This window comes from Spirillospora sp. NPDC047279 (genome assembly GCF_040643285.1).
Classification (GTDB): Bacteria; Actinomycetota; Actinomycetes; order Streptosporangiales; family Streptosporangiaceae; genus Spirillospora.
This window is the reverse complement of record NZ_JBEYUA010000006.1, coordinates 215,517-330,859: the sequence shown is the minus strand read 5'-3', so window position 1 is coordinate 330,859 and position 115,343 is coordinate 215,517. Positions and strand designations below refer to the sequence as shown.

96 protein-coding genes and 2 pseudogenes (1 of these 98 only partly in view) are annotated in these 115,343 nt (G+C 72.9%); 53 read left to right on the top strand and 45 right to left on the bottom strand.

The window, feature by feature from the left end; all coding sequences use genetic code 11:
- The 4 genes from ABZ810_RS17760 to ABZ810_RS17745 all read left to right on the top strand — a co-directional run.
- Positions 1-680: the 3' portion of an MFS transporter gene (locus tag ABZ810_RS17760; protein ID WP_358404074.1), read on the top strand. Its footprint begins 508 nt before the window's first position; the window shows 680 of its 1,188 coding nt (coding positions 509-1,188); its start codon lies off the left edge, out of view; it ends in the stop codon at positions 678-680.
- Between the two features lie 83 nt (positions 681-763).
- A complete protein-coding gene (locus ABZ810_RS17755; RefSeq protein ID WP_358404073.1) occupies positions 764-2,308 on the top strand; it encodes an MFS transporter in 1,545 nt (514 codons plus the stop codon).
- Entirely contained in the window at positions 2,305-3,132 is an 828-nt protein-coding gene (locus ABZ810_RS17750; protein WP_358404072.1) for a DUF899 family protein, read from the top strand. The genes ABZ810_RS17755 and ABZ810_RS17750 overlap by 4 nt, the downstream gene beginning before the upstream one ends.
- On the top strand, positions 3,075-3,797 hold the full coding sequence (locus tag ABZ810_RS17745; RefSeq protein WP_358404070.1) for a dihydrofolate reductase family protein: 723 nt from the start codon (positions 3,075-3,077) through the stop codon (positions 3,795-3,797). Before ABZ810_RS17750 ends, ABZ810_RS17745 begins: the two co-directional genes overlap by 58 nt.
- A gap of 236 nt (positions 3,798-4,033) precedes the next feature.
- On the opposite strand, the gene ABZ810_RS17740 is transcribed toward ABZ810_RS17745, so the two are convergent.
- The 3 genes and pseudogenes from ABZ810_RS17740 to ABZ810_RS17730 all read right to left on the bottom strand — a co-directional run bounded on the left by ABZ810_RS17740 (position 4,034) and on the right by ABZ810_RS17730 (position 7,108).
- Complete coding sequence (locus ABZ810_RS17740) at positions 4,034-4,489, bottom strand: hypothetical protein (protein WP_358404068.1); 456 nt, start codon at positions 4,487-4,489, stop codon at positions 4,034-4,036.
- Positions 4,490-4,928: 439 nt separating this feature from the next.
- Positions 4,929-5,172: pseudogene (locus ABZ810_RS17735) on the bottom strand (leucine zipper domain-containing protein); the annotation flags it as partial.
- Positions 5,173-5,482: 310 nt separating this feature from the next.
- Positions 5,483-7,108 carry an acyl-CoA dehydrogenase family protein gene (locus tag ABZ810_RS17730; RefSeq protein WP_358404067.1) on the bottom strand — a complete coding sequence of 542 codons (1,626 nt, stop codon included), beginning with the start codon at positions 7,106-7,108 and terminating at the stop codon, positions 5,483-5,485.
- A gap of 136 nt (positions 7,109-7,244) precedes the next feature.
- Here ABZ810_RS17730 and ABZ810_RS17725 point away from each other — a divergent pair, with 136 nt between their 5' ends.
- Positions 7,245-7,919, top strand: coding sequence for a DUF1707 domain-containing protein (locus ABZ810_RS17725; protein WP_358404065.1), 675 nt, complete (start codon positions 7,245-7,247; stop codon positions 7,917-7,919).
- Positions 7,920-7,962: 43 nt separating this feature from the next.
- Here the strand turns inward: ABZ810_RS17725 and ABZ810_RS17720 are convergent, their stop codons facing one another.
- Positions 7,963-8,223: a hypothetical protein gene (locus tag ABZ810_RS17720; protein WP_358404064.1), complete on the bottom strand. Its 261-nt coding sequence runs from the start codon at positions 8,221-8,223 to the stop codon at positions 7,963-7,965.
- 14 nt (positions 8,224-8,237) lie between these two features.
- Positions 8,238-9,758, bottom strand: a complete 1,521-nt coding sequence (locus ABZ810_RS17715) for an NAD(P)/FAD-dependent oxidoreductase (protein ID WP_358404063.1) — start codon at positions 9,756-9,758, stop codon at positions 8,238-8,240.
- A 133-nt stretch (positions 9,759-9,891) separates the two neighbouring features.
- Here ABZ810_RS17715 and ABZ810_RS17710 point away from each other — a divergent pair, with 133 nt between their 5' ends.
- The 3 genes from ABZ810_RS17710 (at position 9,892) to ABZ810_RS17700 (ending at position 11,942) form a co-directional block, all read left to right on the top strand.
- Positions 9,892-10,503 carry a helix-turn-helix domain-containing protein gene (locus ABZ810_RS17710; RefSeq protein WP_358404061.1) on the top strand — a complete coding sequence of 204 codons (612 nt, stop codon included), beginning with the start codon at positions 9,892-9,894 and terminating at the stop codon, positions 10,501-10,503.
- A 228-nt stretch (positions 10,504-10,731) separates the two neighbouring features.
- On the top strand, positions 10,732-11,238 hold the full coding sequence (locus tag ABZ810_RS17705; RefSeq protein ID WP_358404059.1) for a SigE family RNA polymerase sigma factor: 507 nt from the start codon (positions 10,732-10,734) through the stop codon (positions 11,236-11,238).
- On the top strand, positions 11,235-11,942 hold the full coding sequence (locus ABZ810_RS17700; RefSeq protein ID WP_358404057.1) for a hypothetical protein: 708 nt from the start codon (positions 11,235-11,237) through the stop codon (positions 11,940-11,942). Before ABZ810_RS17705 ends, ABZ810_RS17700 begins: the two co-directional genes overlap by 4 nt.
- A 4-nt stretch (positions 11,943-11,946) precedes the next feature.
- Here the strand turns inward: ABZ810_RS17700 and ABZ810_RS17695 are convergent, their stop codons facing one another.
- The 4 genes from ABZ810_RS17695 to ABZ810_RS17680 all read right to left on the bottom strand — a co-directional run bounded on the left by ABZ810_RS17695 (position 11,947) and on the right by ABZ810_RS17680 (position 15,771).
- Complete coding sequence (locus ABZ810_RS17695; protein ID WP_358404056.1) at positions 11,947-12,777, bottom strand: sirohydrochlorin chelatase; 831 nt, start codon at positions 12,775-12,777, stop codon at positions 11,947-11,949.
- Positions 12,759-13,469: a phosphoadenylyl-sulfate reductase gene (locus ABZ810_RS17690; RefSeq protein ID WP_358404055.1), complete on the bottom strand. Its 711-nt coding sequence runs from the start codon at positions 13,467-13,469 to the stop codon at positions 12,759-12,761. The genes ABZ810_RS17695 and ABZ810_RS17690 overlap by 19 nt, the downstream gene beginning before the upstream one ends.
- A gap of 174 nt (positions 13,470-13,643) precedes the next feature.
- Complete coding sequence (locus ABZ810_RS17685; RefSeq protein ID WP_358404404.1) at positions 13,644-15,314, bottom strand: nitrite/sulfite reductase; 1,671 nt, start codon at positions 15,312-15,314, stop codon at positions 13,644-13,646.
- Between the two features lie 277 nt (positions 15,315-15,591).
- Complete coding sequence (locus ABZ810_RS17680) at positions 15,592-15,771, bottom strand: hypothetical protein (protein ID WP_358404053.1); 180 nt, start codon at positions 15,769-15,771, stop codon at positions 15,592-15,594.
- Between the two features lie 223 nt (positions 15,772-15,994).
- On the opposite strand from ABZ810_RS17680, the gene ABZ810_RS17675 reads away from it, so the two are divergent.
- The 4 genes from ABZ810_RS17675 to ABZ810_RS17660 all read left to right on the top strand — a co-directional run bounded on the left by ABZ810_RS17675 (position 15,995) and on the right by ABZ810_RS17660 (position 19,677).
- Complete coding sequence (locus tag ABZ810_RS17675) at positions 15,995-17,041, top strand: YihY/virulence factor BrkB family protein (RefSeq protein WP_358404051.1); 1,047 nt, start codon at positions 15,995-15,997, stop codon at positions 17,039-17,041.
- A gap of 84 nt (positions 17,042-17,125) precedes the next feature.
- Positions 17,126-18,088 (top strand): aryldialkylphosphatase, encoded by a 963-nt coding sequence (locus ABZ810_RS17670; protein WP_358404050.1) that lies wholly within the window; start codon positions 17,126-17,128, stop codon positions 18,086-18,088.
- Positions 18,089-18,265: 177 nt separating this feature from the next.
- Positions 18,266-18,985, top strand: coding sequence for a phosphoribosyltransferase family protein (locus tag ABZ810_RS17665; RefSeq protein ID WP_358404048.1), 720 nt, complete (start codon positions 18,266-18,268; stop codon positions 18,983-18,985).
- Positions 18,982-19,677 (top strand): alpha/beta family hydrolase, encoded by a 696-nt coding sequence (locus ABZ810_RS17660; RefSeq protein ID WP_358404046.1) that lies wholly within the window; start codon positions 18,982-18,984, stop codon positions 19,675-19,677. The genes ABZ810_RS17665 and ABZ810_RS17660 overlap by 4 nt, the downstream gene beginning before the upstream one ends.
- Positions 19,678-19,906: 229 nt before the next feature.
- Here ABZ810_RS17660 and ABZ810_RS17655 read toward each other — a convergent pair whose 3' ends face one another.
- From ABZ810_RS17655 to ABZ810_RS17640, 4 genes are all read right to left on the bottom strand, one after another.
- Positions 19,907-20,203: a WhiB family transcriptional regulator gene (locus ABZ810_RS17655; RefSeq protein WP_358404045.1), complete on the bottom strand. Its 297-nt coding sequence runs from the start codon at positions 20,201-20,203 to the stop codon at positions 19,907-19,909.
- Positions 20,204-20,371: 168 nt separating this feature from the next.
- Entirely contained in the window at positions 20,372-21,271 is a 900-nt protein-coding gene (locus ABZ810_RS17650) for a sucrase ferredoxin (RefSeq protein ID WP_358404043.1), read from the bottom strand.
- Between the two features lie 97 nt (positions 21,272-21,368).
- Positions 21,369-22,937 (bottom strand): glycerol-3-phosphate dehydrogenase/oxidase, encoded by a 1,569-nt coding sequence (locus ABZ810_RS17645; RefSeq protein WP_358404042.1) that lies wholly within the window; start codon positions 22,935-22,937, stop codon positions 21,369-21,371.
- Positions 22,934-23,539: a TetR/AcrR family transcriptional regulator gene (locus ABZ810_RS17640; RefSeq protein WP_358404040.1), complete on the bottom strand. Its 606-nt coding sequence runs from the start codon at positions 23,537-23,539 to the stop codon at positions 22,934-22,936. Before ABZ810_RS17640 ends, ABZ810_RS17645 begins: the two co-directional genes overlap by 4 nt.
- A 62-nt stretch (positions 23,540-23,601) precedes the next feature.
- On the opposite strand from ABZ810_RS17640, the gene ABZ810_RS17635 reads away from it, so the two are divergent.
- The 9 genes from ABZ810_RS17635 (at position 23,602) to ABZ810_RS17595 (ending at position 33,840) form a co-directional block, all read left to right on the top strand.
- A complete protein-coding gene (locus ABZ810_RS17635; protein WP_358404402.1) occupies positions 23,602-25,233 on the top strand; it encodes an FAD-binding oxidoreductase in 1,632 nt (543 codons plus the stop codon).
- Positions 25,234-25,240: 7 nt separating this feature from the next.
- Positions 25,241-26,125, top strand: coding sequence for a YegS/Rv2252/BmrU family lipid kinase (locus ABZ810_RS17630; protein WP_358404038.1), 885 nt, complete (start codon positions 25,241-25,243; stop codon positions 26,123-26,125).
- Positions 26,126-26,389: 264 nt separating this feature from the next.
- Positions 26,390-26,788, top strand: a complete 399-nt coding sequence (locus ABZ810_RS17625) for a YccF domain-containing protein (protein ID WP_358404036.1) — start codon at positions 26,390-26,392, stop codon at positions 26,786-26,788.
- Positions 26,789-26,955: 167 nt separating this feature from the next.
- The gene (locus ABZ810_RS17620; protein ID WP_358404035.1) at positions 26,956-27,672 is read left to right on the top strand and encodes a DUF485 domain-containing protein; all 717 of its coding nucleotides are present in this window, start codon (positions 26,956-26,958) and stop codon (positions 27,670-27,672) included.
- Positions 27,669-29,390 carry a cation acetate symporter gene (locus ABZ810_RS17615; RefSeq protein WP_358404033.1) on the top strand — a complete coding sequence of 574 codons (1,722 nt, stop codon included), beginning with the start codon at positions 27,669-27,671 and terminating at the stop codon, positions 29,388-29,390. The genes ABZ810_RS17620 and ABZ810_RS17615 overlap by 4 nt, the downstream gene beginning before the upstream one ends.
- 84 nt (positions 29,391-29,474) lie before the next feature.
- Positions 29,475-31,019 (top strand): metallophosphoesterase, encoded by a 1,545-nt coding sequence (locus ABZ810_RS17610; RefSeq protein WP_358404032.1) that lies wholly within the window; start codon positions 29,475-29,477, stop codon positions 31,017-31,019.
- Between the two features lie 202 nt (positions 31,020-31,221).
- Positions 31,222-31,719: a DUF4234 domain-containing protein gene (locus tag ABZ810_RS17605; protein WP_358404031.1), complete on the top strand. Its 498-nt coding sequence runs from the start codon at positions 31,222-31,224 to the stop codon at positions 31,717-31,719.
- 156 nt (positions 31,720-31,875) lie between these two features.
- Entirely contained in the window at positions 31,876-33,588 is a 1,713-nt protein-coding gene (locus ABZ810_RS17600; protein ID WP_358404030.1) for a bifunctional 3'-5' exonuclease/DNA polymerase, read from the top strand.
- Between the two features lie 12 nt (positions 33,589-33,600).
- Entirely contained in the window at positions 33,601-33,840 is a 240-nt protein-coding gene (locus ABZ810_RS17595) for a hypothetical protein (RefSeq protein WP_358404028.1), read from the top strand.
- Between the two features lie 23 nt (positions 33,841-33,863).
- On the opposite strand, the gene ABZ810_RS17590 is transcribed toward ABZ810_RS17595, so the two are convergent.
- The 6 genes from ABZ810_RS17590 to ABZ810_RS17565 all read right to left on the bottom strand — a co-directional run bounded on the left by ABZ810_RS17590 (position 33,864) and on the right by ABZ810_RS17565 (position 39,863).
- Positions 33,864-35,120 carry a flavin-dependent oxidoreductase gene (locus ABZ810_RS17590; RefSeq protein ID WP_358404026.1) on the bottom strand — a complete coding sequence of 419 codons (1,257 nt, stop codon included), beginning with the start codon at positions 35,118-35,120 and terminating at the stop codon, positions 33,864-33,866.
- Between the two features lie 70 nt (positions 35,121-35,190).
- On the bottom strand, positions 35,191-35,994 hold the full coding sequence (locus ABZ810_RS17585; protein WP_358404025.1) for an ABC transporter ATP-binding protein: 804 nt from the start codon (positions 35,992-35,994) through the stop codon (positions 35,191-35,193).
- Between the two features lie 6 nt (positions 35,995-36,000).
- Entirely contained in the window at positions 36,001-37,317 is a 1,317-nt protein-coding gene (locus ABZ810_RS17580) for a flavin-dependent oxidoreductase (RefSeq protein ID WP_358404023.1), read from the bottom strand.
- Positions 37,307-38,110: an ABC transporter permease gene (locus ABZ810_RS17575; protein ID WP_358404021.1), complete on the bottom strand. Its 804-nt coding sequence runs from the start codon at positions 38,108-38,110 to the stop codon at positions 37,307-37,309. The genes ABZ810_RS17580 and ABZ810_RS17575 overlap by 11 nt, the downstream gene beginning before the upstream one ends.
- Positions 38,107-38,889, bottom strand: a complete 783-nt coding sequence (locus ABZ810_RS17570; protein ID WP_358404019.1) for an ABC transporter permease subunit — start codon at positions 38,887-38,889, stop codon at positions 38,107-38,109. The genes ABZ810_RS17575 and ABZ810_RS17570 overlap by 4 nt, the downstream gene beginning before the upstream one ends.
- Complete coding sequence (locus tag ABZ810_RS17565) at positions 38,886-39,863, bottom strand: ABC transporter substrate-binding protein (RefSeq protein WP_358404018.1); 978 nt, start codon at positions 39,861-39,863, stop codon at positions 38,886-38,888. The genes ABZ810_RS17570 and ABZ810_RS17565 overlap by 4 nt, the downstream gene beginning before the upstream one ends.
- Positions 39,864-40,324: 461 nt before the next feature.
- Between ABZ810_RS17565 and ABZ810_RS17560 the strand changes: the two genes are divergently transcribed.
- The 4 genes from ABZ810_RS17560 to ABZ810_RS17545 all read left to right on the top strand — a co-directional run bounded on the left by ABZ810_RS17560 (position 40,325) and on the right by ABZ810_RS17545 (position 45,186).
- Complete coding sequence (locus ABZ810_RS17560) at positions 40,325-43,627, top strand: nitrate- and nitrite sensing domain-containing protein (RefSeq protein WP_358404017.1); 3,303 nt, start codon at positions 40,325-40,327, stop codon at positions 43,625-43,627.
- The gene (locus tag ABZ810_RS17555; protein WP_358404015.1) at positions 43,624-44,070 is read left to right on the top strand and encodes a roadblock/LC7 domain-containing protein; all 447 of its coding nucleotides are present in this window, start codon (positions 43,624-43,626) and stop codon (positions 44,068-44,070) included. Before ABZ810_RS17560 ends, ABZ810_RS17555 begins: the two co-directional genes overlap by 4 nt.
- Before the next feature lie 29 nt (positions 44,071-44,099).
- A complete protein-coding gene (locus tag ABZ810_RS17550) occupies positions 44,100-44,525 on the top strand; it encodes a DUF742 domain-containing protein (protein WP_358404014.1) in 426 nt (141 codons plus the stop codon).
- Between the two features lie 88 nt (positions 44,526-44,613).
- Entirely contained in the window at positions 44,614-45,186 is a 573-nt protein-coding gene (locus tag ABZ810_RS17545; RefSeq protein WP_358404399.1) for an ATP/GTP-binding protein, read from the top strand.
- 154 nt (positions 45,187-45,340) lie between these two features.
- Here ABZ810_RS17545 and ABZ810_RS17540 read toward each other — a convergent pair whose 3' ends face one another.
- Positions 45,341-45,973 (bottom strand): DJ-1/PfpI family protein, encoded by a 633-nt coding sequence (locus ABZ810_RS17540; RefSeq protein ID WP_358404012.1) that lies wholly within the window; start codon positions 45,971-45,973, stop codon positions 45,341-45,343.
- Positions 45,974-45,976: 3 nt separating this feature from the next.
- Positions 45,977-46,150, bottom strand: coding sequence for a hypothetical protein (locus ABZ810_RS17535; protein ID WP_358404010.1), 174 nt, complete (start codon positions 46,148-46,150; stop codon positions 45,977-45,979).
- A gap of 84 nt (positions 46,151-46,234) precedes the next feature.
- Between ABZ810_RS17535 and ABZ810_RS17530 the strand changes: the two genes are divergently transcribed.
- On the top strand, positions 46,235-46,876 hold the full coding sequence (locus ABZ810_RS17530; protein WP_358404009.1) for a TetR/AcrR family transcriptional regulator: 642 nt from the start codon (positions 46,235-46,237) through the stop codon (positions 46,874-46,876).
- Positions 46,877-47,178: 302 nt separating this feature from the next.
- Here the strand turns inward: ABZ810_RS17530 and ABZ810_RS17525 are convergent, their stop codons facing one another.
- Positions 47,179-47,784, bottom strand: coding sequence for a DJ-1/PfpI family protein (locus ABZ810_RS17525; protein WP_358404008.1), 606 nt, complete (start codon positions 47,782-47,784; stop codon positions 47,179-47,181).
- Positions 47,785-48,353: 569 nt separating this feature from the next.
- Between ABZ810_RS17525 and ABZ810_RS17520 the strand changes: the two genes are divergently transcribed.
- Positions 48,354-49,133 carry an SGNH/GDSL hydrolase family protein gene (locus tag ABZ810_RS17520; RefSeq protein ID WP_358404007.1) on the top strand — a complete coding sequence of 260 codons (780 nt, stop codon included), beginning with the start codon at positions 48,354-48,356 and terminating at the stop codon, positions 49,131-49,133.
- Between the two features lie 149 nt (positions 49,134-49,282).
- Here ABZ810_RS17520 and ABZ810_RS17515 read toward each other — a convergent pair whose 3' ends face one another.
- Positions 49,283-49,678 carry an STAS domain-containing protein gene (locus ABZ810_RS17515; protein ID WP_358404006.1) on the bottom strand — a complete coding sequence of 132 codons (396 nt, stop codon included), beginning with the start codon at positions 49,676-49,678 and terminating at the stop codon, positions 49,283-49,285.
- Positions 49,679-49,862: 184 nt separating this feature from the next.
- On the opposite strand from ABZ810_RS17515, the gene ABZ810_RS17510 reads away from it, so the two are divergent.
- On the top strand, positions 49,863-53,654 hold the full coding sequence (locus ABZ810_RS17510; RefSeq protein ID WP_358404005.1) for an AAA family ATPase: 3,792 nt from the start codon (positions 49,863-49,865) through the stop codon (positions 53,652-53,654).
- Here the strand turns inward: ABZ810_RS17510 and ABZ810_RS17505 are convergent, their stop codons facing one another.
- Positions 53,655-55,664, bottom strand: coding sequence for an ABC transporter ATP-binding protein (locus tag ABZ810_RS17505; RefSeq protein ID WP_358404004.1), 2,010 nt, complete (start codon positions 55,662-55,664; stop codon positions 53,655-53,657).
- A 211-nt stretch (positions 55,665-55,875) separates the two neighbouring features.
- On the opposite strand from ABZ810_RS17505, the gene ABZ810_RS17500 reads away from it, so the two are divergent.
- The 6 genes from ABZ810_RS17500 (at position 55,876) to ABZ810_RS17475 (ending at position 59,714) form a co-directional block, all read left to right on the top strand.
- Positions 55,876-56,970, top strand: a complete 1,095-nt coding sequence (locus ABZ810_RS17500) for an LCP family protein (protein ID WP_358404003.1) — start codon at positions 55,876-55,878, stop codon at positions 56,968-56,970.
- Between the two features lie 51 nt (positions 56,971-57,021).
- Positions 57,022-57,351 carry a hypothetical protein gene (locus ABZ810_RS17495; RefSeq protein ID WP_358404001.1) on the top strand — a complete coding sequence of 110 codons (330 nt, stop codon included), beginning with the start codon at positions 57,022-57,024 and terminating at the stop codon, positions 57,349-57,351.
- Positions 57,352-57,507: 156 nt separating this feature from the next.
- Positions 57,508-57,663, top strand: a complete 156-nt coding sequence (locus ABZ810_RS17490) for a hypothetical protein (protein ID WP_358404000.1) — start codon at positions 57,508-57,510, stop codon at positions 57,661-57,663.
- Positions 57,664-57,914: 251 nt separating this feature from the next.
- Positions 57,915-58,070: a hypothetical protein gene (locus tag ABZ810_RS17485; RefSeq protein WP_358403999.1), complete on the top strand. Its 156-nt coding sequence runs from the start codon at positions 57,915-57,917 to the stop codon at positions 58,068-58,070.
- A gap of 34 nt (positions 58,071-58,104) precedes the next feature.
- On the top strand, positions 58,105-58,593 hold the full coding sequence (locus ABZ810_RS17480) for a glutathione peroxidase (RefSeq protein WP_358403997.1): 489 nt from the start codon (positions 58,105-58,107) through the stop codon (positions 58,591-58,593).
- A gap of 203 nt (positions 58,594-58,796) precedes the next feature.
- The gene (locus ABZ810_RS17475) at positions 58,797-59,714 is read left to right on the top strand and encodes an oxidoreductase (RefSeq protein ID WP_358403996.1); all 918 of its coding nucleotides are present in this window, start codon (positions 58,797-58,799) and stop codon (positions 59,712-59,714) included.
- A gap of 57 nt (positions 59,715-59,771) precedes the next feature.
- Here the strand turns inward: ABZ810_RS17475 and ABZ810_RS17470 are convergent, their stop codons facing one another.
- The 7 genes from ABZ810_RS17470 to ABZ810_RS17440 form a co-directional block, all read right to left on the bottom strand.
- Positions 59,772-60,368, bottom strand: a complete 597-nt coding sequence (locus ABZ810_RS17470; protein ID WP_358403995.1) for a helix-turn-helix domain-containing protein — start codon at positions 60,366-60,368, stop codon at positions 59,772-59,774.
- A 118-nt stretch (positions 60,369-60,486) separates the two neighbouring features.
- Positions 60,487-61,032, bottom strand: coding sequence for a methylated-DNA--[protein]-cysteine S-methyltransferase (locus ABZ810_RS17465; protein ID WP_358403993.1), 546 nt, complete (start codon positions 61,030-61,032; stop codon positions 60,487-60,489).
- A 71-nt stretch (positions 61,033-61,103) separates the two neighbouring features.
- Positions 61,104-62,372, bottom strand: a complete 1,269-nt coding sequence (locus ABZ810_RS17460) for an MFS transporter (RefSeq protein ID WP_358403992.1) — start codon at positions 62,370-62,372, stop codon at positions 61,104-61,106.
- A gap of 62 nt (positions 62,373-62,434) precedes the next feature.
- Positions 62,435-65,050, bottom strand: a complete 2,616-nt coding sequence (locus tag ABZ810_RS17455; RefSeq protein WP_358403991.1) for a DUF6493 family protein — start codon at positions 65,048-65,050, stop codon at positions 62,435-62,437.
- Positions 65,051-65,061: 11 nt separating this feature from the next.
- Complete coding sequence (locus ABZ810_RS17450; protein WP_358403990.1) at positions 65,062-67,611, bottom strand: DUF6493 family protein; 2,550 nt, start codon at positions 67,609-67,611, stop codon at positions 65,062-65,064.
- The gene (locus tag ABZ810_RS17445; RefSeq protein ID WP_358403989.1) at positions 67,608-68,960 is read right to left on the bottom strand and encodes an SWIM zinc finger family protein; all 1,353 of its coding nucleotides are present in this window, start codon (positions 68,958-68,960) and stop codon (positions 67,608-67,610) included. Before ABZ810_RS17445 ends, ABZ810_RS17450 begins: the two co-directional genes overlap by 4 nt.
- A gap of 92 nt (positions 68,961-69,052) precedes the next feature.
- Complete coding sequence (locus tag ABZ810_RS17440) at positions 69,053-70,279, bottom strand: hypothetical protein (RefSeq protein WP_358403988.1); 1,227 nt, start codon at positions 70,277-70,279, stop codon at positions 69,053-69,055.
- Positions 70,280-70,363: 84 nt separating this feature from the next.
- Here ABZ810_RS17440 and ABZ810_RS17435 point away from each other — a divergent pair, with 84 nt between their 5' ends.
- The 4 genes from ABZ810_RS17435 (at position 70,364) to ABZ810_RS17420 (ending at position 73,505) form a co-directional block, all read left to right on the top strand.
- Positions 70,364-71,698 (top strand): citrate/2-methylcitrate synthase, encoded by a 1,335-nt coding sequence (locus tag ABZ810_RS17435; RefSeq protein ID WP_358403987.1) that lies wholly within the window; start codon positions 70,364-70,366, stop codon positions 71,696-71,698.
- 48 nt (positions 71,699-71,746) lie between these two features.
- A complete protein-coding gene (locus ABZ810_RS17430) occupies positions 71,747-72,109 on the top strand; it encodes a hypothetical protein (RefSeq protein WP_358403985.1) in 363 nt (120 codons plus the stop codon).
- A 64-nt stretch (positions 72,110-72,173) separates the two neighbouring features.
- Positions 72,174-72,515, top strand: coding sequence for a DUF3817 domain-containing protein (locus ABZ810_RS17425; RefSeq protein WP_358403984.1), 342 nt, complete (start codon positions 72,174-72,176; stop codon positions 72,513-72,515).
- Between the two features lie 63 nt (positions 72,516-72,578).
- Positions 72,579-73,505: a helix-turn-helix domain-containing GNAT family N-acetyltransferase gene (locus tag ABZ810_RS17420; RefSeq protein ID WP_358403982.1), complete on the top strand. Its 927-nt coding sequence runs from the start codon at positions 72,579-72,581 to the stop codon at positions 73,503-73,505.
- A 126-nt stretch (positions 73,506-73,631) separates the two neighbouring features.
- On the opposite strand, the gene ABZ810_RS17415 is transcribed toward ABZ810_RS17420, so the two are convergent.
- The 3 genes from ABZ810_RS17415 to ABZ810_RS17405 all read right to left on the bottom strand — a co-directional run bounded on the left by ABZ810_RS17415 (position 73,632) and on the right by ABZ810_RS17405 (position 76,226).
- Positions 73,632-74,141, bottom strand: a complete 510-nt coding sequence (locus ABZ810_RS17415; protein ID WP_358403981.1) for a hypothetical protein — start codon at positions 74,139-74,141, stop codon at positions 73,632-73,634.
- A 660-nt stretch (positions 74,142-74,801) separates the two neighbouring features.
- Positions 74,802-75,530: a hypothetical protein gene (locus ABZ810_RS17410; RefSeq protein ID WP_358403980.1), complete on the bottom strand. Its 729-nt coding sequence runs from the start codon at positions 75,528-75,530 to the stop codon at positions 74,802-74,804.
- A gap of 201 nt (positions 75,531-75,731) precedes the next feature.
- A complete protein-coding gene (locus ABZ810_RS17405) occupies positions 75,732-76,226 on the bottom strand; it encodes a hemerythrin domain-containing protein (RefSeq protein ID WP_358403978.1) in 495 nt (164 codons plus the stop codon).
- Positions 76,227-76,424: 198 nt separating this feature from the next.
- Between ABZ810_RS17405 and lon the strand changes: the two genes are divergently transcribed.
- Positions 76,425-78,830, top strand: coding sequence for an endopeptidase La (gene lon / locus ABZ810_RS17400; protein WP_358403977.1), 2,406 nt, complete (start codon positions 76,425-76,427; stop codon positions 78,828-78,830).
- A gap of 461 nt (positions 78,831-79,291) precedes the next feature.
- Positions 79,292-82,213, top strand: coding sequence for a BTAD domain-containing putative transcriptional regulator (locus ABZ810_RS17395; RefSeq protein WP_358403976.1), 2,922 nt, complete (start codon positions 79,292-79,294; stop codon positions 82,211-82,213).
- 57 nt (positions 82,214-82,270) lie between these two features.
- Here the strand turns inward: ABZ810_RS17395 and ABZ810_RS17390 are convergent, their stop codons facing one another.
- Both ABZ810_RS17390 and ABZ810_RS17385 read right to left on the bottom strand, forming a co-directional pair.
- Positions 82,271-82,759: a nitroreductase family deazaflavin-dependent oxidoreductase gene (locus ABZ810_RS17390; RefSeq protein ID WP_358403974.1), complete on the bottom strand. Its 489-nt coding sequence runs from the start codon at positions 82,757-82,759 to the stop codon at positions 82,271-82,273.
- Complete coding sequence (locus ABZ810_RS17385) at positions 82,760-83,788, bottom strand: NAD-dependent epimerase/dehydratase family protein (RefSeq protein ID WP_358403973.1); 1,029 nt, start codon at positions 83,786-83,788, stop codon at positions 82,760-82,762.
- A 169-nt stretch (positions 83,789-83,957) separates the two neighbouring features.
- On the opposite strand from ABZ810_RS17385, the gene ABZ810_RS17380 reads away from it, so the two are divergent.
- The 9 genes from ABZ810_RS17380 (at position 83,958) to ABZ810_RS17340 (ending at position 93,646) form a co-directional block, all read left to right on the top strand.
- Positions 83,958-84,965, top strand: coding sequence for a Gfo/Idh/MocA family oxidoreductase (locus tag ABZ810_RS17380; RefSeq protein WP_358403971.1), 1,008 nt, complete (start codon positions 83,958-83,960; stop codon positions 84,963-84,965).
- A complete protein-coding gene (locus ABZ810_RS17375; protein WP_358403969.1) occupies positions 84,962-85,819 on the top strand; it encodes a TIM barrel protein in 858 nt (285 codons plus the stop codon). Before ABZ810_RS17380 ends, ABZ810_RS17375 begins: the two co-directional genes overlap by 4 nt.
- Positions 85,819-86,760 (top strand): 5-dehydro-2-deoxygluconokinase, encoded by a 942-nt coding sequence (gene iolC, locus ABZ810_RS17370; RefSeq protein ID WP_358403968.1) that lies wholly within the window; start codon positions 85,819-85,821, stop codon positions 86,758-86,760. The genes ABZ810_RS17375 and iolC overlap by 1 nt, the downstream gene beginning before the upstream one ends.
- Positions 86,757-87,602: a 5-deoxy-glucuronate isomerase gene (gene iolB, locus ABZ810_RS17365; protein ID WP_358403967.1), complete on the top strand. Its 846-nt coding sequence runs from the start codon at positions 86,757-86,759 to the stop codon at positions 87,600-87,602. Before iolC ends, iolB begins: the two co-directional genes overlap by 4 nt.
- Positions 87,599-89,488, top strand: a complete 1,890-nt coding sequence (gene iolD, locus ABZ810_RS17360; RefSeq protein ID WP_358403966.1) for a 3D-(3,5/4)-trihydroxycyclohexane-1,2-dione acylhydrolase (decyclizing) — start codon at positions 87,599-87,601, stop codon at positions 89,486-89,488. The genes iolB and iolD overlap by 4 nt, the downstream gene beginning before the upstream one ends.
- A gap of 55 nt (positions 89,489-89,543) precedes the next feature.
- Positions 89,544-90,545, top strand: coding sequence for a sugar ABC transporter substrate-binding protein (locus ABZ810_RS17355; RefSeq protein WP_358403965.1), 1,002 nt, complete (start codon positions 89,544-89,546; stop codon positions 90,543-90,545).
- Positions 90,545-91,594 carry an ABC transporter permease gene (locus tag ABZ810_RS17350; RefSeq protein WP_358403963.1) on the top strand — a complete coding sequence of 350 codons (1,050 nt, stop codon included), beginning with the start codon at positions 90,545-90,547 and terminating at the stop codon, positions 91,592-91,594. Before ABZ810_RS17355 ends, ABZ810_RS17350 begins: the two co-directional genes overlap by 1 nt.
- On the top strand, positions 91,591-92,436 hold the full coding sequence (locus ABZ810_RS17345) for an ATP-binding cassette domain-containing protein (protein ID WP_358403961.1): 846 nt from the start codon (positions 91,591-91,593) through the stop codon (positions 92,434-92,436). The genes ABZ810_RS17350 and ABZ810_RS17345 overlap by 4 nt, the downstream gene beginning before the upstream one ends.
- A 79-nt stretch (positions 92,437-92,515) precedes the next feature.
- A complete protein-coding gene (locus ABZ810_RS17340; protein ID WP_358403960.1) occupies positions 92,516-93,646 on the top strand; it encodes an NAD(P)/FAD-dependent oxidoreductase in 1,131 nt (376 codons plus the stop codon).
- Between the two features lie 76 nt (positions 93,647-93,722).
- Here ABZ810_RS17340 and ABZ810_RS17335 read toward each other — a convergent pair whose 3' ends face one another.
- From ABZ810_RS17335 to ABZ810_RS17305, 7 genes are all read right to left on the bottom strand, one after another.
- A complete protein-coding gene (locus ABZ810_RS17335; protein ID WP_358403959.1) occupies positions 93,723-95,354 on the bottom strand; it encodes a serine/threonine-protein kinase in 1,632 nt (543 codons plus the stop codon).
- 67 nt (positions 95,355-95,421) lie between these two features.
- Positions 95,422-98,757, bottom strand: coding sequence for a hypothetical protein (locus tag ABZ810_RS17330; RefSeq protein WP_358403958.1), 3,336 nt, complete (start codon positions 98,755-98,757; stop codon positions 95,422-95,424).
- A gap of 24 nt (positions 98,758-98,781) precedes the next feature.
- Positions 98,782-99,558 carry a hypothetical protein gene (locus ABZ810_RS17325; protein ID WP_358403957.1) on the bottom strand — a complete coding sequence of 259 codons (777 nt, stop codon included), beginning with the start codon at positions 99,556-99,558 and terminating at the stop codon, positions 98,782-98,784.
- 31 nt (positions 99,559-99,589) lie between these two features.
- Complete coding sequence (locus tag ABZ810_RS17320; protein ID WP_358403956.1) at positions 99,590-102,802, bottom strand: chromosome partitioning protein ParA; 3,213 nt, start codon at positions 102,800-102,802, stop codon at positions 99,590-99,592.
- Positions 102,799-103,458, bottom strand: coding sequence for a hypothetical protein (locus tag ABZ810_RS17315; protein WP_358403955.1), 660 nt, complete (start codon positions 103,456-103,458; stop codon positions 102,799-102,801). The genes ABZ810_RS17320 and ABZ810_RS17315 overlap by 4 nt, the downstream gene beginning before the upstream one ends.
- Positions 103,451-103,984, bottom strand: coding sequence for a hypothetical protein (locus ABZ810_RS17310; protein ID WP_358403954.1), 534 nt, complete (start codon positions 103,982-103,984; stop codon positions 103,451-103,453). Before ABZ810_RS17310 ends, ABZ810_RS17315 begins: the two co-directional genes overlap by 8 nt.
- A complete protein-coding gene (locus ABZ810_RS17305; RefSeq protein WP_358403952.1) occupies positions 103,981-105,207 on the bottom strand; it encodes a hypothetical protein in 1,227 nt (408 codons plus the stop codon). Before ABZ810_RS17305 ends, ABZ810_RS17310 begins: the two co-directional genes overlap by 4 nt.
- A gap of 207 nt (positions 105,208-105,414) precedes the next feature.
- Here ABZ810_RS17305 and ABZ810_RS17300 point away from each other — a divergent pair, with 207 nt between their 5' ends.
- The 3 genes from ABZ810_RS17300 (at position 105,415) to ABZ810_RS17290 (ending at position 110,912) form a co-directional block, all read left to right on the top strand.
- Positions 105,415-107,934: a LuxR C-terminal-related transcriptional regulator gene (locus ABZ810_RS17300; RefSeq protein ID WP_358403951.1), complete on the top strand. Its 2,520-nt coding sequence runs from the start codon at positions 105,415-105,417 to the stop codon at positions 107,932-107,934.
- 423 nt (positions 107,935-108,357) lie between these two features.
- Positions 108,358-109,869 (top strand): AMP-binding protein, encoded by a 1,512-nt coding sequence (locus ABZ810_RS17295; protein WP_358403949.1) that lies wholly within the window; start codon positions 108,358-108,360, stop codon positions 109,867-109,869.
- Positions 109,870-109,946: 77 nt separating this feature from the next.
- Complete coding sequence (locus tag ABZ810_RS17290; RefSeq protein WP_358403948.1) at positions 109,947-110,912, top strand: AMP-binding protein; 966 nt, start codon at positions 109,947-109,949, stop codon at positions 110,910-110,912.
- Here ABZ810_RS17290 and ABZ810_RS17285 read toward each other — a convergent pair.
- Together ABZ810_RS17285 and ABZ810_RS17280 are read right to left on the bottom strand one after the other, a co-directional pair.
- Positions 110,905-112,590, bottom strand: a complete 1,686-nt coding sequence (locus ABZ810_RS17285) for a GAF domain-containing SpoIIE family protein phosphatase (RefSeq protein WP_358404397.1) — start codon at positions 112,588-112,590, stop codon at positions 110,905-110,907. The genes ABZ810_RS17290 and ABZ810_RS17285 overlap by 8 nt on opposite strands.
- 522 nt (positions 112,591-113,112) lie before the next feature.
- Positions 113,113-113,475 (bottom strand): annotated as a pseudogene (locus tag ABZ810_RS17280) (ATP-binding protein); the annotation flags it as partial.
- Positions 113,476-113,577: 102 nt separating this feature from the next.
- On the opposite strand from ABZ810_RS17280, the gene ABZ810_RS17275 reads away from it, so the two are divergent.
- The coding region (locus tag ABZ810_RS17275) for a HAMP domain-containing protein (RefSeq protein WP_358403947.1) at positions 113,578-115,343 on the top strand (1,766 nt) is incomplete at its 3' end.

The window sequence follows — 115,343 nt, the reverse complement described above, 5'->3', positions numbered from 1 at the left end:
TGGCCGTCGTGGCGTTTCCTGTCGCTGGAGCGATACTGGCGCTGTTCGGCCGCCGGGCGCGTGAACCAGTCAATGGCGGCTTGCGTGCCGGGACAGGGCAGCCGCCGCGGTCCCGTCCCGGCGTCGGCACCGCCGTGTTCGTGCTCGCCGTGACCAACCTGGTGATGGTGGCGGTCATGGCGATCGTGCCCCTGCACTTGGTGGCGCACGGGCACCATCTCGACGTCGTCGGCGTCGTGGTAAGCGTCCATGTTCTCTGCATGCTCGCGCCGGCACCGCTGGTGGGCTGGCTCGCCGACTGCGCGGGCGCCCCTCTGGTGGCCGGAACCGGCGCCGCCCTGATCGTGATCGCCGGTGTCGCCGGGGCTTTGGCGGACCCGACCAGTGCGCTGTCCCTCACCGTCGTGCTGGCCGTCCTCGGCCTGGGTTGGTGCGCCGGCGTCGTTGCCGGCAGCGTGATGGTCACTGACTCGCTGCCAGGTGCGCAACAGTGGCGCGCTGAGGGCATCGGTGAAATGGCCATGGGCGTGGCGGCGGGGTTCGGTGCGCCGCTAGCGGGACTGGTCGTCGCGTTCGGTGGATTTCCGGCGCTCGTCGTCACCACATCCGTTGTGAGCCTGGTGCTGCTGTACCGCTGTCTGCGGTCGATGCGGCCCGTCGATGAAAGGACCATCTCGTGACTACCGCAACTACGAGGTCCAGAGCTGGGCGGCGGGAATGGGCCGGACTGGTCCTGCTCTGCCTGCCCGTGTTTCTCGTCTCGATGGACTTCTCCGTGCTGTACCTGGGTGTTCCGCACCTGACCGCCGACCTCGCTCCGGACGCCATCCAGCAACTGTGGATTGTGGACATCTACGGATTCCTGATCGCCGGCTTCCTGGTCACGATGGGTACCATCGGTGACCGGATCGGCCGGAAGAAGCTGTTGCTCATCGGCGCCGCCGTGTTTGGCGTCGCCTCGATTTCGGCAGCGTTCTCCCGTAGCCCGCAGATGCTCATCGCCAGCCGTGCGCTCCTGGGCGTCGGGGGTGCCGCGGTGATGCCATCGGTGCTGGCCCTTGTCACCGGCATGTTCACCGACTCCAGGCAACGCAGCCGCGCCCTCGCGATCTACCTGACCTGCTTCATGGGAGGGGCGACGCTCGGCCCGCTCGTCGGCGGCCTCCTACTGGAGTACTTCTGGTGGGGTTCGGTGTTCCTGGTGTCCGTACCGGGGATCGTGCTGCTGCTAGCGTTCGGCCCCTTCCTTCTCCCCGACCAGAAGGCATCGCGGGCGGGCAGGCTCGACCCGGTCAGCGTCGCGCTGTCCCTCACCGCGATCCTGCCGTTCATCTACGGGCTCAAAGAGCTGGCTCGCCACGGCTGGCAGTGGCTCCCCGCCCTGGCTCTGATGTTCGGCGTCATGGCGGGACTGGTGTTCGTCCGACGGCAGCGGCGCCTGGAGCATCCGCTGCTCGACCTGCGCATGTTCGGTAACCGCACATTCAGCTCCGCGCTGACCCTGATGTTCGTGACCAGCGTGGTGGGAACCGGCACCCTTCTCCTCGTCACGCTCTACCTGCAGAACGTCACCGGCCTCACGCCACTGACGGCCGGCCTGCTCCTGCTGGCACCCAACGTACTGATGATCATCGGCCTCGTGGGCAGCCCTTCGCTGGCGAGCCACATCCGTCCGGCGTACCTGATCGCGGGCGGGCTGTCCGTCGCCGGCGCCGGCTACGCGCTCTTCACGCTGGCCGACTCGACGTCCGGCCCCGCGATGATCGTCATCGCGATGTGCGTCGTCATGTTCGGCACCGGGCCGCTGGCCGCGTTCTGCAACCATCTCGCCATGGGGGCCGTACCGCCCGACAAGGCCGGCTCCGGGGCGTCGATCGTGCAGACGACCAACGAGTTCGGGCTCGGACTCGGCATCGCCACGCTCGCCACACTCGGCACCGCCGTCTACCGGAGCACCGTCGAGAGCGCCCTCGGCAACCTGCCATCCAACGCCGCCGGCGCCGCCCGGGAAAACATCGACCGCGCGGTCGCCGTCGCCGGTCAGTTGCCCGCCCAGCAGAGCGTCGACCTGCTGGCCGCGGCCCGCGACGCGTTCACCTCAGGCCTCCACCTCGTCGCCATCGTCAGCGCCATCTTCTACGTCGGCATGGCCGGACTGGCCCTACGGGCTTTCAAGCACGTGCCGAGCTCACCCGGCGGCGACCACGCCACCACGACGACGGACCAGGAGGCCGAGCCGGCACCCGGCGACCGGGCGGCCACTCAGCACCACGTTCCGAACCGCGTAGGAGAACGGATTTCGTCATGACCAGCCAGCCCGCCGAACCCAACGTTTCAACGACCCGCGACGCGGCCCGCCCCCCGGTCGCCGACCGGGCCACGTTCCAGACCGAACTGGACCGGCTCCGCGTCCGGGAGAAGGCCCACACCCGTGAGGGCGACGCGGTCGCCGCCGCCCGGCGCCGCCTGCCGATGGTCGAAGTCGATCCGCGGACTCCGCTGACCGGAGCAGACGGTCCCGTGCCGCTGATCGACATCTTCGACGGCCGGTCCCAATTGGTCGCCTACTTCCACATGTGGCACATCGGCAGACCCAGCGCGGAGCAGTGCGAGGGCTGCACCTTCAGCACGTCCCACGTCACCGAGCTGACCTACCTGCACTCACGTGACATCAGCTACGCGGTCTTCTGTGAAGGGCCGTATGAAGAGGCGTCGCGGTATCGCGACTTCATGGGCTACCCCGTTCCCTGGTACTCAGTGCCTCAGGACTCCGTGGACCAGCTGATCGCAGACCGATACTTCGGCATCCTGGTCTGCTACCTCCGGGACGGTGACCAGGTCTATGAGACCTACTGGACCACCGGCCGAGGCAACGAAGCGATGGCGCCGTCCTACGGACTGATGGATCGGACCGTCTACGGCCGGCAAGAGTTCTGGGAGGAATCGCCAGAGGGCTGGCCGCAGCGTTGGGGTTCCAGAGGAGGCCAGTTTCAGATGGACGACGGCCGTCCGATGGCCCAGTGGTCACGGATCCAGGCCGGCCGCGACGACGACCTTGGCCCCATGCCGGACGGATGGACCGCCTGCTCCTGCCCACTCCACACCGGAGCGTCGGCTGGGGCGACGAGCTGATGTCACCGTCGCCGGTTCTCGCCACACCGATCAACCGTTCACCCGAGGAGCGCATCATGACCGCTACCTACACCTTCGATGTCTTCTCCACTCTCGACGGCTTCGGCGCCCACAACGGCGACTGGGGCGGCTACTGGGGCAAGCAGGGCCCCGAGTTTCTCGACCGTCGCCTCGCCTTGTACAGCAAGGAGCAGCGCATGGTCTTCGGAGCCAACACGTATCGAGCGCACGCGCACATGCTGGCCGCAGGAATCGAGGTGTCCGAGCTGAGTGACCCATGGGTCACCCGGATGAGAGACCTACCGGCGACGGTGGTGTCGAGCACGCTGCAAGAACCCCTCGACTGGCCGGACGCGACCGTGGTGAGCGGCGACGCCGTCGACGTCGTCGCCAAGCTCAAGGCTGAGTCAGACCTACCGCTGCGCTCGCACGGCAGCCTGTCGTTGAACCGGGCACTCATGGCCGCCGGCCTCGTCGACCGCGTCCAGGTGACGCTCTTCCCCGCGATCTGCGGCCAGACCGGCGCGGACCCGACCTTCCAAGGTGCCGCCGACTTCGACCTTCAGCTCATCGAGAGCAGGACACTCGACGGCAACATCCAGGAGTTCATCTATCGGCCCACGCCGCGTATCGGAGCCCGGCCATCTACGAGAGCCATCGCGTAGTCGCGGCCTACGTGAACGTGCAGAAGAACTACTACAACGACGGGGGCTGGTGACGGGCCGGCCCGGAGACGGCCGCGAGGCGATTCCCGCCATGCGCGCGCCTGGGTCTCGGTGAAGCGCCCAGCAAGCCGGGTGGGGAACCCCCGAACGTCGCGACGGCGGCCCGGGGCGCGGTCCGATCATGGCCGCGCCCCGGGCCGCCCGCGCTCATGCGCCGCCCGTGCGCGTCGCGGGGGTTACAGGTCGCCGAGGTGGACCTGGTTGATGGTGGTGGAGTAGGCGGTCAGGCCGCCGGTAGCGCACGCTGCGCCCATTTCAATCAGTGGGGTGGTGGTGCGGCCGTCGGCCCGGACCGTGCCGCCGGTGAACACGCCGCTGGTGACCCGGCCGCCCTCAAGGGCGAAGGACACCGAATCGCCGCGGAAGGTGGATTGGTCGATGCTGGTGGTGGAACCGTCGTTCCAGGCGATGGTCACCTTGGCGTAGCCGGGCCCGAACGGGCCTGGGCACCTGGCCTGCAGCGCGGTCTCCAGAGTGATGGTCCCGCCCGACAGCTTCGGGTGCTGGGCCGAGGAACACGAGTCCAGGTTTCCGCGGCCGGTCAGCTGGACGGTCTTCCGGGGGAAGGCGACGCCCGTGTCGGCCTGGACGTCGAGGGAACCGTCCCGGCATTCGACGGTGCCCGCAGCCACGGCGGTCGGTGCCGCTTGGGCCGGAGCGGCGCCCGCCATTGCGGCGGTGGCGAGCGGTAGGGCGATCAGGGAGAGGGCCGCAGCGCGGCCACGCCTCGCCAGTGTGTAGTTAATCGTGTGCGTAACGTAGCGTGCGCGGGCCGGAGCGGGGTTCCGCGCGGACAGTGCGGGTGTCGGTCTGATCGGCGGGTGATTGTGCTGGTCGGGAGAGCCTGCGGTGGCGGTACGGGGCTAGGTGCACAGCAGGTCTGCTCGCGACGACAGCCTCGATCACGTTGTAGGCGATGGTGGCTGCCACCAGAAGCCACACCCGCCGTGCCTACGTTTCGCGAATAACCAGGTAAGGCGGCTATCCGCTGGATCTTCGGCGATTGCTACCGGACCCCGTCGTCGACGACGACAAGCGCGCCGCGATCCTGGCCCGCCGCGAGCGCGGAGAATCCATCCGCAATGCACACACCCGCTCCCCGACCTTCGCGCTGGTGCGATGCGGGGTGGTGTGCGGGCGGCTGGACCGGTCGACCAGCCCGGCCACGCCCTCGGCACGCCAGCGCGCGAGCCATTTGTAACCGGTGGCGCGGGAGATGCCCATCTCGGCCGCGACATGCGCGACCGGCCGGCCAGCACACGCTGCACCAAAGCTGCCTGCCATGGACGGTCAGCCGGGCGTTACGGTGGGCCATGAAGACCTCCGTGTGCGGCGTGGATTCGACACCTTCACCACACCGGAGGTCTTCGCCGTCCACCAGACACCCTCAGGTGTCAACAACGTCCATGGTCAGTACAGCTAGAGCGGGGCGTCGTCGCTGGGTCGTCCCTGGGTTTGCGACCCTTGCGAGGTTCGTCGTCGCACATGATGGCGGACGTCGCTCCAATAGGCGCCATTGGCCGGACAAGCCGCGTTATTACTAGCCGGTTTGCTAGCCGATGATCTTTGAGGCATCTGGGGGACGAGAGGATGTCTCTATTTTGGGCTTGGGGGCGGTGTTCGGGTCAGGGGATCTTGGGGGTGGCCCGGTCGATGATCGGTGCTAGGTCGACCGAGGATGGGAGGGTGCCGTAGGCATGGCCCCAGTCGCCTCCCAGGCGGGTGGCGACGAAGGCGTCGGAGATGGCGGGGTGGCCATGCCTGACCAGGAGGGATGCCTGGAAGGTGAGGGCCATCCGCTCGACGATGCGGCGGGCTCGGAGCTGGATGGTGTCGAAGTCGGTGAGGGAGTTCTTGAGGTCCTGGACGGCCTGGTCGAAATGAGGGTTGGCGCCGGACGCCTGTTCGATTTCGGTGAAGAAGGCCTCGACCACCTGCGGTTCTTTTGCCATGGCTCGTAGGACATCTAGCGCGGCGACGTTGCCCGAGCCTTCCCAGATGCCGTTGAGGGGGGACTCGCGGAAGAGGCGGGGCATGCCGGACTCCTCGACGTAGCCGTTGCCGCCCAGGCATTCGAGGGCCTCGGCGGCGTGGGCGGGCCAGCGCTTGCAGACCCAGTACTTGGTGACGGCCAGGGCGAGGCGCTTGAAGGCGGTCTCGCCGGCGTCGCCGCGGACGGAACGGTCGGTGGCGCCGGCGAGGCGCATCATGACGGTGGTGGCGGCCTCGGACTCGATCGCCAGGTCGGCCAGGACGTTGCGCATGAGCGGCTGGTCGATGAGGTACGCGCCGAACGCCTTGCGGTGGGCGGCGTGGTGGGCGGCCATGATGAGGCCCTGGCGCATGCCGGCGGCGGCGCCGATGACGCAGTCGAGACGGGTCATGTTGACCATCTCGATGATGGTGCGGACGCCGCGGCCCTCCTCGCCGACGCGGTAGGCGACGGCGTTCTCGTACTCGATCTCGGACGAGGCGTTGGAGTGGTTGCCGAGCTTGTCCTTCAGGCGCATCAGGCGGAGCGGGTTGAGGGTGCCGTCGGGCAGGACGCGCGGGACCAGGAAGCAGGTCAGGCCGTTGGCGGTCTGCGCGAGGGTCAGGAAGAGGTCGCACATCGGGGCGCTGGTGAACCACTTGTGGCCGACGAGGGTGTAGGTGCCGTCGGCGCTCGGGGTGGCCCGCGTGGTGTTGGCGCGGACGTCGCTGCCGCCCTGCTTCTCGGTCATCGACATCCCGGCGAGGAGCCCGGACTTGGTGAGCGGCGCGCGGAGGCCGAAGTCGTAGGAGGGGGCCGTGAGCAGGGGCTCGTACCGGGCCGCGAGGTCGGGGGAGGTGCGCAGCGCGGGGACGGCGGCGTACGTCATCGAGATGGGGCAGCCGTGGCCGGCGTCCACCCGCCAGGTGTAGAACTTGGCGGCGCGGGCGACGTGGGCGCCGGGCCGGGACGAGGCCCAGGGGCCGCCGTGCAGGCCGTTGGTGACGGCGACGGTCATCAGCTCGTGCCAGGCCGGATGGAACTCGACCTCGTCGACGCGGTGGCCGTAACGGTCGTGGGTGTGCAGGACGGGCGGGTGCTCGTTGGCGAGGCGGCCCCACTCCTGCGCCTGGTGGGTGCCGGCGAGGCGGCCGAGCTCGTGGACCTCGGGGGCGGCCCAGCCGGCACCCTCCCGGTCGAGGGCGGCGAGGAGCGCGGGATCGTCCGCCGCGTCGTGGTCGACGAGCGGGGGGACCTGGTTGAACACCTCGTGCGTCACGCGCTGCTCCCGGTGATGATGTTACGGATTATCTTCAACTGAGTAGAAAGTGTAGTACCCATCCTCCTGAAGACCGGGGGTGATCTCGTTCGCGGGTCGGATTGCCCGGGCTAAGCGGGGGCATACCTTCGAAGTCATGAGTCAGCCCATTCCCCAGCCGGAGGAGCGGCCCTCCCGGTTCACCGGCAAGGCATCGCCGGCGCCCGAGTCGGTGCGCGCCTCCGATGCCGAGCGTGAGGCCGTGGTGGAGCGGCTGCGGGTGGCCTCCGTCGAGGGGCGGCTGACGTTCGAGGAGCTGACCACGCGCACCGAGGCGGCCTACTCGGCCGTCACCCGGGGCGAGCTGGAGACGATCACCGCGGACCTGCCCGGCATGGGCGCTCCGGGGGCCGTTCCGGCGCCGGTGCAGGTGCAGCGCAGGTTCAGCGCGATCATGAGCGACTGCAAGGAGAGCATCTCCGGCCGCATCGACGCCGAGCTCACCGTGCTCGCGGTGATGGGCGACGTGATGCTCGACCTGCGCGGCGCGCAGGTGCCGACCGGCGAGGTCAGCCTGATGGCCACCGCCGTCATGGGCGACGTCAAGATCATCGTGCCGGACGGGGTGGCGATCGACCTCAGTGGCTACGCGGTGATGGGCGACCGCAAGGTGCGGGTGCGCGAGGCCGCGCCCGGGCCGCGCGTTCCGGTCGTGCGCATCAAGGCGCAGGCGATCATGGGCGATGTGACGATCGTGGACGACGCGCACCACGCACAGGTGCGCAAGGCGATCGCGTCGTGGTGGCACGGCCGCAAGGGCCGGCAGGACTGACGCGGACCCCCGGGGCGGAGGCCCGCGCCGGCCCCTCTTCAGATCAGGACGAGCGGCGGTTGGAGGCCGTGCGGGCGCCGAGCCACGCGGTGTAGACGGCGGTGCCGACCAGTCCGGCCTTGCGGGTCCTGTCGATGGCCAGGGCCACGCCCAGGGCCAGCTCGGTGGCGCCGTTCCGCTTGATCCACGTCTGCGTGTCCTGCGGGAACGCCAGCTTGGAGATGGGCTCGAACGCCTTCGGGGCGGCGAAGTGGGCGGCGCCGGTGGCGGCGAGCACGATGCCGGCGGTGCGCAGAAGGGCCATGAGGGGATTTCCTTTCAGCGGATGTACTCGTAGTCGTCGAGATCGAAGGTCCGGCTCCGGCGCCAAACGTACAACCCGGACTGCGGGCGGACGTAGGGGGAGTCCCCGTGCCGGTCGAAGTAGTACGAGTTGGACCGGGCGCAGCTCGGCTGGGCCAGGATGGTGCCCTTCATGCGGCGCCGCATGTCGGTGGTGAAGTCGTCGTGCGGGCGGCGCCGCACCACCATCCGCGCCGCGCGGCGCCGGCGCGCCTCGGCGACGCAGCGCACGATGTGCGTGGCGCCCGCCTCGATGATCGAGAACCACGACGCGCCGGTGACGGTGTACGGGCCGTTCATCAACCAGAAGTTGGGCGCGAGCGGCGAGGCGACACCCTCGTAGGTCTGGTAGCGGTGCTCGTCCCAGTGGGCGCCCAGCTCGACGCCGCCGAGGCCGACGACCGGGAACGCGGGCATCGCGCCCAGCTCCAGGATCCTGAAGCCGGTGGCCAGGACGAGCGTGTCGACCGGGCGTTCGCGGCCGTCCCGCGTCACGATCCCGGTGGCGGTGACGCGCTCGATCGGGTCGGTGACGAGGTCGACGTCCTCGCGCAGGAACGTGGGGAAGTAGCGGTTGGAGAACGACGGCCGCTTGCAGCCGAAGCCGTAGCGCGGCGTCAGCGCGCGCCGGAGCCGGCGGTCGGGCACCTGGCGGCGCAGGTGGGCGCGGCAGACCGCCTCGGTCGCGCGCACCAGGAACGGCGCCTTGCTGTAGTGCACGATGCCCAGCACCATGACCACCTCGGACACGATCGTGGTGATCAGCCGGACCAGCCGCTGCACCGGCGGCACGGCGCGGAAGAGCGCGCGCACGGCGGCCGGGACGGCGACGTCGACCTTGGGGAACACCCAGATCGGCGTGCGCTGGTAGACGTCGAGGTGGGCGGCGACGCCGGCGATCTCGGGGATGACCTGGAGCCCGGACGCGCCGGTGCCGATCACCGCGACCCGTTCGCCGCCCAGGTCGTGGTCGTGGTCCCAGCGTGCGGTGTGCACGATCTTCCCGGCGAACGTGCCGATGCCGGGGATGTCGGGGTTCCTGGGCTGGTCGAGCGGCCCCACCGCGGCCACCAGGAACCGGGCGGTGAGCACGCCCCGGCCGGTGTGGACGCGCCACAGGTCGGCGTCCTCGTCGAAGACGGCCCGCTCCACCTTGGTGCCGAGCCGCAGGTGCGGCCGCAGCCGGTACTTGTCGGCGCAGTGCTCGGCGTACGCGCGCACCTCCGCGCCGGGAGCGAACGAGCGCGTCCAGGAGGGGTTCGGCTCGAACGAGTAGCAGTAGGTGGCGGACGGGATGTCGACGGCCACGCCGGGATAGGTGTTGTGCCGCCACACCCCGCCCACGCTCGGCGCCGCGTCCACGATCACGAAGTCGCGCACGCCCTTCCTCCGCAGCTGGATGCCGACGCACAACCCGGAGAACCCGGCACCGACGACCACCACCTCATGCTCCGGCTTCATGCCGGGCCCTTCCGCCGCCTCGGCGGGATGTCTCATGAGCCACTCCTCCGGCATTCGGGATACCGAAGGTATTTGGGAGCTGGACGGAGTGTCAATACGAGCGAACTCTCCTGATCGGATGGGTAGATACCGTTGGTATCTGGATACCGAGGTCCCTTAAGGTGGACGGATGGGACGACTGACCAGGGTGGAGAGTCAGGCGCGGACGCGGGAGCTGCTGCTCGCGACGGCCCGGCGGCTGTTCCTGCGTGACGGGTATCACGCCACCTCGCTGGAGAAGGTCGCCGAGGCGGCCGGCTTCTCCAAGGGGGCCGTCTACTCCAACTTCGGCACCAAGGACGAGCTCTGCCGGACGGTCATCGAGGCCGTCCGCGCCGAACAGGTGCAGGCCATCATGGACGCCTTCCTCGGCGAGGGCTCCGGCGAGGAACGGCTCGCGGTCTTCGAGTCCTGGGCCGAGCGCACGATCGGCGACCCCGGCTGGACGCTCCTGGAGGCCGAGTTCGCCATCCACGCCACCCGCCGCGACCAGGGGCTGCGTGCTGAGGTCGCCTCGGGCGGCCGGAGCTGGGCGGGGGCCCTCCGCCTGCTGCTGGAGGAGGAGGCCCGCCGCCGCGATCTCGTGCTGCCGCTGCCCGCCGCCGAGCTCGCCGACGCGCTGCTCAGCCTCGGCATCGGGCTGGGCCTCCGCCGCGCCGTCGACCCCGCGCTCTCGCCGCACGCGCTGACCGGCATGATCCGCCTGCTCCTGGAGGCCTCGCCCCGCTCCGCTACGTCCTGACCCGCTCGGCTTCGTCCCGACCTCGCCGCCGCCCGATCGTCACGACCCGCCTTTGCCTCCGTCCCGCGGGCGAAGTGTGGTTGGTATGCGGCATTTGTTCGGTTCCACACGGGATCGTGGCGATGCGGATAAGGTTCGGTGCTCGAATCGGCCGGGGTCCGGGGGCAACCTTCACGGATCTTCAACCGGTCGTAGGGGCATGGGCGGAGTCAGGGAAGGCGGGGGCCGATGCGGGATCGGGACGACTTCACCGCGTACGTCGCGGAGCGGTCGCCGCGGTTGTTGCGGACCGCCTACCTGCTCTGCCGTGACTGGGCGCTCGCCGAGGACCTGCTGCAGACGTCGCTGGCCAAGGTGTGGGGAGCCTGGGGGCGGATCGGGGGCGATCCCGATCCGTACGTCTACCGGGTGCTGGTCAACACGCACGCGTCCTGGTGGAAACGCCGGTGGCGGGGTGAGATCCCGTCCGCCGAACCACCGGACACCGCCGACCCGGAGGACCCGATGCGGGCGGCCGACGAGCGGGCCGCCATCTGGGCGGCGCTGGGGCGGCTGCCGCCGCGGCAGCGCGCGGTGGTGGTCCTGCGGTTCTTCGAGGACCTCTCCGAGGCGGCGGTCGCCGAGATCCTCAACTGTTCGGTGGGCACGGTGAAGAGCCAGACGAGCAAGGCCCTCGCCAAGCTGCGCGTCGATCCTGAGATCATCGCTCCGGTTCCCGTGGAAGGGCTGTCATGAGGCGTACCGTCGGCGACCTGCGCGCCATGCTCGACCAGGAGAGCCGGGACGCGCCGCCCGAGACGGGCCGGATGGCCGCGGTCGAGGGGAAGATCCGTACGCGCCGGCGGCGCCGCACGGCCACGACGGCCGTGACCGCCGTGGCCGCCGTGGTGCTCGTGGCGGCCGGTGCCGTGGCCGGGCCGTTCGGCCGGGAGGATCCGCGGCCCGGGCACGGTCCCGCGGCCGGTCCCACGGCGGAGGCTCCCGAGGGCCCGCCGCCGGCCGTCTTCCAGGGCATGCGGCGCATCGTGTCCCAGCAGTTCACCGTGACCGGCGAGATGATGTCCCTGCGCTTCACGCCGACCGGCCGCGACACCGCGTACATCATCCAGTGCCGTCCCGGCTTCGAGGTGGTGCAGCAGGTCGACGGCGACGGCGGCTACGGCGCGTTCGGCGAGTGCGCGGCCGGCGCGGCGCCGTCCCGCGCGATCATGTCCGGGCTGGGCGGCCGCAGGCTCCAGCCGGGGGTGCCGCACCTGCTCGAGGTGGTCGTCCTGCCCGAGGGCACGGTCAAGCGGAACGCGATCGAGTACATGCGCGGCGTCGCGGTCGGCCGCGGCACGCCGACGGTGACCCTGGAGGAGTACCTCGCCACCCACGAGCCGGGCATGAGCCCCTGGACCGTCGCCGTCTACAGCGGCATGTGCTCGGGAGACTGCTGACGCGTCAGACCGCGGCGGCGGCGCGCACCTCCGTGCGGGCCTCGTCGTAGCGGCGCAGGACGAGGTCGGCGATCTCGGGGGCGGCGCCGAGCACGGGCGACACCACCTCGGCCCCGGCGGCGAGCGCCTCGCGCCGTACCTTGTCGGCGAAGTAGCCCGGCGCGAGGAAGTAGGACGCCACCACGACCCGGGGCGCGCCCGCGTCGAGCAGCGCCGACACCGCCTCGCCCGGGGTGGGCCGCGCGGCGGAGGCGAAGGCGGGCACGACTCCGCGCCAGCCCAGACCGCGGCGAAGCCGCTCCGGAGGGTGCGGGGGGCCGTCCCCCCTCGGGCCGGCGCCGCCGCGCCACTCCCGGGCCATGCCCCAGATGGTCGCGTTGGCGGACGGGTCGCTCGACCCCGCCGACACCAGCACCACGGCGGTGTCGGGGTCGCCGATCTCCACGCCCGCCTCGGTGAGGCGCCGCTCCAGCGCCGCCATCAGCAGCGGGTGCGGGCCGAGCGTGGCCGCGGTGCGCAGGGACAGCCGCGGGTGCAGCGTCCGCACGTCGTTGAGCACGCCCGGGACGTCGGTCTTGCTGTGGTACGCGGCGGTCAGCAGCAGCGGCAGCACCACCGCCTCGTCCACGCCGTCCTGGGCGAGCCCGTCCAGGACCCGCACCGGGTTGGGCGGCGCGTGGTCCAGGAAGGACGTCAGCACCGGCACGTCCGGGCGGCGTGCCCGGACGGCCGTGAGCAGCTCCGCCACGGTCGCGGCGGCGCGCGGGTCCTTGCTCCCGTGCGCGACCGCGACCATCGGCGGAGGGGAGACGGAGGTCACAGGTGGATCCCGCATTCGGTCTTGCCCATGCCGGCCCAGCGGCCGCTGCGCGGGTCCTCCCCAGGTGCCACCGGACGCGTGCACGGCCGGCAGCCGATGGACGGGTAGCCGTCATAGTGCAGCGGGTTGACCAGCACCCCGTTGTCCTCGATGTAGTCGTCCATCTGCTGCTGGGTCCAGTCGAGGATCGGGTTGACCTTGACCATGCCGCGCTTGCGGTCCCACTCGACCACGCGGCGGTCGCGGCGGCTCGACGTCTCCTCGCGGCGGATGCCGCTGAACCAGGCCATGTAGCCCTCGAGCGCCTTGCCCAGCGGCTCCACCTTGCGCAGGTGGCAGCACAGGTCGGGGTTGCGGCCGAAGAGGCGGGGGCCGAGCGCGGCCTCCTGCTCCTCCACCGTGCGGGACGGCGTCACGTTGATGACGTTGACGGGGTACACGGCCTCCACGGCGTCCCGGGTGCCGACGGTCTCGGCGAAGTGGTAGCCGGTGTCGACGAACAGCACGTCGATCCCGGGCTTCACCTTCGACACCAGGTGGATGAGGGCGGCGTCGGACATGGAGGAGGTGAGACAGATCCGGTCTCCGAACGTCGCCGAGGCCCACCGGATGACCTCCAGGGTGGAGGCGCCCTCCAGCGCGGTCGCGGCGGATTCGACGATGTCTTCGAGGTCGAGTGTCGGTCTGTCGGTCTCCAGCAGAGTCACTGGGAGGTCTCCTTGCGTGTGTGGGGGGCTCCAACACCGAGGAACTTCAGCGTGAAAGATCGGACACAGTCGTGGCAGAACCACGCCCCGGCCTCTTCGAGAGGCTCGAGGTGCTCGTCTCCGCAGTACGGGCAGTAGAACGGCGCGGCACGTTCGCTCATTTCTACGGCCCGGCTACTTGAGGTCGGCGTCGTCGGCGCGCTGGACCCAGGCGGCGAAGGTCTCGCCGTCGGTGCGCTGCGCGTCGAAGTTGCGGACGACCCGCTCGACGTAGTCGGTCAGCCCGGCCGAGGTGGTCTTCAGCCCGCGGACCTTCTTGCCGAACGAGGCGCCGACCTGGCCGCCCAGGTGGATCTGGAAGCCCTCCACCTGGTCGCCGTTCTCGTCCACGACCAGCTGGCCCTTGAGCCCGATGTCGGCGACCTGGATGCGGGCGCAGGCGTTCGGGCAGCCGTTGACGTTGATGGTCAGCGGCTGGTCGAAGTCCGGCAGGCGCTTCTCCAGCTCGTCCATCAGGTCCATCGCGCGCTGCTTGGTCTCGACGATCGCGAGCTTGCAGTACTCGATGCCGGTGCAGGCCATGGTCTGGCGCCGGAACGTGGACGGGTTGACCTGGAGGTCGTGCTCGGCGAGCGCGGCGGCGAGCGGCTCGGTGTTCTCCTCGGGCACGTCGAGGATCACCATCTTCTGCTCGGCCGTCGTGCGCACCCGGCCCGAGCCGTAGCGCTCGGCGAGGTCGGCGATGACGCCGAGGATCTCGCCGTTGACCCGGCCCACGCGCGGCGCGAAGCCCACGTAGAAGTCGCCGTCCTTCTGCGGGTGGACGCCCACGTGGTCGCGGCGGGGGAGCGGGGCGGCGGGCTCGGGGCCGTCCGGCAGCGCGTACCCGAGGTACTCCTTCTCCAGCACCTCGCGGAACTTCTCCGGGCCCCAGTCGTTCATCAGGAACTTGATCCGGGCACGGTGGCGCAGCCGCCGGTAGCCGTAGTCCCGGAAGATCGCGATGATGCCCTTCCAGACCTCGTGCGCCTGCTCCGGCTTGACGAAGACGCCGAGGCTCTTGGCGAACATCGGGTTGGTCGACAGGCCGCCGCCGACGAACGCCTGGTAGCCGACCTCGCCCTCGTCGTTCACCACGCCGACGAACGCCACGTCGTTGATCTCGTGGACCGTGCAGTGCGCGGTGCAGCCCGAGAACGCCGACTTGAACTTGCGCGGCAGGTTGGAGAACTCCTGCGACCCGATGTAGCGGTCGTGGACCTCCGTGATCTGCGGCGTCGCGTCGATGACCTCGTCCGCCGCGATCCCGGCCAGCGGACAGCCGATGATCACTCGCGGGGTGTCACCGCAGGCCTCCATGGTCGACAGCCCGACCGACTCGAGGGTCTCCCAGATCGCCGGCACGTCCTCGATCGCGATCCAGTGGTACTGCACGTTCTGCCGGTCGGTGATGTCGGCGGTCCCGCGCGCGTACTTGGTGGAGATGTCGGCGACCGCGCGCAGCTGGTCGCCGCTCAGCTGGCCGCCGTCGATGCGGACGCGCAGCATGAAGTAGCGGTCGTCGAGCTCCTCGTCCTCCAGGATCGCGGTCTTGCCGCCGTCGATCCCGGGCTTGCGCTGGGTGTAGAGCCCGAACCAGCGGAAGCGGCCCCGCAGGTCGGCCGGGTCGATCGAGTCGAAGCCGGCCTTGGAGTAGACGTCGAGGATCCGGCGGCGGACGTTGAGCCCGTCGTCGTTCTTCTTGTTCTCCTCGTTCTTGTTGAGGGGTTCTCGGTAACCGAGGGCCCACTGGCCCTCGCCTCGCTTGCGCTTGGTCGCTGGTGGCACGGCGAGCGTCCAATCCATCTCGTGCTGGGAGGACGCGCAGCGCACCGGGGACAGCCTGACGGCCGGCTCGACGGTGAGCGGGAACGGTCAAAGGTGACGCCGATGCGCCACGCTTCCGTAATGATCAACGGGGCGTGGTCGGGGCGTCACCGACAGATCGCGCTGCGGACGCGCAGAAAGTCCACGTGCCGGCGCATTACCAGCAGGGGGTCCGCAGCAGTCATGTGAACATGATGACCCGAGGTCTCGCGGGCTGTCCAGTTGCGTCCGGCATACGGACGCGTGAGATCCGTCATCATCCCTGCCTCTTCCAGTTGACCTTCGGCTCCGCGGGCCGCCCCTCGGCCGTCTTCTCCGCGTCCTTCTCCGCGTCGCGCTGCTCCGGCGTCGCCGGACCGGAAAGATGCTGGCAGTCGCACCACGACCCGCCACGACAGTCGTCGTGGTGGCGGTCGCGGCACGCTCGGCAGATCATCTCTCCATTGTCGCCGATCGAGGCAAATCGGCGACGGGCGCGTCCCCCCGAGGTGCGACCTGGGTGCCCTGACGGTGTCGATCGTGGTCCGGAAGCGGCCTCGGCGCGTCAGAGTGGGTATGAGCGGGAGAATTACGGCGGCGCTTCGCGACGCGCCGGGGCGGACCACTGAAATGGGCGATCAGGCATGTTCCGGGCGGGCAACGCTTTACGGTGGGGCAGTGTGACCACTGTTTCGGACGCCGCTGGCCCGGCGGGGGCTTCGACGGACGATTCCGAGGCGGATGAACCGCCCGGCGTGCGGCGCCGCCCGGGCGCGATCGCCTGGGGCCTGATCCGCAGCACGGCCGTGGCGGCCTTCCGTTACCGCGTCACCGGGCTCGCCGCCGAGGCGGCCTTCTTCGCGCTGCTGTCGCTGCCGCCGCTGGTCATCGGGCTCATCGGCACGATGGGGCATTTCCGGTCGGTGCTGGGCAACGAGACGGTCGCCGAGATCCGCGCCTGGCTGATCACGCAGTCGCAGACCGTGCTGACCGGCCCGGCCGTCGACTCGGTGGTGGTGCCGCTGATCGACGACGTGATCCGGGGCGGCAGCCCCGACATCGTCTCGCTGAGCTTCCTGATCTCGTTGTGGGCCGGGTCGCGGGCCACCAACGTCTACGTCGACACGATCACCATCGCCTACGGGCTGTCCGGCGTGCGCGGAGTGATCAGGACCCGGCTGCGCGCGTTCGCGCTCTACCTGATCGGCCTGCTCGTCATGCTGATCCTGATCCCGCTGCTGGTGGCCGGCCCGGCGCTGGTGCGCGAGGCGCTGCCGGAGAGCGCGGCGTTCGTCCAGCTGTTCTACTGGCCGGTCGTGGTGACGTTGTCGATCCTGTTCCTGGCGATGCTCTACCACATGAGCGTGCCGGTGCGGACGTCCTGGTGGCGCGAGGTGCCGGGCGCGGTGATCGCGCTGATCATCTGGATCGTGGGCAGCGTCACGCTCCGGCTCTGGCTGGCCGGCTCGCTGGCCGGGGTGTCGGTGTACGGCTCGCTGGCGGCCTCGATCGCGATCCTGGCCTGGTTGTACGTGGCGGCGCTCGCGGTGCTCATCGGCGCCGCGCTCAACGCCGAGATCGACCGGCTGTGGCCGAGCGTGGGCACCGCCCGCGCCCGCGCGGTGCGCGCGCAGGCCGCCCAGGCGGCGGCCGAGGCGGCGGAGAAGGCCGCGGCGGCCGACGAGGCGCACGCCAAGGCGGTCGAGCAGCGCGGCGGCGGCGACTGACCTCCCGCCGGCGGGCGGGGCAAGGGTAAAAACTATGCCCCAACAGGACCGGAATAGGGCAAACATGTCGTAGCCTCGCCTGACATGACCCCCCCTGAGGAGACCGGGCGGCTGCGTACCGTGACCGGCACGATTCCCGCGTCCGTGATCACCGGTGCCGTGCTCTCGCACGAGCACCTGCAGCTGGACCTGCGCTGGTCGACCAGGCCGTCCCGGGTGGAGTCGGACCCGCGCCGCTGGCTGGACGAGGAGAAGGGCGTCACCGGCGAGCTGGCCGCCCTGCGCACCGACCACGACCTGGGCCTGGTCATCGACCTGACCTGCGCCGGGATGGGTCGCAACGCGGCCGCGCTGTCCCGGATCAGCGCCGGTTCCCGGGTGGCCGTGGTGGCGGGCACCGGCTACTTCACCGAGCCGTTCCACCCGGCGTTCGTGGCCGAGGCCGACGTGGAGAAGCTCGCCGAGCGCATCCTGGCCGAGGTCGGCTTCGGCATGGACGGCACCAACTCGCTGCCCGGCGTGATCGGGGAGATCGGCACCTGGGGCGAGGCGCCCACCGCCGCCGAGGAGCGCTGCCTGCGGGCCGCCGCCCGCGCCGGGCGTTACTCCGGGCTCCCGGTGGCGACGTACGGCCGGTCCGGCGTCGCCCAGCTGGAGATCCTCACCTCCGACGGGCTGGCGCCCGAGCGGGTCGCGGTGGGCCAGCAGGACCTCGGTGACGACCCGGCCGCGCACCGCAAGATCGCCGAGCTCGGCGCGTACGTCTCGTTCGGCGCCCTCGGGCTGGCCGGCGACGACGCGGCGCTGCTGGGCGCGCGCGTCCGCGCCGTCCTGGAGCTCCTGGAGGCCGGGCACGCCGAGCGGGTCCTGCTGAGCACCGGCGTCGCGCGCATGACCCAGATCACGCGGTACGGCGGTGCCGGTTACGGCCATCTCTTCGAGACGTTCCTGCCGGCGCTGCGCGCGGCCGGCGCCGACGACGCCACGCTGCGCACGATCACGCACGACAACCCGCTGCGCTGGCTCACCAGCGGTTCCGCCGCCTGATCGGCCCGCGCCCGCCTGTCCGCCGTCCGGCCGCCGCCTGACCGCCGTCCGGTCGGCCGCCGCCAGGCGGGACGGCCGCGGCGCCCAGACGGACCCGCTCCGGGGGAGGTCGTCGGGCGCCGCTTTGGGTAGGTCTGGGTCAGGCGCTCATTCGCGACCCCGGAGGGGGTGGCGCCGATGCCCTGGAACAGGCCTGCCCGCGATCGTGCCGGTACGGCACCCGAAGGCGAGACCGTACGGCTGCCGTTCGCCGACCGTGCCGAGGCGGGGCGGGTGCTCGCGGCCCGGCTCGTCCCGCTCGGCCTGAACGGCGCGGTGGTGCTGGCCCTGCCCCGCGGCGGCGTGCCGGTGGCCTACGAGGTGTCCCGGCGGCTGTCCCTGCCCGACCGGCCCGCACCGCTGGACGTCCTGGTCACCCGCAAGATCGGCTATCCGCGCCAGCCCGAGCTGGGCGTGGGCGCCATCGCCGAGGGCGGTGCGCCCGTCTTCGACCACGGCCTGCTGGAGCGGCTGGGGCTCCTGGAGAAGGACCTGGCGGCCACCGTGACGGCCGAGCGCGCCGAGCTGGCCCGCCGGGTCGCCGCCTACCGCGGCGGCCGCCCGCTGCCTTCGCTGAGCGGCCGCCCGGTCGTCGTCGTCGACGACGGGCTGGCCACCGGCGGCACCGCCCGCGCCGCGCTGCGCGCCGTCCGCGCCGCGGATCCCACCCGGGTGGTCCTGGCGGTGCCCGTGGGCGCCGCGGAGACCGTCCGGGCACTGGCGGCCGAGGCGGACGACGTGGTGGTCCTGGCGGCGCCCTGGGCGTTCCGCGCGGTGGGGCAGTGGTACCGCCGCTTCGACCAGCTCACCGACGCCGACGTGCTCTTCTGGCTCGACCGGGCGGCGGCGGGCCGATGACCACGCTGCGGGTCTCGGCCGGCGACGTCCGGCTGGAGGCCGATCTCTCCGAGCCCGTGCCGCGCGGCGCCGGGGCCGGGGACGGGCCGGGAGGCGCGTCAGGCGTCCGCGGTGTGATCGTCTTCGCGCACGGCAGCGGCAGCGGGCGCCGCAGCCCGCGCAACCGCGCGGTGGCCGCGGTGCTCACCCGGCACGGATTCGCCACGCTGCTGTTCGACCTCCTCACGCCCGCGGAGGAGATCGAGGACCTGCGCACCGCGCACCTGCGGTTCAACGTGCCGCTGCTGGCCGGACGGCTCAGCCGGGTGGTGGCGTGGGCGCGCTCGGCGGAGGCGAGCGGGCTCGCGGACCGCCCGGTCGGCCTGTTCGGCGCCAGCACGGGCGCGGCGGCGGCGCTGGTGGCCGCGGCGCAGGCGCCCGGCGAGGTCGGTGCCGTGGTGTCCCGCGGCGGCCGTCCCGATCTCGCGGCGCACGCGCTGGGCACGGTCCGCGCCCCCACCCTGCTGATCGTCGGGGGTCGCGATCCGGAGGTCCTGGCGCTCAACGAGCAGTCGATGGAACGTATGGATCCGGCGGCAGGGCACCGGCTGGCGGTGGTGCCCGGGGCGGGGCACCTGTTCGAGGAGCCGGGGGCGCTCGGCGAGGTCGCCCGGCTGAGCGCGGAATGGTTCCGCTCGAATTTGCCGGAATAGCCCGCGGGACTTCTCGAGATCAGGTAGTGGGGAAACTGTTGCGCCTGGATTTGTCTCGGTGATCTTGTGACAGAGCTGTGACGCACATGTGACCGGCTGGTTCGTAGGGCGAACAAGCGTTCAATCGATCGCGGACACGCAAACGGCCCCGCTAAGCGGGGCCGTGACGTTTTCCGGTGGCGTGCCGGGGTGCGCGATGGGAACCGCGAGCGTGACCTTGCGGCGTGCCTTAGGCGGCGTTCGCGCGGCGCATGCGGCGACGGCGCTCAGACGCGCGCTCGTCCTCGTTGAGACCGCCCCACGTGCCGTACTTCTCGGGCCTGGAAACCGCGTAGTCCAGGCACTCGGCGCGCATGGGGCAGCCCATACAGATCTGCTTGGCCTTGCGCTCGCGAATCTCGCGCTCGGGCTGACGCTCGCCGTCGGGACCGAAGAAGAGCACAAGGTCTTCCCCCCGGCACGCCGCGGCGTCCTGCCAGCCCCAGCTGGGACGAGGGAGGTTTGCCTGCCGACGTACCTGAGCCATGGAACACCCACCTTGGTTGGTTTACGAGCAATTTCGGACATGGACGCCCGACGTGACACAGAAGCGCCGAGAGGTCCAACGTCTGGAGTTGCCGCTCTGTTCCCCGCCCGGTTCTCCGGGATCTGGGGTCGTGCGGCAGTGAGACCCTCGAATGGGGCCTCAAGGAGATTACACGAGGGCTGCCTCGTTGAGAAGGGTGAGGTCCCTAACAATGTAGGTCTCGAGGTTCTCTTGACAGTCGGGGCCACAGGGGTCGGCCGCCGTCGTGCTCTCCACGATCACCCGGTAACGCGTGTCGTGTACTTGAACAACCGCTTCGTAGGGATCTGTTCCCGTGAGGGAGGTGACGCTGATCGCGGCGACCGCCAGCGATCCCGTCTGGACGCGGACGAAGTGCTCCGCCGCCTGGGCGGGCTCGGGCATCCCGGCCCGTCCGCGCAGCCGGTCGAGCACGACCTCGCCCTTCAGGTACGCGTCCACGGCGCGTACGGCCTCGGTGGTCCCGAGGTCGCCGTAGTAGATCCCATGTGGAAGGCATACGAGGTTCGCCGCGTAGCGGTCACCGCCGACATGGGTGGTTTCCCAGACGAGGGGCCCGAAACGTGCCGTCAGGTCACGTGCCAGTGGCGCGCCCGTCCGCGCGCAGCAGGCGTTGCGCCGCCCGTGCGTGCAGACCAGCAGGACCGGCGCGGTGACCGGCTCGCCGAAGCCCGGCCGCCGCCCCTCGGCGACGGCCGCGAGGTCGAGGCCGTCGAACCCGGACGGGTCGGCGAGCTCCCGGCCCTCGAGCCAGACGTCGTCGCCGGCCGAGTGGCCCACGTACACCTGGAACGGGGGAGTGGCGCGGCGGCGCCCGGTCCGGCGGATGAGCTGGGGCCGCACGCCCGCCGCCTGGGCGGCGCGCACGACGTCGCCCAGCGGGCCGGTGAGCTGCTCGATGCGTTCGGGCCACGGGCCGGGGTGCTCGATGAGCAGCCAGCTCCGCGCCTTGGTGGTGGCGCTGCCCAGGCACGGCCGTTCCCCGGAGTGACTCCCCGGGCAATGGTCACAGCCGTTCTGGCGTAGCAAGAGGTCCCCCGTCGCAACGAATTAGGCCAGGCTAACCTAATCTCATGTTCCCCGCCCAGGGCAAGTGACACTCCTCATACCCACGAAAGATCGTTGATCACATGGCCCCGGCCGGTGCCGCGGGCGTTCCCGGCAGGTCGAGGACCGTTTCGGCGGCGGGCAGCGCCGCCGCGCGATCGGCGGGGACGAGCCCGATCCGGGTGCGGCGGTCGAGCAGGTCGGAGACGTCCAGCGCGCCCTCGTGCCGTACCGCCCAGGCGAGCTCGGCGGTGAGGACGGGAGACCCGGGGGAGACCGGCTCCAGCATGGCCGCGTCGTCGCGGGCGAGCGCCGCCAGCAGCGGGGCCTCGGTGCCGTACCGCTGGACGAGCCGGCGCGGGGCGTCCAGCGCCGCGAGCGCCTGCTGGGAGGCCGCGCCCACCAGCGGCAGGCGCGCCGTGCGGCAGGGCCCGGCCGTCAGGCCCGCCCGCCCGGCCAGGACGGCGTCCACCGCGTCCTGGGCCATCCGGCGGTAGGTGGTGAGCTTGCCGCCGACGATCGTGACGACCCCGCCGCGCGAGGTCAGCACGGCGTGCCGGCGGGAGATGTCGGCGGTGGCGCCGTGGTCGTCGTCCAGCAGCGGGCGCAGCCCGGCGAACGAGCCGATCACCTCGTCGCGGCGGACGGGCACGTCGAGCGCCGAGCCGAGGATGTCCAGCAGGAAGCCGATCTCGGCCTCGGCCGGCACCGGGACGTCGGGGACCGGGCCCTCCGCGGGCTCGTCGGTGAGGCCGATGTAGACCCGGCCGTCACCCTGCGGGATCACCAGGATGAAGCGGTTGCCGGCGCCGGGGATGGGGATGTGCATCCCCGCGGTGAGGCCGCGCAGGCTCTCGGCGCGCACCACCAGGTGGGTGCCGCGCGAGGGGCGCAGGCGCACGCCGTCCACCAGCCCGCCCGCCCAGACCCCGGTCGCGTTGACGACGCCGCGGGCGCGGATCGTGTGCTCGGTGCCGGTCAGCTCGTCGCGGATCCGGGCGCCGTCGCCGCTGAGGTCGAGCGCCCGGCAGCGGGTGAGGATCCGGGCGCCGTGCGCCGCTGCGGTACGGGCGAGCGCGGTGACCAGGCGCACGTCGTCGGCCAGCTGGCCGTCCCAGGACAGGAGGCCGCCGCGCAGCCCGTACGGGCGCAGCGCGGGCGCCAGCCGCAGCGTCTCGATCGTGGAGAGGCGGCGCGGCCCGGGCAGCAGGGCACGCGGGGTGCGCGCGGCGGCGCGCAGCGCGTCGCCGGCCGCCAGCCCGGCGCGGGCGAGGGCGGCGTCGGCGCGCGAGACCAGCGGGGTCAGCGGCAGCACGAACGGCAGCGCGCGGACCAGGTGCGGCGCCGTGCGGGCCATCAGCACGCCGCGCTCGACGGCGCTCTCGTGCGCGACGTCCAGCTGGCCGGACGCCAGGTAGCGCAGGCCGCCGTGGATGAGCTTCGAGCTCCACCGGGACGTGCCGAACGCCAGGTCGTGCGCGTCGATCGCGGCGACCGACAGGCCCCGGGACGCGGCGTCGAGCGCGACGCCGGCGCCGGTGGCGCCCAGGCCGACCACCAGCACGTCGACCACCTGGCCCGGCAGGGCGGCGAGCTCGCGTTCGCGGCGCGCCGCGTTGAGGGAGGACCTGAGGGGAGTGGTGGTCATGGCGCGAGCGTCCTCTCCAGGATGTGGCGCAGTTCGGCGTCGAACGCCTCGGCGCCGAGCTCGGGGTCGCCGGGAAGGCCGGGGTCGAACATCGTCCGCCCCGAGAGCGCGAACGACTGGACGACGAGCAGCAGCGCGCGGGCCTGCCGGGCCGGGTGGCCGGGCCGGATCGTGCCGTCGGCGTGGCCGGCCTCGATCGCGGTCTCGAACAGCTCGAGGAAGGCCTCCTGGCTCGCCCCGCGCCGATCCAGCACGTACGGCAGCAGCAGCTCCGGATCGACCTCTACGATCTTGCGCAGCAGCGGGTGCGCGCGGAAGGTGCGCACCCCCTCGACCAGGCTGGTGACCAGGCGCTCGCGCACGCCGCCGCCGTCGGACGGCGGCCGGACGGCGGCGGCGATCTCGACCCATTCGCGGGTCATGAGGTCGGCGACGATCGTGCGCACGTCCGGCCAGCGCCGGTAGAGGGTCATCCGGGAGACCCCGGCGCGCCGCGCGATGTCGGTCAGCGTGGTCCGGCGCACCCCGACGGCCAGCACGCAGTCGCGTGCGGCGTCCAGCACCGTGTCGTCCGCCGTTTTGTTGTGACGATTCGACGTCATGTGTCACAGTGTAAGCCACCGACACGACGACGGACGACACATACAGGGGAGGCGCGGTGGACATGTTGTGGAGCGGCTGGGGCGACCCGGCCAAGGCCACGCCACTGCCGGAGCCGGTGGCCGGGCTGTTGCGCGACCTGCTCGGAGTCAGGCCCGCCGACGGCGCCCCCGTCGCCCTCGAAGACGTCCGGCCCTGTAGTTCACGGCTGGACGAGGCCGCGCTGGCCGCGCTGGGCGAGGCCGTCGGCGCCGCGCACGTGCGGACCGACGACGAGGCGCGCGTCCGGCACACGCGCGGCAAGTCCACCCCCGACCTGCTGCGGATCCGCGCGGGCGAGACCTCGGACGCGCCCGACGCCGTCGTGCTGCCCGGCACCCATGACGAGGTGCTGGAGGTGCTGCGGATCTGCACCGGGCGCCGCATCGCGGTCGTCCCGTTCGGCGGCGGCACGTCGGTGGTGGGCGGGCTCGCCCCGCAGGGCATCTCCGCGTTCGTCGCGCTCGACCTGCGCCGGCTGGACGCGCTGGTGTCGGTCGACGAGGTGTCGCGCACGGCGGTCCTCCAGCCGGGCCTGCGCGCCCCCGAGGCCGAGGCGCTGCTCCGCGAGCGCGGCTACACGCTCGGGCACTTCCCGCAGTCGTTCGAGTGGGCCACGATCGGCGGGTTCGCCGCGGCCCGGTCCAGCGGCCAGGCGTCGGCGGGCTACGGGCGCTTCGACGAGATGGTCGTCGGGCTGACCGTCGCCACCCCCGAGGGCACGCTGGACCTGGGCCGGGCACCGAGGTCGGCCGCCGGGCCCGACCTGCGCCAGCTCGTGCTCGGCTCCGAGGGCGCCTTCGGCGTGATCACCTCGGTCACCGTGAAGATCCACCCGGTGCCCGCGTCGGCCGCGTACGAGGGCTGGCGGTTCGCCTCCTTCGACCGCGGCGCCGCGGCGCTGCGGCGGCTCGCCCAGGACGGGCCGAGGCCGGTCGTCCTGCGGCTCTCCGACGAGGCCGAGACGATGATCGGGCTCGCCGACCCCGGCGCGATCGGCGGCGGCCTGCCCGACGCGGCCGGATGCCTGGCCGTCGTCGGCTACGAGGGCACGCCGGACGAGATCGCCGCACGCCGCGCGGCGACCCGGGCCGTGCTCTCCGAGGCGGGCGGCGAGCCGCTGGGCGACGGGCCGGGGGAGAAGTGGGAGCACGGCCGCTTCAACGCCCCGTACCTGCGCGACTCGCTCCTGGACGTCGGCGCGTTCGTCGAGACGCTGGAGACCGCCACGTTCTGGTCCGGCGTCCCGGCCCTGTACGAGGCGGTCAAGGCCGCGCTCACCACCACGTTGGCGGACGCCGGCACGCCGCCGCTGGTCATGTGCCACATCTCGCACGTCTACCCGACCGGCGCGTCCCTCTACTTCACCGTCGTGTCGGCCTCGGGGGTGGCGGGGCCCGGCCAAGGGGGCGAAACACAGGGGGAGGGGGACGCCCTGGCGCACTGGGAGAAGGCCAAGCACGCCGCCAACGACGCGATCATCGCCGCCGGCGGTACGATCAGCCACCACCACGGCGTCGGCACCGACCACCGCGACTGGTACGCCCGGGAGATCGGGCCGCTCGCCATGGACGTGCTGCGCACGGTCAAGCACCGGCTCGACCCGGCCGGGATCCTCAACCCGGGCATCCTCGTCCCCCCGGCCGGTCAGGAGTGAGCCCCTCATGAAGACCCGCACCTTCACCGCCGTGGTCAACCCGACGGCGGGCGGGTCCGCCTCGGCGGCCACGCTGATCCCCCTCGCCAAGCTGCTGCGCGAGGCGGGGGCCGAGGTCGCGGTGGAATACAGCCGCGGCCTCGAGCACGCCACCGCGCTGGCCCGCGGCGCCGCGGCCGCCGGGCACGTCGTGCTGGGCGTGGGCGGTGACGGGATGGTCGGCTGCGTGGGAGGCGCGCTGGCCGGCACGGACGCGGTGTTCGGCATCGTCCCCGCCGGGCGCGGCAACGACTTCGCCCGCCAGCTGGGCGTCCCCGGCGACCCGGCGGCGCTCGCCCCGCTGCTCCTCACGGGCGAGCCGCGGCCGGTCGACACCATCGAGGCCAACGGCACGCCGGTGCTGGGCAGCGTGTACGCGGGCGTCGACGCCGTCGCCAACGACAACGCCAACCGGACCCGGCTGCTGCGCGGGTCGGCGGCCTACTACGTCGGCGCGCTGCGGGCGATCGCGACCTGGCGCCCGGCCGACTACCGCATCACCGTGGACGGCGAGGTGCACGAGCGGCGCGGCTACACCGTCGTCGCCGCCAACTCCGGCTACTACGGCTTCGGCAAGCACATCGCGCCGGACGCCGAGGTCGACGACGGGCTGCTGGACGTCGTCCTCATCAAGCACGCGCCCCGGACGATGTTCTTCGCGGTGATGCGCGAACTGGAGAAGGGCACCCACGTACGCCGGCCCCAGGTCGAGGTGCTGCGCGGCCGCGAGGTCCGGATCGAGCTCACCACCCCGGGCCGCGTCCTGCCGTACGGGGCGGACGGCGAACTCCCCGGTGAGCTCCCCGTCACCGCTCGGATCATGCCCGGTGCCCTGCGGATACTGGCGCCCTGACAGATTTTGGCCTCGCCTTCTGATCGGTTTACGAAGCCATTACGGATCACTGGATAGCGTTCCCCTACGTCCCGTTTTCGGGACCTTCGGACGTCTGCGGAGGCATCATGGGAGGCGCGAGTCGCCGTTCTGGGGGGACCCATGATGCCCGCAGACGCCCCGTACGTGGTGGGGCGCCGGCGCTCACGGGGGTGGCCCCGGCGCCCGCCACGATCTTCGGCGCGGTACGCGACGGATCATCGGCGAAGGCCTAGAGTTACTGCCGTGCGCACCCTGCTGAACATCATCTGGCTTGTCCTGTCGGGGTTCTGGCTGGCCGTCGGCTACGCGTTCGCCGGCATCATCTGCTTCATCCTCATCATCACGATCCCGTTCGGCATCGCCTCGTTCCGGATCGCGCTGTTCGCGCTGTGGCCGTTCGGCAACACCGTCGTCAAACGCTCCGGTGCCGGGGCCGGATCGTGCGTGGGCAACGTGATCTGGCTGGTCGTGGCGGGCTGGTGGCTGGCGCTCGGCCATGTGGTCACCGGCGTGGTGTTGTGCCTGACGATCATCGGGATCCCGTTCGGCATCGCCAACTTCAAGCTCATCCCCGTCTCGCTGTTGCCGCTCGGCCGGGAGATCGTCTCGACCGGCGACACGCGGACCTTCGCGGTGGAATGACCCTGGATCGGCCCGCGTTTCGGCGCCGCCGAGGGGTGTGACGCCTGCGAATTGTGTGACGCAGATCTCAGAGTGGCATCGAGCAGGCATCGACCAGGTCTCCGACCTTCTGGCGCCAACCAAGTTCTTGGTCAAATGGCCTGCACTGGCCACGCCGGGGTCGCGTCATGATCATGCTCCCCGGTGAGATTGGCGAGGAGATCTTTCCTCCGGAGGTGTGCGTGACAGCGGATACGTCAGGCCCAGGGCCGACGGGCGCCGGCAACGGCCCGATCGACAACGGGGTCTATCTTCAGCTGAGTGAGAGCCCGGAGTTCAAGCGGCTCCGGCATGCCTTCCGTCGCTTCGTCTTCCCGATGACCGCGGCGTTCCTGACCTGGTACCTGCTCTACGTCGTGTTGTCGGCCTACGCGCGCGACTTCATGAGCACCAAGGTGATCGGTGAGATCAACGTCGCGTTGATCTTCGGTCTGCTCCAGTTCGTCTCCACCTTCCTCATCGCCTGGGCATACGAGCGGTACTCCAGCCGCACGCTGGAGCCGATGGCCGACGCGGTCCGGGCGATCACCCCCGCCAGCGTGCTGCCTGCCGCCGGCGCCACGGCGGAGGCTCCGGCCGAGGAGACCCCCGCCGCGGAGGCCCCCGCTGAGGAGCCGCCCGCCGGGGAGCCGGAGGCTGAGGAGCCTGCCGCCGAGGAGGCGCCGGCCGAAGAGTCTCCCGCCAAGGAGACACCGGCAGAGGAGACACCGGCTGAGGAGCCGGCCGGCGAGACCGCGGCCGAGGAGGGCGCGGCCCCGGCGAAGCCCGGTGAGACCGAGCCGGAGGCGACCGGGAAGCCGGACGCCACCAAGAAGCCGGACGCCGGCGAGGAGGAGGGCAAGTGAACCAGCTCCTGGCCGCGCCGGTGCTGGCGCAGACCGACAACGAGCACCGCACCTTCTCCCTGATCCTGTTCGCCGTCTTCGTGGCGATCACCCTCTGGATCACGGTCTGGGCGAGCAGGCAGAACAAGACCGCCGCGGACTACTACGCCGGCGGCCGTTCCTTCTCCGCGTTCCAGAACGGCCTGGCGATCGGCGGCGACTACATGTCGGCCGCCTCCTTCCTGGGCATCGCGGGACTCTTCGCCCTGTCCGGGTACGACGGGTTCCTCTATTCGATCGGCTTCCTCGTCGCCTGGCTGGTGGCGCTGCTCCTGGTCGCCGAGATGTTGCGCAACTCCGGCCGGTTCACCATGGCCGACGTGCTCGCGTTCCGGATGAGGCAGCGGCCGGTACGCGCCGCGGCCGGCATCTCCACCATCGTGGTGAGCATCTTCTACCTGCTCGCGCAGATGGTCGGCGCGGGCGCGCTGGTGTCGCTGCTCCTGGGCACCGAGGGCGAGGCCGCCAAGGTCTGGACGATCGTGGTCGTCGGCGCGCTGATGATCTTCTATGTGACGGTCGGCGGCATGAAGGGCACCACCTGGGTGCAGATCGTCAAGGCCGTCATGCTGATGACCGGTGCGCTGATCATGACGGTCTGGGTGCTGTCCAAGTACAGCTTCAACCTGTCGACGCTGCTCGACGCCGCCGCCGCCAAGAGCGGCAAGGGCGAGGCGTTCCTCCAGCCCGGCCTGAAGTACGGCGCCACCGACATGTGGTCCAAGCTCGACCTGCTGTCGCTGGGGCTCGCCCTGGTGCTGGGCACCGCGGGCCTGCCGCACATCCTCATCCGCTTCTACACGGTGCCGACCGCCAAGGCCGCCCGCAAGTCGGTCAACTGGGCCATCGGCATCATCGGCGCCTTCTACCTGATGACGCTGGTCATCGGCTTCGGCGCCGCCGCGCTCGTCGGCAGCGACGCCATCAAGAAGGCCAATCCGGGCGGCAACACCGCGGCACCACAGCTGGCGGAGGAGCTCGGCGGTGGTGCGGGATCGACGGGAGGCGCCGTCTTCCTGGCCATCATCGCGGCGGTGGCGTTCGCGACGATCCTCGCCGTGGTCGCCGGGCTGACGCTGGCGTCGTCGTCCTCGTTCGCGCACGACCTGTTCGCCAACGTGTTCAAGCGCGGCAAGGTCACGGAGAAGGACGAGGTGCGGGTCGCGCGGATCGCCGCGCTGGTCATCGGCGCGATCGCGATCATCCTGTCCATCTTCGCCCGAGGGTTGAACGTGGCGTTCCTGGTGGCGCTGGCGTTCGCGGTCGCGGCGTCGGCCAACCTGCCCACGTTGCTCTTCTCGCTGTTCTGGAAGAGGTTCAACACGCGCGGCGCGGTCTGGGGCATCTACGGCGGCCTGATCTCGGCCGTCGTCCTGGTGCTGCTGTCGCCCGTCGCGTGGGGCGGTGCCTCGGAGACCAAGCCGGCCGTCAAGCTGAACGCCACGCAGGCGGAGAAGTGCGGCGTCCCGGTCGCCTCCAAGGAGGTCGGCAACGCCGACGCGCTGTTCTCCTGCACGACCAAGGCGCCGTTCCCGCTCGAGAACCCGGGGCTGATCTCGATCCCGATCGGGTTCCTCGCGGCGGCGATCGGCACCGTCACGGCGCGGCGCCGTCCCGAGGACGACGGGCTCTACGCCGAGCTCGAAGTCCGCGCGCTCACCGGGACCGGCGCCCACTAGGGGCGTCCGGCGCCGGCGGCGCTTGACGTACAGATCACCTCCGGGACAGGGTGTGCATAATCCCTCACCCCCCGGAGGTTTTCTGTGCATGCCGAGGACTCGGTGGCGCCCGGGCGGCACACGCCCGACAACTCCCGCGTCTCGGAGGCGGGAGCGGGCTGGGTCTGCGGTACGCCGGGCACCTTCACCAAGCTGATGCCCGACGACCGGGCGCCGGGGTTCTCGTGGCGGCGTCCGACGGTGTTGTGGCGGTCGCGCAACGACGTGATCGCGCGGCTGTTCGGCGACCCGTCCGACGGCATCCGCCGCCGGTGCGTCGCGGCGCTGACCGAGCGTGGCACGCCGGCCGCGTTCACCATGCACCGTTCGACGCCGGAGTTCTCGTTCCTGCTGCTCGGCGACACCGGGGAGGGCGACCGCTCGCAGTACGCGGTGGTGCCGCCCGCGCTCGCGGCCGGCGGCGACGCCGACTTCATGGTCATCGCGAGCGACGTCATCTACCCGACCGGCGAGATGGCCGACTACGAGAGCAAGTTCTTCCGCCCGTACAAGGACTTCGCCGGGCCGATCTACGCGATCCCCGGCAACCACGACTGGTACGACGGGCTGCGGGGTTTCCTGCGGGTGTTCTGCAACCTGGACGTGGGGTGCGAGCCGGAGCCGTGGGCGGGCACGCTGCGGTTCCTGCCGCGGTTGTTGTGGCGCAGGTCGGGCCCGGTCGACGAGGAGGCGCTGGCGAGGGCGCGGGCCGAATACCGCGCCCGGCCCGAGCAGCGGGCCGCCCAGCCGGGACCGTACTGGGCGATCGACACGCCCTCGCTGCGCATCGTGGGCATCGACACCGGGATCACCGGCGGCATCGACCGCGACCAGGGCGCCTGGCTGCGGGAGATGTCCGCCGGGCCCAAGCCCAAGCTGCTCATCACCGGCAAGCCGCTGCTCGTCGACGACGGCGCCAAGCCCGGACCCATCGAGGACGGCGGCACCGTCGACGAGATCGTGCGGGACCCGGCGCACAACTACGTCGCCGCCATCGGCGGGGACACGCACAACTACCAGCGTTACCCGGTGCGCACCGACGACGGCCGCACGATCGAGTACGTGGTCTCGGGCGGCGGCGGCGCGTTCATGCACGCCACGCACATCATCCCCAAGACCAGGCTGGTCGAGGAGGACCGGTTCCGCTGCTACCCGCTGCGCGGCGACTCGTTGTCGCGCTACAGCCAGATGTACGGCAGGTGGCTGCGCATGCCGCGGTTCTTCGCGCTCACCCCGGCCGAGGCGACGGAGGCGGTCAGGCACCGGCTCGGCATCCGTCCCGCGCGCGGGTACGAGGACCAGGCGCCGCCCTCGTTCCGCGCCCGTGTCGTCGCCGCGCTGCTGGGCGTCCCCGACTCCCGCGTGCGCCGCACGAGGTGGCTCCGCCTGCCGGTGCGCAAGCTGCCGCAGAAGTTCCGGTCCGAGCTCGCCGACTGGGACAGGCCGCCGTTCTTCAAGAGCTTCCTGCGGATCGACGTCACCGCCGAGTCGGTGCGCATCCGCTGCTTCGCGGCGAGCGGCTGCGGCGACCACGAGGCCGACCCGCCCTGCGAGGACGAGGTGCACATCCGGCTGGAGCATCGGCATTAGGGCGGACCAGGTGCACTAGCTGCACTAAAGGACCGCTCAGCTGGAAATACGAAAATCTCGCACTAAAGCACGACAATCTTGCTGATGTAGCGCCCTTGATCGTCGGGCTGTCGTACAGTCTGATCTCACCCCCGCATGACCGCATGACCGAATTCGTCGGGACTGCGTCCGGAACTCGGCCGCAGCCACAGGAGTGCAGAGCATGAGCTACCCGCAGCAGGGTCAGCAGTCTTTCCCGCAGTCGCAGCAGGGCGGGCACGCCCCGGCCCCGGTGAACAAGCAGGGTCCGGTCGCCCAGGCCGCCGGGCTCAACATGAAGCGCCGCAACCCGGTCGGCGCCTGGCTCGGGCTGCCGATCATCACTTTCGGCATCTACGGCCTGGTGTGGTTCTTCAAGGTCCACAAGGAGCTCTACGAGTACGACCGCCGTGTCGGCGACTCCTCCGTCAACGCGATCCTCTCGCTGCTCTTCGGCGCCATCACGCTCTACATCTGGCCCCTGGTGGTCTACTGCAAGCTGGGCGGCCGCATCGCGCAGGCGCAGCGTGCCGCGGGCCTGCCCGCGACCTGCAGCGGCGGCGTCGGGTTCCTCCTCGGGATCTTCGGCTTCGGCGTGCTGTACTACCAGATCCAGCTCAACAAGGTCGTCGACCGGTACGGCGACACGCCGCCGGGGCAGCAGGTCTCCCTGGTCGCCTGAGGCCGCGCCGGCTGAGGCCGCGTCGCCCGCGAGCACCGAGAGCCGCACCCCTGACGGCTTTCCTGGAACCGCGCCGGAACCCCTCCGTGCCCCTCACGGGCACGGAGGGGTTTTGCGTTCGCGCGTTCTGTCGGTGCGCGGCGGCAGAATGGGCAGGTGAGGATCGCGGTCGCCGCCGGCGCGGACGGCGGGGGAGAGCTGCGGCCCCTCGCCGAGGACGGCACGCCCGCCGGCCCCGCCGAGACGGTCGCCGACCTGGTCACGGCCATCGCCGACCGGGAGCGGAGCGGGGCCCCGCGCTGGGTGTGGCCCGCCACCGCGCGGCTCTACCCCCGGCTGGTGCGGGCCGGGGTGCGCGTCGCCCGCTGCCACGACCTCGAGCTGGTCGAGAGCCTGCTGCTCGGCCACGCGGGCCACTACGGCGAGCCGCGTTCCGTCCGGGCCGCGTGGGCGCGGCTGCGCGGCGAGCCCGTCCCGGCCGACCCGCTGCCGGCCGGGGAGCTGCCGCCGCAGGCCTCGCTCTTCGACGACGCCGTTCCGGCCGATCACGACGAGCTGGAGCAGGTCGTCGCGGTGCACGCCGAGCAGCAACGCCGCATCGCCGCGCTCGACGGCTTCGCCCTGCTCGCCGCGGCCGAGTCGGCCGGCTCGCTGGTCGCGGCCGAGATGAGCCACGACGGGCTGCCCTGGTCGGAGACCGAGCACGACGCGCTCCTCACCGAGCTGCTCGGCCCGCGCCCGTCCGGCGGCCTGCGCCCGCGCAGGCTGCAGGTCCTCGCCGACCGCGTCAGCGCCGCGTTCGGCGGCCGCGCGCACGTCAACCCCGACTCGCCCGGCCAGATCGTCAAGGCGTTCGCGTCGGCCGGCGTCACCATCACCTCCACCCGCGCCCACGTGCTCAAGGGGCTCGACCATCCGGCGGTCCCCGACCTGCTCGAATACAAGGAGCTGTCCCGGCTGCACACCGCGCACGGCTGGACGTGGCTCGACACGTGGGTGGCGGGCGGCCGGTTCCGTCCCGAGTACGTCGTCGGCGGCGTGGTGTCGGGCCGCTGGGCCACCAACGGCGGCGGCGCCCTGCAGATCCCGCGCGTGCTGCGCAGGGCCGTCGTCGCCGATCCCGGCTGGTCGCTGGTGGTCGCCGACGCCGCGCAACTGGAGCCGCGCGTGCTCGCCGTCCTCGCCGGTGACCGCGCCTTCGCCAAGGCCGCGGCCGAGGGCGACCTCTACGCCGCCCTGGCCCCGGCCTTCGGCGGCGCCCGCACCCCCGCCGCGCAGCCTCCCGCCGGCGATCCCGCCGTCGCGGAACGTCCTGCCAAGGAGATGACCGCCCGCGACAAGGCCAAGATCGCGTTGTTGTCGGCGATGTACGGCGGCGGCACCGGCGAGGCCGTGCAACTGCTGGGCATCCTCAAAAACCGGTTCCCCGACGCGTTCGCCTACGTCGAGGCGGCGGCCCGCGCGGGCGAGCAGGGCCGCCTGGTGCGCTCCAGGCTCGGACGCACCTGCCCGCCGCCGTCCGCGGGGTGGCGCGAGCTGACCTCCACCGGCGACGACACCAGCGCGGGGCAGGCGCTGCGCAGCCGCGGACGCTTCACCCGCAACTTCGTCGTCCAGGCGACCGCCGCCGACTGGGCGCTGGCCCTGCTCGGCTCGCTGCGCCGCCGCCTCACCGCGCTCGGGCCCCCGCGCCTGGTGTTCTTCCAGCACGACGAGGTCATCGTGCACACCCCCGCCGACCTGGCCGGCGAGGTCGCCGCCGCCGTCCGCGAGGCCGGTGAGGAGGCCCGCCGGCTGCTCTTCGGCGACACCCCGGTCGTGTTCCCCATGGAGATCGCCATCGTCGACCGCTACGCCGACGCCAAATGACTTCTGGGCGTCGTGGATCTCGTCGATCTCCTCGTCGGTCAGGGCCGGCATCTCGAGCCCCTGCCGCGTCAGCAACGCTCCCAGCGCCCCGATGGTGAGCGCCTGCCCCTCCTGGAGGGCCACCACCCTGCGGGTGAGGGCGTCGACCTGCGTCTCAGCGTCGTCCAGGCGAGCGGCCCGGCCTTTGACGATCATCGTCGGCTTGGAGCGGAGGGAGTTGCCACGCGCATGACCTTGTCCAAAGGCTCCTGAGCGTTGTCCTTGGTTGTGGGATCTCAGCGGGGAGCGGTCCAGGAGGGGCGGGTGTTGAGGGCCTCGACGTCGGCGAACGAGGTCCGGCGGTAGGCACCGGTGATCTCGGTGAGCTCGGCGGGGGTGAGCACGTCCTCGATGCGGGCGAAGCCGCCGGGCGCGCGTTCGGCCACCGTGTGCAGCACCCTGTCGGCGGGCATCGCGCGGTTGGCGAGCACGATCCGGTTGACCGGCTCGCGGCGGGCGCGGTCGTAGGCGGCCAGCCCCCCGGCGGGCGAGGCGGCGCGGGCCAGCTCGTACGCCAGGACGCGCGCGTCGAGGATCGCCTGGGAGCCGCCGTTCGAGCCGATCGGGTACATCGGGTGGGCGGCGTCGCCGAGCAGCGTCACCCGGCCGCGGCTCCAGAACGGCAGCGGGTCGCGGTCGACCATCGGGTACTGCAGGATCGTGGCGGTGGCCTTCAGCAGCGCGGGCACGTCAAGCCAGTCGAAGCGCCAGCCGTCGAAGTGGGGGAGCACCTCGTCGAGGTCGCCGGCGCGGTCCCAGGCGGCGGGGCCCGGCGACCCCTCGGGCAGCCGCACCTCGGCGACCCAGTTGACCGTCGCGCGGCCGCGCTCGACCTCGCTGCGCAGCGAGATCGGGTAGGCGACGAACTTGGCGCGGGTGTTGCTGCCCGCCACGGCCAGGGTCCGGCCGGTGAGGAACGGCTCGGCCTCGGTCACCCCGCGCCACATCCGGATGCCGTTCCACAGCGGCGGCGGTTCGCCCGGATGCAGGTGGGCCCGCACGCGCGAGTGCAGGCCGTCGGCGCCGACGAGCACGTCGGCGGTGACCGCGGCGACGTCGCCCCGGTCGAGCAGCCGGGCGCGAATCTCGCCGCCGGCCTCCTCGAACGCCTCGAGTGTGATGGCCTCCCGCACGGCGGCGCCGCCGAGCCGCTCGCGGGCGGCGGTCAGCAGGAGCATCTGCAGGTCGCCGCGGTGCACCGAGTACTGCGGCCAGTGGTAGCCGAGCGCCCGGCCGCGCGGCTCGCCCCAGATCCGGCCGCCGTGCCGGTCGAAGTGCACCATCTCGCCGGTCGGGATCGCGGTCGCGGCCAGCGCGTCGCCGAGACCCAGCTCGGTCAGCTCCCGCACGGCGTGCGGCAGCAGGTTGATGCCGACGCCGGACGGGCCGAGCCGCGCGGCCGAGTCGACGACCAGCGCGTCGATCCCGGCCGCGTGCAGGCTCAGCGCGGCGGTCAGCCCGCCGATCCCCGCACCGGCGATGAGCACCCGCATTGGTCACGCCCCCGTTCCCCGTCCGGGCTTGTGCGTCCTGCTCGCCGTCCGTCCTAGTGCGGGCGGCGCGTCACTTGGACTCGACGTCGACCCTGGGCTCGTGCGGCAGGGCGTCGCCCGCGTTCTTCAGCCCGCCGCGCACCAGCTTGCCGACCTCGGCGCGGAGCCGGACGAACTCCGGCTCGGCCCGGGTGGTGATCTGGTCGCGCGGGGTGGCCAGCGAGACCGCCAGCTCGGAGCGGATGCGCCCCGGGTTGCGGCCGAGCACCACGACCCGGTCGCCCACGTACACGCTCTCGTCGATGTCGTGGGTGACCAGGAGGATCGTCATGCCGTCGGTGCCGCGCACGTTCAGCACCAGGTCCTCGAGGTCCTCGCGGGTCTGGGCGTCGACCGAGCCGAACGGCTCGTCCATCAGCAGCAGCGCGGGCCGGTAGGCCAGCGCCCGCGCGATCGAGACGCGCTGCTGCATGCCGCCGGACAGCTGCCAGGGGTACTTGGACCCGGCGTCGGCGAGGTCGACCGACTTCAGCGCCTCGGCGGCGGCCGCGTGCCGTTCCTTGCGCGCCATGCCCCGGCGGCGCAGCGGCAGCGCGACGTTGTCGCGGACGGTCAGCCAGGGCAGCAGCGAACGGCTGTACTCCTGGAACACCACCGCGAGGTTGTCGGGCACGCCCTCGATCGGGGTGCCGTTGAGCACCACGCTGCCGGAGGTCGGCCGGATCAGCCCGGCGATGCAGCGCAGCAACGTGGACTTGCCGCAGCCGGACGGTCCGACGATGCTGACCAGTTCGCCCTCACCCACCTTCAGGTTGAGGTCGGACAGGACGACGTGGTCGCCGTAGCTATGGGTCAGTTCGCTGATTTCGAGCATTGTCCTTCACCTGGCTCGGCGTTGATCGGGGGTGACGGCCCAGGGCGACGTGCGGTCGAGGTCGTCGGTGTGGGTGATGTGCTGGTAGCCGTTCGCGAGCGGCGCGAGCTCCTCGGGGGTGAGGACGTCGCCGACGCGGTCGAAACCGTCCGGCGCGCGTTCGGCCACCGTGTTGAGGATAGTGTCGCCGGGATTGTTGCGGTTTGCGAGGACGATCGCGTTCACCGCGTCCCGCCGGGCGGCGTCGTACGCGGCGAGACCCGCCGCGGCCGAGTCCGCGCGCGCCAGCTCGAACGCCAGCGCCCGCGCGTCCAGGATCGCCTGCGAACCGCCGTTGGAGCCGAGCGGGTACATCGGGTGCGCGGCGTCGCCCAGCAGCGTCACCCGGCCCCGGCTCCAGAACGGCAGCGGATCGCGGTCCACCATCGGATATTCGAGGATCTCCGCGGCGCCGCCGATGAGGCCGGGCACGTCCAGCCACGGCACGGTCCAGTCCGCGAAATGGGGGAGCACGTCCTCCAGCCGGCCGGGACGGTTCCAGTCGGCGGTCTCGGTGAGCTCGTCCCGGGGGATCGTGATCTCGCCCAGCCAGTTGAGGAGCGCGCGGCCCCGGTCGGCGGCCTCGCGCGAGATCGGGTAGCAGACGAACTTGGTCCGGAGGTTGGTGCCGAGGACGGCCATCGTGCGGCCGTCCAGGAACGGGTCGCCCTCGGTGACCCCGCGCCACAACCGCACCCCGTTCCAGCGCGGGGCGCCCTCGTCGGGGAAGAATCCCCTCCTGATCGTGGAGTGCAGCCCGTCGGCGCCCACCAGGACGTCCGCGCTCTCCTCGGACTCGGCCCCGCTGTGCTGGTCGCGGAGCCGCACGGTCACGCCGCCGGGGGACTCCTCATATCCCAGCACCGCGGTACCGGTGCGCACCGCGTCCTTGCCCAGCCGCTCGCGCACCGCGGCGAGCAGGATCATCTGCAGCTCGCCGCGGTGCACCATGTACTGCGGCCAGGCGTAGCCGAGCCGGATGCCGCGCCCCTCGCCCCAGACACGGTTGCCGTGCCGGTCGAAGTGCACGAGCTGCTCGGCGGACAGGCCGGTGGCGTCCAGCGCCTCGCGCAGCCCGAGGTCGGTGAGTTCCCGCACGGCGTGCGGGAGCAGGTTGATGCCGACGCCGAGCGGGCGCAGCACCCGCGCGGAGTCGACCACCTCGGCCTCGATGCCGGCGGCGTCCAGGGCGAGCGCGGCGGTGAGCCCGCCGATGCCCGCCCCGGCGATCAGGACGCGCGTCCCATGCGTCCCCTGCCGCGTCCGGCGCCGGTCAGGCGTCATTGCGGCGGACACCGGAGTGCCACGCCAGGACGCGGCGCTCGACGAGCATGAAGATCAGGTTGAACATGCAGCCGAGGATGCCGAGCAGCACGATGCCGGCCCACATGTCCGCCATCTGGAACGTCTGCTGCGCGGTGGTCAGGTGCTTGCCGATCCCGCCCACGGCGCCGATCAGCTCGGAGATGACCATCAGGATGAGCGCGAAGCCCAGGCTGACCCGCAACCCGGCGAAGATCTTCGGGGACGCGGAGGGCAGGATCACCCGGCGCAGCCGCAACCAGCCCGACACCCCGAACACCCGGGCCGTCTCCAGCTGGAGCCGGTCCACCGAACGGACGCCGTCGGCGGTGTTGAGCAGCACCGGCCAGATCACGCCGAACGCGATCGTGGTGATCGACAGCGGCGAGCCCAGGTCGAGCAGCGCCAGCAGGAACGGAATGATCGTGGGCGGTGGGACCGACCGGCCGAACTGCAGGACCGGGTCCAGCACGTCGCCCAGCAGCTGCGACCGGCCGATCAGCACGCCGAGCACCACGCCGAGGACGGCGGCGATCGCCCACCCGCTGAACAGGTTGGTGAAGCTCGGCTTGAAGTCCTCGATGGCCTTGTCGGTCAGGAAGAACTGACCGGCGGGGCCGGAGAACCACATGGTGTGCAGCGCCTTGACGATCTTCGACGGCGGCGGGAAGAAGTCGTCCTTCCACGCGCGGGTCGCGATTTCCCAGGCGGCGATGACGAGGACGAGCAGCCACAGCCGGCTGACGACGCGCAGTCCGCGCAGCACCGAGCTCATGCCGCCTCCAGCGTCTGCGCCGTGTGCCAGCGGAACGTCCGGCGCTCCAGTGCCACCAGCAGCGCGTTGGCGATGACGCCGAGGACTCCCGCCCACACGGCGCCGGCCAGCATCAGGTCCGGCCGTCCGCCGCCCGACTGGCTCTCCATCAGGAATCCTCCGACGCCCTCGCCCGCTCCGGCGAACAGTTCGGTGCTGACCACGACGACCAGGCCGACCGACGCCGCGATGCGCACGCCGGTGGCGGCGAACGGCGCCGCGCTCGGCAGGCTGACCCTGAGCAGGACCGCCGCCTTGCCGAAGCCGAAGCTGCGCAGCGTCTCCTTCGCCACCGGGTCCACGTCGCGCAGCGCGTAGAGGGTGTTGATGAGGATCGGCCAGCTGGCCGCCCAGAACACCAGCGACATCTTCGACTGGGTGACCGAGCTGAAGCTGACGATGGCCAGCGGGATGAGGGCCAGCGCCGGGATCGGCCGCAGGAACTCCACGACCACGCGGGCCGCGTTGTTGAGCCAGGGCGTGAGGCTCAGGACCAGCCCCAGGGTGACCGATGCCAGCGTGGCCAGCAACAGGCCGCCGAGCCAGGCGCGAATCGTGCCGGCGACTTCCGGAAGGAACTCGCCGTCACCGGCCAGCTCGACGGCCCGCAGGAGCACCGTGCTCGCGGGCGGCACGTCGTCAGGGTCGAACGGGCCGAAACGAGTGGCCAGTTCGGCGATGACGACGGCGCCCGCGATCCCGGCGGCCCCGCGTACGAATCGGGTGCCGCGTCGTGTCATCCGGTCTGCAACACGATGGTCTTGGCGTCGAACGGCTCCTGGAGGTAGCCGAACTGCTTCATGACGTCGGCCACGCGCTGGATGCGGGTGGCGCTGGTGGAGGTCGGGTAACCGTTCAGGGTCACCACGCTCACCAGCTGCGGCGGCATCTTGGTGAACTTCGACATGGCCTCCTGGAGCACCGCGCGGTCGGACGCGACGGCCTGGGCCTTGGCGAAGGCGCGCTGGAACGCGGCCACCGTCTTGGGGTTCTCCGCGGCGAACTCCTCGGTCGCGGCGAAGCCGGTGATCGGGAAGTCCTTGGTCGGACCGCTGGAGAAGTCGGTCAGGATGCGCGCGCCGATGGACTGCTGCATCTGGGTGACGAACGGCTCCGGCACGACGACCGCGTCGACCTTCTTCTGCTTCAGCAGCTGTTCCTGGTTGGGGAACGGGGCGACGACGACGTCCTTCTTCTCGTCCACCTTGACGCCGAAGGGCTCCAGGGTGGCCCGCAGCAGCAGGCTGTTCTGGTTACCGATCGCGTTGGTGCCGACCTTCTTGCCCGCCAGGTCCTTGGGGGACTTGATGGGGGAGTCCTTGGGGACCAGGACACCGTTGAGGTTCTTGGTCATCGAGGACGCCTCGGAGACGATCTTCAGCTTGTAGGTCTTGCTGGCGTGCGCCTGGATGATGCCGACGTGGCCACCGTGCGCGAGCTGGATCTGCCCGCTCTTCAGAAGCGGCAGGGCCTCGGCGGCACCGGTGACGGTACGCAGCTTCACGTCCAGGCCCTCGGCCTTGAAGAAGCCCTTGTTGATGGCGATCTGAACCGCGGCGCCCTCAGTGATCGGCATGACGCCGACGGTGATGGAGGACTTCTCGAGGCCGTTCGCGGACTTCTCGCCGTCCCCGCCGCACGCGACGAGGGACAGGGCGAGGCCGGCGGCGAGGGCGATTCCGAGCGAGGTACGACGGGGTCGAGCGAACCTCATGAACGCTCCTTCTACATGACGAATGGGGAAGTCAGCCGGACGGAGCGGGGGGTAAGGACCGTCGCGACATGATCGTCCGGGACTGTAGCGCAGTGGTCTGGACCGCCGTGGTCAAAGCCGGGATGTTTACGCAATGGAGACACGAGACGGGCATTTGCCCCAAAACGGGACAAAGGTGATGAAGTCTGAAATGAGAATCTTCGGGTTGGTTGTTGGGATTACTCTGTGCTCCAATGGCCCACGCCCCAACAGGTGTCAGTGGTCACGGGCGCCCCTGCCGGACCGGACCGGCATCTCCGGGTCGAAGCCCCAAAAGCCGTGAGAGGTGATGGAGGGAAGTGCGACCGGCAACCGAAGTGGACCGCCCAGCGGTCCCTGGAGCTGAGTCCCTCCGGAACAGCGCCGCCGAACAGGCAGAACGCCGCTCCGGCTCAGGGCGGTTCCGCCTTGCGAACTGGCGCGTGGCGACCCGCCTCGTCGTGCTGATCCTGATTCCCGCCATGGTGGCCGGCGTTCTCGCCGGGCTGCGCATGCGGGACGCGATGGGCGAAGCCGACGTGTACACGCGGATCGAGCGCTTGGCCACGCTGGGTGACCGCGTGGCCGGGTTGGTCCACGAGCTCGAGGACGAACGCGACCTCACCGTGAGCCGCCTGACCCTGGCGCAGGCCGTCAAGGAAGAGGACCTCGCCGCCCAGCGGGCCGCCACCGACCAGGCCGCCCAGCGGGTGCGCGGGGTCGTCGGCGGGATCGACGGCGCGTACTCCGAGGCGGTCCTGTCCCGGGTCAGCGACATCCGCTACCGGCTCAACACGCTGCCCGACCTGCGCAAGATGGCGAGCCAGCCGACCGCGTCGGCGTTCTCCACGCTCGAGATCTACGGGCAGGTCATCTCCTCGCTCCTGGCGTTCGACGACCTCATCGCGGAAGGCAGCCCGAACTCGCGGCTCGCCGAGAGCTCGCGCGCCTTCGCCGCGATCGCCCGCGCGAAGGAGGGCGTCTCCCAGGAACGCGCACGCGTCAGCGTCGCGCTGCTGTCGGGCGGTTTCGTCAACGACACCGACCGCGAGCGCGTGCAGGCCAACCGTGCGCAGCAGGACACTCAGGTCGGCCTGTTCCGCGGCACAGCCAACACCGGCCAGAGACAGCGGTACGAGGACACGGTCACCGGCCCGGAGACGGGCGAGGTCGAGTCCATCTTCCAGCAGGTGATCGTCGGCTCCGGTGACTCGGCCAGCCTCTCGGTGCGCCCGCTGCGCGCGCGTGACCAGGCGCGGTGGAACGAGTCCATCTCGACGCGCATCGAGCAGATGCGCCAGGTCGAGCAGGGCGTCGCCAAGGACCTGGTCGACACCAGCGGGTCCCTCAAGGACGACGCCTGGCGGGCCGGGATCATCGACGGCATCGTGCTGCTGCTCGGGTTGCTGCTGGCCGGCGCGGCCACCGTCATCATCGCCCGGTCGCTGGTCCGGCCGCTGCGCCGCCTGCGCGACGGAGCGCTCGAGGTCGCCGGCAGCCGGCTGCCCGGCCTGGTCGACCGGCTCCGCGACCCCGAGGCCGCCGCGGGCGGCATCGAGGTCGACCCCATCGACATCGACTCCACGGACGAGATCGGCCAGGTGGCGCGAGCGTTCGACGAGGTCCACCGCGAGGCGGTCCGGCTGGCGGCCGACGAGGCCGTCCTGCGAGGCAACATCAACGCGATGTTCGTCAACCTGTCGCGGCGCAGCCAGTCCCTCATCGAACGCCAGCTGCGGCTCATCGAGGAGCTGGAGCAGAGCGAACGCGACGAGGAGCAGCTCGCCAACCTGTTCCGGCTGGACCACCTCGCCACCCGCATGCGCCGCAACTGCGAGAACCTCCTCGTTCTCGGCGGCCAGGAGCAGGTGCGCCGGTGGAACCGCCCCGTCCCGCTCATCGACGTCGTGCGCGCCTCGCTCTCGGAGGTCGAGCAGTACGAGCGCGTCGCGCTGCGCGTCCAGGGCGAGATGACGGTCGGCGGCCCGGTGGTCAACGACCTCGTGCACCTCCTCGCCGAGCTGGTGGAGAACGCCACGGTGTTCTCGGCCGAGAGCACCAAGGTCACCGTGTCCGGCCAGCTGCTCAGCGGCGGCGGCGCGATGTTGCAGATCACCGACAACGGTGTGGGCATGTCGGTGGAGGAGCTCGAGCAGGCCAACTGGCGGCTCGCGAACCCGCCGGTCATCGACTTCTCCGCGGCCCGCCGCATGGGCCTGTTCGTGGTCGGCCGCCTGGCCGTCCGGCACGGCATCCGGGTCGAGCTGCGCGCCGCCCAGGGCGGCGGGCTCACCGCGTTCGTCATGCTGCCGGACCAGGTGGTCAGCTCCGGCGCGTCCGGTGGCGTGGGATCGCGCAACTTCGGCGCCGGCGGCCGCGAGATGGACAGCCAGCCGCCGACGTTGTCGCCCGGCGCGGGCAGCCCGCTGGCGCTCTCCGCTCCGGCGGTCGGTTCCGCCGGCGCGTTCCGGCAGTCGGGCAACGACGACCGGTCGCCCAACGGCCCGGTGCCGAGGCCGCGCGAGACCGGGCCGCAGCCGTCTCTGCAGGACCTGGGTTCGCGCGGGTCGTACCAGGAGCCCTACGACTCGCGCCCGTCCTACCAGGACGCGCCGCTGACCTCGTACCAGGACGACCCGCGCCCGTCCTATCAGGACGACCCGCGCCAGTCGTACCAGGACCCGCCCCGTTCGTACCAGGACGACCCGCGCTCCCTGTTCCAGGACCAGCGGCCGCCGTACCAGGAACCGCCGCGTCCCCCGTACCAGAACACCGGGCCACTCCCGGTCGTCTCCAACAACACCGGCCCGTTGCCGCGCATCCAGGGCACCGGACCGCAGCAGATCGTGTCGCCGCTGGAGTCGGCCGAGGGCCGTACCGGAGGGTTGCCCATCCGCGAGCCCGGTGCGCAGCACCCGTCCCGCGTCGAGCCGCCGAGCCAGACGGGCCCGTTGCCCGCCGTGCCCGACCCCCGGCACACCGGCCCGCTGCCGGCCGTGCCCGAGGCACAGCCGCGCATGCCGGAGCGGCAGGCGCAGGAGCCCAACCGGCGTCAGGTGTCGTGGGAGACCGGGCCCCAGCCCGCACTGCCCGCGGCGCAGGGGTGGAACGAACCCCCGCAGCAGCCCGGCGGCCTCGGCCAGGGACTCGGCCAGGGTGGTCCCGGCCAGGGACTCGGCCACGGCGGCCCCGGTCAGGGCGGCCACGGCGGTGGGCCCCGGCAGCCCGCGCCGTTCACACTCGAAGAACCCGTCCACGAGGCGCCCGCTCCCGAGCCCGTCGTGCGGTCCGAACCCCCGCGGCGTGTACCTGAGCGGTCACCTATCTTCGACGCGATGCAGTCGGAGTGGTTCCAGCGCAGGTCCGACGTTGGGGGAGGCATGGATCCGGTCAAGGGTTGGGAGTCACCCGCGGACGCGGGGTTCCAGGCCGCCGAGGCGGTGCGGGAGCCCGTCGCGAGCAAGAAGACCTCCGTCGGGTTGCCCAAGCGGGTGCCCGGCAAGAACCGGGTCCCCGGCGCGGTGACGGCGCCGGCGACCCAGCCCGGCGGCCAGGCCGGGGCCCCGGCGGCGCAACCCCCCGCGCCGCGCCAGGGCCAGTCGGCCGACGTCGTCCGGAACCGTTTCGCCAGCCTGCAGCGGGGCGTCCACCGAGGACGCTCCGGGCAGGGGTACGGCGGAACGGGCGAGAGCACAGGTGAGGGTCCGTCGCCGCAGGGCGGCGGAGAGACAGGAGGCGACCTGTGAGCGGGCAGGATCTCAACTGGCTGGTGACGAACTTCGCGGACCGGGTCCCCAAGGTCGCGCACGCCGTCGTGGTCTCCTCGGACGGTCTGCCCATGGCCTACTCGGCCGGGTTCCCGCCCGAGCGTGCCGACCAGCTTTCGGCGATCGCGTCGGGGCTGATGAGCCTCACGCAGGGCGCGGCGAAGATCTTCGACGCGGGCGGCGTGAGCCAGACCGTGGTCGAGATGGACCGCGGGCTGCTGTTCGTCATGTCCATCACCAACGGTTCGGTGTTCGCGGTGCTGGCGGCTCCGGACTGTGACCTCGGGCTCGTCGCGTACGAGATGACGCTGCTCGTGGATCGGGTGGGGCGGGCGTTGTCCCCGGCGCTGCGCACCGGGGGAGAGCCGCCGCACTCGGCACCCCCGGTGCCCGAGATGGGCGCCGGCCCGGCCCGGTACTGACCTGATTGACCTGGCGGAGGGTCGGCGTTATGGATGGCAGATATTACGGTGCCGGTCCCGGCGGCACCCCGGGGTGGGATGGTCCGCCGCAGGGCAGACCGGCTCAGGACGAGCCCGACTCCAGCTCGCTGGTGCGCCCGTACGCGGTCACCGGAGGCCGGGTCAAGCCCCGGTACGACCTGGCCATCGAGGCCCTGGTCACCGCGGCGCCCTACCCGCCGCGCGACGTCTCCATGCTGACGCCCGAATATCGGGCGATCATGGATCTGTGCCGGTCGGCGAGGTCGGTGGCCGAGGTCTCGGCCCTGCTGCGGCTGCCCCTCGGGGTGGCCCGCGTCCTCGTCGCCGACATGGCCCTCGAGGGACTGCTGCGGCTGCACCAGTCGCGCCCCGCCGGCACCCAGCCCGACCTCCGCTTGCTTGAAAGGGTTCTCAGTGGTCTTCGGAAGCTCTGATCATGGACCGGCCGGGGGGCCGCCGGGTGGTGTGCCGGGTCCGGGGGGCCCTGGAGGACCGGGTGGACCGGTCGGGCCGGACCCCGACCTGGTCTCGGTCAAGATCGTCGTAGGTGGCGGCTTCGGCGTCGGCAAGACGACGTTCGTCGGCTCGGTCTCGGAGATCATGCCGCTGACCACCGAGGCCGTGATGACCGCGGCCAGCGCGGACGTGGACGACCTGTCGGCGGTGCCCGACAAGACCACGACCACGGTCGCGATGGACTTCGGCCGCGTGTCGCTGGACAGCGAGCTGATCCTCTACCTGTTCGGCACGCCGGGCCAGCACCGGTTCTGGTTCATGTGGGACGACCTGGTCAAGGGCGCCATCGGCGCCGTGGTCCTGGTCGACACGCGGCGGCTGGCCGACTGCTTCGCCGCGGTGGACTACTTCGAGGAGCTCGGGCTGCCGTTCGTCGTCGGCGTCAACGGCTTCCACGGCGAGTTCCAGTACGCGGTGGACGACATCCGCGAGGCGCTCTCGATCAGCCCGCACGTGCCCATCGTCCAGTGCGACGCGCGCAGCCGCGAGTCCACCAAGCGGGTGCTCATCACGCTGGTGCAGCACGCCATGTCGATCCACGCGGGCGCGGGCGCGCCCGCCGCCGGCTACCCGTCCTGACGACGCCAAGCGCGCGGCGCCTCCGGCGCCGCGCGCTCTCCCTGGCCCGTCCCTGAGCAGTCCCAGGGGATGCCCAGGAGGAACTACTCGGACGGATTTCATCCTGTCACTCTCCCTCGCCCTGCGCGGACCTGCCGGGGCGCCTCTCCAGGCATCACCGCCACAAGTCGACGAGGCCGGAGAGGCGGTCCTTGACGTTCTGTGGGGCCTTGGAAAGGGAACCGGTGCCGAACGGCGGCTCTGGGTCGTACTCGATGAGGAGTTCGATGGCTTGTGCGGCCTCGGATCCGCTCAGTTTGGCGACGGCCTGCAGGGCCATGTCGATTCCGGCCGAGACCCCGGCTGCGGTGACGATCTTGTCTTGGAACACCACGCGTTGTTCGGTGGGCTCGGCGCCGTACCTGCGTAGTTCGTCGTAGGCCACCCAGTGTGTGGTCGCCTTCAGTCCCTGCAGCAGGCCGGCCGCCCCGAGGAGCATGGCACCTGTGCACACGGACGTGGTGTAGGTGGTGTGCTCATGGACTGAACGGATCCATTCGACGATGGGGTCGTTCTCGCGGGCCATCTGCCGGGTGATGTTGCCGCCGGGCACGACCAGGATGTCGGGGTTGGGAACGTCAGCGAAGGTGTGGTCGATGTCGAGGTGCAGGGTTCCGCCGTCGGCGAGCCGGCCCCTGCGTGCGGCGCACAGGACGACCTCGGCGTCGGGCATGTTGGCGAAGACCTGGTAGGGACCGATGGCGTCGAGAATGGTCAGTTTGGGGAACATGGCGATGGCGACCTGCATGGTTCATCCTCCTTCGGCAGAGATTTCTGTTGATGTTCGTGGGCAGTGGGCGGCGGCCAGGGCCTTGGTCACTTCGTGGTGCATCATCGCGAGCTCCCAGTTCTGGTTGGCCGGTCGGGCTGCGGCCTTGTTCTCGGTGTTGGCGATGGCCGCACGGCTGGCTGGTCGCTCGGACATGCGCCGATGGAGGCATGTTCCTGGACTTTGCCCTATACTTAGACGGTAGCTAATTTTTAGACTCTAGTCTAGGAGTTTGTCGAAGTGGCTCCGTCCGATCCCCTGGCCGACACCCCGGCTCCGGCTCCACTGGGCCGCCGTGAACGCAAGAAACTCCAGACCAAAGAGCGCATCGTCGATTGCGCCGTAGCCCTGTTCGCCTCGCGCGGCTACGACTTGACGACGATGGAGGACATCGGGGAGGGCGCGGACGTCTCCCGAGCCACGGTCTTCAACTACTTCGCCCGCAAGGAGGACATCGTCATCGAGGTGTTCGGCCGACGTCGCGCCAGGCTCGCCGAACTCGTCGCAGAGGCAATGGAACGAACAGGCGACACGCCCGGCAGGCTCCACCATGTCTTGACCGGCCTGGTCGGGCTCTACCAGGACGAGCCCGCCGCCGGACGGGCCATCTTGCGCGCCTGGCTGCGCGCCGGCGGTCCTCTGATGCCCAACGCCGCTGACAGCGCGGCACTGTTCACCGAGATCGTCCGTGCGGGTCAGGTGCAGGGCGACGTCCCGCCTGATCTCGATGTCACCCTGGCCGGTCTGGTCATCCTCGATGCCTATATAGGGGCGCTCTTCCGCTGGGTCGACGATGAGGACGGCCGGTACGACCTCGAAGAGAACCTGATGGCCACGCTCGACCTGCTACTCGCCGGTATCACCCGCGATTCGCCGACCTAGCCCGGTCGCCATGGCCTGCATGGCGCGCTGCCGTGCCTCTGACCTCAACGTGGCCCACTGGACGGAGTCACGCGGGCGAGACGGTCCTTGATGTTCTGTGGGGGCCTTGGAGAGGGAACCGGTGCCGAACGGCGGCTGTGGGTCGTACTCGATGAGGAGTTCGATGGCTTGTGCGGCCTCGGATCCGCTCAGCTTGACCACGACCTCCGCGCGCTGGTGGCTCCTCTCCGCTGAAGACGGGCGCTGGCCATGCATGCCTCCGCCGCCCTGGGATGCCGGGCGGCGGAGTCGGTAAACCTTGATCAGAGGGGTTCGTCGGCCTGATAAGGCGGAGCCGGGTCGTATTGCAGGTGGTACATGACCCTGCGAGCGTGGTCACGGCCGCGCAGGTGGCCGACGAGCCACACCGCCATGTCGATCCCGGCGGAAACGCCTTGGCTGGTCACCAGGTTGCCGTCGACGACGTAGCGGGCGTCCCGAACGATCGTGACCCCGCCGCGGGCCTCAAGCTCGTCCTGGTGCTCTTGGTCCGTTGCCACCCGGCGGCCGCGCGCGGGCCCAGCCTCATGCAGCAGGAATGCGCCGGTGCACACGCTGGTCACCCAGTTGACCTCGGCGGCCGTCCTCTTGATCCAGTCGATGACGACGGGGTTGGCCATCTGGGCCTCAACCCTCCCGCCGGGGACGAGGAGGACGTCCAGCGGGGGATGGTCGTCCAGGGTGTGGTCGGGCAGTACCCGCATGCCCTTGCTGCAGCGCACGGGGTCGGGCCGCTCGGCGATGAGAACGACGGTGTCGGCGTCGTCCCTTGCCCGTGAAGACGTGGTGAACACCTCCCAGGGGCCGACGAAGTCCAGCTCGTCGGCTCCCTCGAAGATCAAGAGCCCGTAGGTGGTCGTGTGCGTCATGTGCGTACTCCTTTTCTTGTCGAGGTTCTCGAGGGCTCCGAGGATGGTCAGTTCGGGGCGACCTGCATGGCACTTCCTCCCGACTGGTTGGCCGGTCGGGCTGCGGCCTTGTTCTCGGTGTTGGCGATGGCCGCACGGCTGGCTGGTCGCTCGGACATGCGCCGATGGAGGCATGTTCCTGGACTTTGCCCTATACTTAGACTGTAGCTAATTTTTAGACTCTAGTCTAGGAGTTTGTCGAAGTGGCTCCGTCCGATCCCCTGGCCGACACCCCGGCTCCGGCTCCACTGGGCCGCCGTGAACGCAAGAAACTCCAGACCAAAGAGCGCATCGTCGATAGCCCTGTTCGCCTCGCGCGGCGGTGTGCGACGACTTGGTGATGACGATTGTTGGCGTCCTGGGGGTTGGCCACCGTGATGTGACGATGCGGAATCAATCGGTTCATTTGCGTTGATTGGTGTTGGTGGCGGCGTCGTTGGTTGGCACAGGTCCTTACGGTCGCGTAGGGATCTATGCAGAATGCATGATTAATCCACGTGAGCGAACATGAATCCGTTCTTGGGGTTGCGATGGGAGAACAGCATCAGATCGGGACCTTCGTCGCGATGGGTGACAGCTTCACCGAGGGGCTGAACGATCCGGATCCGGCCGCCGGGCCCGACCGGTACCGGGGCTGGGCCGACCGGCTCGCCGAGCACCTGGCCGTGGACAACCCCGGGTTGCGCTACGCCAACCTGGCGATCCGCGGCAAGCTGCTGCACCAGATCGTCGAGGACCAGGTGCCGACGGCCGTCGAACTGGATCCCGACCTGGTCACCTTGTGCGCGGGCGGCAACGACATGATCAGGCCCGGTGCCGATCCGGACGCGCTCGCGGTGGAGTTCGACGCCGCGGTCCGCCGGCTCCGCGCCACCGGGGCGCGCGTGCTGGTCTTCACCGGCTTCGACCCGCGCGGGCTGCGGTCGGGGTCCCGCATCCGGGGCAAGGCCGCCATCTACAACATGCACCTGCGCGCGATCGCCGACCGGCGCGGCTGCGCGGTGGTCGACCTGTGGCCGATGATGGGCGTCTTCAACGACCCGCGCGCCTGGTACGAGGACCGGCTGCACCTGTCGCCCGAGGGCCATCGGCGGATGGCGCTGCGCGCGGCGGAGGCGCTGGACCTGCCGGTGCCGGGCGACTGGCGCGAGCCGTGGCCGGTGGCCGACCCGGCCGCCTGGCTGGCGATGCGCCGCGAGGACATCTACTGGGCCCGGACGTACCTGCTGCCCTGGATCGGGCGGCGTGCCACCGGCCGGTCGTCGGGTGACGGGCGCGGTCCCAAGCGTCCCACCCCGGCGCCGATGTAGCACCGCTGAGATCTAGCACCGCTGAGATCCAGCACGTCGGAACGGCGGCACCCCCGGGCCCTGGAGGGCTCCGGGGGTGCCGTTCGTCGTGGTCCGGCCTGCGGACCCGGCGCAGTGCCGGACGGCCGGGGTGTCGGGCCGGCCTCGTGTCAGGCGGGCTCGGCGGTGGGCTCCGCCGCCCCCGCGGCGGCGGCGCGCTCGGCGAGGCGGGTGGCGATGGCCCCCTCGACCGTGTCGGTGATGGTCACCCGGCCGCCGATGCCGGTGATGTCGAGGGTGCGGCGCACGATCGGCCGCGGCGCGGCGATGACCAGCCCGCCCCCGGCCGCGGACGCGGCCTTGAACCCGGCGATGATCACTGAGAGACCGTGCGAGTCCATGAACTCCAGGTCCGCGAGGTCGAGGACGACGTCGTCGCCGTGTTCGCGGCGGGCGGACTGGAGCTCCTGGCGCAGGTCGTCGGCGTTGGCGATGTCGAGCTCGCCTCGCAGGCTGACGACGGTGAGTCCGTCGTGCGCCCGCGCGGTCACTCGGAGTGGCTGCACGGTGGGTTCCTCCTCCCCGGTCGGATGGCCCTCGCCGGGATCCCGGCAAAAGCTCTTCATCGGTCAACTATCGCGGACGATCGCGGAAGTGCCAACCTGATCGCGTCCGGCTCGTCCCGGGATGCGAACACCGAGCGTACGCGAGGGGATGTGTGTGATCGCGCCAGCGCCGTAGGGTGCTCGTGTGAACGTCCCCCGGTTGCCGGAACACCTCGAGCTGCTGCTGACCGACGAGCCCGTCCTGGACGTGTACGCCTTCGGCCCGTGGCGGGTGCCGGACGGCCTTTACCAGGAGCTGCGCGGGCGCGCGGTGGACTACAACCGCGACCCCCGCACGGTGGTGCTGGCGCGGCAGCTCAGCGACTTCTACGGCTCGGGCACCTCGGCGGCCGGCGCCGAGCAGTGGTCGCTGCTCACGTTCCTGCTGGGCGCCGCCGCGGTCCGCGGCGGGTCGCGCGGCGACGTCGACTACGAGCTGCTGTCGGGGTTCCTGGCCACGCCCGAGCCTCCGGTGCGCGACCCGCTGGCCTGGTTCTCCCAGGGCGGCCGGTGGCGCCCGCCGGGCCTGTGGCTGCCCGAGCCCGCCGGAGACGACCGCGACCGCCGCACGGTGATGTTCGAGCTCGCCCGGGGGGGCCTGGACGTCTTCGAGGGCCTGGAGCCGGTCGACGAACGGCGGCGCGCGCTCATCGGGCTCTACGACCGCAGGGCCACCGATCCCGCGCTGCGCGAGCAGGACCTCACCGCGCCGCTCGACCGTCTCGAGGAGGCGTGGACGTCGAGCCTGTCCGACGAGGAGCTGACGGTGCTCCCCGAGTGCGCGGGCCCCGTCGGCTATCTCGCGTGGGCGGCCACGGGCCTCCTCGCGGCGCACGAGCGGCTGCGGGGCACCCTCGACGAGGGCGACTCGTTCACCACCGCCCTGGCCCGGCTGCTCCTGGCCGCCGACGTCCCCGCCGCACCGGCCGAGCTGGCGCCCGCGATCGGCACCCCGCGCTACGCGACCGTGGCCGAACGGCTGCGGGCGCTCCGTTCCGGCTTCACCGTCGAGGCCTGGCAGCTCGACCTGCGCTCCTGGCTCGCGCGCGGCCTGGTCGCCGGCGAGGCGGACGCCTGCCGCGCCTGGCTCGACATGGCGATGCGCGTGACGGGCGCGGTGCAGGGACTGCCCGAGGCCGCCACCACGCCGCGCGGCCGCCTCCCGTTCCGCGCGTTCAACCTCGACCTGCGGCGGCTCTTCAGCCTCCGCCGCGTCGCCAACCCGCTCGGCCGCAGGCTGGCCGCCGCGGCCGCCGGCGCCGCGGCCACGACGGCCGACCAGAGCCCACCGGCCGGCGACGGCGCCGAGCCCGCCGACGCCACCCGGGACGCGGCACCGGACGAGGCGGCACCGGACGAGGCGGCCGGCGCGGTGGCCGGCGCGGTGGCCGCCGAGCAGAGCCCGGCGGGACGGGCGGCCGGCGCGATCGTCGGGCAGCCCGAGCTCGTCGGCGTCCTGCACGAGGCGATCGCGGCGCGGCTGGCGGGCGAGCGCCCGGTGCGGCTGCTCGTCAGCGGGCCCGAGGGCACCGGCAAGGGCACCGCCGCCGAGGTGACCGAACGGGTGCTGGCCGAGCGCGGCACCATCCGCGAGGCGTTGTGGATCTCCGACCAGGTGTTCTCCGCGCTGAGCGTGAGCGATGCCGTGCTCTGGCTCCAGGCGCGCGTCCGCGACTGCCTGGAGGGCCGGCTGCTGCTGGTCGTCGACGACCTGGACAGGCTGGCCGGCTACGACCGCTGCGGCGCGGCGGCGGTCGAGGAGCTGCGCCGGCTGATGGCCCGGTCGCCGGGGCTGGACGTCATCGCGCTGTGCCGGCCGGGCGGCGACCGGCGGCTCTTCGACGCCAACCCGGCGCTGGTCGGCTCGTTCGAGGTCGCCCGCACCCGCGAGTTCGGCGCGGACGACTTCACCGAGCTCTTCCGCCGCGCGGTCGAACGCCGTGGCGGCGTCGTCGTGGGCACCGCCGGCGCCGCGGCGGGAGCGCTGCTGGCCCGTACCGCGCCGCTGCTCAACCTGCGCGGCGCGCGGCTGGTCGAGCACCTCGCCGACCAGGCCACCACGGCCGCGCTCGCCCGGTCCGACGCCGAGTTCGAAAGGGCCGAGGACGGTCCCGAGACGGCCGCCACGGTCGCGGCGGGCACGGCGGGGGCCGCGGCGACGGCCGCGACGGCCGCCGAGGTGCTCGACGGCGGCCCCGTCCTGGAGATCACCGAGGCCGATCTGCCGCAGCGGCTCATCACCGGCGGCGCCGCCGCGGTGGGCGACCCGTTCGCCGACCTCGCCGCCTGCGCGGGCATCGAGCCGGTCAAGACCGAGGTCGGCGCGCTGGTCGCCGAGGCCAAGGCGGCCCACCTGCGCCGCGAGGCGGGCATGACGACCGCGGCGCGGCCCCGCCACCTGGTGTTCATGGGCAACCCCGGCATCGGCAAGGCGACGGTCGCGCGGTCGCTCGGCCGCATCTACGCCGACCTCGGCGTGTTGTCGTCCGGCCAGATGATCGAGGTCGACCGGGCCGACCTGCTCGGCGAATACCCGGGGGAGAGCACGCTCAAAGTACGGCGCGCGGTCGAACGCGCCCTGGGCGGCGTGTTGTACGTCCGCGACGCGCACACGTTCAACCCGGTCGACTCCACCCGCGGCAGGGAGGCCGTCGACGTCCTGCTCACCGCGGTCGAGGCGCACCCCGAAGACCTCATCGTGGTGCTGGGCGGGCCGGAGGCCGAGCTCAACGGCCTGCTCAACGCGCATCCCGACCTGGCCGCGCACTTCCCCAAGAAGATCCGCTTCCCCGACCTGAGCGACGACGAGCTGGTGCAGGTGTTCTCCAGGCTCGCGGCCGACGAGGGCCTCGCGCTCGCCGACGGCGTGCTCGACAAGGTGCGCGGGCTGATGCGCGCGGCACCGCGCGACCGCGGCTTCGCCAACGCCGGCATCGTGGTCAACCTGCTGGAGTGGGCGGTGGCCATGCAGGGCCGCCGGGTGCTGGCGGACGGCGTCGTCGACGAGACCGAGTCGCTCGACGAGATCCTGGTCGTCGACGTGCCCGACAGCCTCGCCCCCGACCGCGGCCGCGGCGTCGGCGACCCGCTCGCCGAGATCTCCCGGCTCGTCGGGCTCGGCGCGGTCAAGGGCGAGGTCGAGAAGCTGGTCGCCGAGGCGCGCACCGACGGGCTGCGGCGCGAGGCCGGGCAGCCGCCGCTGGCGCCCACCCGGCACATGGTGTTCACCGGCAACCCGGGCACCGCCAAGACGACGATGGCCCGGCTCCTGGCCGCCGTCTATGCCCAGCTCGGGCTGCTGACGTCCGGGCACCTGGTCGAGGTCACCCGGGCCGGCCTGGTCGGCGAGTACGTCGGCCAGACCGCGCCGCGCGTCCGGGCCGCCGTCGACAGCGCGCTCGGCGGCGTGCTGTTCGTGGACGAGGCGTACGCGCTGGCCCCGGCGGGCGCCGACCAGCGCGACTTCGGCCACGAGGCGGTCGCCGAGCTCATCAAGCTGATGGAGGAGCACCGCTCCGACCTGGTCGTCATCGTCGCCGGCTACGAGGGCGAGATGGAGCTGTTCCTCAAGTCCAACCCCGGGCTGGCCAGCCGTTTCCCCAAGGTGCTGCGCTTCCCCGACTACAGCGACGACGAGCTGGTCACCGTCTTCGAGTTCATGGCGTCCGAGCAGCAGTTCACGCTCGCCGACGGGGTGCTGGCGGCCGTGCGGGCGCTCCTGGCCGCGGCGCCGCGCGACGCCTCGTTCGGCAACGCGCGGCTCATCCGCAACATCCTCGAGGAGGCGGTCTCGCGGCAGGGGCAGCGCATCGCCGCGGCGGCGGACGCCGCGCCCGGGGCGGTCACCTCGGCCGAGGTGCGGCTGCTGCGGCCGGAGGACCTGCCGGACGCCCCGCGGCCCCCCGAACGCGGCGAGGGCCACGGGCCGTACCTCTGATCACGCCGCGTGGTAGGCGCGCGCCTGGAGGGTGTAGAGCTCGGCGTAGAGACCGCCGAGCGCCATCAGGTCGGTGTGGGTGCCCGCCTCGGTCACCTTCCCCTGGTCGAGGACGTAGATCCGGTCGGCGTGCCGGACGCTGGCCAGCCGGTGCGTGATCAGCAGGACGGTGCGCCCGTCGGCGTGCGTGCGGATGCGCTCGAACAGGTGGTGCTCGGCGCGCGCGTCGAGCGCCGCGGTCGGCTCGTCGCAGATCAGCAGCGGCGCGTCGCGGTAGAACCCGCGCGCGACCGCCAGCCGCTGCCACTGGCCGCCCGACAACTCGGCGCCGTCCTGGAACCGGCGGTCGAGCAGGGTGTCGTACCCCTGCGCCAGCCCGTCGACCACCTCGTCGGCGCCCGACGAGCGCGCCGCCGTGCGCACCGCCGTCTCGGTGGCCTCGGCGTCGCCGGCGGTGCGGCCCATCGTGATGTTCTGGCGGGCGGTCATCGGCCAGTGGGTGTACTCCTGGGCGATGACGGCGACGCGGTCCCAGACCTTCTCCGGGGACACCTCGCGCAGCGACACCTCGTCCCACCGCACGTCGCCGCCGTCCGGGTCGTACAGGCCCGCCATGACCTTGGCGAGCGTCGTCTTGCCCGAGCCGTTCTCGCCGACGAGCGCGACGACCTCGCCGCCGCGCAGCTCCAGCGAGATGCCGTTGAGCGAGGGCGTGTCCGCACCCGGATAGGTGAACGTCACGTCCTCGACGACGATCGCGCCGAAACGGTCCGGCAGGCGTGCGGCCCGGGTGCCGGCCCGGGTCGTGACCCGCTGTTGCGCCTGCTCGGAGAAGGCCAGGTAGTCGCCGAAGTAGAGGCCCTCCTCGTAGCAGCGGTTGACCGCGAAGACCAGGTTGGCGAGCGACGACTGGCCCGAGCGGATGGCCAGCACGGCGGTGCCCGCGACGGCCAGCGCCACCGCGCCGCCCCACAACATGAAGCCCAGCGCCACGTAGACGCCGCCGGTCGCGATGCCCTTGAGCACGTCGCCGACGACGCGCGCGATCGTCTGCCGCCGCGCCAGGTCGAGCTCCACCCGGCGCTGGTGCGCGGCGACCCGGTCGTACTCGTCGAGCAGGAAGCCGCGCATGGTGAACGAGCGGATCTCCGGCGCGTGACGCCGCTCGGCCATCAGGTCCGAGAGGATCCACTTGCGGCGCGCGACGCCCACCAGCGCCAGCTCGGTCACGTACCGCATCTTGGCGGCGCGGATGGACGCCCAGCCCTCCGGCAGCGCCGTCAGCAGGAGCAGCGGCAGCAGCAGCGGATGCAGGACGCCCAGCGCCAGCGCCGCCGCGCCCACCCCGACGGTGCCGGTGAGCACGTCGACCGCGGTCGACACCACGCGCGGCGCCGACGCCATGCCGCGGCTGCGCGCCCGCTGGAGGTCGTCGAGGAAGTCCGAGTCGTCCAGGGCGGCCAGCTCGACCGCGGTGGTCAGCTCGTACAGCCGCAGCTCGACGAGCCGTTCGACCTGGGGCTCCAGCCGCGACTGTGCCCAGCCCGCGGCCGCCTGGAGCCCGGCGCGCAACGCCGCGGCGACCGCGACCAGCACCAGCGAGGGCAGCGCCGCGCGCACCCGGTCGGCGGTCGGTCCCGCGCTGAACAGGGCGGTCAGCACGCCCGTGGTCGCCAGCAGGCCGAACGCGGTGAAGATGCCGGCCAGCAGGTTGAGCGTGATCGTCACCGTGGTGTCGACCCGGCTGGCCCGCCAGGCCAGCCGCGCGGACTGGGCGATCACTGAGGGCAGCCGCCGCGCCATCGTGCGCATGTTGGTCTCCACGAGGACCCCGGTGTGGCGGGTCCAGCGATGCTCGGTCAGCTCCGGGAGGACCTGCGGAGCCTCGTCCGCGGGCGGGCCGCCGCCCTTCTCCCCGGGCGGCTCGCCGCCCTCGCGTCGTCCGTCGTGATGATCTGACTCCCTCCTGAGAGGGAGGGCTCGCAGGAGGAATCTTCGCCGTACGGTCATCCAGGGCCCCTCGTGTGGACGTATCACCCACTGGAAGTGTGCCTCCGGGGTGCGACGACTTTTACCGCGCAGGTCACATAGCGTGGTGATTTGTAGCTGTGGACAATCATGCGCGGGATGGACGCGAGGACCGCCGGTTATGTCTAGGGTCTACTGGCATGGACGACGCCCGGCCGCCTGACGCGGCCGGGCACGACGGGAGGGGAGTCGCGTGGCGCACAGCAGGCAGCCCGCGCATGGCGGGGCTGACCCGTACGCCTACGACCAGGACCCGTACGGGCACGACCCGTACGCGGGCGACCAGCTCCGCGGCGTGGGCTCCCGCGGTGGCGACCTCCCGCCCGGGCGGCGGGTGCGCCGGCGGCGCTGGCCCAAGATCCTCGCCGGTGTCCTGGTCGTCCTCCTCGTCGTCGTGGTCGGCGGCTACTTCTATCTCGACTCCCGGCTCAACCGCGAGAGCGTGCTGACCGACTACGAGGGCCGCCCGGCCGACACTCCCGGCACCAACTGGCTGATCGTCGGGTCCGACAGCCGGGAGGGGCTGAGCGGCAAGCAGCGCAAGGAGTTCGCGACCGGCAAGGCCGCCGGCCGCCGCACCGACTCGATGATGTTGCTGCACTACGGCGAGGGCGGCACCTCGCTGATCAGCCTCCCGCGCGACTCCTACCTCCCGATCCCGGGCCGGAGCGCCAACAAGCTCAACGCGGCGTTCGCGTTCGGCGGCCCCTCGCTGCTGGTCAAGACCGTCGAGCGGGCGACCGACCTGCGCATCGACCACTACGCCGAGATCGGCTTCGGCGGGTTCGTCGGCATCGTCGACTCCATCGGCGGCGTCGACATCTGCGTCAAGAGCCGGATGAAGGACCCCAAGGCCGGCATCGACCTCCAGCCGGGCTGCCAGACGCTGACCGGCGGCGAGGCCCTCGGGTACGTGCGCACCCGCGCCACCGCGCGGGCCGACCTCGACCGGGTCGAGCACCAGCGGCAGTTCTTCGGCGCGCTGATGAAGAAGTCGACCAGCCCGGGCGTCATGCTCAACCCGTTCCGGAGCGTCCCGCTCGCCATGAACGCCACGAGCAACTTCATCGTGGACGAGAACGACCACCTGATCGACCTCGTCCGGATGATGTGGGCCATGCGCGGCGTCTCCGGCGGCAAGGGCGTGACCACGTCGGTGCCGCTCGGCGCGTTCGGCAGCAGGGCCGGCGTCGGCTCCTACATCACCTGGGACGCCGCCAAGTCCAAGAAGTTGTGGTCGGCCCTGCGCGAGGACCGTCCGGTGCCCAAGGAAGTCATTACCAAGTAGCCGCGTGCCGGGCGGATGCCGCGGTCGGCTCCCATGGCTAGAGTCTGGGGCATGTCCGATCAGACGCCCGGTACCTCGGATCAGCCCCCCGGCCTCGCCGACCTCGACGCCCTCTCGTCGAAGGAACTGCACGACAGGGCGATGAAGCTCGCCCGCGACCGGCGGGATGTCGGTTTCCTGTGGGAGCTGCTACGGTCGATCCCGGCCGCCGCGGCCGCGACCGGCGACGGCGAGCGCGCCGACTTCGACATGCTGCACGGGTTGTCGCTGCTCGAGGAGTTCACCCATGCGGGCGAAGGGGAGCTCGCGGACGCACTGCGCCCGGTCTATCTGGACTATCTGACTCGGCACGCTACGCCCGGTTCGTCAGGTAGTTCGTAAACTTCCCCTGAAAGTTCCAAGTTAAGGTGCGCGTCGCCTCTTCAGCGTGCCCGAACCCCCTGTCGTATGACTCTTCCTTTGTGACCCCTTGGGCAGTCCTCGTCTGCCATCGGGAATCACTCCATGTAGGCACATGACAGCGGGAGGTGGGCAAGCATGAACAAGAAGCATCTGAAAATCGCGGCGATCGCGTTCGTCGCCTGGTACGTGATCAGCAGACCCGAGGGGGCCGCGAACCTGGTGAACAGCGCCCTGGGTGGTCTGGGCAACGCCGCGGAGTCGTTGTCGCAGTTCGTGAGCGCTATCCCGTAACCCAGGATCGCGGCCGCCGCGTGATGTGAGGCCGGCCGCGCGACGCTCTTCGGGGGTCTGGAGGTTCGTTCCTCCGGCAAGCAGAGCCCCGCGAGGCCCCGTGCCCTTCAGACGGTACGGGGCTCTTTCGCGCATGGGCATCCGGCCCTTGCCCCATGGCACAGTAAAATCGCGCTTTGCGGGCAACTGCAGCTGGGCACAATTGAAACGGGTCAGTGTGTCGCTGCGCTACGAACAGGGACGGCGTACGGATGAAGAAGAACCTCCGCTATGTGGCCATCGCCTTCGTCATCTTCTACTTGCTCAGCAAACCCACCGAGGCGGCGAGTGTGGTCAACAACGCGTTCGACCAGCTCGCCAACGCGGGCAACCAGCTCGCCGCGTTCGTGAGCGCGCTCGGCACGTAGTCAGGAGCCGGGGACGGTCCATAAGATCGGCCCCATGTCTGTCTACGAGGTAGAGATCGAAGGTCTTCAGGGCGGTCCTGCGGACCTCGGCCAGTACCAGGGCAAGGCCGTGCTCGTCGTCAACGTAGCCTCCAAGTGCGGCCTCACCCCGCAGTACGCGGGTCTCGAGCGTTTGCAGGAGCGGTTCGCGGAGCGTGGTTTCACGGTGCTCGGCGTGCCGTGCAACCAGTTCATGGGCCAGGAGCCGGGCTCGAGCGAGGAGATCGCGGAGTTCTGCTCGGCGACCTACGGCGTGACGTTCCCGATGACCGAGAAGGTCGAGGTCAACGGCGAGGGACGGCACCCGTTGTACGAGCGGCTCGTCGACGTTCCCGACGCCGACGGGCACACCGGCGACGTCCGGTGGAACTTCGAGAAGTTCCTCATCACCCCCGGTGGCGCCGTCGCGGCACGGTTCTCACCCCAGGCCGAGCCGGAGTCGGCCGAGGTCGTCGCCGCGATCGAGAAGAACCTTCCCGCCTGACCCGGCTCGCCCGGGGTGTGGCCCGCCCGGTCCTGTGGCCCGGTGCCGCGGACCGGTGCCGCGGACCGGTGCCGCGGCCTGGTGCCGCGGGCTGGTGCTGTGGGCTGGGCCACATCCCGGGGGAGAGGTTGTCGGTGCCCGAACGCGGCTCTAGTTTGGAGTCCCGACGGCGCGAGAACGCGATATGACGTGGAGGTGCCAGGATGAGCGGCTGGACGGCGGCGAAGATCCCCGACCTCTCCGGGCGGCGTGCGATCGTCACCGGGGCCAACAGCGGCATCGGCTTCCACACCGCGCTCGAACTCGCCCGCCACGGCGCGTCCGTCGTGCTGGCCTGCCGCAGCATGGAACGCGGCCAGCGGGCGCACGACCAGATCATGACCGAGGTGCCGGCGGGCGAGGTCGCGGTCGCCCCGCTCGACCTGGCCGACCTGGCGTCGGTGCGGTCGTTCGCGGAGGCGCAGGGCACCGCTCCGCTGGACGTCCTCGTCAACAACGCGGGCGTGATGGCGCTGCCGCACCGCACGACGGCCGACGGCTTCGAGATGCAGTTCGGCACCAACCACCTCGGGCACTTCGCGCTCACCGGGCTCCTGCTGCCCGCCCTGCTCGCCGCGTCCGCGCCGCGCGTGGTGACCGTGACGAGCGGCTTCGCGTTCGCGGGCCGGCTGCGCTTCGACGACCTGCAGTGGGAGAAGCGCTACCGCAAGTGGGGCGCCTACGCGCAGTCCAAGTTCGCCAACCTGGTCTACGCCAAGGAGCTCGACCGTCGTGTCCCCGACCTGCTGAGCGTCGCCGCCCACCCGGGGTTCGCCGCCACCAACCTCCAGGGCGCCGGCCCGAAGATGGCCGGCAAGCGGCTGGAGGAGAAGGCCGCCGCGTTCGGCAACGCGGTGGTCGCCCAGTCCGCCGCGGGCGGCGCGCTGCCGTCGTTGTACGCGGCGACGGCGCCCGGAGTCGAGGGCGGCGCCTGCTACGGGCCGCGGCTCGCGCAGTGGCGCGGAGCCCCGACCGAGGTCTTCGTCAACCCGGCCGCCGGCAAGACCGAGCTCGGCCGGAGGTTGTGGGAGGTCTCCGAGGACCTCACCGGCGTCACCTACGAGGTCGGCGCCAAGGGCTGACCCTCTCGTTCAGGCACCGTCTCGTTCGGGCACCGTCTCGTTCGGGCACCGTCTCGTTCAGGCCGCCGTCTCGTTCAGGCCGCCGAGACCGTGCAGGGCCTGGGCGACCGACACGGCGATGACCTCCTGCGCGTTGCCCGGCCGGGCGGCGAAGAGCTTGGCCGCCGCGTCGACGATGCCCTGGACGAGGTGGGCGCGCAGCTCGGGGCCGGCGACACCGGCCTCGTCGAGCGCGGTCACCAGCGGCCTCAGCAACTGCGCGTGCCCGTCGCGGATCCGTTCGCGGGCGGGCTCGGCCAGGGCGTGCTCCACCAGCGCCACCGCGGCGGCGTGCCGCCCGTCGGTCATGACCTCCAGCTGGACGCGGACGTAGGCCTCGACCTTGCCCTCCAGGTCGGACGGCCCGGCCAGGGCCTCCTCCACCAGCGACGCCCAGCGCGGCAGCTCCTCCTCGACGATGGCGGCCACCAGGTCGCCCTTGGAGCGGAAGTATTCGTAGAGGCTCGGCCGCGACAGTCCCACCCGGCGCGCGAGCGCGGCGAGCGACAGCGCCTCGATGCCCTCCTCGGCGACGAGCACGCGGGCCGCGTCGAGGAGGGTGCGGAGCTGGCGGGCGCGGTGCTCGGCGACGGTGGCTTCGCTGATTTTGGGCACCAGGCCATTCTACGTTTTCCGACGTCACGTCGGTAACGGCGCGGCTCCGGCGTTGTGGCGGTGCCTGTCAGAGGCCGGTCAGCGCCCGTCAGCGCCCGTCAGCGCCCGTCAGGGCCGGTCAGGGCCCGACGGCGGGGTCCCAGTCGAGCGTGGCGGGCTCCGAACCCTCCAGCGTGAGCAGCCAGCGCTTGACCTCCACGCCGGAGCCGCCGCTGTAACCGCCGAGGCCGTTGGCCGCGACCACGCGGTGGCACGGCACGATGACCGGGATCGGGTTGCCTCCCATCACCTGGCCGATCGCCTGCGCTCCCACGTCCGCTCCGCTGATCCGGTCGAGCTCCCCGTACGTCACGACCTTGCCGTACGGCACCCGCTCGTAGAGCGCGGTCAGGACCGTGCGCTGGAGATCGGACGTCAGCCGCCAGTCGATCGGCACGTCGAACGTCACCGAGCCGCCGCCGAAGTAGGCGGCCAGCCCCTCCATCGCCTTGGCCGTGCGGTCCGGGTCGTCGGCGACCGGCAGGCCCACCCTCGTGACCGCCCGCGCGCGGGCGCCCGGCGTGTCCTTGAACGACAGGTAGGCCACCCCCTGCTCGGTCGCGCCGACCAGCAGCCGGCCCAGCGCGGTGTCGATCGCGCCGAGCGTCAGCGTCTCCGTCTCCATGTCAGGCCCTCCTTCTCCGTCACTGTCCCAACCAACACCACGCGGCCGACATTCGTTGCGTTCGCGGCGGATCAGGCCCGGTGGTCTCCAGGGCGGCGGAGCCAGGCGAGGGTGAGCGCGGCGGTCATGGGCAGGACGGCGAGCGCCGCGACCGACGACAGGGCGGCGTACGAGAAGGCCGTGACGATGCCGCCCGCGGCCAGCCCGCCGATCGCGCCGCCGCCGTTCATCAGCAGGTCGGACAGGCCCTGCACGGACGGGCGGTCCGGGCGCGGTACCGACTCGGTCAGCAGGGCCGAGCCCGCGACCAGGCCGAACGACCAGCCGAGCCCGAGCAGGACCAGCGCCACCGTCAGGCGCGTGACGTGGTGCGGGGCCGAGACGGTGGCGAGCGCGGCGGCCGCGGCGAGCAGCGCCATGCCGATGAGGAGCACCGGGACGCGGCCGAAGCGGTCGGCCAGCCAGCCGGGGAGCGGCGAGAGCGCGTACATCCCCGCGATGTGCAGGCTGATCACCAGGCCGACCACGGTGAGGCTCGCGTCCCCGTGATCGAGGTGGACGGGCGTCATGACCATCACCGACACCATCACCATGTGGCTCACCACCATGGCGGCGACCGCGAGGCGGGCCTGCGGCGTGGTGCGCAGCACCTGCCACCCACCGCGCGAGGGCGGCGCGTCGTCCTTCGCGTCCGCCGCCCCCGCCTGGCCCGCGGCCCGCAGCGGATCGGGGCGCAGGAGGGCGATGACGCCCAGCAGCGCCAGGCCGAAGGCGATGGCGGCCAGCGCGTAGGGTCCGGCCCACGCGGCCAGGCCGAGCGCCCGGCCGAGGTCGTCGGCGGGGCGGGCCAGGTTGGGGCCGGCGACCGACCCGATCGTGGTGGCCCAGACGACCACGGACAGGTCGCGCGCCGCGTGCGTGGGGCGGGCCAGGTCGGTCGCGGCGTAGCGGGCGGCGAGGCTCCCCGCGGTGCCGCCCCCGAAGAGGAACAGGCCCGCCAGCAGGAGCGGCCAGAGCCCCAGCCCGACCGCGGTCGCGGCGATGACGGCGCCCGCCACGCCCGAGCCGTACGCCAGGGTGAGAGCCGCCCGGCGGCCGTGACGGGCGGCGGCGACGGCCATCGGCATCGCCAGGACCGCGGCGCCGGTGACGCCGCTGGTCTGGGCGAGCCCGCCGATGGCCTCGTTGCCCGAGAGCGTCGAGGCCGCCAGCGTGCTGATGGCCACGCCGGTCGCGACCCCGATGCCGCCGAGCACCTGCGTGGCCGTGAGAACGGCCAGGATGCGCCGCTGTGCCGGGTGCCCGCTGGAACGGTCCGCGGGCCCTTCGACGACCGTCATACCCGCCCCCACCCTGCCCACGTTGTGACCGAAATGCGAGCTCATCATACGGGTCGGGGGTACTAGGTCAAGAGGCGGTGCAACCGTGTGGCCTCCCGGGCCACCCGGCTGGTGCCGGTGACGTCGGAAAGGCCCGGCGGCACCGGGACCCGGGCCCCGGTCTCGGCCGCCTCGGCGGCGAGGGCGATCAGGTCGGCGAGGCCGGCGCGCGCGGGCAGCAGGCCCGGCAGCGCCGCGGCGATCACGGCGAGGACCTCGGCGTGAGCACCTGAACGGGCGGCGTCGGCGAGCGCGGACGTCACCCGGTTGAGCTTCACCTGGGGCACGGCGGCGAGGGCGGTGCCGAGCTCGGCGGCGGGGAGTTGCCGGCGCCCGGCGAACGTGAGGAGGGCGTCGACGGCGGTGGTGCGTTCCTCCGCCCGCTTGGCGCTCAGCCCGAGGATCAGGGCGGTGGCCACCGCCGGACCGGCCGGGCCCGCCGTGTCGGCCAGGGCCAGCAGGAGGGCGCCCTGGCCGTCGCGGCCTTCGGTCCTGTCGGCCATCGGGACCAGCAGATGCGCGGCGAGCGCCTCGCGGTGGGAGGGCAGGAAGGAATGCCACCACACGAACGAGTAGGGGATCCAGCTCTGCCGGCCCAGGGTGGACGGGTAACTCAGCAACCGGCCCAGGCCGTGGGGATCGGGCCGGGGACCGGCGGCGGCCGGGGTGATCTCGGGGAAGACCATCTCGACGTCCTCGGTCTTGCCGCCCCTCCAGGTGGAGACGTCGCGCGGCATGGTCCGCCTGCGGCACGTCACCACCGGGTCGGCCATGCCGCCCTCGGCGAGCCAGGCGGCGGTACGGCGCCCGGCGGCGGACGTCAGTCGGGCCGCCCGGGCCGTCACGTCGGCGGGCACGTCGCGGGGCAGCCGCAGGAGGGCCTGGTCGAGGTCGAGGGGACCTGGCTCGGCCCCGGCGGCTTCGAGCCGTTCGAGCCGTTCGAGCAGGACTTCGGGGGCGATGTGGCCGTTGGCGAACGTCGGAGTCGCCAGGAGCAGCGGGCTGCCGCCCACCGCCGCGACGGTCTCGCGCATGCGGGCGCGCAGCGCCGTGACGGGGGCGGGGCCGGTGTCGTCGGCCGTGCTGTGCCTGACCGGGTAGGGGGCCGGGTGCGTCGGCGGCACCAGGACGCGCAGCGCGTCGCCGACCCAGGCCAGGGCCTGATCGCTGTAGGGGTTGTAGTCGTACAGCAACCATGGCGCGATGTCGGGAATGATGCGCCGCATCGCCGCGCGAGTCCGTTCGGGCTCGCGGTGGGCGAGGTCGACCAGCCCGCCCAGCAGCCTCTCGGCGTCCGGCCAGGAGGGGTCGGGCAGGTGCGCCTCGATCGCCTCGGTCAGCTCGGCGATCGACGTGATCGGCGGGGGCGACTCGCGGACGGGCGGCGGCACCGGGAGCTCGGGCGCGGCGGTGGTGAACGTCGCGGTCTCCGCGTCGCCGGCGGACTCACCGAAGGCCTCGCCGAAGGTCTTGGCGAGGTGGGCGCGGGCCTCGGAGGGCAGGGTGGCGGCGGCGTTGCGGACGGCCTCGCGGGTGGCCGGGGCGGCCTTGCCCGCGTGCCTGGCCGCGATCCTGGCGGCGCGTTCCTGGAGGTCGAGGCCGTCCTGGCCGAACGCGACGGTGAGCGCCCCGAGCGCGGCGTCCACCCGGCCGCGGGCGGCGGCCGTCCGGTCGATCCAGGTGAGCGCGGCCCGCACCAGCTTCTTCTCCGGACGGAAGAGGAGCGCCTCGGCGGCCTCGCCGAAGGACCCGGCGTCGAGCGCCCCCAGGTCGTCGGCGCGGCGGAGCTCGGCCAGCGCGAGGTCGGCGACCTGGGAGGGCGCGGCGGGCAGCAACCGGATGAGGTCGCGGGTGCGCGCGGCGGCCTCGGCGGGCGTGACCTCCAGGGCGTTGTACAGGGTGACGTACCAGCGCAGGTCCTGGATGCGCCCGCCCCGCAGGAAACGCCGCACGCAGCCGTCGACGAGCAGGTCGCGCTTGACCCGGCCCGCCTCGGCCACGCGCAGGATCGCCTGGATCCACGGGTCGTCCCCGGCGGCCTGGCCCCGGTCGAGCACCCGGCCGGCGGCCTCCACCTCGAAGAGCCGGGGCAGGATCTCGTCCAGGTAGGGCTCCTCGTCCAGCTCGGGCACCGTCCACTGCGCGTAGCCGACGGTGTAGGCGTCGTCGGCGGGCAGGCCCTCGCCGGCGTCGCGGGCCAGCTGGTCGGCGATCTGCCAGCGGACGCGGGCGCCCCAGCGGTCGGCCTGGTCGGCGACGCGCAGCCGGCCGGCCACCCGGCGCGCCACGTCGGCGCGCCACTCGCGCGGGCGGTGCGCGACGGCCAGGACGATGTGCCGGACCAGGTAGCGGGGGCCGTTGGGGTTGGTGTCGAGGTCGCGGCGGCACAACCAGGCCGCCACGGCGGCGGGGCTCGGGAGGCAGGCCGCCCCGATGATCTGCAGCGCGGCGGCCTGCGGGGCGTTCAACCCCCAGGGGCTCCAGTTACGGGTGCCGCCGGTCAGCTCCTTGAGATGACCGGGCAGCGCCTTGGCCACCGCCGCGCGCTCCTCGTCGCCGAACGCGGTGAGCAGCATCAGCAGGCTCTGGGGGCTGCCCCGGTCGAGCTTGCGGCTGGTGGTGTAGGCCCAGACGTCCATTCGGCGGTCCTTCATCCTGTGGTCTCGGTGAGCGTGCGGTGCAGGCGTACGGCCTCCTTGGCCACGCGGCTGCCGCCGCCGCGAGCGGCGAGGTCGGCGAGGCCCGGCAGGCCGGTGCGGACGCCGAGGGTCTCGGCCGAACGGGTGGCGAGGGCGACCAGGTCGGCGAGGCCGGTCGCGGCCCGTTCGCCGGGCGCGGGGAACAGCCTGGGGAGCGCGGTGGCCAGCGTCGCCCAGACGTCGGCGTGCCCGCCGGCGCGGGCCGCCTCGTCCAGCGCCTCGGTGACGCGGTTGACCTTGACGATGCCCTGACCGGCGAGGGCGGGGATCGCCGTGCCCAGCTCGGCGGCGGGCAGCCGGCCCCGGGCGCTGAACGTCAGGAACGCGTCGACCGACCCGGCGCGTGCCGTCCTGGCGGTCGCGCTGAGCCCGCGGGCGAGGACCGTGCCGGTCGCGGCCCCGGTGGGCCCGTCCGCCTCGGCCAGGGCGAGGAGTGCCGCGCCCAGCTCGTCCGGCTCGTCCTCCGATCCGGCCAGGTAGGTCGCCAGATGGCCGGCGATGACCTCGCGGTGGGACGGCATGAGCGCGGGCCAGCCGCTCAGCCCGCTGCGGAAGGCGTATTCGGGGTGGTGCGTCCAGGCGTCCCCGGTGGGCAGCCGCACCAGGTGGGAGATCGGCTCCGGGACGTCCGCGCCGGGCGCCGGGCGGACGGTGGCCAGGCTCTTCGTCGGGAAACGGTCGTCGTAGGGTCCCCGGTGGTACTTCGGCGGCAGCTTGAGCGGCTCGCAGGTGACGCGGGGGTCGGGGAGGCCTCCGGCGGCGAGCCAGGCGGCCAGGACACGGCCGGCCGGGCTCCGCAGCTCCGCGGCGGCCTTGACCGCTTCGGCCCCGATGTCGCGGGGGACGCGCAGCAGGGCCTGATGCAGGTCGGCGTGGGGCGCGAGCAGCCCCGCCTCCTCGAAGCTCCGCAGCCGTGACACCAGGACGCCGGGATCGACATGGCCGCTCGCCGCCGTCGGCGTCGCCAGCAGCAGCGGCGCGCGGCCGACCAGGGAGGGCACCTCGCGCATCCTCCACCGCAGGAAGAGCACGGGCGGCGGAACGCTCAGGGCGTCGGTCCAGGGCCGTTCCCTGCGGAGCGTGTCGAGGACCGTGCGCAGGCCGAACGAGGGGGCGGACGTCAGGATGCGCTGTGCCGCGCGGGCCGCCCACGCGGCGGGGCTCTCTCCGACGATGCGCCTGTGCCGGTCGCGCGCCCCGTCCGGGGCGAGCCGCAGCAGCGCCTCTCGCGTGCCGCCGGGGTCCCGGTGGACACATTCGACCACGCCCGCCATCACGCGTTCGAGGTCGCCGTACGCGGCCTCGCCCCGGCCGGGCGCCATCACGGCGCTGAGGGCCTCGATGAGCTCGGTGGGGGTGGCGATCGGGGCGGGGAGCTCACGAGGCACGAACGGCGGCGGGCCGGGCGGGGCGGGATCGCCGGCGGGGGCGTCCGCGGTGACCGTGGCGCCGAGCTTGGCGGCCGTGGCGCGGGCGCGTTCGCGCGCGTCGAGGTCGTCGGCGTCGAGGACCGCGGCGAGCGCGTCCAGGGTCGCGCCGGCGCGGTCGTGCTTGCGGGCGGTGCGGTCGAGCCAGATGAGGGTGGCGCGGACGAGCTTCTTCTCGGGCCGGAAGAGCAGGGCGCCGGACGCCTCGGCGAACAGGTCCGGGTCGAGCGGGCGTTCCGCGTCCACACGGCGGATCTCGCGCAGCGCGAGCTCGGCGACCGGCGCCGGCGCGGTGGGCAGCAGCCGGACGAGGTCGCGCATCCGGGCGGCCGCCTCGTCGACGCTCGGTTCGAGGGCCTCGTACAGCCGGACGAACCAGCGCAGGTCCGTCACCCGGCCGCCGCGCAGGAACCTGCCGGCGCAGCCGTCGAGCAGCGCCGCCCGCTCGACGCGGCCCTCACGGGCGAGGCCGACGAGCGTGCGGTCCCAGGTGAGGGCGCCGCCGAGCCCGTCGACCTCGAACAGCCGGGGGAGCAGCGCGTCGAGGAACGGGTCGTCCTCCAGGCGCGACAGGGTGGCGCCCCAGGCCGTCCAGCCGGTGACGAACGCGGGGGTGACCGGCGGCTGCTCACCGAGGTCGCGGATCAGCTCCGCGGCGAGGATCCACAGCGGCGCCTCCTGCCACGAGTCGCCGGAGGTGCGCAGCCGCCCGGCGAGCCGGTGGGCGAGATCGGAGCGCCACGCGTCCGGCCGGTCCGCCACCGCCGCGCGGACGAGGCGGCTGCGCGCCTGGCCGGAGGAGTCCGACCAGGCGGCGGACCGCAGTTCGCGGCGCCAGACCCACCTCGCGACGCCCGCCGCGCCGCCGATCGTCGCGGCGCCGGCGACCAGCAGCCGCACCGTCCGGTCGCTGTCGGGCCACCGGAACGCCGGCGAGCCGAGCCGGTCGCGCAGGTACCGCGGCAGCTCGGCGGCCACCTCGCGGCGTTCGGCCGGGGCGAGCGCGCGGGCCAGCCGGATCACCTCCGGCGCGGGCCTGGCGACCCAGCCGTCCAGGACCTCGCGTGCGTTCACCGGACGGTCTCGTGGCTTCTGGAACGGACGAGGCGGGCGGCGAGCACGTGCTTGCACGGGCCGCGCCCGCCGCGGTGGTCGGTCCACCACGGGCAGGTGCACGACACCTGGCCGTCGTCGCCGAAGCGCACCTGCCGGGTGCGGTCCTCGACCTCGACCAGGGCGACGCCGTCGGAGACGAAGTCGACGGCGCCCCCGTCCACCAGCGCGTGGGCGGACCGCAGCCGCGGGTTCATCGCCGCGACGCGGTCGCGGTCGTAGGGGAGCTCCCGGTGGAAGTGCGCGGCCTCGGCGGTGTCGTAACCGACCCGCCCCGAGGTGCCGAGCTGGGTCAGCGCCGCCCGCACCCGGGCGGTGTCCAGGCCGGCGCGCCCGGCCAGCAGATCGGGCTCGACGCGCGGCTCGAACGCCAGCAGCGCGCCGATGAGGTCGGCGTCCTCCGCCGCCTCGTCGGTGATGAGCGCGTCGAGCACCGCGCCCTCGCCCGAGAAGCCGCGGCGGACCTCGGGCGACAACGTCAGGACGTAGCGCATGCCGGGGAGCTCCAGCTCCCACGCGCTCGCCACCGGCACGTTGCCGGCGGAGACGACGGGGCCGTACGCGCGCAGGGCGCGGGCGAAGCGCAGCAACGGCACCATGGTCCGCAGCCGTTCGGGACCGGGCAGGCAGACCGCGCCCGGCACCGGCCGGGACGTCGCCCGGAGCCCGCGCCCCGCCGGCACCGCCCACAACACGTCGCGGGCGCCGCGCGGCAGGCCGCGCAGGAAGCGCACGGCCTCCGGCGCGGTCAGCTCCGCGCGCGGGTCGAACGCGGCGGCGATGACCTGCACCTCGGCGAAGCCGCGCAGCCAGCGTTCCGGCAGCGGCACCTTCTTCTCCACCACCGCGCCGTCCAGCGTGGTGACCGCCAGCTCGTCGGCGCCGACGGCCAGGTGCAGCGGGTCGGAGCCGCCGACCCGCGCGAGCGCCTCCCGCAGCGGGCCGTTGACGTCCACGTTCGTGGTGCCGAGCTCGACCACGTCGCCGTCGAGCGCGCCCTCGAGCACGTCGAGCCGCGCGTACACGCCGCAGCAGGCGGAGAACGACTCCATCCGGAGACGGTCGCCGTTGCAGGTCACCACCGGATCCCGCATGGCGGTGAGCTGCGGCTGGTGGTAGCGCGCCTGCGCGACGTCGGCGAGCGCGATCAGCCCGGCGGCGGCCGGGGCGGCCTGGGTGAGCAGGCCGCTGAAGAAGTGCGGGTGCGCGGCCGGCCCGGCGGCGGTGGTGCCGCCCGAGGTCGACAGGCCCAGGGAGTCTCCGGCGAGCGCCGAGGGCCGCGAGTAGGCGTATGCCTGTGCGGTTGCCATGCCCGGAACGTAGACCCGCCGACCGACATTCCGGGGCGTTTTGATCTTTCGAGATGGTCCGGTGAAGGGCGGTCGGTGTCGTCCAGTGCGGGTCAGTCCAGCTGCCCGGGGAAGAGCAGCGCAAGCTCGTTCGGGTGGCCGCCGATGAGGCGCAGCTCGTCGTCGGTGAGCGGCCGCCCGGTCATCGCGTTGCAGAGCTGGACGAGCTTGAACGCCAGGTCCTCGTCGGCCGGCTCGATCCCGAGGCCGTCCATCACGTGCCGGAACCCGGCCTTGCCGCCGTACTCGCCGGTGAGGACGACGCGGCCGGCGGCGGTGTGCCAGTCCGCGGGGAACGGGCCGAGGGTCGCCTCGTCGTAGAGCTCGTAGTTGCCGTGGTCCTTGAGCGCGCCGTCGGCGTGGATGCCCGACTCGTGCGCGAACGCGTTGCGGCCCGAGCCGACCTGGTTGTACGGGAGCGGCTGGCCGAGCGCGTAGCTCGCCCACAGCGCGAACCGGCGCGCCCACGACAGGTCGATCGGGTCGCCGAACTCGATGCCGCGCTCCTCCAGCCCGAAGCCGTGCCGGAACGCCAGGATGGTGGAGAGCAGGTCGGCGTTGCCCGCGCGCTCGCCGACCCCGTTGACACAGGTGTTGATCCACGCGTCCTGCCCGGCCTCCAGGTCGCCGAGCGCGCCGGAGACCGAGTTGGCGACGGCGAGCCCGAGGTCGTTGTGGCAGTGCGTCTCGACCGGCATGGCGACCGCGGCGGCGAGCTTGGCGAACCGCTCCCTGATGCGGTCCGGGGTGTCGCCGCCGATGGTGTCGCAGTAGCGGACGCGGTCGGCGCCCGCCTCCTTGGCCGCGAGCGCGAACTCGGTGAGGAAGCCGTCGTCGGTGCGCGAGCCGTCCTCGGCGTTGACCCCGACCGTGGTCGCGCCGCCCGCCTTGGCGGTGCGCACGGCGGCGGTCATCTCCCGGATGATCGCGTCCCGGTCCAGCCTGCCGCGGAACTTGTTGGCGATCATGTAGTCGGACGTGGAGATCGACAGGTTGTAGTGCGCGAGGCCGAGCGGCAGCGACTTCTCCACGTCCTGCGCGACGCCGCGGCACCACCCGGAGAGCCGCAGACCGCCGAACGCGCCCGCGCCGGCCAGCGCGACCTGCGCCCGGACGTAGGGCACCTCGTGGAACAGGAACGGGAAGCCGATCTCCGACTGCGCGACGCCGAGCCGGCCCAGGTAGAAGTTCACCATCGTCTTGCCGAACTTCGACAGCCCGGTCCGGGCGGTCTGCACGCCGTCGCGGTTGGTGACGTCGAGGAAGTGAATCTGAGGCATGCGCTCAGATTGACACTCTCATCCATATGTATCAATATTGATCAAAATCAATGTCGCTCGCTTCGGTGGAGGGAGAACCGGCCGGTGGGGGAGTGGATCGACGCCGCGACCGCGGCGGAGCGGCTCGGTGTGAAGCCCGCCACGCTGTACGCGTACGTGAGCAGGGGCGTGCTGCGGCGCCGCCGCGACGAGGACGGCCGCCGCAGCCTCTTCGCCGCCGCCGAGATCGAGGAGCTGGCCCGCCGCGGCCGTCCGCGCCGCCCGCCGAGCCCGACCGAGCTGGCGATCGAGTCCGCGCTGACCACGCTCGGGCCGGATCGCCACTACTACCGGGGCCTGGACGCCACCGAGCTGGCCGCCGACCACTCCTACGAGCAGATCGCCGAGTTCCTGTGGACGGGTGAGCCGCTGGACGCCCCGGACGCCGGCACACCGGGCGCCGCTGCGACGGACGGTGACGCGACGGACGGCGGCGCGCCGGACGGTGACGCGACGGACGGTGACGCGACGGACGGTGACGCGACGGACGGTGACGCGACGGACGGTGGCGGGTGGCGCGCGCCGGACGACGGATTGGCGGCGGCGGTCGCCGCCCAGGCGGGGCTGCCCGGCGACGTGCTGCCCCTCGACCGGCTCCAGCTCATCACGATGGCGCTGGCGGCCACCGACCCGCTGCGGTTCCAGCTCGACCGGGACGGGGTGATCGCGACCGCGCGGGCGCTCATCGCCGGGATGGTCGACGCCCTGCCCGCGGCGGGCGCGCCGGCCGGCGGCTCGGTCGCGGGACGGCTCTGGGGACGGCTCGCCGCCCGCCCGCCCGCACCCGGGATGACGCGGGCGCTGGAGGCCGCCCTGGTGCTCCTGGCCGACCACGAGCTGGCCGCCTCCACGCTCGCCGCGCGCGTCGCCGCCTCCGTGCGGGCCGACCCGTACGCCGTCGCCGGCGTCGGGCTCGGCACGGTCGGCGGGCCGCTGCACGGCGGTGCCTCGTTCGGCGCCGAACGGCTCTTCGCTGAGATCGGCGAGCCCGGACGGGCCGCGCGGGTGATCGCCGAGCGGCTGCGGGACGGGCAGCGCGTGCCGGGGTTCGGCCATTCGGTCTACAAGTCGGGGGACCGGCGGTTCGCCGTGCTGTCCGGCCTGGTCGAGTCGGTGGCGCCGGACCATCCGGCGGTCGCGGTCGCGGCGGCCGTCCGGGCGGAGGCGGCGCGGCGGCGCCTTCCCGAGCCGAACGTCGACTTCGCGCTGGCGACGCTGACCGCGGTGGCGGGGATGCCCCCCGGATCGGGCGAGGCGATCTTCGCCGTGGCGCGCACCGCGGGCTGGCTCGCGCACGCCCTGGAGGAGTACGAGCGCGCGACCCCGCTGCGTCCCCGGGCGGTCTACACCGGCCCGCCGCCACGGGGACGAACACGCTAGCCCGGGGTTGGGCACGGGCGCGGCGGGGGCCGGGGTAGTCTCGTTGACGTGCGAAGGTTCTTCACCCCCGGCTGGCTTGGGCTGCATGCGCTGGCGATCGTGTTGTGCGCCTCGTTCCTCGGCTTCGGGTGGTGGCAGTACGACCGGGCCCAGGCGGGCAACGACCGGAGCTGGGCCTACACGTTCGAGTGGCCGATCTTCGCCATCTTCGTGATCGTGATGTGGGTCAAGATGATCCGCGACGAGCTGAGCGGCGACGAGAGCCGCGCGGCGCCCAAGGTGATCGAGGAGCCGGCGGAGGCCGAGGTCAAGCGTGAGATCATCCGGCAGCAGGAGGAAGAGGACCCCCGGCTCGCGGCCTACAACCGCTACCTGGCGCGCCTCAACTCCGAGAGCCATCGGCGCGACTGACCCGCGTCCGGGCCCGGCCCGGGACGTCCCACCTCCCCGCGTTCCCCTGAGAAAGGTGTGATCTGTGGAAGCGGCCATCAACCGGTATCGCGTTCTGGCGATCATCGTCGGCGTGATGCTGATCCTGGTGTGCTTCGTGGGCTTCCCGCTCCGCGTCTTCGCCGACAACGGGACGCCGTCGGCGTTCATCTCGCCGACCCACGGCATCCTCTACATCGTCTACCTGGCCTTCGCCTACGACCTGTGGCGCAAGACGGCCTGGCCGCTGAAGCAGATGGTGATCATGGTCTCCGCGGGCCTGGTCCCGTTCCTCGCCTTCTTCGTCGAGAAGAAGATCGTGCGCGAGGCGCGCGAGGTGGCCGCGGCCCAGGCAGCGCAGGCCGCGGAGGCTCCCGCCCAGGCCTGAGGTGGCGCGGGCCGGTGCCGACCGCGTAATGTTTGACTGAGTCAAACGTTGCGGAGGTGAGTCGTGGCCGTCATCCCCGACGAGGTCGCCACGGTCCGGTCGTTCAACCGTTTCTACACCGGCGTGATCGGTGTGCTGGGCGAGGGCCTGCTCAAGACGCCGTACTCCCTCACCGAGGCGAGGGTGATCTTCGAGCTGGCCCAGCGCGAGACGACCGAGGTCCTGGCCCTGCGCCGGGCGCTCGACCTGGACGCCGGATACCTCAGCCGCATGCTCGCCCGCTTCGAGAGCGACGGCGTCGTGGCGCGGGAACGGTCGGCGGGCGACGCGCGCCGCCAGGTCGTCCGGCTCACGCCGCACGGCCGCGAGGTCTTCGCGATGCTGGACGAACGGTCCGTCGGTGAGATCCAGGCCATGCTCGAACGCCTCCCCGACGGCGACCGCCGCCGCCTGGTCGGCGCGATGAAGACCATCCACGGCGTGCTGCGGGACGAGGGCGCGCCGGAGCCCGCGTTCACCCTGCGCCCGCTGCGGCCCGGCGACCTCGGCTGGGTGGTGCAGCGGAACGGCGCGCTCTACGCCGAGGAGGTCGGCTGGGACCGCACCTACGAGGCGCTGGTCGCCGGGATCGTCTCGGGCTACGGCGAGGGCCACGACCCGGCGCGCGAGAACGCGTGGATCGCCGAGATGGACGGCGAGCCGGTCGGCAGCGTCTTCTGCATGGCCAAGGACGCGACGGTCGCCCAGCTGCGCCTGCTCATCGTCGAGCCGGCCACCCGCGGCCTCGGCGTCGGCGCCGCCCTCGTCGGGGAGTGCGTGCGGTTCGCCGAGCGGGCCGGCTACGCGGAGATCATGCTCTGGACCACGGCGCTCCAGACGTCGGCGCACCGCCTCTACCTCGCGGCCGGCTTCGAGCTCGAGACGGAGGAGGAGCCGGTCGAGCGCTTCGGCGACGTCATCCACGGCCAGTACTGGCGCCGGAAGTTCTGAGGCGCCGCGGCCCGTGGAGGCCGATGCCTCCACGGGCCGGGCGTCGCAGCGGTGCGAATGTCGTGCTGTGCGGGCGGGCCGGGACGGGGTCGGGTCAAATCCGGTCCGCCCGTACGTTCCGTTCCGTCAGGCCTGCCGGTCACCTCCCTCCCGGAACGAGGTGGCCGCGCGCGTCGGCACGATGGCCCACGGCGGCCGGATCCGCGCGGTGCGCGGGAGGCGGATGGCCGGGCCGGCGGCATTGCTCGAAGATGCCGCCGGCCCGGCGGTGAAGGACGCCGGTGCCGCGGGGGCGTAGGGCACCGGAGCCCGGTGGTCGAGGGCGGGCCGTGCGGCGGACTCCGCCGCACGGGCCGTGCGGCCTGCCGCCACTCCGCGCACGCGTGGCGGCAGGCCGGTCGGCTCCGCGCCGGTCACCGCGAACGGTGGCGGACGGAGCGCGAGGGCCGGTCCCGGACGGCCGAGGACCCGAGGTGTGTCGCCGGGCGTCGCCGTCACCCCGTGCGCCGGTTCGCGAAGGGGGTCGCGATGGGGGTGGCGCATCGTGGGGCGGGGCGAGCCGGGAACGTCCTCGGCCGTCCGGACCAGGCCTGGGGGAGAGCCGTCGGAGAGTGTCACGCGCCGTGTGCGTCGCATCTGACCCTCCTTCGACTCGATGTAGTGCTGGGGCCCTGCCTTTTTACGGGCCGGGGAGATTGTCCTTTACTCTGTGTCACGATCTCATTGCGGTAAGTACCCCAGCGTCATGGGGTCGTAAACCCAGGTCAACAAAGACTTGGTCGGCTTGTGACCGGGTGGTCGGAGGGTGAACGCCGGGGGAGTGGCTCAGTCGAGCCGACGCAGTGTGAGCGCGCTCGCGCAGAGCAGAAGGCCCCGCGTGGTCTGCGGATCGACTCCGAGGAGTGACGACGTCCGCGCCAGCCGGACGCGGGGGAGAGATGGGCGTGGCGGCCGCACCCGGGGAGCCGGAAGGGTGAGGGGCACCGGCCGTTCGAGCTGTTCCACGCCAAGGGCGAGACCGACGACCGCACGGCGCCCCGATCTTCGGCGCGGAGCGGATCCACCAGGCGCTCACCGAGGCCGCCGGATGGCTGGAGAGCGTCGTCGAGCAGACCCTCGCCCTGCTGCCGAGCTGGCGCCGCCGTGGCGGAGCTCGCGGGCGGCGCGGCCCGGCTGGCCGACGCCGCCCGCCGCGCCGCCGACGGGGGCGACCTGCTGCTGGCCGCCCCCTAGCGGAGATGGTCACCGGGGTCTACACCTGGGCGGCGAACGAGTCGCGCCGCGAGGCGGGTGCGGCTACTTCCGCGGCGTCACCACAGGAGAGTTGAACGGGAACACCAGCAGGGGTCCCGTCACCACCACGCGGTCGGTGCCGGGGCCCCAGTTGTAGTCGGCGGTCTGGTGGCAGGTGCCGCGGTCCTCGATCCAGTACTTGGCGTTCGCCCCGCCCGGCCCCGACCGGAAGTGGCCGAACAGCGAGATCCGGTCACGGATCCTGCCCTTGGCGTCGACGACGAACCCGTGGATCGGCGCGGTCGAGCGGAAGCCGCCGCCGGGCGTCCACGTCTCGTACGCCAGGTCGGAGATCAGCACGCGCAGCGTCTCGCCCGCGGCGTCGGTCACGGTCGCGTCGAACTCGCCGAGGAACGGCGTGACGAGCCCGGGGAAGCCGGTGTGGAACTGCTCGGGATAGGGCGCCGGCCGGCGTTCGCGCGACGAGAAGCGGAAGGTGCGCTTGAACGCGCCGCCCGTCACCGTGTAGGTGCCGTTGTCGCACACGAACGGGCGCAGCGTGCGCCCGGCCAGGTCGAGCGTCGACCGGGTGACCGGCTCCCCGGTGCTCGGGTCGCCGAACTCCTCGTCCACGACCTGGGTGACGATCCCGTGCCGGGTCAGCTTCAGGGTGAACCCGGGCCCGGCCGCCTTGATCCGGCCCTTGCTCTCCTTGACCCGGATGTCGTCGTCGACCCCGGCCCGCGCACCGGGCGCGACGGCGAGCGAGGCGGCCAGCGCCAGCCCGGTCATCGCGGCGATTCGAATCCCAGCTCTCACGAAACCCTCCAGAACCGTGCGCCTTTGTACGGAGGTTTCATGATCACTCAAAACGCCCGGAGCGCCCAGTGTCCGGCCGTCATCGGCCAGTTCGTGCGCGGCGGCGGGGCGAAAACGCTTGAGCCTGACGGAGCTCTCGCAGCGCCGCCGTCTCGCCCTCGCGCCCCCTCGGCTTCAACGGATCACGAGCCTCACCGGAGCCGGGGCCGCCTTCAGGACCTTCGCCCGCATCTCGTCCGACGCGCCCTCCAGCACCCACGCGAAGTACGACCGGATGCCCCTGACCCCCAGCCTGCGCCGGAACTCCCGGTCCAGGACCCGCCACTCGTCCTCGTCCACCTGGGGCAGCACGTCGGTCTCCTCGTGCCGCAGATGGGCGCCGAGCACGTCCCGGAGCGTCGCCACCTCGTCCCGCCGGCCGCCGTCCACCGCCCGCAGCAGCGGGTCGATCGTGGAATGTTCGGCCTCCATCGCGTCGACCAGCCCGGGATCGACCCCGCGCTTCCGCAGCCGCGGCCAGAGGACGGCGTCCTCCGCCCGGTGGTGGGTGGACAGCTGTGCCCGGAACGAGGCCCACCGCTCCGGGTCGAAACGTTCGCTCAGCAACCGCAGGTCCCGCCGGAACGCGTCGTGCGCGGCGAGCATCATGACCAGGTCCTTTTCCGCCATGATCGCCACCGTACGCGCCCCGGACCCCGGCGGAATCAGTCATCCCAGAAGAAATCAGGGGCCTCCGCCCCGCGTTGGAGATCACGACGGGCGGGATGGTCCGGGTGATCGCTGAGAGCGAACGTTGCTGAGGAAACAAAACCGGGCTCCGTTTTCTTGAGTGAGAGTGACTCAACCTTCTAGAACCTGGAGCTGAGCATGAGCGAGACCCTGACGTTGCCGGTGCTGCCCCTGGACGACGGGGTCGTTCTGCCCGGCATGGTCGTGCCGCTCGACCTTTCCGAGAACGGGGAGGTCCGGTCGGCGATCGAGGCGGCCCGGGCGGTGGCGCAGGCCAAGGGGCCGGGGATCCGGTCGGCCGCCAAGCCGCGGGTGCTCCTGGTGCCCCGCGTGAACGGGCAGTACGCCGCCGTCGGGACGCTGGGCGTCATCGAGCAGGAGGGCCGGCTGCCCGGCGGGGAGCCGGGCGCCGTCCTGCGCGGCGTCTCCCGCGTGCGGATCGGGACCGGGACCACGGGGCCGGGCGCGGCGTTGTGGGTCGAGGGCACCGCGATCGACGTGCCGGTTGTGACCGGCGGGCGCGTCGAGGAGCTGGCCAAGGAGTACAAGGGCCTGGTCAGCGTGATCCTGCAGAAGCGGGGCGCGTGGCAGGTCGTGGACGTGGTCCAGCAGATCGACGACCCCTCGGCGCTGGCCGACAACGCCGGCTACGCGCCGTACCTGACGAACGAGCAGAAGGTCGAGGTGCTGGAGACCCCCGACGTGATCGAGCGCCTGGAGCTCGTGATCGGGTGGGCCAGGGATCACCTCGCCGAGCTGGACGTCCAGGAGACGATCCGCAAGGACGTCCAGGAGGGCATGGAGAAGACCCAGCGCGAGTTCCTCCTGCGGCAGCAGCTCGAGGCCGTCCGCAAGGAGCTGGCCGAGCTCAACGGCGACCCCGCCGACGAGGAGGACGACTACCGCGACCGGATCGAGGCCGCGGCCCTTCCGGAGAAGGTGCGGGAGGCCGCGCTCAAGGAGGTCGACAAGCTCGAGCGCTCCAGCGAGGCGTCGCCCGAGGGCGGCTGGATCCGGACGTGGCTCGACACGGTGCTCGACATCCCGTGGAACGAGCGCACCGAGGACTCCTACGACATCGCCGGCGCCCGCGAGATCCTGGACGCCGACCACGCCGGGCTCGATGACGTCAAGGAGCGCATCATCGAGTACCTGGCCGTGCGCAAGCGCCGCAGCGAGCGCGGGCTGGGCGTCGTCGGCGGCCGGCGTTCCGGCGCCGTGCTGGCGCTGGCCGGTCCTCCCGGAGTCGGCAAGACCTCGCTCGGCGAGTCCGTCGCGCGGGCCATGGGCCGGACGTTCGTCCGGGTCGCCCTGGGCGGGGTCCGGGACGAGGCCGAGATCCGCGGCCACCGGCGCACGTACGTGGGGGCCCTGCCGGGCCGCATCGTGCGCGCCATCCGCGAGGCTGGCTCGATGAACCCCGTCGTCCTGCTGGACGAGGTCGACAAGGTCGGCGCCGACTACCGCGGCGACCCGACGGCGGCGCTGCTGGAGGTCCTGGACCCCGAGCAGAACCACACCTTCCGCGACCACTACCTGGAGGTCGAGCTCGACCTGAGCGACGTGCTCTTCCTGGCGACGGCGAACGTGGTCGAGGCGATCCCCGGCCCGCTCCTGGACCGGATGGAGCTCGTCCAGCTGGACGGCTACACCGAGGACGAGAAGGTCACCATCGCCCGCGACCACCTGCTGCCGCGGCAGCTGGAGAAGGCCGGGCTGGAGAAGGACGAGGTGGACTTCGAGGACGGGGCGCTGCGCCTGCTGGCCGGCGAGTACACCCGGGAGGCGGGCGTGCGCTCGCTGGACCGGTCGATCGCCCGGGTGCTGCGCAAGGTCGCGGCGAACGTGGCGCTGGGCAAGGCCGAGCTGCCGACGGCGGTCGGCGCGGAGAACCTGAAGGACTACCTGGGCCGGCCGAGGTTCACGCCGGAGGTCGAGCTCAGCAGGTCCGAGCGGCGGACCGGCGTGCCGGGCGTCGCGACCGGGCTCGCGGTGACCGGCGCGGGCGGTGACGTGCTCTACATCGAGGCGTCGCTGGCCGACAAGGAGACCGGCGACACCGGGGTCACGCTCACCGGGCAGCTCGGCGACGTGATGAAGGAGTCGGCCCGGATCGCGCTCAGCTACCTGCGCTCGCGGGGCGCCGAGCTGGAGCTCCCGGTCGGCGACCTGAAGGACCGCGGCGTGCACGTCCACGTCCCGGCGGGCGCGATCCCCAAGGACGGGCCGAGCGCGGGCATCACGATGACCACGGCGCTGGCGTCGCTCCTGTCGGGGCGGCCGGTGCGGTCGGACGTGGCGATGACCGGTGAGGTCTCGCTGACCGGGCGGGTCCTGCCGATCGGCGGCCTGAAGCAGAAGCTGCTGGCCGCCTCCCGGCTCGGGATCACGACGGCGATCGTGCCCAAGCGGAACGAGCCGGACCTGGAGGAGGTGCCCGCGGAGGTGCTGGAGAACATGACGGTCTTCGCCGTCAGCGACGTCCGCGAGGTGCTGGACCTGGCGCTGGAGCCGGCCACCACCGACACCCCCGTGACGGTCTGACCGGACCGGCGCGAGCCGGCCGGACGGCACGGGAAACCGTCCCTGTACCGGGCCCCACCTGGGACTCGGTACAGGGACGTTCGTGTCTCTTAGCGGATTGTTAGCGCGCTGGGAGATGCTCGACGAGCACGGGTAAGACGGGGCGTCTTCGCGGGGGCGGGGCCTGCGCGGGTGTTTTCGCCACCCGGGACGCGGAGGCGTCCCGTCGGACCTGTGCGGAGGAGGACGTGCGGCGCAGGGTACGGGAGGACCTGCGGCGCGCCGGGTCGCCCGGGGTGGAACGACGACCGCTGTTCCCAGCCACCCCGGGCGCCTCGTATCGGGAGCCCGGGACGAGATTCCGTAGCGAGAGGAGCGCGAAAGGCACAGCCAAGACGTGATAACTCCGGCATATGGAGTGGGTAGTCGCTAGTGTGGGCGCCTCCCCGCCTCCTTTTCGTGTGCCGTGAGGTTGGACGTCGATGTCGGGTCCGCTGTACTTCCGGGTCCTCGGTCCAGTGGTCGCCGAGCGGAACGGTGAGCCGCTGGACGTGGGCGGCCCGCAGCCGCGCACCGTGCTGGGCCTGCTCCTGCTGGAGGCGGGCCGGGTGGTGCCGGTCGACCGGCTGGTCGAGGCGCTCTGGGAGTCCGAGCCGCCGAACTCGTGGCGCGTCCAGTTGCAGGGCATGGTGTCCCGGCTCCGCCGGACGCTCGGCACGGGCGGCGAGCGTACGTCCTCGCCCATCGACACCGTCCCGCCCGGTTACCGGCTGAGCGTGTCGGACGGCCAGCTGGACCTGATGGACTTCCGCCGCGAGGTCGACGCCGCCCGGCGGCACGTCGCCCGCGGCGAGCCCGCGCCGGCCGCGGACCTCCTGCACGCGGCGCTGGACAGGTGGCGCGGCCAGGTGTGCGCCGACATCCCGTCCCGGTACGTGCGGCAGTTCGCCGCCGACCTGGAGGACCTGCGGCTCGCGGCGATCGAGGACCGCATCGACGCCGACATCTCCCTCGGCCGCCACGACGGGCTGGCCGGCGAGCTCCAGGCGCTGGTCCGCGAACATCCGCTCCGCGAACGTTTCGGCGGCCAGCTGATGAGCGTGCTGTCGCGCGCGGGCCGTCCGGCCGACGCGCTCGGGGTGTTCCGGGACGTGCGCGAGCGCCTGGTCGCCGATCTGGGGATCGAGCCGTCGACGCGGCTCCAGCAGCTGCACCGGGCGATCCTCACCGGCGTGCACGGCGCCGAGGACGCCGAGGCGGCGCGCGGCCTGCCGTACGTCGTCCCGCGGCAGCTGCCCGCCGACGTCACCGACCACGTGGGGCGCGAGGACGTCCTCGCGGAGTTGTCGGCGGTGCTCGCGGCGGCGCCGCGGGCCGCGCCGCCGCGCATCGCGATCACCGGCCCGGGCGGGATCGGCAAGACCGCGCTGGCGCTGCGCCTGGCGCACCTGCAGCGCGCCGCCTACCCCGACGGGCAGCTGTACGCGCGGATCGGCCGGACCGAGGCGGCGCACGTGCTGGCGATGTTCCTGCACGCGCTGGGGGTGCCGCCCGCCGGTGTGCCGCAGGCGCTGGACGAGCGCAGCTCGTTGCTGCGCGAGCTGCTGGCGACCCGCCGCGTGCTGCTCGTTCTGGACGACGTGCAGGACGAGGGGCGGCTGCGCCCGCTGCTGCCCGCCGAGCCGCGCTGCGCGGTGGTGGTCACCAGCCGCCGGCGGCTGTCGGGCGACGGGACCTTGCGCGTGGTGGCGCTGGACGCGCTGCCCGACGACGAGGGCCTGCGGCTGTTCGGGGCCATCGCGGGCCCGGCGCGGGCCGCCGCGGAGCCGCGGGCGGCGGCCGAGATCATCCGGCTGTGCGGCGGGATGCCGCTGGCCATCCGGATCGCGGCGGGGCGCCTGCGCAGCCGTCCCGACTGGACGGTCGGCGACATGGCCCGGCGGCTGGCCTCGCGACGCGACCGCCTCGACTGGTTAAAGCAGGGGGACGTGAGCGTCCGGACGACGTTCGAGGACTCCTACGAGGTCCTCGACCCCGACCACCGGCGGCTCTTCCGGCATCTCGGGCTGCTGGAGACGCCGGAGTTCCCGGCGTGGCTGCCGGGCGCGCTCCTGGACGACCCCGACGCCGCCGAGCGGCTCCTGGACGACCTGGTCGACGTCCACCTGGTGGAGCCGGCGGGCCGCGGCGTGACCGGGCCGCGCTACCGGCTGCACGACCTGATCCACCTGATGGCGGCCGAGCTGGCGGATCCGGCCGGGCGCGCGGCGGCGCTGAGCCGGGTCCTGCACGGCTGGCGTGACCTGGCGGACACGGCGGACGCCGAGCTCCCGCACTGGTACGGCCTCGATCCCGCTCCCGAACCCGCCTGGCGGGCCCCGGCGCACCTGCGCGACGCCGTGTGCGCGGCGCCGCTCGCCTGGTTCGACGAGGAACGGGTGCTGCTGTCGGCGCAGGTGTCGCTGGCCGAGGCCGAGCCGGCGCTGGGCGTGGCGTGGCCGCTGGCGCAGAACCTCACCACCTGCTTCGACCTGCGCGGCCGGTACGAGGAGTGGGGTGCGGTCCTGCACTCCGGGCTGCGCGCCGCCGAACGCGCCGGGGACGACCGCGGCGTGGCGTGCATGCTCGGCCTCCTGGTCGACTGCGAGACGAGCAGGTTCGAGTTCGGCGTCGGCCTCCAGTACGCCGAACGGACGATGAACGCCTACCAGGCGCTGCCGCCGGGCCCCGCCCCGCCGCCGCCCGAGCCGCACGCCGAAACGGGCGACCCGCAGTGGCGCGCGCTCGCCGCCGCCCGTGCGGCGGGCGACCCGGTCGGCGTCGCCCGCTACGCGTTCACGCTGTGCCTGCGCCGCAGGGACCGCGGCGAACGCGGCGGCTATCTGGCGTTGCTGGAGGAGGCCGCCACGGCGTTCCGGGCGTGCGAGGCGCCGATCTCGGAACTGTGGGCGCTCAAGACCGCCTGGCTGGCGTACCTCAAGCAGGGCCGGATCGACGAGGCCGTCGCCTGCCTCGACCGCGGCCTGGTCATCGTGATCTCCATGGGCGCCGACTTCGAGACCTCGTCGGTGGTCGGCGAGATCGGCGAGCGGATGGTGGCGGCGGGCCGGTTCGACGAGGCGGCGGAGCTGGCGGGCGAGACGCTGCACCGCGCCCGGCGGCACGGCCACCACTGGGACGAGGCGGCGGCGCTGGACGTCCTGGCCGCCCTGGCGTACGCGTCCGGCGACCACCACGCCGCGATCGACGCCTACCTGAAGTCGCTGGCGTTGTGGCGGCGGCTGAAGACGATGGCCCGTGTCACCGACACCATGGCGCGGCTGGCCGCGCTGCTCGACGAGGCCGGGCACGACGCCGCGCACGCCACCCTGGTGAGCAGCCACGGCGGCGGTGCCCCGGCGTGAACGCCGGGCGGCGGTGCCCCGGCGTGAACGCCGGGCGGCGGTGCCCCGGCGTGAACGTCAGGCCTTCGGGGTGAGGCGGAAGATCCGCAGCTGCCGGTCGACCCGTTCGACGTAGCGGTCGTAGACCGGCCAGACCTTCAGCAGGTTCGGCCAGACCTCGGTGCGCTCGGCGTCGTCCAGCAGGTGCGCGCTGACCTCGACCGTGCGGCCGCGGAAGCTGATCGTGGCGTCCGGGTTCTTGATCAGGTTGCCGGTCCAGGCCGGGTGCTTCTCACGGCCGAAGTTGGACCCGACGATCACCCAGGTGCCGCCCGGCTCCGGCATGCACGCCAGCGGCGCCTGCCGCGCCTGCCCGCTCACCGCGCCGGTGGTGGTGAGGACGAGGCTGGGCACCAGCGCCTGGCCGAGCAGGAACCGCCCGCCGCTGACCTTGTGCAGCGCGCGGTCGAGCGGCGGCACGATCTTCGGCCCGACCTTGGCGAACGCCGGGGAGCCGGAGATGCGCTGGAAGAGAGGGCCCAGGGTGCGCTGGATCATGGTGGGCATCTACTGCTCCTTGTCGGGCGCGAGGCGGCCGGCCTTGCGCGGGTCGAGGTGGCCGGCCGCGGCCAGCCAGCGCAACCCGTCCTCGAAAGTGTCCCGGGCCGGCCGCAGCGTGAGGTCGAGGGCGTCGAGGACGGGCGTGTCGTCGGTCGGCACGAGCTTGACCATGAACTCGGCGGCGTCCCGGGTCAGCGGGTAGTCGAACGGCTTGATCTTCCGGGCGAGGTCGAGTGCCGAGGCGAGGCCCAGCATGACCCAGTCCGGCACCGCGATGCGGCGGCACTTCACCCCGGTGAGCTCGTCGCAGAGGTCGGCGACCTGCGGCCAGGTCAGGTAGTGGCCGCCGAGCAGCCACCGGTATCCGCTGTGCCGGCCGGTGACCGTGCGGGCGATGGCCTCGCCGAGGTCGCGGACGTCGATGACCGAGACGCCGCCGTGGGGCATCGGCCAGCCCTTCTCCAGCCCGCCGACCAGGCCCTCCATCAGGGTGTCGAGCACGGGCTGGTCGGGACCGCACACCCCGCCGGGATAGATGATCGTGACGGGCGCGCCGTCGGCCTGGAGCCCGCGGACGTACCGTTCGGCCTCCAGCTTGGACCTGCCGTAGTCGCCGTGCGGCACGGCGAACGGCCCGTCGGCGGTGATGACCGGCTCGGACGGCGGAACGAAGATCCCGATGGTGGAGATGTGCACGACCGGGTCGAGGCCGCGCGCGACCGCGGCGCCGACGACGTTGCGCGTGCCCTGCACGTTCGCGTCGACGACGTCGCCGCCGTGGCCGGTGATGGCGATGGCCGCCGCGGAGTGCACGGCGGCGTCGCAGCCGTCCAGGGCGTCGGCGACGGTGCCGGCGTCGAGCATGTCGCCTGGAAGGAGTTCGACGTTCTCCGCCGCGACGCCGATCGCGTTGAGTACCTTGGCCGCCTTGCCGGGATCGCGCACCAGCGCGCGGGGGCGGTGGCCCGCCGCGAGGAGGGCCGCTGCCGTGTACGACCCGACGAAACCGGAGGCGCCGGTGAGGAAGACCCGCATGCGGTCAAACTAGCGTTTGTTCGGGCGGGGATTCAATCACGGGACGGCACCGGTCGGGCCCCGGTTTCGGTCGTCTCCTTTCGCCCCGGCCGCAGGTCCGGGCCGTTGACGGTGCTGGAACGCTCCATCACACTCGGGGCTCACCCAACCGCCGACCGGGAGGGGACCCATGAGAATCGCACTGGCCGGCGCGGGGCGCATCGGGGCTCGCCATGCCGCCGCGCTGAGTGGAATGCCCGACATCGAGAGCCTGACGGTGGCGGACGCCGATCCGCGCCGCGCCCGTGACCTGGCCGCCCGGGTGTGCGGCGCGCGGGCGGTCGAGTCGGTGGCCGGACTGTTCGAGAGAGGCGCCGACGGTCTGGTGGTGACCGCGGCGACGGACGCGCACGCCGGGCTGGTCCGCCGGAGCGTCGTGGCCGGGATTCCGGTGTTCTGCGAGAAACCGCTGGCATCGGATGTAGATGGAACGTTCCAAACCGTGACCGCCGCGCGCACCGCCGGCGTGCCCGTGCAGGTCGGGTTCCAGCGCCGCTTCGACCTGGGCTATCTCGCCGCGCGGGACGCGGTGGCCTCCGGCCGCCTCGGCTGGCTGCACACCGTGCGCTCGTGCAGCTTCGATCCGGCGCCGCCGCCCGCCGGCTACGTCCCGACCTCGGGCGGGCTGTTCCGCGACTGCGTCATCCACGACCTCGACTCCATCCGCTTCGTCACCGGCCGCGAGGTCGTCCGGGTGATGGCGGTGGGCGCCAACAAGGGCGACGAGATCTTCCGCGAATGCGGCGACGTCGACACCGGCACCGCGCTCGTCACGCTGGACGACGGCACGCTCTGCACGGCGTCGGCCACCCGCTACAACGCCGCCGGATACGACGTCCGGCTGGAGGTCTTCGGCTCCAAGGACAGCCTGGTGGCCGGATTCGACGCCCGCACGCCGCTCGCCGCGGTCCCCGAGCACGGCCCGCACGAGGGGCCGGCGCCGTACTCGGGGTTCCTCGAACGGTTCGCCGCCGCCTACGACGCCGAGCTGCGCGCGTTCGTCGACCTCGTCGCCGGCCGCCGCGCCAACCCCTGCCCGCCCGAGGAGGCGCTGGAGGCCGCCTACCTCGCCGAGGCGTGCGAGCTGTCCCGGAGGGAAGAAGGAAGGGCCGTCGACATCACGGAGGTACGCCGATGAGGATCGCCGCAGCACCGATCTCCTGGGGCGTGTGCGAGGTGCCGGGCTGGGGCCACCAGCTGGCCCCGGAGCGGGTCCTGGCCGAGACGCGCGACCTGGGGATCACCGCGACCGAGCTCGGGCCGGCCGGGTTCCTGCCGGCCGCGCCGGACGAACGGGACGCGCTGCTGGCGTCCCACGGGCTGACACTGGCCGGCGCGTTCGTGCCGGTCGTCCTGCACGACCCCGGCCACGACCCGAGGCCGGAGACCGACCGGGTCCTGGACACGCTCGGCCCGGACGCGACGCTGGTGCTCGCCGCCGCCACCGGCCTGGACGGCTACGACACGCGGCCCGCCCTCGACACCAAGGGCTGGACCACGCTGCTGGCCAACCTCGACGCGGTGTCCGCCCGCGCCGCGGCGCGCGGCCGCCTCGCGGTCCTGCACCCGCACGTCGGCACCATGGTCGAACGGCGCGAGGAGGTCGAGCTGGTCCTCGGCGAGTCGGCGACCGGCCTGTGCCTGGACACCGGGCACCTGCTCGTCGGCGGCACCGACCCGCTCTGGCTGGCCCGCACCGCCGCCCGCCGCATCGCGCACGTCCACCTCAAGGACGTGGACGCCGCGATGGCCGAGCGGGTGCGCGCCGGGCGGCTGGGGTACGCCGAGGCGGTCGCCGCCGGGATGTACCGGCCGCTCGGCCGCGGGGACGTTGACATCTCCGGGATCGTCAGCAGTCTGGAGAGCGCCGGTTACGAAGGCTGGTACGTCATGGAGCAGGACACCGTCCTCACCGCCGAGCCCCCGGACGGGGCCGGACCCCGCGACGACATCCGGGCGAGCCTCGACCACCTCCTGGAAACGGCCGTGTGATGGACGCGTTCGACCTGATCACCATGGGGCGGGTGAGCGTGGACGTCTACCCGCACCAGGTGGGCGTCCCGCTGGAGGACGTGGAGACGTTCGGCAAGTACCTCGGCGGCAGCCCCACCAACGTGGCCGTCGCCGCCGCCCGGCTCGGCCGCCGCGCCGCCGTGGTGACGCGGACCGGCGACGACCCCTTCGGCCGGTTCGTGCACAAGGCGCTGACCGGGTACGGCGTCGACGACCGCTTCGTCAGCGCCGTGCCCGGCCTGCCGACGCCGCTGGCGTTCTGCGAGATCTTCCCGCCGGACGACTTCCCGCTCTACTTCTACCGGTACCCCAAGGCCCCCGACCTGGAGATCCGGGCGGACGAGCTGGACCTCGCCGCGATCCGTTCGGCCCGCGTGATGTGGGGCACGGTCACCGGGCTCTCGCAGGATCCCAGCCGCACCGCCACCCTCACCGCCCTCGCCGCGCACCGCGGCCGCACCGTGCTCGACCTCGACTACCGGCCGATGCTCTGGCCGTCGGCCGCGGACGCCCGCCGCTGGGCGCACGCCGCCCTCGAACACGCCACCATCGCGGTCGGCAACCTGGCGGAGTGCGAGATCGCGGTGGGCGAGCGGGAGCCGCGCGCCGCCGCGCGGGCGCTGCTCGCACGCGGGGTGGATCTGGCCGTGGTCAAGCGCGGGCCCGACGGCGTGCTGGCGGCGACCCCGGACGAGATGGTCGAGGTGCCGCCCGTGCGGGTGAAGGTCGTCAACGGCCTCGGCGCCGGCGACGCCTTCGGCGGCGCCCTCTGCCACGGCCTGCTCGCAGGGTGGGGGCTGAGCCGGGTCATCGCGTTCGCGGGCGCCGCGGGGTCGGTGGTGGCGTCCCGGCTGGCCTGCGCGGACGCGATGCCCACCGAACCCGAGGTCGACGAGCTGCTCTGGGAGAGTGGACGATGAAACATCACCTGCCCGCCGGAACGACCGCCCAGGAGCCCTACAGCCTGGTCGTCACCCCCGAGTCCGCCGGATGGGAGCACGCCGCGCTGCGGGTGCTGGAGCTGCCGGCCGGCGGCGCGCACACGTTCGGCACGGGCGCGTTCGAGATGATCGTGCTGCCGCTGTCGGGGTCCTGCCGGGTGACGTGCGACGGCGAGACGCTGGAGCTGCGCGGCCGCCGCAGCGTGTTCAGCCGGGTCAGCGACTTCGCGTACGTGCCGCGCGACGCGCACGTGACCGTGACCGGGCTCGGGCGGTTCGCGCTCGCGGGCGCGCGCTGCGAGCGGCGGCTCGTCCCGCGCTACGGCCCGGCCGGGAAGGTGCCGGTCGAGCTGCGCGGCGCCGGGCCGGCCAGCCGCCAGGTCAACAACTTCGGGACGCCCGAGGGATTCCCGTTCGCCGAGCGGCTCATCGCGTGCGAGGTGCTGACCCCCGGCGGCTGCTGGTCGTCGTACCCGCCGCACAAGCACGACGAGGAGACGCCGGCCGAGTCGGTGCTGGAGGAGATCTACTACTTCGAGGTCGAGGGGCCGTCCGGGATGGCGTACCAGCGCGTCTACGGCAGCACCGACGTGCTGGAGGAGGTCCGCGGCGGCGACGTCGTGCTGATCCCGCACGGCTGGCACGGCCCGTCGATGGCGGTGCCCGGCCACGACCTCTACTACCTGAACGTGATGGCCGGGCCGGGGGAGGAGCGGGCGTGGCGCATCCGCGACGACCCCGCGCACACCTGGATCAGGGAGACCTGGCCGGGGCAGCAGGTCGATCCGCGCCTCCCGCTGACCTCGGCGGAGGAACGATGACCAGGCTGACGGTCGGGCAGGCCACGGTCCGCTTCCTGGCCAACCAGTGGACGGAACGGGACGGAGTGCGTCACCGTTTGATCTCGGGATGCTTCGGAATCTTCGGACACGGGAATGTGGCGGGGATCGGACAGGCACTCCTCGAAGAAGGCTTCCCGTACCACATGGCCCGCAACGAGCAGGCGATGGTCCACGCGGCCGCCGGCTACGCACGCGCGCACGACCGGCTGCGCGCGTACGCCTGCACGACGTCGGTCGGGCCCGGCGCGACCAACCTGGTCACCGGCGCCGCGCTGGCCACGATCAACCGCCTCCCGGTACTGCTGCTGCCCGGCGACGTCTTCGCCACCCGCACCGCCAACCCGGTGCTCCAGGAGCTGGAGGACCCGCGCTCGTACGACGTGTCGGTCAACGACTGCCTCAAGCCGGTCTCCAAGTACTGGGACCGGATCAACCGGCCCGAGCAGCTGCCGTCCGCGCTGCTCGCCGCGACGCGCGTGCTGACCGACCCGGCCGAGACCGGCGCGGTGACGCTCGCGCTGCCGCAGGACGTGCAGGCCGAGGCCCACGACTGGCCCGAGGAGCTGTTCGCCGAACGTGCCTGGCACGTCCCCCGGCCGGTGCCCGAGGAGGCCGTGCTCGACCGGGCCGCCGACCTGCTGCGCGGCGCCGCGCGCCCGCTGATCGTCGCGGGCGGCGGCGTCATCTACTCGGGCGCGACCGGCGAGCTGCGCACGTTCGCCGAACGCACCGGCGTGCCCGTGACGGAGACGCAGGCGGGCAAGGGCTCGCTGCCGTGGGACCACCCCTGCGCGGCCGGGGCGATCGGCTCCACCGGGTCGCCCGCCGCCAACGCGCTGGCCCGCGACGCCGACGTGGTCCTCGGCGTCGGCACCCGCTACAGCGACTTCACCACCGCCTCCCACAGCCTCTTCGCGCGTCCGGGCGTGCGGTTCGTCAACCTCAACGTCGCGGCCTTCGACGCGGTCAAGCTCGCGGGACTGCCGCTGGTCGCCGACGCCCGCGAGGGCCTCGCCGCGCTCGGCCGCGCGGTCGGCGGCTGGTCGGTGCCCGCCTCCTACCGGGAGGAGACCCGGGTGCTGGCCGCGCGCTGGAACGCGGCCGTCGACCACGCGTTCGGCATCGCCCGAGGGGAGCCGACCCCCCACGCCCCCGGGAGCGGCTCCGCCGCTTCGGAGGTGGAGAACGGCCCGCCGCCCTCGCAGCCGGAGATCCTCGGCGTGGTCAACGAGGTGGCCGGGCCGCGCGACGTCGTCGTGTGCGCCGCCGGGTCGATGCCGGGCGAGCTGCACCGGTTGTGGCGTGCCCGCGACCCCAAGGGCTACCACGTCGAGTACGGCTACTCCTGCATGGGCTACGAGATCGCCGGCGGGCTCGGCGTGAAGATGGCGGCCCCCGACCGTGAGGTGTTCGTGCTGGTCGGCGACGGTTCGTACCTCATGATGGCGCAGGAGCTGGTGACCGCCGTCGCCGAGGGCGTCAAGCTGGTCGTCGTGATCGTCGACAACCGCGGCTACGCCTCGATCGGCGGCCTGTCGGAGTCGGTCGGCGCGCAACGTTTCGGCACCGCCTACCGCGGCCGCGACGGCGGCCCGCTGCCGGTCGACCTGGCCGCCAACGCCGCCAGCCTCGGCGCCGCCGTCGAGCGCGCCGCGACGGCCGGCGAGTTCCGCGCCGCGCTCGTCCGCGCCAGGGAGGCCGATCACACGACCGTGGTGTACGTGGAGACCGACCCGCTCGTGGCCGCCCCCGGCAGCGAGGCCTGGTGGGACGTTCCCGTCGCCGAGGTGTCGGCGCTGGAGACGACCCGCGAGGCACGAGCCCGCTACGACAAGGAAAAGCACGCCCGGCGCTCCCATATGTGATCCACTTTCTTCGCCTCGCCCAGCCCACCCCCTCGGGGAGAACGGAGATCGGCCCATGAAGCGCACTCGGAGGACCGGCGGCCTGACCGCGCTCGCCGCCGCGGGAGTCCTCACCCTGGGGCTCAGCGCGTGCAGCGAATCGGGGGGCAAGGAGGCCGAGAACACCCCGGCCGCGGGCGGCGGCGGTGCCGCGGGCCCGCGCCTCAAGGTCGCGATGGTCACCCACTCCGGGCCCGGCGACGCGTTCTGGGACATCGTCCAGAAGGGCGCCAAGGCCGCCGCCGCCAAGGACAACGTCGAGTTCCTCTACTCGGCCGACCCGGACGGCGGCAAGCAGGCGCAGCTCGTCCAGGCCGCGATCGACCAGAAGGTGGACGGGATCATCGTCACCTTCGCCAAGCCGGACGCGATGAAGGACGTGGTCGCCAAGGCCACCGCCGCCAGGATCCCGGTGGTGTCGATCAACTCGGGTGCCGACGTGTCCGCGCAGTACGGGGCGATCGCGCACTTCGGGCAGGACGAGACCGTCGCGGGCGAGGCGGCCGGGCGCGAGCTGGCGAAGTCCGGCGCCAAGAAGGCGCTGTGCGTCATCCACGAGCAGGGCAACGTGGGGCTCGAAGACCGCTGCGCCGGCGCGAAGAAGACGTTCGGCGGCTCGATGCAGAACCTCTTCGTCCAGGGCACCAACATGCCGCAGGTGAAGTCGTCGGTCACCGCCAAGCTGCAGGCCGACAAGGCCATCGACGGCATCCTGACCCTGAACGCCGCGGTCGCCGCCACCACCGTCGACTCCGGCAAGGAGGCGGGCAGCAGCGCCAAGGTGGCCACGTTCGACATGAACAAGGACCTGGTCGCCTCGCTCAAGGCCGGCACCATCCAGTTCGCCGTCGACCAGCAGCCCTATCTGCAGGGATACGAGGCGGTCGACGGGATCTGGCTGCTGAAGAACAACGGCAACGTCGTGGGCGGCGGGCGCCCGGTGCTCACCGGCCCGGCCATCGTCACCAAGGACAACGCCGCCGCCATCGAGAAGTTCGCCAACCAGGGGACCCGCTGATGGGTCAGGCCGTCGCCCGGCCGCCGCTGGCGGCGGACGAACGGGTCGCCCGGCGGTCGCCGTTCCGGCGGCTGCTGGGCCGTCCCGAGCTCGGCGCGCTGATCGGCGCGGTGGTGGTGTTCGTCTTCTTCTCCGTGGTCGCCGACGCGTTCCTCCAGACCTCGTCGTTCTCGACGGTGCTGTACGCGGCGTCCACGTTCGGGATCATGGCGGTCGGCGTCTCGCTGCTGATGATCGGCGGCGAGTTCGACCTGTCGGCCGGGGTGATGGTGACCACGTCCGCGCTGGTCGGCGCGCTGGTCAGCTACCAGCTCACGCTGAACGTGTGGGCCGGCGTGCTGATCTCCCTGGTGGTCACGCTGGGCCTGGGCTTCCTCAACGGGCTGCTGTACGTGCGGACCGGGCTGCCGAGCTTCATCATCACGCTGGCCACGTTCTTCATGCTGGCGGGCGCCAACCTCGGCGTCACCAAGGCCGTCACCGGCAACGTCGCCACCGACTCGATCCGCGACATGGACGGCTTCGCCACCGCGCGGAACGTCTTCGCCTCCGACGTCACGATCGGCGGCGTCAACGTCAACATCACCGTGTTCTGGTGGATCCTGTTCGTGGCCATCGCCACCTGGATCCTGCTGCGCACCCGCGCGGGCAACTGGATCTTCGCGGTGGGCGGCGCGGCGGCCAGCGCCCGCGCGGTCGGCGTCCCGGTCACCCGCACCAAGATCGCCCTCTTCATGGGCGTGGCGTTCTGCGCGTGGTTCTCCGGGATGCACCTGCTCTTCGCGTTCGCCACGGTGCAGTCGGGCGAAGGCGTCGGCAACGAGTTCTACTTCATCATCTGCGCGGTGATCGGCGGCTGCCTGCTGACCGGCGGCTACGGCTCGGCGATCGGCGCCGCCATCGGCGCGTTCATCTTCGGCATGGTCAACAAGGGCATCGTGTACGCCGAGTGGAACCCCGACTGGTTCAAGTTCTTCCTCGGCGCCATGCTGCTCGCCGCGACCGTGGTCAACCTCGTCGTGCGGCGCAGAGTGGAGCAGTCCCGATGACCGAGCCGCACGCGTCGCGAGAGCGGCGAGAGCCCCTGGTCCGGCTGGCGGACGTCGGCAAGAACTACGGCAACATCATCGCGCTGCGCGAGGTCTCCCTGGAGGTGTCGCCCGGCGAGGTCACCTGCGTGCTGGGCGACAACGGCGCGGGCAAGTCCACCCTCATCAAGATCGTGGCGGGCCTGCACCGGCACGACTCGGGGGAGTACCGCGTCCAGGGCGAGGCGGTCGCGTTCTCCTCGCCCCGCGAGGCCCTCGACCGCGGCATCGCCACGGTCTATCAGGACCTGGCCGTCGTGCCGCTCATGCCGGTGTGGCGCAACTTCTTCCTCGGCTCGGAGAAGCGCCGGGCGCTCGGGCTGATGGACATCGACCTCATGCGCCGCACGACCAGGAACGAGCTGCTCGCCATGGGCATCGACCTGCGCGACGTCGACCAGCCGATCGGCACGCTGTCGGGCGGCGAGCGCCAGTGCGTCGCCATCGCCCGCGCCGTCTACTTCGGCGCCAAGGTGCTCGTGCTGGACGAGCCGACGGCGGCGCTCGGCGTCAAGCAGGCGGGCGTCGTCCTGCGCTACATCGTGCAGGCGCGCGAACGCGGTCTCGGCGTCATCTTCATCACCCACAACCCGCACCACGCCTACCCGGTCGGCGACCGGTTCCTCATCCTCAAGCGCGGGCGCAGCATCGGCCACCACGCCAAGGACGAGATCACGCTGGAGGAGCTCACCGCCCTGATGGCCGGCGGCAGCGAGCTGGAGGAGCTCGCCCACGAGCTGCAGGGTCTCGCCGGCGCCCAGGAGATGTCCGAGGAGGCGAAGCGGCTCGGCATCACCGACTGACCGCGCACCGCGACGGCGCCGCCGTCAGGGTCCACTATAGGATGTAGTACTACGTCCTGTAGTAGTCATGGAGGCCGGCATGCGGGTGCTCGTCGTGGGAGCGGGGATCAGCGGGCTCGCGGCCGCGCGGGGGCTGGCCGCCGCGGGGCATGACGTCGTGGTCCTGGAACGGGCCGGCGCGCTGCGGCTCGGCGGGGGCGCCATCACGCTCTGGCCCAACGGCACGGCCGTCCTCCACGACCTCGGCCTCGACCTGGAGACGACCGGCCGGCGCCTCACCACCCTCGCCCTCCGCACGTCCGGTGGGCACGACGTGATGTCGATGGACCTGGCCGCGCTGGAGGACCGGTTCGGGTCCGAGGCCCGGGTCGTCCCGCGCGGTGCGCTCATCACGCTTCTGGCCGGGACGTCGCCCGGCGGGACGGTGCGCTTCGGCGCCGGCCTCACCTCGGTGGAGGTCGGTGCCGGCGGGGTGCGGGCCACGACGGAGGACGGCGCGTACGAGGGCGACTTCCTGGTGGGGGCCGACGGTGTGCGCTCCTTCGTGCGTTCCGCCGTCCTCGGTGACGGGCCCGCCGCCTACACCGGGCTCGCGACCTGGCAGGGGCTGACTCCGGCGCCGTTCGACTGCGGCACGACCACCACGTTCCTGATCGCCCCGCGCGGTGACTGCGGCTACATGAGCGGCGGCGACGGGCTGCTCCAGTGGTTCTTCGACGTGCCCTGGTCGCCGGACGACCCGCCGGTGACCGACCCGCTCGCCATGCTCCGCGAACGGTTCGGCACGTGGGCCGCTCCGGTCCCCGAGATCCTCGACTCGCTGGAGGGCGCCGTGCTGGAGGTGTACCCGCACACCCGCCACCGGATCCCGCGCCGCTGGGGCGCCGGCCGCTGCGCGCTGATCGGGGACGCCGTGCACGGGATGCCCCCGGTCATGGCCCACGGCGCCAACCAGGCACTGGAGGACGTCGCCGCGTTGATGGACGCGCTGGCGGCGTCCGCCGGCCCGGCCGCGGCCGTCGACGCCTACTCGTCCGCCCGGCGCCGCCCCGCCCGCCGGGCCTCGGCCGTCGCCTCGAACAGCCTCGTCGTCTCCGGTCCCCGCAGCCTGATGCAGAGCGAGCGCGCCCTGCGGATGTCGGGCGTCCTGGACCGTGTGGCCACCGCCGGGTTCGGCCGCATGCTCCGCTCTCTCAGCAGCCGCCTCTGATCTCCCGCCGCGTTCTCTGGCCTTTGGCCTGCCGTAGACCAACTGGTAGGGCGCGCACTTGGGCCGGGACCGCTCGTCAGGTCCAGGTGGCCTCTTTGAGGATCTTGTCGAGGCCGGGAGTGTTCCACTCGTCGACGATAAGGACCTTGGTCTGCGGGAGATACCAGAGCCGCTGGACGAAGCTCACGTTCGTCCGCACGAACTTGGGTGTGATCTCCGCGCAGCCGATGCGCCACTCGCGGTATTCGGCCTGGCGGCCGCCGACCGGCGCGAGCCCCCGCTTCACCAGCTTCGGCTCCTGGATGCCGAACAGGTCGGCGCGGGGCGGGCAGACATGGGCGGCCTCGGTCTCCGGGGCGAACGTGGCCTTGATGTCGAACGTGTCCCAGCCGGTCTCGCCGTCGTTGCGGTACGGGGTCATGATGACCGCGAAGCTCGGGCAGTAGTTGTTGTAGGAGTTCGCCTGGTCGCGCGTGGTGCCCTCGCGCTCGTCCAGTTTGGTGATGATGCTCGGGACCCGGCACCGGCCCGGCACGTTGATCCGGTGGTTCGGCGTCTTGCGGACCTGCGTCTGCCCATCGATCACCGGCAGCGTGCGGGACTTCCAGGCGGGCGGCACTCGCAGCGACAGCCGGCCGAACGTGAGCGGCTTGCCGGGCGGCAGGGACGTCGCCGCCGAGGCCGGCCGCCGGGTGTCGTCGGCCTGGGTGTACTCGTAGACGCCGAAGACGCCCGCACCGGCGCCCACCACGGCGGTGCCGGCGATCGCCACGGTCGCCTTGGTGCCCAGCGCGCCCAGCACGCCGGACGAGGTCGTGCCGGCCGCGGTCCCGGCGGCCGCGGTGCCGGCCGGGGCGAGGCCGGCGGCGGCCAGCGGGAACAGGGCGGCGAAGGCCAGCGCCGACGCCGCGAGGGCCTGGACGCCGCGCGACTCCCAGTCGGGGCCGTAGGCACGGGCGGCGGTCTCCTCGAGCTCGGCGACGAAGGCGGCGGCGCCGGCGGGCCGGTACGAGGGCTCCTTGGCCATGCCGCGGGCGACGAGCGGGCGGAGCCTCTCGTCCACCGATTCGAGCGGGACGGGGGTGTTGAGGTGGCCGTTCATCAGCGCCGCCTGGTCGCCCCGGTAGGGGCGCTCCCCGGTCACGCACTCGAAGAAGACGCAGGTGGCGGCGTAGACGTCGGTGGCGGGGGAGGCCGGCTGCCCGCGCCACTGCTCGGGCGCCATGTAGACCGGGGTGCCCGCGGCCGAGGTCTCGCCGGAGAACGTGGCGATGCCGAAGTCGATGAGCTTGCTCAGGCCGTCCGCCCTGACCACCACGTTGGCGGGCTTGTAGTCACGGTGCACGACGCCCGCGGCGTGCGCGGCGGCCAGGCCGATCAGCGAGCCCTTGAGGACGGTGAGCGCCGCCTCGGGCTCCAGCCGCCCGTAACGTTCCAGGATCGTCCGGAACGGGACGCCCTCGACCGCCTCCATGATGATCGCGACGCCCTGCTCGCCCTCGACGAGCCGGTAGAGCTTGGCGACATGCGGGTTGTCGACCTGCCCGAGCATGCGGGCCTCGGCCCGGAACCGGTCGTGGGCCGCGCCGCCCGCGTCGGCCGGCAGGTACTTGATCGCCACCGGGGTGCCGCGCACGGCGTGCCGGGCGAGCACGACCCGGCCCTGGGCACCCCGGCCCAGCTCCCGCAGTTCCTCGAATTCGGTCACATGCCATTCCGTCACGCCCGCTGTGACGCCCGAAACCAGGGAAAGGTTGCCCCACGAATCCCAGATGTCACTCTTCGGCGGTGATGATGTCGCGGGCGGAGTAGGCGACGTCGGGGTGCGGGTGGGCCCGCAGCCGGCGCAGGAGCGCCCGCCACTCGTCGTCCCAGCCGGACTCCGGGCCGTGCTCGCCGACCAGCGCGCAGGCGAAGAGGCCGCCCGGCAGGTCGCCGCGCGCCGCGAGGCGTTCCGCGTGCGGGAGGACGTCCTCGGGCTCCGGCGTGCTGGGGGAGTGGTAGGACCAGCCGGTCGCCGCGCCGGCGGCCAGAGCCCGCGCGATCGCCCGGACCGGGAGCACCCCGGCGACGGGCCGGTCGGCGATCGCGTCGAGCCGGGCCGCGGCGTCCGGCTCGTCCCACCGGAACGTGGCCGCGAGCAGGACCGACGCCTGCGGCTCGGGGAGCTGCCCGTCGAGGGCCCGGATGGCGGGCTCGGCGGCGTCGCGGAAGAACACCGACCGCCCGCGGACGTACTCGGCCGCGACCCTGAGGCGCTGCGCGGCGGGCCGGTCCCGTTCGGCCTCGGCGTCCGGCTCGGCGGGGAGGGCGGCCAGGGCCGCCGCCGCGGCCGACAGGTCGCCCGCGCCCGTCCCGGTCGTGGCACAGGCGGTCAGCGCCTCCAGCGCGGCCCGCCAGTCGGGCGCGTCCAGATCGGTGACGAGCCCGGCGAGGAGGGCCGGGATCTCGGGCGCCCACGGCGCCCACGAGGAGAGCGCGGGCAGGGCGGCCTCGCGGGTCTCGACGTCGCCGGAACGGGCGACCTGGAGCACCAGCGCCGCGTACGCGGTCCGGTGGCGTTCGTCGATGTGCAGGGGCGGTGCGCCGAGGACCTGGCGGGCCAGGTCGCGAGGGCCGTTGGCGGCCTCGGTCAGCAGGCGCGTCGCCACCGGGTCGCCGAGCCGGTCGCGCAGGGCGGAGGCGATCGCCGAACGTACGTCGCGGTGCTGCCCCGGATCGTCCCAGGCGGCCTCGATCAAGGCCATCGCCTCGGGCACCCGGCTGCGCAGCAGGATGCGCACGGCCTCCTTGCGGGCGGTGATCTTGCCGGCGGTCAGCACCGGGCCGAGGGCGGCGGCCAGCGCGCCCGGCGCGACGTACCGGGACGCGCGGCTCGCCGCGTACAACGCCACGTGCGCGTCGTCACCGGACGCGCGGTCGAGCAGGACGGGCAGCACGTCCTGCGGCGTCGCGATCCACGGCGCCGTGGTCAGGGCCGCGCGGCGCAGCGCGTCGTCGGCGTGGTCGAGGTAAGGCCGCAGTTCGTCGGCGCCCACCCCCGGGACCTCGCCGATGTCGCGCACGGCGGCGGCCCGGCGGGCGTCCGGCGTGCCCGCGTCCTGCGCGAGCAGGTGCTTGAGCTCCAGGTACAGCGCCCGCTGCTCACCGGTCCACCGCCGCATCCACCGGCGCTGCGCCGTCGGCACGTGCACGACGTCGGCGGCGGCGAACCGGCCGGCCGGGACGTCCCCGGAGAGGGCGCCGGTGAGCAGGTCGGTCCGGCCGGTCGCCAGCACCGCGAACACGCTCGGGAGCGCCACCGCCGACGGCTCGCGGCTCAGCAGCCGCGCGACGCGGTCGCCGCGGGCGGCCGGGGCCTGGAGCCAGAGCCCGATGGCGTTGGCGGCGACCGAGTCGGACCGGGCCCCCGTCGCGTTCCCCAGCGCGTCCTGCAACTCCGGCACGGCGTGCGCGCGGCGGCCCAGCGACCGGGTGAGCCCGAAGACCAGCGTGTGGTCGTCGCGCCGCTGGGCGTCGGCGAGGCGGGGAGCCAGGACGCGGACGAGGTCGTGCTCGGCGCCGCGCGGCAGGATGTGGTCGAGGCGCCGGCCGAGCCAGGTGCCGCCCGAGTGCCCGGTGAGGCGTTCGTACAGGCCGAGCCCGGTGGCCAGCAGCTCGCCGTCGCCCCGCATCGCGCCCTGCCGGCACAGCCGGTCGGCCAGGGCGGCGATCCAGCCGCGCGTGCCGGACGAGCAGTCGCGGGCGGCGAGCGCGTCGTCGGCGAGCCGGGTGAGCGCCGGGCCGTGCCCGCTCCTGAGCATCGAGGGCGGCATGGTGGCGAGCGCGTGCAGCGCCGCCCAGCGCACCGGGTCCTGCTCGTTGCGCAGCCGGGCGAGCGCGTCGAAGAGCCCGGTGAGCACGTCGGGGTCGCGCGTCCGGCCGGCACAGGAGATCAGGAGCCGGTAGCCGGTGGCGCGCTCCTGCGCGTCCGGCCGCCTGATGATCGCGTCGAGGACGGGGAACGCCTCGTCGTAGGGCAGGTAGGAGGTCAGGTCCCAGGTGCGCGCCCGGTCGCCGGCCACCTCCCGCAGCCGCAGCGCGCGGCGCGCCTCCGCGATGCGCCGCGCGGCGGGCAGGACGTCGAGCAGCGGGAGGTCCGGTACGTCGGCGGCGAGGTCGTAGCCGGTCATGGCCAGCGCGAAGACGTGCTCGCGGCGCGCCGGCGGGAACGCGCTCAGCAGCAGCCTCAGCACCTGCTCGTCGGCGCTCACGGCCCGCGCCACGGTGGCGAGGCCGGCCTCGTCCAGGCGGACCATCCGGCGCCGGACGGCGGGGTGGCCCCGCAGCACGTCGGTGAGCCACGGGCGGTTGGCGTCGGCGAGCAGGAAACGAGCCGTTCGGTCCTGCTCGGCGTCGAGGAGCAGGCCGAGCGCCGACGCCAGGGGGGACGGCAGCTGCCCGTCGCGCCAGTGGCGCTCCAGCAGATCGATGACACGTTCCGGCGCGTGCTCCGCCGCCGCCGCGACGCCCGCGGCGTGGTTCCACCACCAGGTGCGGCGCGTTGCCTCCGGCAGGGCGGGAAGCGCCGTCTCGGCGTGGTCGAGCACGAGGCCGGGATGCGCCCGGCCCAGCGACCGCCAGTTGGGCACCGCGTGCGCGAGCGCGGCCAGCCTCTCCCGGGCCACGGCCTCCCCGCACGCGGGCAGCAGGGACGCGGCCTCGTCCTCGCCCCATCGCGCCGCCACCCGGTCGATCAGCGCCTCCGCGAGGTCGGCGCGCCGCCACCGCCGGATCGCCTGGTACGTCGCGGCCCGCAGCCCGGCGGGCGCGTCGTCGAGCAGCACGGTGAACGCCTCGGCACGGGCGCCGAGCCGAGCCGACCAGCCGATGGCGGCCTCGGCGAGGTCGGCGGCGGGGTCGAGCGTCGCGGACTCCAGATGCCGCAGCCCCGCCTCGTCGCGCGCGGCCGACGCGAGGAAGATCGCCACCGAGCGTTCGTAGTGACCGCCCGCGCCGAGTTCGGCGAGCAGTTCCGGCGCCACGCCCCGGCGGGCCGTCTCCGCGAGGCGACGGCACCGTTCTCCGTGGGACAGGGGTTCGATCCGTGTCAGCAGGTCCTCGGCGCGCATGGCGTGCATCCTTCCTGATCGGGATCAGGAAGGCACGTTGTTATCACCGCTCGCCAGTACGGTGACCGCCGTGCGGACCGCGCCGAGCCGCTGCTGAAGGACCTCGTCGGTCTCCAGCTCACCCGACTCGACGTCGCGCGCCGCGGTGTCGGCGGCCCGCACCCGCTCGGCGACCTCCTCCAGCCGCTGGACGCGCAGATCGTCCGGCGATCCCACGGCGAGACCCTCGGCGATGCCCCATTCGTGCCGGGCGAGGGTCTCCTCGTCCATCAGGCCCGCGAGCCACTCGGCGTCCCAGACTCTGGACCCGGTGATCGTGTCGATCGCGTCCTGGGCGCGCAGCATGCACTCGTGCCCCGGCGATCCGGGAGGGAGGTCGGCGGTGCTCAGGTAGCGCCCGTGGTGCTCACGGGCGAGCCTCGCATCGTCCCCCTCCTCGAAGAAGATGAAGATCATGATGCCGAGGAAGGCGGCCATGACGGAACCGACCGCCACGAACGCCGTGAACCCGAAGGCGACCCAGATCCCGATCATGACCGCCTCCATCAGGAGGCCGAAGGTCACCGAGCCCCAGGTCACGATGCAGCACCACATGATGGGCAGGAAACCGAACAGCGCACCGGCGAGGAACATCGTCCCGAAGCCTTCCACGGTGGCGCGGCCGCCCCAGCGCGGCTCCCGCGGCGGCGCCCCGTCCGCCGCGACGAGGGGACGGGGCATCCCGCGGATGAGCCGCCGCTCGTACTCGGGGATCTCCGGGGCGAACACCGGGCGCATTCGCCGTTCGTCCTGTTCCGTCACGACACCCCCCGGAGGTCGGTGTTGTGACGGATTATGACAGGGGCGTGGTCTCCGGAGCGGGGCGCGTGGCGCTGATCTGGGCCGCCAGCAGACGCACCCGGGCCTCGTGCTCGTCGTAGCCGACCACGACCGGCGGCTCGTTGTAGGGCATGGTGTCCGACGAGCGGCGCAGCTTGACGTACTGGCCGCAGGCGTCGATCGCGTACGGCTCCATGTCGTCCTGGAGGGCGCCGATCACCGTGATGCCGTGCGTCTCGCCGATCTTGCGGAAGAGCGCGACCGCCTCCTTGCGGTGCTCCTTGCCCAGGTTGCGGCCCAGCTCGTCCAGGACCAGGACCAGCCGGCCGCCGCCGGAGCTGGCCAGCGCGGCGGCGCACACCAGCTTGACCGCCTTCTCGTCCATGAGGGCGGTGTTGGCGCGGCGGTTGTAGGGAACGTAGCGCTGGCCGTCCGAGCGGCGCCACTTGGGGGTGACCCGCCAGCGCCACTCCTGCTCGGGATCGCCGGGCTGCTCGGGCGTCGGGAACTCCAGCGTCGCGCCGTAGCCGCCGTACGCCACGTCCAGCTTCTCGAACTCCTCGGCGACCCGCTGGAGGCGGGCGCGGATCGCGGCGGTCAGCGCGGTCCGGTGCGCCTCGGCGGCGCCGGCGGCCTCACCCGCGCCCCGCTGCGCCTTGTCGAGGTCGGCGCGGCGGGCGGTGAGCTGCACCTCGATCTGGCGGCGCTGGTGCCGCTCGTAGTCCTCCTGCTGGCGCAGGTAGGCCTCCAGCGTCTTGACCAGGCGCGGGAACGTCGCCTGCTCGCGTTCGGTGCGGCGGCCCTCGCCGTCGGCGCGCTCGTTGAGGAGGAACCGCATCTCCTCGGGCATGTCCTCGTCGGAGGTGCCGTCGGGGAACACCCGGCGCATGCCCTCGGACAGGTGCTTCTCCGCGCTGTGCCACCACTCGTCGGGCGTCCAGGTCCGCTCGTCGGCGTCGAGCGCGTCCAGCCACTCGGCGGCGCCGTCGCGCGAGCCGCCCCACTCCTTCTCCAGGTCGCCGAGGCCGAGCGCCGCCCGCTTGGCGGCCAGCTCGGCGGACGCGGCGCGGACCCGGTCACGGTCGCGGTCGTGCGCCTCGCGCCGGCCGCGCAGCCGGTCGACCTCCAGCGCGCGGGTGTCGGCCTTGGCCTGGAGGCGGCGCAGCGCCTGCTCGGCCGCGCCCAGCCGCGGGCCGAGCCTGGCCTCGCTCCCGGCGAGCTCCTCCAGCTGCTCGCGCAGGCCGGTCATCTTCGCGCGCACCAGCTCCAGTTCGGCGGCGGCGCGCGCGCCGGTCTGGCGGCGGCCGGCCTGGGCGACGTCGGCCGCGGCGTCGGAGGTGCGCTGACGGGCCCGGTCGAGGGCGTCCCCGGCGGCCTTCAGGCCGGCGCGCGCGGCCTGGACGCGGGCGACGCGGCCGGTGACCGCCTCGGGGAAACCGCCGACGATGACGACGCCGGTCTCGTCGCCGCCGTCGAGCGCGGCGAAGAACCCGCGCAGCGGCAGGCCGCAGCCGACGCCCTCGGGGTGCCCGTCGAGCGGCTCGCCGTCCGGGACGAGCTCGCCGTCCGCGGGAACGATCATCGAGCCGGGCAGCTCGCGCAGCGCCCCGGCCGCGGCGTCGAGCTCGGCGGAGCCCACCACGACGGCCTCGCGGTACGGCCACAACGCCGCCTCCCACCGGTCGCGGACGTCCGCGGCGAGCTCGACCGCGTCGAGCAGGCCGACGGCGGCGATCCCGGCGGCGGCCAGCGCGCGGATCTGCCGCGGCGCGCTGCTCTCGCCCGCCTCGGCCTCGGCCAGCTCACGTTCGGCGCGGGAGACGGCGCCCTTGGCCATGCCGAACTCCTGCTGCGCCTCGTCGCGGCGGGCCTCGGCCTCGGCCAGCTCGCGCGCGGCGGTCTCGGCGTCGCGGCCGTCGGCCTCGCGCCGCCGCTCCTCCAGCGCGGAGACCTGGCGGCGCAGCTCCTCCATGCGGTTGCGCGCCACCGCCTTGTCCGCGCCGATCTTGTCGGCCTGGCCCTTGAGGTCGGCGAGCGCGGCGCCCGCCTCCGACAGCCGGGCGTCCAGGGCGCCGCCGGTGAGCTGCTCGACCTCCTTGGCCGCGGCGGCGATCGCCGCGGAGATCTCCTCGTCCTCCTCGCGCAGCCGGTCCTGCTCGGCGGCGTGCGCGGTGTCGGCGCCGGCCGCGTCGACCAGCAGCCGCGCCTGGCGCGTCCGCCAGTAGCGCTGCGCGGCGGCGACCTCGTCCCGCGCCTCGTCGCGGCGGTCGAACGTCTTGAGCAGCGACGCCGCCTCGTTCTCCCATTCGGCCAGCCGCTCGACCGCCTCGGCCGCCTTGGCGCGTTCGCGGTGCTCCTCGGCGCGCGAGGTGCGTTCGGCGTCCAGCTCGCGGTCCAGGCCGGTCAGCGCGGCGATCGCGCCGAAGATGCGCTCCGGGCTGATCTCGTTGAGCGGCTGCGACAGCAGGTTGGTGGCGACCTTGGACCGCACCGACGTCGACAGGAACGACACGCACCGCACCTGGCCGCCGTACAACGTCCGGCCCAGATCCTTGGCGAGCAGGTCGCGCCGGCCCGCGCTGCGCGGCAGCGACGCCCACATGCGGTCGGCGCCCGCCACCCGCTCGGCCTCCGACGGCGCCGCCGCCAGATGAACGCCCTGCCGCCAGCGGATCTCCAGGTGCGGCGCGTCCGCGTTGACCCGCAGCCACACCGTCACCGCGGTGCCGCCCGGCTCCTCCGAGCCTTCGTCGGGTTCGGTGCCCGCGCTTCTCTTCAGGGGGGACGACCCCCCAGTGCCCCCCGTGTCGGCTCCGCCGGCATTCCCCGCTTCGCTGCGGATGCCGCCGTCGTAGTCGAACACCCCCACGATGTAACCGTGGTCGGCGCTGGCCCACTGGGCGTCGCCCTGCGCCGCCAGCTCCGCGTTGAACAGCAGCTCGGCGACCGCGCGGGCGCCGGACGCGAACCGCCACTGCTCGTCGCCCAGCAACGCGGTGATCGCGGCGATGAACGACGACTTGCCCGCGCCGTTGGAGTCCTTGGGACCCTGGCCGGCGACGACGATGAGCGTGCCGGGCACGGTCGGCACCGGATGGGTGGACAGCCGGGAGATGTTGACCGCCTGGACGGCGATGAGCGTGCGCGCGCCCACGACGTTCTCCGACCCGGCGCCCCCGCGGGCAGGGCCGGGGCGGGGCACCAGCGGCTCCAGGACAGCGGTCATGAGTTCCCCCCGGTTTCTGCGGCGGCGCGGTTGCGGCGGCGGGCCCGGATGGCCGCCGCCAGCGGCGAGTCCGGTCCGGCCGCGAGGATCAGCTCCTCCTGGAGGCGGCGGCGCGCGGCGTCGGTGAGCCGGTGGAACTGCGGGCCGGGCACGAACCCGCCGGCCTCGTCCGTCCCCGCCTTCACCTGCGCCACCAGCCCCGCCGTGCGGAGGCGGCGCAGCGCGCTCTCCAGCTCGCCGATCGGCAGCTGCGAGCGGCGGCGAAGCTCCTCCAGCGGCGTCGGGTACGTCGAGGTCCACGCGTCGTCGGCGAGCAGCCCGGCCGCCCGCGGGATCGCCACCGAATGGATCAGTACCAGGACCAGCACGGCCCGGTCCTCGACCGGCGGCACGCACGCCGGGTCGCCGGCCAGCGCGGCGGCGACGTCGTCGCGGTAACCAGAGATCCACTCCTTCTGGCCCGCCCGGACGAGGGTGCGGCCGCTCAGCCCCAGCATGCCCTCGACCGTGCGGCGCAGCGCCGGCTCGCGCAGCGCGGCGAAGCGCGGCTCCGCCACCGGCTCGGCCGCGTGCTCGACCGCCATGTAGGCGGCGACCAGCTCCGACCGCCGCTTCTCGTCGTAGGACCGCAGCAGCGGCTCGAACAGCTCACTCACCCGGCGCCTCCGGCGGGGGCGGCTGCGGCAGGCGGCGCAGCAGGTCGCGCAGCGACGACAGGGAGTCCTCCGGCCACATCGCGACCCGGGGGCCCGGACGCACCGTCCCGGCCTCCTCGTCCAGCAGCAGCCAGCCGGTGTCGGCCAGCCGCCGCAGCTCGCCGGTCGCCCAGCGGCGGGCCAGCTCCACGTCACCGCGCGACATGCCCACGTACACCTCGAGCACGTCGATGATCATCGCCTGGCCGCCGGGCCAGGGCGCGTCGTCCAGCCGCGTCCAGCAGCAGCGCAGCGCCGCCGCCAGCACCCGCCGCGCCTGCCCGGGCCGGTCGAGCGGCATCAGCGCGGTCTGGTACTCCTCCAGCAGGGCCGGAGTCGCGCCGTCCGGCCACGCGGGCAACAACCACACGCGGGCGTCGTCGGCCGCCGCCGTCATGCCGGGCGGCACCGGCTCGGAGACCGGGATCGACGGCGTGCCCACCACCCGCGCGCGGGCCCGGGCCAGCACTTCGGGCTCGACGGTCACGGCGCGGTCCTCTCGAACGTCCCGGGGGACAGCCAGGTCGGCGACCCCGACTCGCGGACCGCCATCCCGTCCGACCACACCAGCCGGTAGGGCAGCTCGGGGTGCAGGTGGGCCGACGAGAGGTCGGCCAGCATCCGGCGCGCCGTCACCCAGTCGTCGCCGAGCACGTCGTGCACGGCGACCCGGTCGCCGCCCCTCAGCACGCCCTCGGCGATGATCCGCAGCCGCTCGGCGGCGGCGTCGTCGGATCCGGTGTCGTCCGACAACCCCGGGTCGGGCCCCGACGGGCGCGGCGGGGCGGGGCGCGGCGGCGTGACGCGGGGGCCGTCCTCCACGGCCGTCACCACCGCCGACGGCTCGTGCCAGGGCGCCGCCGCGTCGAAGACGAACCCGTCCAGCACCGCCGCGAGGTCCTCCCGCGACGCGGTGCGCGCGAACGTCCGCCACGTCTCGGGGGGCAGCAGCGTCAGGTTGCGGGTCGTGCCCGCCGAGTCGGTCAGCCGCGCCGCCGCCCGCCGCGAGGCGTCCCCGTACGCGTAGATCGCCGCCCGCAGCTCCGTGCACGTCCGGTCGAGCTGCGGCCACCGGCGCAGGATCGCGCCGTGCAGGCGTTCGGCCCGCAGCAGGATCTCCTCGGTGCCCCACAACTTGGGCGCCTGCTCGCGGAGCTCCTCGATCGTCCCGTTGGTCAGGGTCAGCAGCTCCACGCTCCACAGCCGGAACGCCCGCGCCAGCCCCTCGGCGCCGTCGCGGGCCTGCTCGGGCGTCATGCGCGGGTCGGCCACGTTGAGCTGCTCCAGCGCCAGGAGCCGGTGCATCTCGCTCTGCCCGCCGTCCAGCATCATGCGCCGGACGAACATCAGCCCCACCACGCTGGTGAACGACGCCCGGTAGCGCAACTGGTTGGGCTTGGGGAACACCTCGCGGATCGCGCCGAGGCCCTTCAGCACCCGCAGCCGGTTTTCGAAGACCTCGCTCGGATAGCGCCTGCACACGTACCGCATCTGCTCGCGGCTCAGCCCGTCCTCGCCCGCGTCGGCGAACGCGGCCAGCAACGTCTCGGCGACGTCGACCAGGTCGGGGTCGTCCACCACCGCGCCGCTGTCGCGCGCCAGCGCGGCGAACATCTGGCGGTAGACCCCGAGCACCGCCTCGCCGACGAGCGCGTCGTCCAGGCTGGGCGTCGCGGGGTCGCTGATCAGGTTGTCGGGGGAGGAGGACACGGCGCACTACGGTACGGCCACCTGCCCATGAACGTGGAATCGGCACCCGGGTCCCGCGTGTTAGGAGGCCATTCCTGACGGAATAGTCAAGTAAAGGGAAGGAAGATAGTCAACACCTTCAAAGCTGGGACGACGCGGGGGAGCGGATGTCAAACTCGCAGTGACCACACGGGACGTACGGGCTTGACCATCGAGATCTGTGGGCGCATGACCAACACACCTGCCAAGACGAACCTGCCCGTGGAGCCCAACGACTTCGTCGGCCGCGAACGGGACGTGACCGACCTGCGCCGCCTGCTGGAGTCGATGCGGGCGGTGACCCTCTGCGGGCCCGGCGGCATCGGCAAGACCCGGCTCGCGGTGCACGTGTCGCACACGCTCCTGGAGGCGTACGCCGACGGGATCTGGTTCGTGGAGCTGGCCGACATCTCCCTGGACGGGCCGCCCGACCAGGTGCCGCGCAAGGTGGCGGCCGTGCTCGGCGTCGCCGAGGAGGACAACAGGGCGGTCGCCGGCACGCTGGCCGACGCGCTGCGGCCGCTGGACGCGCTGCTGGTGCTCGACAACTGCGAGCACCTGGTCGACGAGTGCGCCGACCTGACCCGGGTGCTGATGTCGCGCTGCCCGCGGCTGCGGGTCCTGGCGACCAGCCGGGAGCCGCTGCGCATGGCGGGGGAGAACGTCTGGCGGGTGCCGCCGCTGGAGCCGGCCGACGCCGAACGACTCTTCCTGGCGCGGGCCGCCGCGGTGCGGCCCGGCTTCCCCGGCGAGAGCACCGCGGTCGCCGAGATCAGCCGGGCGCTGGACGGGGTGCCGCTCGCCCTGGAGCTCGCCGCCGCCCGGATCCGGGTGCTCTCGGTCGAGCAGATCGCCAGCCGGCTGACCGACCGGTTCCGGCTGCTGAGCGCCGGCGACCGGACCGCGCCGCTGCGGCAGCGCACGCTGCGCGCGGCGATCGACTGGAGCCACGAGCTGCTGAGCGAGCCCGAACGGGTGCTGCTGCGGCGCCTGTCGGTCTTCTCCGGATGGACGCTGGAGCAGGCCGAGCTGGTCTGCGCCGACGACGACCTGGACGTCGGCGAGATCCTCGACCTGCTGACGGCGCTTGTGGACAAGTCTCTGGTCGTGGTCGCCGGGGAGACCGCGGGCGAGGTGCGGTTCCGGCTGCTGGACAGCATCCGGCAGTACGCGGCGGAGCGGCTGACCGCGGCCGGGGAGTCGGAGGTGCTGCGGCGGCGGCACCGGGACGCGTTCCTGGAGGCGGCCGAGCGGCACGGCGAGATCGCGCTGGCCGAACGGCCCGCCGAGTGGCGCGAGCGGGTGTCGCTGTTCTTCCGCTACGACGCCGAGCTCGGCAACGTGCGCTCGGCCCTGGGCTGGTCGCTCGACCGCGACGAGATCGAGGAGGGGCTGCGCATCTGCACCGCCCTGCGCACGTACTGGATCGTGCGGGGGCGCATGGCCGAGTGGGCGGAGTGGACCGACCGCTTCCTGATGCGCGGCGACGACCTGCCGCCGTACGCGCTCGGGCCGGGCCTGGCCGGCCGCTCCCAGCTCGCCTCGGGCGGCCGCGACTTCGTGCAGGGGGGCGAGTTCGCCCGCCAGGCCCTCGAGCCGTGCCGCAAGGCCGGCGACGACTTCATGACGGCCGTCGCGCTGATCGCGCTCGCCGAGTCGCACGCGCGCGCCGGGCGCTTCGCCGAGGCGGTCGGGCGGCTGGACGAGGCGGACGCGCTCACCTCCCGCCCCGGGCAGGAGTGGAACCGCGCGTACGCCCTGGTCATCCGGGGGCATCTGCAGATCCGCCGGGGCCGGCTGCGCGAGGCCCGCGAGCTGCTGGAGTCCGGCGTGCAGATCATGCGCGAGATCGGCCAGCTGTGGGGGGCGTCCGCCGCGCTGATCGGTCTCGGCCGCCTGGCCGAGCACCGCGGCGACCTGGCGGCGGCGCGGGTGCACTACGGCGAGGCGCTGCCCGTCCTGGAGGAGATCGAGGCGCGTCCCGAGCTGGCGCGGGCGCTGGCGGGCGTGGGCCGGGTCGCCCTGGAGCAGGGCGACCTGCGGCTCGCGCGCGACTCGCTGGCCGGCAGCCTCGCGCTCAGCCGGTCCAGCGGCATCCGGCTCGACGTCGCCCGGGCGCTGGAGGTGTTCGCCGAGGTGGTCGCGGCCGAGGGCGACGACCACGGGGCGGTGCGGCTGGGCGGCGCCGCGGCGGCGCTGCGCGAGGCCGCCGGACGCCCGGCGGGCGGCGGCTCGCGGCTCGAACGCACGCTGGAGCCGATCCGCCGGCGGCTGGGCGAGACCCTGGTGTCGCAGCTGTGGGGCGAGGGACGCGCGACGACGCCCGACGACGCGGTGGCGCAGGCGCTGCGTCCGCCCGAACACGGCGCGGTCCCGGCGCCGCGCCCGCCCGGAGAGGCCGAGCCCGCCGGCGCCCGGCCCGCCGGCGCCCGGCCGGCCGGGGGCGGCGAGCAGGCCGCGCCTCAGGCGGTCCGGCCGCTCGCCGCGCCGGTGACGCCCCCCAGCACCCTCACCGCGCGCGAACGCGAGATCGCGGTGCTCGTCGCGCGCGGGCTCAGCAACCGCGGCATCGCCGACGAGCTGGTCATCAGCCCCGCCACCGTCGCCCGCCACGTGACCAACATCCTCACCAAGCTCGGCTTCGCCTCCCGCGCCCAGGTCGCCGCCTGGGCCGTCGAGCACATCACCGACGACGACCCCCCACCCTGACAACGCCACCCCGGGCACAGCCCCGGCCCTGCCTCCGCGCCGACTTCCGCCCCGGGCTTGGTACTGCCCTGCCTCGGTCCTGCCTCGGTCCTGCCTCGGTCCTGCCTCGGTCCTGCCTCGGTCCTGCCTCGGTCCTGCCTCGGTCCTGCCTCGGTCCTGCCTCCGCGCTGACTTCCGCGCAGTCTCTGCGCTGACCTCTGCGCTGACCTCTGCGCTGACCTCTGCGCTGACTTCCGCCCCAGGCTCGGTACTGCCCTGCCCCGGCCCTGCCTCTGCGCTGACCTCTGCGCTGACCTTCGCGCTGACTCTCGTTCGCGGGGGGTGTGTACGCATCTCGGGCGGGGGTGCGGGCGGTGCGAATACGACCTCGGATGCACAGTCCGGAGCATGTGCCGGGGGCGGCCCCGCCCGTAGCGTCGCACCATGATCTCCATTGGTCCGGGCCCGGCGGACGCCTTCCGCCCGGTGACCGTGACTCAGGCGGTCTTCGGCGAGGCCCGCCCCGGCACCGACCGGGGCGCCAGGCCCGCGCTCGTTGCCGCGACCTCAGGGCGCACGCTCACCTACGACGAGCTCACGGCGGCCGTCGCCTCCGCCGCGACCGGCCTCCTCAACGACGGCCTGGGACGCGGCACGGTGGTGGCGCTGCATCTGCCGGACAGCCCGGAGTTCGCCGTCGCCCTGCACGCGGTGCTCGCCGCGGGCGCCGCGCCGTTCCCGGTGCGCGCCACGGTGACCGCCGTCGAGCTGACCCGGCTCCTGGAGGAGTCGGGCGCACGCGTGCTCATCACCTGGCCGGTCCTGCTCGACATCGCGCAGGAGGCCGCCAAGGGGGCCGGCGTCGAACGGGTCCTCTGCTTCGGCGCCGAGCCGGACGTCGAGCCGTTCAGCGCACTGGCGACCGGCGCGGCGACCCTGCCCGACGTGGCGCTCGACCCCACGACCGACCTCGCCCTGATCGCCTGCACCCGCGGCGTCACCGGGCCCGCGCGCGCCGTCCCGCTGACCCACGCCGGCATGGTCGGCGGCCTGACGCGGGTGGCCGAGGCGGGCATGATCGGCGCGTCCGACGTGGTGCTGTCCGCGCTGCCGTTCGCCGACGTGCTCGGGCTGAACGGGCTGCTCCAGCCGGCGCTGCGGCTCGGCGCGACCGTGGTCTGCCGGTCCGGCGCGGGCCGTGACAACCTGCTGCGCGCCCTCCAGGAGCACCGGGTGACGATGGCGCTGGTGCCGCCCGAGGTCGTCGAGCTGTTCGCGTTCGACCGCGCCGTGCCGCGCTACCACCTGCGCTCGCTGCGCGCGATCGTCGTCGTGGGCGGGCCGCTCCAGACCGAGATCGCGCGGGCCTGCGCGACCCGCCTCGGCTGCCCGGTCCGCCAGTCGTACGGGCTGTCCGAGGCCGCCGGGCTCACCCACCTCAACCTGCGCGCCGCCGAGGAGGGCACGCTCGACTCGGTCGGGCGGGCGCTGCCCGGCGTGCGGTGGCGGGTCGCCGACCCGGTGACCGGCACCGACCAGCCCGCCTACCAGGCGGGCGAGCTGTGCGTGCGGGCGGCGGGCCGCTGGCTGCCCAGCGGCGACTCGGCGTTCGCCGACGAGCACGGCCGGGTCTTCATCCTGGGCCGGCTCGGCGACCGCCGCCCCGAGCCGCCCGCCGAGCCGGACGCGGTGCTGGCGGCGCACCCGGCGGTCCGGGACGCCGTGATCGCGCCCGCGCCCGACTCCGAGCTCGGCCTGGTGCCGCACGCGTTCGTCGTGCTGTCGGCACCCGTTTCGGCACCCGTCTCGGCCGACGACCTGCTCGCCTACGTCAACGCCCACGTCCCCCCGCACCGCAGCGTCCTGGTGGTCAACGTGGTGGACATGATCCCGCGCTCGCCCAGCGGCCGGGTCCTGCGCCGCGCACTGCTCGAGCGGGCCGGCCTCGCGCCGTGATCCGCGAGGTGACCTACACATCCACGTACACAGTTCTGCGGATGTGGCACCGCTTGCGGGCGTCGTACGGTCGGCGCATGCTGCACCGAGACCGTCACCAGGGGGCCGACGCCGGGCGGCTCGCCGTCGCCGAGACCACGGTCACTCGCGCCGTGCTGGAGGCCGCCAGGGAGACCGCCGTCCGCGCCGGCGAGCGCGCCGCGCTCAAGGACCCGCAGCAGTCGCTGAGCCACTCCCGCTTCGCGGCCGTCGTGCCCGCCGCCGCGGCCGGGCTGCGCCGCCAGGGCGTCCTGCCCGGCGACGTCGGCGCCGTGCACCTGGCCGACGCCTGCGACCTGGCGCTGGCCCTGCACGCGGTCGTCGCCGCCGGCGCCGTCCCCGTGGTGCTGCCGCGCGGCGGCTCGGTCGGCGAGCTGGCAGCGATCATGTCCGAGTGCGGCGCACGTTTCCTGCTGACCGGCGGCGAGCCCGCGTCGGCGGCGCTGGCCGCGACGGAACGTTCGTACGTCCGGCAGGTCTTCGCGTTCGGCGACGTGCCGGGCGCCACCGCCTTCGGCCGCCTGGTGCTCTCCGAGGAGGACGCGGACGGCACGGCGTACGGCCTCACCGACGGGATGGTCGACCCGCTGCGCGACCGCGCGCTGGTCCTGGGCGACCCGTTCGAGGAGCTCACCCACGCCGACCGGCTCGCCGACCTCTACCGGCTGGCCGCCGCGGTCGGGCCGTCCGAGGCGGACGTGCTCGTCTGCTCGGCCGGGGACGTCCCGATGCCGACCTGGATCGGCCTGATCGACCTGTGCCTGATGCACGGCGCCACGTTCGCGGCGGTGCCCGAGCCCGGCCCGGCCGCGCTGCTGGCGGCGGTCGAACGGGAGGCGGCCACGGTCGTCGTGGTCAGCCCGGCGGGGCTCCGCGCCCTCACCTACGACCACGTGGCGGCGCCGCGCACCGGCCTGCGCCTGCTGGTGTCCGGGGCGACCGACCCCGAGGTCGTGCAGGCCTGCCGCAACCGGCACGGCTGGACCGTCGCCCCCCTCAGCTGAACGGGACGGGCGACTCCAGCCGCAGCGCGAAGATCGCGATGTCGTCGGCGAGCGGCTCGGGGGCGAAGGCGCGCACCGCGTTCTGGACCCGCAGCGAGACCGCCCGCGCCGTCAGCCCGGTGCAGTCGGACAGGATCCGGGCCAGCCCGTCATCGTCGTCGAGCTGGAGCTCGCCGCGCCGCCGTTCGGTGACGCCGTCGGTCACGCACAACATCAGGTCGCCGGGGACCAGCTCGACGGTGTCCACCTCGTAACCCGGATCGGGGACCGCGCCCACCAGCAGCTGGGACGTGCCGATCGGCGTCACCTCGCCGTCCGGCCGCAGCCGCAGGGGCAGCGGGTGCCCCGCCGAGGTGATCGAGACCCGCACGTTGCCGGTCGGCAGCCGTTCCAGCTCGCCGTGCACGACGGTGAGCAGCCGGCTCGCCTGATCGTCCATCAACGCCTCGTTGAGGCTGTCGAGCGCGCGGGCGGTGCCGTGCCCCTCGCGGCTGAGCGCGCGCAGGGTGTGCCTGACCAGCCCGGTCACCGCCGCGGCGCCCGCGCCCGTGCCGCACACGTCGCCGAGCATGAAGCGCCAGCGGTCGAGCCCCGCCGGGAACACGTCGTAGAAGTCGCCGCCCGCCTTGGCGTCCTGCCCGGCGGGCAGGTAGACGATGCCGTAGTCGACGCCGGGGATCTGCGGCAGGTGCGCGGGCAGCAGGCTGCGCTGCAGCGTCTGGCTGACCGCCACCTGCTCGCCGTAGCGGCGCGCGTTGAGCAGCGCCAGGGCGAACCGGTGGCCGAGGTCCTCGGCGAGCCGGACCAGCTCGGGACGGAACGGCCCGTCACCTGGCCCGCCGAGCACGATGCTGCCGAACCGGTGGTCGCGGCAGGCCAGCGGCAGCTCCAGCGCGTCGGTCCCGCAGACCCGGCGGTCGGACGGGCCGAGCGTGCCGAGCGCCGTCCACCGGCGGGCCTCGCGCAGCTGGCGGACCGCGGGCGCCGCGCGGCCCCCCAGCACCTCGCGCAGCGGCGCGATGCGCTGCTCGTCGGCGTGCCACACGTGCGCGAGCACGCCGTTCCCGCCCTGGTCGTCGAGATAGACGGCGCACCAGCCGGCGATCCGCGGCACGAACAGCTGCGCGGCGAGCGCGAGCACCAGCGTCTCGTCGAGCGTGCCCGCGAGCAGGTCGTTGGCCTCGGCGAGGAAGCCGAGCCAGCCGCGGTACCCGTGCCGCGCGGGCGTGCGCCGTTCACGCGACACCACCGGCGACAGCGACGTCGCCGCGTACTCCAGCCGGGCGATGTCGGACGGGCCGAACCGCCCTTCGTCCTCGGCCGTCACCACGACCAGGCCCAGCCGCTTGCCGCCGCTGCGCAGCGGCGCGGTGGCCAGCGACCGGAACCGGCTGCCCTCCGGCGGCGTCATCACCGCGGCGTGGTCATGCGCGGCGAGGGCGAGCCGCGCCGCCTCACCGGGCCGCAGCAACGGCGGCTCCGCCATCACCTCGGACGTCTCACCGCCGCCCGCCCCCACCTCCGAGCCACCACCCGAGCCGAGATCCGACCCGATGTCCGCCGTGGCCCGCACCGTGAGCGCCTCGTCGTCGTCGCCGACCAGCACGTACGCGGCGTCGGCACCGGTGGACGCACGAGCCCAGTGCACGACATGGTCGAAGAGCCGCTCGGCAGGCACCTCGGCAGAGTCCGCCTCATCGTCCGCGGCCGGAGCCGTGGAAACCCCAAAGGCCGGAACCGCCACCGGCACGGCCACGGCCACGGCCTCCACCGGCACAGCCGCCACGGATGGCGCGGATGGCGCGGATGGCGTGTGCGGTGCGGGCGGAGGAGACGGCACGGGCGCCGCGGACGGCGTGTGCGGCGCAGTCCGTGCGGATGGTGTGTGCGGCGCGGACGGCGGCCCGGATGGTGAGTGCGGCGCAGATGGTGCGGATGGCGTGTGGGGCGCAGATGGTGCGTGCGGCGTGTGCGGCGTGTGCGGCGTGTGCGGCGTGTGCGGCGCGGACGGTGCGCGCGATGCGGGTGGCGTGTGCGGTGCGGGTGGTGCTTGCGGTGGAGTGGATGGCGTGTGGTGTGGGCGTGGGGCGGGATGGGTGGGGGGTGTGGGGGTGAGGTGCTCTGCGGGTGGGGCGGGAGGTGGGGGGACTGTGGGTTGTGGGGGTTGCGCTGGGCAGGTCAGTTCGAACCAGACGGTCTTGGTGGTGCGGGTATAGGTGACGCCCCAGGCCTCGGCGAGGGCGTGGGTCAGCACCAGGCCGTGGTGTGACTCCCGGACGCCGGACGGCTCGCCGGGGCCGTCGACGCGGCGCATCGGCAGCAGGTCGCGGACCTCGACCCGGATCGTTCCCGTCACCGGGTCGTGCAGGCATGAGAGGGCGATGTCGGTGCCCGCGTGCACGACGGCGTTGGTCACCAGCTCGCTGGCCGCGAGGACCGCGTCCTCGACGCGGTCGAACGGCAGGTCCCAGCCCCGGAGGACGTGGCGGACGTGCTCGCGGGCGGCGGGCACGGAGGTGCTCTCCGGCGTGTACTCGGCGCTGGACCTCCGCGAAGCCGACACTGTGACCCCCCTGCGGGAAACATGCTGATTCGCGAGGTGAACTCCAGGCCATGGTGACAGAATGAACGGGCTCAGATACGCCGAGTTGGCAAGGTAAGTCCAATGAGTGCAACCTCGAGCACGAACCCGGCGGAGCCGCCGGCGCAGGATTCCGAGTCCGCCCAACGATCTGGGGAGGGTGACGCCGCGCTGCGTTACCTGCTGGAGGCGCTGCGCGCGATCCGGGACGGCGACTTCCGGCCGCGGTTCTCCGCACCGCAGACCAGCGAGCTCGCCGAGATAGCCGAGGTCCTGGAGCAGATTCTGGACCGCAACCGGCACCTCTCCGACGAGCTGACCCGCGTCTGCCGCCACGTCACCCGCGAGGGCAGGCTCGACGAGCGGCTCACCGCCAGTCCCGGCTCCGGCCGCTGGACGAGCAACATCGAGACGGCCAACACGCTGCTCGACCTCATCACCGGGCCGCTGACCAACACCGCGCGGGTGCTGGAGGCGGTCGCGGCCGGCGACCTGTCGCAGCGCGCCGACCTGGAGGTCGGCAACCGCGCGCTGCACGGCGACCTGCGGCGGGCGGGCAAGGCCACCAACCGCACGATCGACCAGCTCACGCTGTTCACCTCCGAGGTGACCCGGGTCGCCCGGGAGCTGGGCACCGAGGGACGGCTGGGCGGCCAGTCCAAGGTGCGCGGCCTCACCGGCAGCTGGGCGCAGGTGACCGAGGCGGTCAACGACATGGCCGCCCGCCTCACCGGCCAGGTCCGCGACATCGCGGTGGTCACCACCGCGGTCGCCAAGGGCGACCTGACCCGCAAGGTGACGGTCGAGGCGACCGGCGAGATGCTGGAGCTGAAGCTCACCGTCAACACGATGGTCGACCAGCTGTCGGCGTTCGCCGACGAGGTGACCCGGGTCGCCCGCGAGGTCGGCACCGAGGGGCGGCTGGGCGGCCAGGCGCAGGTCCGCGGCGTCAGCGGCACCTGGAAGGACCTCACCGAGTCGGTCAACGTCATGGCGTCCAACCTGACCTACCAGGTGCGCAACATCGCCCAGGTGGCGACCGCGGTGGCCAAGGGCGACCTGAGCCAGAAGATCACCGTGGACGTCAAGGGTGAGATGCTGGAGCTCAAGGACACCCTCAACACGATGGTCGACCAGCTGTCGGCGTTCGCGGGCGAGGTCACCCGCGTGGCCCGCGAGGTCGGGTCCGAGGGCAATCTGGGCGGCCGCGCCGAGGTCACCGGCGTCTCCGGGGTCTGGAAGGACCTGACCGACAACGTCAACGCGATGGCCAACAACCTGACGTCTCAGGTGCGCAACATCGCGCAGATCACCAAGGCGGTCGCCGACGGCGACCTGACCAAGAAGATCGACGTCGACGCGCAGGGCGAGATCCTGGAGCTGAAGTCGACCATCAACACGATGGTCGACACGCTCTCGGCGTTCTCCTCCGAGGTGACGCGCGTGGCGCGGGAGGTCGGCACCGAGGGCCGTCTCGGCGGTCAGGCGCAGGTGCGGGGTGTGTCGGGGGTCTGGAAGGACTTGACCGACAACGTGAATTCGATGGCCAACAACCTGACGTCTCAGGTGCGCAATATCGCGCAGATCACCAAGGCGGTCGCGGAGGGCGACCTGTCGAAGAAGATCACGGTGGACGCGCAGGGCGAGATCCTGGAGTTGAAGGACACCCTCAACACCATGGTCGACCAGCTCTCCGGCTTCGCCGACGAGGTGACGCGCGTGGCGCGGGAGGTCGGCACCGAGGGTCGCCTGGGCGGTCAGGCGCAGGTGCGGGGTGTGTCGGGGGTCTGGAAGGACTTGACCGACAACGTGAATTCGATGGCCAACAACCTGACGTCTCAGGTGCGCAT

Coding starts and splice junctions, on each gene's coding strand:
- ABZ810_RS17375 (WP_358403969.1), top strand. CDS start 84,962: ATGAGGATCGCCGCAGCACCGATCTCCTGGGGCGTGTGCGAGGTGCCG.
- ABZ810_RS17355 (WP_358403965.1), top strand. CDS start 89,544: ATGAAGCGCACTCGGAGGACCGGCGGCCTGACCGCGCTCGCCGCCGCG.
- ABZ810_RS17725 (WP_358404065.1), top strand. CDS start 7,245: ATGAGTCAGCCCATTCCCCAGCCGGAGGAGCGGCCCTCCCGGTTCACC.
- ABZ810_RS17385 (WP_358403973.1), bottom strand. CDS start 83,788: ATGCGGGTCTTCCTCACCGGCGCCTCCGGTTTCGTCGGGTCGTACACG.
- ABZ810_RS17590 (WP_358404026.1), bottom strand. CDS start 35,120: ATGCGGGTGCTCATCGCCGGTGCGGGGATCGGCGGGCTGACCGCCGCG.
- ABZ810_RS17380 (WP_358403971.1), top strand. CDS start 83,958: ATGAGAATCGCACTGGCCGGCGCGGGGCGCATCGGGGCTCGCCATGCC.
- ABZ810_RS17460 (WP_358403992.1), bottom strand. CDS start 62,372: ATGACGGTCGTCGAAGGGCCCGCGGACCGTTCCAGCGGGCACCCGGCA.
- ABZ810_RS17680 (WP_358404053.1), bottom strand. CDS start 15,771: ATGATCTGCCGAGCGTGCCGCGACCGCCACCACGACGACTGTCGTGGC.
- ABZ810_RS17340 (WP_358403960.1), top strand. CDS start 92,516: ATGCGGGTGCTCGTCGTGGGAGCGGGGATCAGCGGGCTCGCGGCCGCG.
- ABZ810_RS17620 (WP_358404035.1), top strand. CDS start 26,956: ATGATCATGCTCCCCGGTGAGATTGGCGAGGAGATCTTTCCTCCGGAG.
- ABZ810_RS17465 (WP_358403993.1), bottom strand. CDS start 61,032: ATGGAGACGGAGACGCTGACGCTCGGCGCGATCGACACCGCGCTGGGC.
- ABZ810_RS17295 (WP_358403949.1), top strand. CDS start 108,358: ATGATCTCCATTGGTCCGGGCCCGGCGGACGCCTTCCGCCCGGTGACC.
- ABZ810_RS17415 (WP_358403981.1), bottom strand. CDS start 74,141: ATGCGACGCACACGGCGCGTGACACTCTCCGACGGCTCTCCCCCAGGC.
- ABZ810_RS17300 (WP_358403951.1), top strand. CDS start 105,415: ATGACCAACACACCTGCCAAGACGAACCTGCCCGTGGAGCCCAACGAC.
- ABZ810_RS17525 (WP_358404008.1), bottom strand. CDS start 47,784: ATGACGCACACGACCACCTACGGGCTCTTGATCTTCGAGGGAGCCGAC.
- iolB (WP_358403967.1), top strand. CDS start 86,757: ATGAAACATCACCTGCCCGCCGGAACGACCGCCCAGGAGCCCTACAGC.
- lon (WP_358403977.1), top strand. CDS start 76,425: ATGAGCGAGACCCTGACGTTGCCGGTGCTGCCCCTGGACGACGGGGTC.
- ABZ810_RS17455 (WP_358403991.1), bottom strand. CDS start 65,050: ATGGACGTCTGGGCCTACACCACCAGCCGCAAGCTCGACCGGGGCAGC.
- ABZ810_RS17705 (WP_358404059.1), top strand. CDS start 10,732: ATGCGGGATCGGGACGACTTCACCGCGTACGTCGCGGAGCGGTCGCCG.
- ABZ810_RS17540 (WP_358404012.1), bottom strand. CDS start 45,973: ATGCAGGTCGCCATCGCCATGTTCCCCAAACTGACCATTCTCGACGCC.
- ABZ810_RS17630 (WP_358404038.1), top strand. CDS start 25,241: ATGAAGACCCGCACCTTCACCGCCGTGGTCAACCCGACGGCGGGCGGG.
- ABZ810_RS17655 (WP_358404045.1), bottom strand. CDS start 20,203: ATGGCTCAGGTACGTCGGCAGGCAAACCTCCCTCGTCCCAGCTGGGGC.
- ABZ810_RS17715 (WP_358404063.1), bottom strand. CDS start 9,758: ATGAGACATCCCGCCGAGGCGGCGGAAGGGCCCGGCATGAAGCCGGAG.
- ABZ810_RS17720 (WP_358404064.1), bottom strand. CDS start 8,223: ATGGCCCTTCTGCGCACCGCCGGCATCGTGCTCGCCGCCACCGGCGCC.
- ABZ810_RS17440 (WP_358403988.1), bottom strand. CDS start 70,279: ATGCCTCAGATTCACTTCCTCGACGTCACCAACCGCGACGGCGTGCAG.
- ABZ810_RS17580 (WP_358404023.1), bottom strand. CDS start 37,317: ATGACGCCTGACCGGCGCCGGACGCGGCAGGGGACGCATGGGACGCGC.
- ABZ810_RS17700 (WP_358404057.1), top strand. CDS start 11,235: ATGAGGCGTACCGTCGGCGACCTGCGCGCCATGCTCGACCAGGAGAGC.
- ABZ810_RS17665 (WP_358404048.1), top strand. CDS start 18,266: ATGCCCTGGAACAGGCCTGCCCGCGATCGTGCCGGTACGGCACCCGAA.
- ABZ810_RS17410 (WP_358403980.1), bottom strand. CDS start 75,530: ATGACCGGGCTGGCGCTGGCCGCCTCGCTCGCCGTCGCGCCCGGTGCG.
- iolD (WP_358403966.1), top strand. CDS start 87,599: ATGACCAGGCTGACGGTCGGGCAGGCCACGGTCCGCTTCCTGGCCAAC.
- ABZ810_RS17550 (WP_358404014.1), top strand. CDS start 44,100: ATGGATGGCAGATATTACGGTGCCGGTCCCGGCGGCACCCCGGGGTGG.
- ABZ810_RS17445 (WP_358403989.1), bottom strand. CDS start 68,960: ATGGCAACCGCACAGGCATACGCCTACTCGCGGCCCTCGGCGCTCGCC.
- ABZ810_RS17695 (WP_358404056.1), bottom strand. CDS start 12,777: ATGCGGGATCCACCTGTGACCTCCGTCTCCCCTCCGCCGATGGTCGCG.
- ABZ810_RS17350 (WP_358403963.1), top strand. CDS start 90,545: ATGGGTCAGGCCGTCGCCCGGCCGCCGCTGGCGGCGGACGAACGGGTC.
- ABZ810_RS17670 (WP_358404050.1), top strand. CDS start 17,126: ATGACCCCCCCTGAGGAGACCGGGCGGCTGCGTACCGTGACCGGCACG.
- ABZ810_RS17330 (WP_358403958.1), bottom strand. CDS start 98,757: ATGCGCGCCGAGGACCTGCTGACACGGATCGAACCCCTGTCCCACGGA.
- ABZ810_RS17750 (WP_358404072.1), top strand. CDS start 2,305: ATGACCAGCCAGCCCGCCGAACCCAACGTTTCAACGACCCGCGACGCG.
- ABZ810_RS17495 (WP_358404001.1), top strand. CDS start 57,022: ATGTCCGATCAGACGCCCGGTACCTCGGATCAGCCCCCCGGCCTCGCC.
- ABZ810_RS17745 (WP_358404070.1), top strand. CDS start 3,075: ATGGACCGCCTGCTCCTGCCCACTCCACACCGGAGCGTCGGCTGGGGC.
- ABZ810_RS17755 (WP_358404073.1), top strand. CDS start 764: ATGGACTTCTCCGTGCTGTACCTGGGTGTTCCGCACCTGACCGCCGAC.
- ABZ810_RS17480 (WP_358403997.1), top strand. CDS start 58,105: ATGTCTGTCTACGAGGTAGAGATCGAAGGTCTTCAGGGCGGTCCTGCG.
- ABZ810_RS17485 (WP_358403999.1), top strand. CDS start 57,915: ATGAAGAAGAACCTCCGCTATGTGGCCATCGCCTTCGTCATCTTCTAC.
- ABZ810_RS17685 (WP_358404404.1), bottom strand. CDS start 15,314: ATGGATTGGACGCTCGCCGTGCCACCAGCGACCAAGCGCAAGCGAGGC.
- ABZ810_RS17345 (WP_358403961.1), top strand. CDS start 91,591: ATGACCGAGCCGCACGCGTCGCGAGAGCGGCGAGAGCCCCTGGTCCGG.
- ABZ810_RS17405 (WP_358403978.1), bottom strand. CDS start 76,226: ATGGCGGAAAAGGACCTGGTCATGATGCTCGCCGCGCACGACGCGTTC.
- ABZ810_RS17390 (WP_358403974.1), bottom strand. CDS start 82,759: ATGCCCACCATGATCCAGCGCACCCTGGGCCCTCTCTTCCAGCGCATC.
- ABZ810_RS17635 (WP_358404402.1), top strand. CDS start 23,602: ATGTTGTGGAGCGGCTGGGGCGACCCGGCCAAGGCCACGCCACTGCCG.
- ABZ810_RS17490 (WP_358404000.1), top strand. CDS start 57,508: ATGAACAAGAAGCATCTGAAAATCGCGGCGATCGCGTTCGTCGCCTGG.
- ABZ810_RS17710 (WP_358404061.1), top strand. CDS start 9,892: ATGGGACGACTGACCAGGGTGGAGAGTCAGGCGCGGACGCGGGAGCTG.
- ABZ810_RS17640 (WP_358404040.1), bottom strand. CDS start 23,539: ATGACGTCGAATCGTCACAACAAAACGGCGGACGACACGGTGCTGGAC.
- ABZ810_RS17395 (WP_358403976.1), top strand. CDS start 79,292: ATGTCGGGTCCGCTGTACTTCCGGGTCCTCGGTCCAGTGGTCGCCGAG.
- ABZ810_RS17320 (WP_358403956.1), bottom strand. CDS start 102,802: ATGACCGCTGTCCTGGAGCCGCTGGTGCCCCGCCCCGGCCCTGCCCGC.
- ABZ810_RS17660 (WP_358404046.1), top strand. CDS start 18,982: ATGACCACGCTGCGGGTCTCGGCCGGCGACGTCCGGCTGGAGGCCGAT.
- ABZ810_RS17645 (WP_358404042.1), bottom strand. CDS start 22,937: ATGACCACCACTCCCCTCAGGTCCTCCCTCAACGCGGCGCGCCGCGAA.
- ABZ810_RS17565 (WP_358404018.1), bottom strand. CDS start 39,863: ATGAGGTTCGCTCGACCCCGTCGTACCTCGCTCGGAATCGCCCTCGCC.
- ABZ810_RS17535 (WP_358404010.1), bottom strand. CDS start 46,150: ATGTCCGAGCGACCAGCCAGCCGTGCGGCCATCGCCAACACCGAGAAC.
- ABZ810_RS17575 (WP_358404021.1), bottom strand. CDS start 38,110: ATGAGCTCGGTGCTGCGCGGACTGCGCGTCGTCAGCCGGCTGTGGCTG.
- ABZ810_RS17505 (WP_358404004.1), bottom strand. CDS start 55,664: ATGACCGTACGGCGAAGATTCCTCCTGCGAGCCCTCCCTCTCAGGAGG.
- ABZ810_RS17475 (WP_358403996.1), top strand. CDS start 58,797: ATGAGCGGCTGGACGGCGGCGAAGATCCCCGACCTCTCCGGGCGGCGT.
- iolC (WP_358403968.1), top strand. CDS start 85,819: ATGGACGCGTTCGACCTGATCACCATGGGGCGGGTGAGCGTGGACGTC.
- ABZ810_RS17520 (WP_358404007.1), top strand. CDS start 48,354: ATGGGAGAACAGCATCAGATCGGGACCTTCGTCGCGATGGGTGACAGC.
- ABZ810_RS17570 (WP_358404019.1), bottom strand. CDS start 38,889: ATGACACGACGCGGCACCCGATTCGTACGCGGGGCCGCCGGGATCGCG.
- ABZ810_RS17585 (WP_358404025.1), bottom strand. CDS start 35,994: ATGCTCGAAATCAGCGAACTGACCCATAGCTACGGCGACCACGTCGTC.
- ABZ810_RS17290 (WP_358403948.1), top strand. CDS start 109,947: ATGCTGCACCGAGACCGTCACCAGGGGGCCGACGCCGGGCGGCTCGCC.
- ABZ810_RS17605 (WP_358404031.1), top strand. CDS start 31,222: ATGAGCTACCCGCAGCAGGGTCAGCAGTCTTTCCCGCAGTCGCAGCAG.